The 101,656-nt window shown below is 48.6% G+C and carries 78 protein-coding genes, 1 other RNA gene, 3 pseudogenes and 1 riboswitch (1 of these 83 running past the window's edge); of the genes and pseudogenes, 60 read left to right on the forward strand and 22 right to left on the reverse strand.

Annotated features, from left to right (window positions below):
• The 5 genes from OB236_RS33670 to OB236_RS33690 form a co-directional block, all read left to right on the forward strand.
• Positions 1–1,614: the 3' portion of a methyl-accepting chemotaxis protein gene (locus OB236_RS33670; RefSeq protein ID WP_262687952.1), read on the forward strand. Its footprint begins 369 nt before the window's first position; only the last 1,614 of its 1,983 coding nucleotides appear in the window; its start codon lies beyond the left edge, outside the window; the stop codon is at positions 1,612–1,614.
• A 337-nt stretch (positions 1,615–1,951) separates the two neighbouring features.
• Positions 1,952–3,700 carry an alpha-glycosidase gene (locus OB236_RS33675; protein ID WP_262687954.1) on the forward strand — a complete coding sequence of 583 codons (1,749 nt, stop codon included), beginning with the start codon at positions 1,952–1,954 and terminating at the stop codon, positions 3,698–3,700.
• A gap of 53 nt (positions 3,701–3,753) precedes the next feature.
• Positions 3,754–4,824, forward strand: a complete 1,071-nt coding sequence (locus tag OB236_RS33680; RefSeq protein WP_262687955.1) for an AI-2E family transporter — start codon at positions 3,754–3,756, stop codon at positions 4,822–4,824.
• A gap of 86 nt (positions 4,825–4,910) precedes the next feature.
• On the forward strand, positions 4,911–6,095 hold the full coding sequence (locus tag OB236_RS33685; protein WP_317259407.1) for a glucose-1-phosphate adenylyltransferase: 1,185 nt from the start codon (positions 4,911–4,913) through the stop codon (positions 6,093–6,095).
• 21 nt (positions 6,096–6,116) lie between these two features.
• Positions 6,117–6,935 (forward strand): SDR family oxidoreductase, encoded by an 819-nt coding sequence (locus tag OB236_RS33690; RefSeq protein ID WP_076235853.1) that lies wholly within the window; start codon positions 6,117–6,119, stop codon positions 6,933–6,935.
• Between the two features lie 123 nt (positions 6,936–7,058).
• Here the strand turns inward: OB236_RS33690 and OB236_RS33695 are convergent, their stop codons facing one another.
• Positions 7,059–7,262: a hypothetical protein gene (locus OB236_RS33695; protein ID WP_262687958.1), complete on the reverse strand. Its 204-nt coding sequence runs from the start codon at positions 7,260–7,262 to the stop codon at positions 7,059–7,061.
• Between the two features lie 211 nt (positions 7,263–7,473).
• On the opposite strand from OB236_RS33695, the gene OB236_RS33700 reads away from it, so the two are divergent.
• From OB236_RS33700 to OB236_RS33760, 13 genes are all read left to right on the forward strand, one after another.
• A complete protein-coding gene (locus OB236_RS33700) occupies positions 7,474–8,355 on the forward strand; it encodes a DMT family transporter (RefSeq protein WP_262687959.1) in 882 nt (293 codons plus the stop codon).
• Between the two features lie 70 nt (positions 8,356–8,425).
• Positions 8,426–8,956 carry a DNA-deoxyinosine glycosylase gene (locus tag OB236_RS33705; protein WP_262687961.1) on the forward strand — a complete coding sequence of 177 codons (531 nt, stop codon included), beginning with the start codon at positions 8,426–8,428 and terminating at the stop codon, positions 8,954–8,956.
• A gap of 92 nt (positions 8,957–9,048) precedes the next feature.
• Positions 9,049–9,588: a hypothetical protein gene (locus tag OB236_RS33710; protein WP_262687962.1), complete on the forward strand. Its 540-nt coding sequence runs from the start codon at positions 9,049–9,051 to the stop codon at positions 9,586–9,588.
• A 145-nt stretch (positions 9,589–9,733) separates the two neighbouring features.
• Complete coding sequence (locus OB236_RS33715; RefSeq protein WP_262687963.1) at positions 9,734–10,738, forward strand: hypothetical protein; 1,005 nt, start codon at positions 9,734–9,736, stop codon at positions 10,736–10,738.
• Positions 10,739–10,940: 202 nt separating this feature from the next.
• The gene (locus OB236_RS33720; RefSeq protein WP_262687965.1) at positions 10,941–12,008 is read left to right on the forward strand and encodes a hypothetical protein; all 1,068 of its coding nucleotides are present in this window, start codon (positions 10,941–10,943) and stop codon (positions 12,006–12,008) included.
• A 278-nt stretch (positions 12,009–12,286) separates the two neighbouring features.
• Positions 12,287–13,507, forward strand: coding sequence for an enolase C-terminal domain-like protein (locus OB236_RS33725; RefSeq protein WP_262687966.1), 1,221 nt, complete (start codon positions 12,287–12,289; stop codon positions 13,505–13,507).
• 32 nt (positions 13,508–13,539) lie between these two features.
• The gene (locus OB236_RS33730) at positions 13,540–14,388 is read left to right on the forward strand and encodes an NAD-dependent epimerase/dehydratase family protein (RefSeq protein ID WP_262687967.1); all 849 of its coding nucleotides are present in this window, start codon (positions 13,540–13,542) and stop codon (positions 14,386–14,388) included.
• Between the two features lie 172 nt (positions 14,389–14,560).
• Positions 14,561–15,019, forward strand: a complete 459-nt coding sequence (locus tag OB236_RS33735) for a helix-turn-helix transcriptional regulator (protein ID WP_262687968.1) — start codon at positions 14,561–14,563, stop codon at positions 15,017–15,019.
• Positions 15,020–15,131: 112 nt separating this feature from the next.
• Positions 15,132–15,503 carry a hypothetical protein gene (locus tag OB236_RS33740; RefSeq protein WP_262687969.1) on the forward strand — a complete coding sequence of 124 codons (372 nt, stop codon included), beginning with the start codon at positions 15,132–15,134 and terminating at the stop codon, positions 15,501–15,503.
• A 186-nt stretch (positions 15,504–15,689) separates the two neighbouring features.
• Positions 15,690–16,184, forward strand: coding sequence for a cation:proton antiporter regulatory subunit (locus OB236_RS33745; RefSeq protein ID WP_262687970.1), 495 nt, complete (start codon positions 15,690–15,692; stop codon positions 16,182–16,184).
• A 3-nt stretch (positions 16,185–16,187) separates the two neighbouring features.
• Complete coding sequence (locus OB236_RS33750; RefSeq protein ID WP_076237972.1) at positions 16,188–17,414, forward strand: cation:proton antiporter; 1,227 nt, start codon at positions 16,188–16,190, stop codon at positions 17,412–17,414.
• A gap of 84 nt (positions 17,415–17,498) precedes the next feature.
• On the forward strand, positions 17,499–18,458 hold the full coding sequence (locus tag OB236_RS33755; protein ID WP_262687971.1) for a YitT family protein: 960 nt from the start codon (positions 17,499–17,501) through the stop codon (positions 18,456–18,458).
• Positions 18,459–18,854: 396 nt separating this feature from the next.
• The gene (locus OB236_RS33760) at positions 18,855–20,204 is read left to right on the forward strand and encodes a histidine--tRNA ligase (protein ID WP_262687972.1); all 1,350 of its coding nucleotides are present in this window, start codon (positions 18,855–18,857) and stop codon (positions 20,202–20,204) included.
• On the opposite strand, the gene OB236_RS33765 is transcribed toward OB236_RS33760, so the two are convergent.
• Positions 20,137–22,095 (reverse strand): transglycosylase domain-containing protein, encoded by a 1,959-nt coding sequence (locus tag OB236_RS33765; RefSeq protein ID WP_262687974.1) that lies wholly within the window; start codon positions 22,093–22,095, stop codon positions 20,137–20,139. The two genes, OB236_RS33760 and OB236_RS33765, sit on opposite strands and share 68 nt — an antisense overlap.
• Positions 22,096–22,326: 231 nt before the next feature.
• Here OB236_RS33765 and rluF point away from each other — a divergent pair, with 231 nt between their 5' ends.
• On the forward strand, positions 22,327–23,028 hold the full coding sequence (rluF, locus tag OB236_RS33770) for a 23S rRNA pseudouridine(2604) synthase RluF (protein WP_076237975.1): 702 nt from the start codon (positions 22,327–22,329) through the stop codon (positions 23,026–23,028).
• A gap of 59 nt (positions 23,029–23,087) precedes the next feature.
• On the opposite strand, the gene OB236_RS33775 is transcribed toward rluF, so the two are convergent.
• Entirely contained in the window at positions 23,088–23,786 is a 699-nt protein-coding gene (locus tag OB236_RS33775; RefSeq protein ID WP_262687975.1) for a response regulator transcription factor, read from the reverse strand.
• Between the two features lie 216 nt (positions 23,787–24,002).
• Here OB236_RS33775 and OB236_RS33780 point away from each other — a divergent pair, with 216 nt between their 5' ends.
• Entirely contained in the window at positions 24,003–26,003 is a 2,001-nt protein-coding gene (locus OB236_RS33780; protein ID WP_262687976.1) for a sensor histidine kinase, read from the forward strand.
• A 41-nt stretch (positions 26,004–26,044) separates the two neighbouring features.
• On the opposite strand, the gene OB236_RS33785 is transcribed toward OB236_RS33780, so the two are convergent.
• Complete coding sequence (locus tag OB236_RS33785; protein WP_262687977.1) at positions 26,045–26,914, reverse strand: AraC family transcriptional regulator; 870 nt, start codon at positions 26,912–26,914, stop codon at positions 26,045–26,047.
• 297 nt (positions 26,915–27,211) lie between these two features.
• Here OB236_RS33785 and OB236_RS33790 point away from each other — a divergent pair, with 297 nt between their 5' ends.
• The 8 genes from OB236_RS33790 (at position 27,212) to OB236_RS33825 (ending at position 38,743) form a co-directional block, all read left to right on the forward strand.
• Complete coding sequence (locus tag OB236_RS33790) at positions 27,212–28,384, forward strand: galactokinase (RefSeq protein WP_262687979.1); 1,173 nt, start codon at positions 27,212–27,214, stop codon at positions 28,382–28,384.
• Between the two features lie 214 nt (positions 28,385–28,598).
• Entirely contained in the window at positions 28,599–29,585 is a 987-nt protein-coding gene (galE, locus tag OB236_RS33795) for a UDP-glucose 4-epimerase GalE (RefSeq protein ID WP_262687981.1), read from the forward strand.
• Between the two features lie 32 nt (positions 29,586–29,617).
• Positions 29,618–31,216, forward strand: a complete 1,599-nt coding sequence (locus tag OB236_RS33800) for a UDP-glucose--hexose-1-phosphate uridylyltransferase (protein ID WP_262687983.1) — start codon at positions 29,618–29,620, stop codon at positions 31,214–31,216.
• A 237-nt stretch (positions 31,217–31,453) separates the two neighbouring features.
• Positions 31,454–33,664 carry a methyl-accepting chemotaxis protein gene (locus OB236_RS33805; RefSeq protein ID WP_262687984.1) on the forward strand — a complete coding sequence of 737 codons (2,211 nt, stop codon included), beginning with the start codon at positions 31,454–31,456 and terminating at the stop codon, positions 33,662–33,664.
• Between the two features lie 314 nt (positions 33,665–33,978).
• The gene (locus tag OB236_RS33810) at positions 33,979–35,436 is read left to right on the forward strand and encodes a circularly permuted type 2 ATP-grasp protein (RefSeq protein ID WP_262687986.1); all 1,458 of its coding nucleotides are present in this window, start codon (positions 33,979–33,981) and stop codon (positions 35,434–35,436) included.
• 64 nt (positions 35,437–35,500) lie between these two features.
• Positions 35,501–36,460, forward strand: coding sequence for an alpha-E domain-containing protein (locus OB236_RS33815; protein ID WP_262687987.1), 960 nt, complete (start codon positions 35,501–35,503; stop codon positions 36,458–36,460).
• A complete protein-coding gene (locus OB236_RS33820; RefSeq protein WP_262687988.1) occupies positions 36,457–37,320 on the forward strand; it encodes a transglutaminase family protein in 864 nt (287 codons plus the stop codon). Before OB236_RS33815 ends, OB236_RS33820 begins: the two co-directional genes overlap by 4 nt.
• Positions 37,321–37,546: 226 nt before the next feature.
• Positions 37,547–38,743 carry an EAL domain-containing protein gene (locus tag OB236_RS33825; protein ID WP_076237984.1) on the forward strand — a complete coding sequence of 399 codons (1,197 nt, stop codon included), beginning with the start codon at positions 37,547–37,549 and terminating at the stop codon, positions 38,741–38,743.
• Here the strand turns inward: OB236_RS33825 and OB236_RS40350 are convergent.
• Both OB236_RS40350 and OB236_RS33830 read right to left on the reverse strand, forming a co-directional pair.
• Positions 38,739–38,902, reverse strand: a pseudogene (locus OB236_RS40350) (IS1634 family transposase); the annotation flags it as partial. The gene OB236_RS33825 and the pseudogene OB236_RS40350 overlap by 5 nt on opposite strands.
• Positions 38,903–39,140: 238 nt before the next feature.
• On the reverse strand, positions 39,141–45,788 hold the full coding sequence (locus tag OB236_RS33830; RefSeq protein ID WP_262687989.1) for an S-layer homology domain-containing protein: 6,648 nt from the start codon (positions 45,786–45,788) through the stop codon (positions 39,141–39,143).
• Positions 45,789–46,009: 221 nt separating this feature from the next.
• On the opposite strand from OB236_RS33830, the gene OB236_RS33835 reads away from it, so the two are divergent.
• The gene (locus OB236_RS33835) at positions 46,010–47,155 is read left to right on the forward strand and encodes a response regulator (protein ID WP_262687990.1); all 1,146 of its coding nucleotides are present in this window, start codon (positions 46,010–46,012) and stop codon (positions 47,153–47,155) included.
• A 250-nt stretch (positions 47,156–47,405) separates the two neighbouring features.
• A pseudogene (locus OB236_RS33840) lies at positions 47,406–47,627 on the forward strand (IS66 family transposase); the annotation flags it as partial.
• Positions 47,628–47,712: 85 nt separating this feature from the next.
• Here the strand turns inward: OB236_RS33840 and OB236_RS33845 are convergent.
• Positions 47,713–50,817 (reverse strand): DEAD/DEAH box helicase, encoded by a 3,105-nt coding sequence (locus OB236_RS33845; RefSeq protein ID WP_317259408.1) that lies wholly within the window; start codon positions 50,815–50,817, stop codon positions 47,713–47,715.
• Positions 50,814–52,439, reverse strand: coding sequence for an SWIM zinc finger family protein (locus tag OB236_RS33850; protein ID WP_262687992.1), 1,626 nt, complete (start codon positions 52,437–52,439; stop codon positions 50,814–50,816). The genes OB236_RS33845 and OB236_RS33850 overlap by 4 nt, the downstream gene beginning before the upstream one ends.
• A 157-nt stretch (positions 52,440–52,596) precedes the next feature.
• Here OB236_RS33850 and OB236_RS33855 point away from each other — a divergent pair, with 157 nt between their 5' ends.
• Positions 52,597–52,890 (forward strand): hypothetical protein, encoded by a 294-nt coding sequence (locus OB236_RS33855; protein ID WP_262687993.1) that lies wholly within the window; start codon positions 52,597–52,599, stop codon positions 52,888–52,890.
• Positions 52,891–52,904: 14 nt separating this feature from the next.
• Entirely contained in the window at positions 52,905–53,216 is a 312-nt protein-coding gene (locus OB236_RS33860) for a 4a-hydroxytetrahydrobiopterin dehydratase (RefSeq protein ID WP_262687994.1), read from the forward strand.
• 45 nt (positions 53,217–53,261) lie between these two features.
• Here OB236_RS33860 and OB236_RS33865 read toward each other — a convergent pair whose 3' ends face one another.
• Positions 53,262–53,759, reverse strand: coding sequence for a GNAT family N-acetyltransferase (locus OB236_RS33865; RefSeq protein ID WP_262687995.1), 498 nt, complete (start codon positions 53,757–53,759; stop codon positions 53,262–53,264).
• A 190-nt stretch (positions 53,760–53,949) separates the two neighbouring features.
• On the opposite strand from OB236_RS33865, the gene OB236_RS33870 reads away from it, so the two are divergent.
• Positions 53,950–54,786 (forward strand): sulfurtransferase, encoded by an 837-nt coding sequence (locus OB236_RS33870; protein WP_262687996.1) that lies wholly within the window; start codon positions 53,950–53,952, stop codon positions 54,784–54,786.
• Positions 54,787–54,995: 209 nt separating this feature from the next.
• A complete protein-coding gene (locus tag OB236_RS33875) occupies positions 54,996–58,097 on the forward strand; it encodes a hybrid sensor histidine kinase/response regulator (protein ID WP_262687998.1) in 3,102 nt (1,033 codons plus the stop codon).
• Between the two features lie 3 nt (positions 58,098–58,100).
• On the opposite strand, the gene OB236_RS33880 is transcribed toward OB236_RS33875, so the two are convergent.
• From OB236_RS33880 to OB236_RS33900, 5 genes are all read right to left on the reverse strand, one after another.
• A complete protein-coding gene (locus OB236_RS33880) occupies positions 58,101–59,243 on the reverse strand; it encodes a response regulator (protein WP_262687999.1) in 1,143 nt (380 codons plus the stop codon).
• A 120-nt stretch (positions 59,244–59,363) separates the two neighbouring features.
• Positions 59,364–60,743, reverse strand: a complete 1,380-nt coding sequence (locus OB236_RS33885) for a cryptochrome/photolyase family protein (protein WP_262688000.1) — start codon at positions 60,741–60,743, stop codon at positions 59,364–59,366.
• A 304-nt stretch (positions 60,744–61,047) separates the two neighbouring features.
• A complete protein-coding gene (locus OB236_RS33890; protein ID WP_076237190.1) occupies positions 61,048–61,518 on the reverse strand; it encodes a C40 family peptidase in 471 nt (156 codons plus the stop codon).
• 3 nt (positions 61,519–61,521) lie between these two features.
• Positions 61,522–61,658: riboswitch (cyclic di-AMP (ydaO/yuaA leader) on the reverse strand.
• Between the two features lie 387 nt (positions 61,659–62,045).
• The gene (locus OB236_RS33895) at positions 62,046–62,861 is read right to left on the reverse strand and encodes a hypothetical protein (RefSeq protein WP_076237191.1); all 816 of its coding nucleotides are present in this window, start codon (positions 62,859–62,861) and stop codon (positions 62,046–62,048) included.
• A 13-nt stretch (positions 62,862–62,874) separates the two neighbouring features.
• The gene (locus tag OB236_RS33900; RefSeq protein WP_262688001.1) at positions 62,875–64,911 is read right to left on the reverse strand and encodes a M1 family metallopeptidase; all 2,037 of its coding nucleotides are present in this window, start codon (positions 64,909–64,911) and stop codon (positions 62,875–62,877) included.
• Between the two features lie 115 nt (positions 64,912–65,026).
• Between OB236_RS33900 and OB236_RS33905 the strand changes: the two genes are divergently transcribed.
• The gene (locus OB236_RS33905) at positions 65,027–65,563 is read left to right on the forward strand and encodes a YwhD family protein (RefSeq protein WP_076237193.1); all 537 of its coding nucleotides are present in this window, start codon (positions 65,027–65,029) and stop codon (positions 65,561–65,563) included.
• A gap of 235 nt (positions 65,564–65,798) precedes the next feature.
• Here OB236_RS33905 and OB236_RS33910 read toward each other — a convergent pair whose 3' ends face one another.
• Positions 65,799–66,470, reverse strand: coding sequence for a SanA/YdcF family protein (locus tag OB236_RS33910; RefSeq protein WP_262688002.1), 672 nt, complete (start codon positions 66,468–66,470; stop codon positions 65,799–65,801).
• A gap of 329 nt (positions 66,471–66,799) precedes the next feature.
• Between OB236_RS33910 and OB236_RS33915 the strand changes: the two genes are divergently transcribed.
• Both OB236_RS33915 and odhB read left to right on the forward strand, forming a co-directional pair.
• Complete coding sequence (locus OB236_RS33915; RefSeq protein ID WP_262688003.1) at positions 66,800–69,700, forward strand: 2-oxoglutarate dehydrogenase E1 component; 2,901 nt, start codon at positions 66,800–66,802, stop codon at positions 69,698–69,700.
• A 78-nt stretch (positions 69,701–69,778) separates the two neighbouring features.
• Positions 69,779–71,095, forward strand: coding sequence for a 2-oxoglutarate dehydrogenase complex dihydrolipoyllysine-residue succinyltransferase (gene odhB / locus OB236_RS33920; protein ID WP_262688004.1), 1,317 nt, complete (start codon positions 69,779–69,781; stop codon positions 71,093–71,095).
• Positions 71,096–71,252: 157 nt separating this feature from the next.
• Here odhB and OB236_RS33925 read toward each other — a convergent pair whose 3' ends face one another.
• The gene (locus tag OB236_RS33925) at positions 71,253–71,675 is read right to left on the reverse strand and encodes an organic hydroperoxide resistance protein (RefSeq protein WP_262688005.1); all 423 of its coding nucleotides are present in this window, start codon (positions 71,673–71,675) and stop codon (positions 71,253–71,255) included.
• A 189-nt stretch (positions 71,676–71,864) separates the two neighbouring features.
• On the opposite strand from OB236_RS33925, the gene OB236_RS33930 reads away from it, so the two are divergent.
• The 3 genes from OB236_RS33930 to OB236_RS33940 all read left to right on the forward strand — a co-directional run bounded on the left by OB236_RS33930 (position 71,865) and on the right by OB236_RS33940 (position 75,411).
• Complete coding sequence (locus OB236_RS33930) at positions 71,865–72,692, forward strand: sugar phosphate isomerase/epimerase family protein (protein ID WP_262688006.1); 828 nt, start codon at positions 71,865–71,867, stop codon at positions 72,690–72,692.
• Positions 72,693–72,869: 177 nt separating this feature from the next.
• Positions 72,870–73,889 carry an aldo/keto reductase gene (locus OB236_RS33935; protein WP_262688007.1) on the forward strand — a complete coding sequence of 340 codons (1,020 nt, stop codon included), beginning with the start codon at positions 72,870–72,872 and terminating at the stop codon, positions 73,887–73,889.
• A gap of 313 nt (positions 73,890–74,202) precedes the next feature.
• The gene (locus tag OB236_RS33940; protein ID WP_262688008.1) at positions 74,203–75,411 is read left to right on the forward strand and encodes an MFS transporter; all 1,209 of its coding nucleotides are present in this window, start codon (positions 74,203–74,205) and stop codon (positions 75,409–75,411) included.
• A 3-nt stretch (positions 75,412–75,414) separates the two neighbouring features.
• Here the strand turns inward: OB236_RS33940 and OB236_RS33945 are convergent, their stop codons facing one another.
• Together OB236_RS33945 and OB236_RS33950 are read right to left on the reverse strand one after the other, a co-directional pair.
• Positions 75,415–75,930, reverse strand: a complete 516-nt coding sequence (locus OB236_RS33945) for a hypothetical protein (protein ID WP_262688009.1) — start codon at positions 75,928–75,930, stop codon at positions 75,415–75,417.
• 136 nt (positions 75,931–76,066) lie between these two features.
• The gene (locus tag OB236_RS33950; protein ID WP_262688010.1) at positions 76,067–76,897 is read right to left on the reverse strand and encodes a dienelactone hydrolase family protein; all 831 of its coding nucleotides are present in this window, start codon (positions 76,895–76,897) and stop codon (positions 76,067–76,069) included.
• Positions 76,898–77,110: 213 nt separating this feature from the next.
• Here OB236_RS33950 and OB236_RS33955 point away from each other — a divergent pair, with 213 nt between their 5' ends.
• The gene (locus tag OB236_RS33955) at positions 77,111–77,977 is read left to right on the forward strand and encodes an alpha/beta fold hydrolase (RefSeq protein ID WP_262688012.1); all 867 of its coding nucleotides are present in this window, start codon (positions 77,111–77,113) and stop codon (positions 77,975–77,977) included.
• On the opposite strand, the gene OB236_RS33960 is transcribed toward OB236_RS33955, so the two are convergent.
• The gene (locus OB236_RS33960) at positions 77,922–80,006 is read right to left on the reverse strand and encodes a transglycosylase domain-containing protein (protein WP_076237207.1); all 2,085 of its coding nucleotides are present in this window, start codon (positions 80,004–80,006) and stop codon (positions 77,922–77,924) included. The two genes, OB236_RS33955 and OB236_RS33960, sit on opposite strands and share 56 nt — an antisense overlap.
• Before the next feature lie 255 nt (positions 80,007–80,261).
• Between OB236_RS33960 and speE the strand changes: the two genes are divergently transcribed.
• Together speE and speB are read left to right on the forward strand one after the other, a co-directional pair.
• Entirely contained in the window at positions 80,262–81,089 is an 828-nt protein-coding gene (gene speE / locus OB236_RS33965) for a polyamine aminopropyltransferase (RefSeq protein ID WP_076237209.1), read from the forward strand.
• Between the two features lie 145 nt (positions 81,090–81,234).
• A complete protein-coding gene (gene speB / locus OB236_RS33970) occupies positions 81,235–82,104 on the forward strand; it encodes an agmatinase (RefSeq protein ID WP_262688014.1) in 870 nt (289 codons plus the stop codon).
• 165 nt (positions 82,105–82,269) lie between these two features.
• Here the strand turns inward: speB and OB236_RS33975 are convergent, their stop codons facing one another.
• Positions 82,270–83,100, reverse strand: coding sequence for a metallophosphoesterase (locus tag OB236_RS33975; protein ID WP_262688015.1), 831 nt, complete (start codon positions 83,098–83,100; stop codon positions 82,270–82,272).
• Positions 83,101–83,260: 160 nt separating this feature from the next.
• Positions 83,261–84,157, reverse strand: coding sequence for an AraC family transcriptional regulator (locus OB236_RS33980; RefSeq protein ID WP_262688016.1), 897 nt, complete (start codon positions 84,155–84,157; stop codon positions 83,261–83,263).
• A gap of 602 nt (positions 84,158–84,759) precedes the next feature.
• On the opposite strand from OB236_RS33980, the gene OB236_RS33985 reads away from it, so the two are divergent.
• Positions 84,760–85,176, forward strand: coding sequence for a DUF1934 domain-containing protein (locus OB236_RS33985; RefSeq protein WP_262688017.1), 417 nt, complete (start codon positions 84,760–84,762; stop codon positions 85,174–85,176).
• A gap of 2 nt (positions 85,177–85,178) precedes the next feature.
• Here the strand turns inward: OB236_RS33985 and OB236_RS33990 are convergent, their stop codons facing one another.
• Positions 85,179–86,357 (reverse strand): S8 family peptidase, encoded by a 1,179-nt coding sequence (locus tag OB236_RS33990; protein WP_262688018.1) that lies wholly within the window; start codon positions 86,355–86,357, stop codon positions 85,179–85,181.
• A 366-nt stretch (positions 86,358–86,723) separates the two neighbouring features.
• On the opposite strand from OB236_RS33990, the gene rpoE reads away from it, so the two are divergent.
• From rpoE to OB236_RS34070, 16 genes and pseudogenes are all read left to right on the forward strand, one after another.
• Complete coding sequence (gene rpoE / locus OB236_RS33995; protein WP_076237217.1) at positions 86,724–87,311, forward strand: DNA-directed RNA polymerase subunit delta; 588 nt, start codon at positions 86,724–86,726, stop codon at positions 87,309–87,311.
• A 391-nt stretch (positions 87,312–87,702) separates the two neighbouring features.
• A complete protein-coding gene (locus tag OB236_RS34000; protein ID WP_076237219.1) occupies positions 87,703–89,307 on the forward strand; it encodes a CTP synthase in 1,605 nt (534 codons plus the stop codon).
• A 249-nt stretch (positions 89,308–89,556) separates the two neighbouring features.
• A complete protein-coding gene (locus OB236_RS34005; RefSeq protein ID WP_076237221.1) occupies positions 89,557–89,946 on the forward strand; it encodes a response regulator in 390 nt (129 codons plus the stop codon).
• Between the two features lie 145 nt (positions 89,947–90,091).
• The gene (fba, locus tag OB236_RS34010) at positions 90,092–90,946 is read left to right on the forward strand and encodes a class II fructose-1,6-bisphosphate aldolase (RefSeq protein WP_076237223.1); all 855 of its coding nucleotides are present in this window, start codon (positions 90,092–90,094) and stop codon (positions 90,944–90,946) included.
• Positions 90,947–91,072: 126 nt separating this feature from the next.
• A complete protein-coding gene (locus OB236_RS34015) occupies positions 91,073–92,326 on the forward strand; it encodes a UDP-N-acetylglucosamine 1-carboxyvinyltransferase (protein WP_076237225.1) in 1,254 nt (417 codons plus the stop codon).
• Positions 92,327–92,408: 82 nt separating this feature from the next.
• Positions 92,409–93,755, forward strand: a pseudogene (gene rho, locus OB236_RS34020) (transcription termination factor Rho); the annotation flags it as partial.
• A 301-nt stretch (positions 93,756–94,056) separates the two neighbouring features.
• Positions 94,057–95,331 (forward strand): radical SAM protein, encoded by a 1,275-nt coding sequence (locus tag OB236_RS34025; protein WP_262688019.1) that lies wholly within the window; start codon positions 94,057–94,059, stop codon positions 95,329–95,331.
• A gap of 76 nt (positions 95,332–95,407) precedes the next feature.
• Positions 95,408–95,605: a 50S ribosomal protein L31 gene (gene rpmE / locus OB236_RS34030; RefSeq protein ID WP_076237230.1), complete on the forward strand. Its 198-nt coding sequence runs from the start codon at positions 95,408–95,410 to the stop codon at positions 95,603–95,605.
• Positions 95,606–95,699: 94 nt separating this feature from the next.
• Positions 95,700–96,098 (forward strand): hypothetical protein, encoded by a 399-nt coding sequence (locus tag OB236_RS34035; protein WP_076237233.1) that lies wholly within the window; start codon positions 95,700–95,702, stop codon positions 96,096–96,098.
• 44 nt (positions 96,099–96,142) lie between these two features.
• An RNA gene (gene ffs, locus OB236_RS34040) (signal recognition particle sRNA large type) lies at positions 96,143–96,406 on the forward strand.
• Positions 96,407–96,575: 169 nt separating this feature from the next.
• Positions 96,576–97,637, forward strand: coding sequence for an ATP-binding protein (locus OB236_RS34045; protein WP_076237234.1), 1,062 nt, complete (start codon positions 96,576–96,578; stop codon positions 97,635–97,637).
• A 65-nt stretch (positions 97,638–97,702) separates the two neighbouring features.
• Positions 97,703–99,490 carry a DNA polymerase III subunit gamma/tau gene (gene dnaX, locus OB236_RS34050; protein WP_262688020.1) on the forward strand — a complete coding sequence of 596 codons (1,788 nt, stop codon included), beginning with the start codon at positions 97,703–97,705 and terminating at the stop codon, positions 99,488–99,490.
• Between the two features lie 69 nt (positions 99,491–99,559).
• A complete protein-coding gene (locus tag OB236_RS34055; RefSeq protein WP_076237237.1) occupies positions 99,560–99,871 on the forward strand; it encodes a YbaB/EbfC family nucleoid-associated protein in 312 nt (103 codons plus the stop codon).
• Between the two features lie 97 nt (positions 99,872–99,968).
• Positions 99,969–100,565, forward strand: a complete 597-nt coding sequence (gene recR / locus OB236_RS34060) for a recombination mediator RecR (protein WP_076237239.1) — start codon at positions 99,969–99,971, stop codon at positions 100,563–100,565.
• A 210-nt stretch (positions 100,566–100,775) separates the two neighbouring features.
• Positions 100,776–101,060 (forward strand): YaaL family protein, encoded by a 285-nt coding sequence (locus tag OB236_RS34065; RefSeq protein ID WP_262688021.1) that lies wholly within the window; start codon positions 100,776–100,778, stop codon positions 101,058–101,060.
• 101 nt (positions 101,061–101,161) lie between these two features.
• Entirely contained in the window at positions 101,162–101,431 is a 270-nt protein-coding gene (locus OB236_RS34070; RefSeq protein WP_262688022.1) for a pro-sigmaK processing inhibitor BofA family protein, read from the forward strand.
• The last annotated feature ends 225 nt before the right edge of the window (positions 101,432–101,656 follow it).

Consider the following 101,656-nt stretch of genomic DNA (forward strand, 5'->3'; position numbering starts at 1 on the left):
ATTCCGCTCGCTCAATACGAGCTTAAGTATACAAGTGCATACGATGAATATACGGATGATCACTGGAAGCGGGTTATCGATGGCTTTTTGGTCGATGAAAATGTGGTTTTTGTGGTGCCGATTGCGTATTCAGCGAATCCCGACTTTAATGGTTATGTGGCGACACATAATACCAAGCTGAGTCTTACAGGTGAGGATTCTAAGGATGCATGGGGAGCTACAGGACTCGCAAGTCAAAAATATCGGGGCAATCGCGTATTCAACGATATTGTCGGTTACTCGGCGGCGTCCTATCAAGATACAACCAAACCGCTGCTGCAAAAATATTCGCAGGTCGTCGAGCAGAAGGTTTTTGAACGATGGGATCTGGCTTATCCGTTAACCATTGATGGCAAGCACTGGGGAGCGGTTCGCGTTGATTTATCCAAAGAAGGCTCTGACGCGTTTATTAACAAGCAGCGTTTAAAATCAGGGCTCGAGCTGGCAGCATTATACATAGGTGTATTGATCATATTATTCATATTATCGGGAGCCATCGTATCTCGGAAGTTAAAGTTTATGCTGCAGGCTGCGATCAATCTGAACTCTCAGGAAGCAGATTTGACCTACCGCATTCCGGTTCGTGGTAAAGATGAAATGGACAGGCTGGCTGAGGAAATTAACCGCTTTATTTTTCATTTACAGATGATGATGAGAACGATAGGAAGGATGTCTAACCAAGTCGGCACGATCTCCAGTGATTTGACGAGCAGTGCCGAGCGTTCGAACACGAACGCACAGCTAATGTCTCAGACGGTCCAGGAGCTCACAATGGGTGCCGGGCATCAAGCGACCAGTGCAGAAGACAGCGCTCGAGCGATGGAAGAGATGGCTACCGGAATCCAGCGTATTGCCGAGGCTTCGGCCGATGTGACGGAAGCGACGCAGGAATTGGTACGAGAAGCGGAGCAGGGCAGTCGCGCAGCCGGGCAGGCCGTTAACCAGATGATGACTTTGAGCCAATCCGCACAGGAGGTTGGTTTTTCAATTGAAAAGCTCGAGCAGGACATGCAGGCGGTGGGCGGCATGGCGCAGGTCATCTCAGGGATCGCTTCACAGACCGGTTTGCTGGCGCTGAATGCGGCTATCGAAGCGGCGAGGGCAGGCGAGCAAGGCAAGGGCTTTGCAGTTGTAGCCAGTGAGGTTAGAAAGCTGGCGGATCAATCGGAAGCATCGGCTCAGCAAATTAATGAACGTATCACGGATATTCAGGCCTCGATGACAGCAGCCGTACAAGCCATGCAGCGGGGTGGAACGGACGTTGAGGACGGTGTTAACGAAGTTAGGCAGCTGCAGCAGGTATTATTGCGTATGCTGAATTCGGTGCACTTGGTATCTACACAGATGGAAGAAGTATCAGCGGCGGCCGAGCAGATGTCAGCGGGGACAGAGGAAGTTACGGCTGGGATCGAAGAAATAGCGCGTATTGCCGGATCTGCAGCAGATCAGGCGCAGCATCTTGCGGATGCGTCCTTGCATCAGCTGAAGGATTCTGAAGAAACAAGTGATCGGTCCGTAACACTTATGGAGGCTGCTGGTCAGCTGAAAGGAACGGCCGATCGATTCAAAGTGTAGGTTGGAGTATTATAGCAGTAAGCAATGGGTAGAAGCGTATTAATGAAGTGATAGTTTGTTCCAACAAAGAGGACGTAATGATGTCAAACATCGTTATATCCTCTTTTTTTCATGGTTTGAGCCTTTAACGCTGAAAAACATCGTACCAAAACAGCATTCATGAGTTTATAAGCCTAACTCCTCCATATGCAAAGTCATTGACAGTTGATAGCAGGCAATCCGTTTACGTTCTGGTCCCCTAACTGGAAAAAGCCGCTTGTTTAAGCGAATTCCGAAATGGTTAAGGAGAAGGTAATAGCATAGATACAAGCTAATGGGAAGACGGGGAGATGGTTAGATGCTACTTGAAGGATTTTACCACATTGCCCAAAATAACTGGGCCTACGCATATGACAAGGATACAATCCATGTTCGGGTTCGAACGAAACGGGATGATGTGGAGGAAGTGACCGCGGAGACGGGTGACAAGTATAACTGGGACCGGTTTTATCGGGAATATCCCCTTAAGAAAACGGGGGCAGACAAAATGTTTGATTATTGGGAGGCCAGTATCAAGCCCTATAACAAGCGGGTTTCCTATTGTTTTCGCATCCGGGCGGGGTCTGAGACGGTGTGGCTGACGGAAAATGGTGTATTGAGCTACAGGCCCATGCCCACCGGAGGTTATTATGATATCCCCTATATCCATGAAATCGACCTGCATACCGTTCCGGAATGGGCGAAGAGAGCTGTATTCTATCAGATCTTTCCGGAGCGATTTGCGAACGGAGACCCATCGATTAATCCGGCCCATACCGAACGATGGGGTGGTAAACCGACTTATGATATCTCATTTGGCGGTGATCTACAAGGAATCATTGACCATCTCGATTATTTGCAGGATCTGGGCATTACAGCACTGTATTTGACGCCTGTATTTGAAGCGCCCTCTAATCATAAATACGATATCGTAGATTACAAAAAGGTAGACCCCCATTTTGGAACCAATGCGCTGCTCCATGAGCTGGTTCAAGCCTGTCACCTTAAAGGCATCAAGGTCATGCTGGACGCCGTGTTCAATCACTGCAGTGAACAGTTTCCTCCTTTTCAGGACGTATTGAAAAAAGGACGGAAATCGCAATATGCAGGCTGGTTTCACATAAACAGCTATCCGCTTGCTACAAAGGACGGCATTCCGAGCTATGATACGTTCGGCTTTTATGGACATATGCCTAAGCTGAATACGTCCAATCCTGCTGTAAAAAAGTATTTGCTGGAGGTCGCTGAATATTGGGTCAAGGAGGTCGGTATTGACGGATGGCGTCTGGATGTAGCGAATGAAATCGACCATTATTTTTGGCGGGAGTTTCGTGATGTCGTGAAAGCCGCTAATCCGAACGCCTACATTGTTGGCGAAGTGTGGAACGATTCTCTGAAATGGCTGCTCGGAGACCAATTTGATTCGGTGATGAATTATCCATTCTCCAATAAGCTGCTGGAATTTTTCTCTGATTCCCGAATGGATGGTTTTGACTTCGCGACAAGCATCAGCGGACTGCTGATTCGTTATCCGCAGCAGACAAACGAAGTGATTTTCAATTTATTGTGCAGCCACGATACCCCCCGGGTGATGAACCGTGTAGGTAACAATAAGCGGAGATTAAAGCTGTGCGTCGTATTTTTACTTACGTTTATGGGAACGCCGTGCATTTTCTATGGAGATGAGATTGGACTAACTGGTGGAGAGGATCCGGATTGCCGCAAATGTATGGAATGGGATGAGGACAAGCAGGATCGCGAGCTGTTCGATTTTTATAAGCTGCTGATTGCGCTGCGCCGTAAGCATGAGGTGCTCGTATCGGGAAGCTTCCGGTTTCTGAGAGCGGAGCATGGTGATCGTCGCATTATTTATGAACGGTTAAACCATCGGGTGCATTTTACGGTATGGATGAACAATACAGGAGACAAGACGATATTGAGTCACCCGATGGAAACAAACGATTGGGTTGATGCGCTGACGGGCGAGCCTGTGCGGACGAAGGATGGGCGGATGTTTATTCAGCTTGAGGAATTCGGCTACCGGATTTTATATCGCTCCCTGCAGTAACGTTGACAGTAGGATCGATTACTTTTTTTAACAACTGCACGGGAGTGGTTATCATGCTGCAAAATAAATTTTTTCGGTTGTGTATTGGTATTATCCTGGTTTTAATCATCTTTAATTTGATGGATCGGGTCGGTTATTTGTTTAGTCCGCTGCTGATGATGTGCCAAACTTTGTTTGTGCCGATTTTGATCTCGGGATTTTTATATTATATGATCCGACCGCTCGTTAACTTTTTGGAGAAAAAAGGTATTAAACGCGCGGTAGGCACCTTGTTGATTTATTTTGTCATTACGAGCCTGACTGTGCTGTTTGTCGTAGCGTTCGGCCCGATGCTGCAAGCCCAGATCGAAAATTTTGTCACGAATGTGCCTGAATTGGTCGAGAGCACCAAGGTGCAGATTGAAAAGCTGCAGCAAAACCGGCTGCTTGCCGCTTATTTCACGAAAGATCATGGGGATCTTTCCACCAAAGTTGCCGAATATGTCAACAATGCGATTACGTATGCAACCAACTACTTAAGCGATATGGTCAGCTTTATGACCAGCATTCTACTGCTGATTACGACGATTCCGATCATTTTGTATTATCTGTTGATTGGTGGACACAAAGCGATGGAGAACGTGGTAGGGATGCTGCCCAAGGGGTATACACATGTAGCTCGAGAAACGCTGGAGGAAATCGACGGTGTGCTGAGCGGTTATATTATTGGTCGTATCATTATCAGCGTCTGTCTTGGTGCTTTGATTTACGTTGGCTTTCTGGTCATAGGACTGCCGTATCCGCTGCTCCTCGCAATTATCGTTGCTGTCACCAATCTGATTCCGTTCATTGGACCCATTATTGGTGCGGTACCCGCATTGATCGTGGCCTTTACGCAATCGTACCCGATGATGATGTGGGTAGCTCTGCTCATTATTGTCGTCCAACAGCTGGACGATACACTGCTGGCTCCACATGTATTTGGGAAACGGATGGATGTGCATCCGTTGACAATTGTATTATTACTGCTGGTTGGTGAAAATTTGGCAGGTATTCTGGGTATGCTACTAGCAATTCCCGTTTACATGGTGGTGAAAATTGTCTTGCTGAGGATCAATCGTCTATTCGTTTTTCGCTATGAATAACAAGTCGGTTTAAGGCTGTCGGTGGTTTCAATTAGGCGCTGGAGCGTTTAATAGAAGATACAACCTATGACAGGGAGGGATTATTGATGTCTAAAAAAGATTGCATTGCCATGCTTCTTGCAGGAGGTGAGGGGCGCAGACTTTCTCCTTTGACGAATAATTTGGCTAAGCCTGCCGTTCCCTTCGGGGGTGAATATCGCATTATCGATTTCCCTTTAAGCAACTGTGCGAATTCCGGCATTCATACCGTAGGGGTTCTAACGCAATATGCGTCCGAATCGCTGCATACGCATATAGGCGGTGGCGAACCTTGGGGCTTGTACGGCTCCGATGCGGATGGTGTTTCTTTATTGGCGGCTTCTCCAGAGGACCCGTGCGGTTATCTGGGAACAGCCGATGCTATTTACAAAAACCTGAGCTTTATCGACGATCACAACCCGGACGATGTCTTGATTCTATCCGGTGACCATATTTATTCGATGGATTATCGCAAGCTAAGAGACGTTCATACCGCTAGCGGGGCCGATGCTACGGTGTCGGTCATGGAGGTGCCGCTCGCTGAGGCGCATCGTTTTGGTATCGTCGGGGTTGATGAGAGCATGCGTATCGTGAACTTTGTTGAGAAGCCGACCAAGCCTCAGAGCACTCTCGCTTCGATGGGGATTTATATATTCAAATGGTCGTATTTGCGAAAGATGCTTATTGAGGATTCGGAAAATCCGAAGTCGAGCCATGATTTTGGCAAGGATATTATTCCGCATATGCTGCGTCTCGAAGGCAAATTGTATGCATATCCATTTGAAGGTTACTGGCGTGACGTGGGTACGGTTGATAGTTTGTGGGAAGCCCACATGGATCTATTGGAGCAGGATATGGAGCCACATCTCGAGCCTGATCCTCATGCATGGCAGACCTACAGCCGCGACCAATATATGGGAAGCGGGCGTTCTCCCATCTCACGGACAGACGAGCACGATTCCTCGCTTTCCCATTGGAACAATGCGGTGCTTGGCGACGTACAGCGCACAGTCGTGTTCTATGGCGTTCAGGTGGCTGAAGGCAGTGTGGTAGTGAATAGCGTGCTTATGCCTAATGTGAAAATAGGCCGTGATGTCCATGTAGCCTATGCTATTATTGGAGAAGGAGCCATTATCAAGGATGGGACTCGAATCGAAGGCAGTATAGGTAAAATCGAAGTTATTGCACCACATGCCGTTATCGAAGGGAGTGCGTTCGCCCCTTCAACGGCCCTTAACATTCAACAAACCTAATAGTGGAGGGATTTGTGCATGATGAATGCGAACGACGCACTAGAGCAAAGCATACAGCAGAGGCTGCAGGGCAAGGTAGCTGTAATAACGGGAGGCGGATCCGGGATCGGTAAGGGCAGTGCCTTATTGATGGCGCGTCATGGTGCCAAAATATGCCTGTTCGATCGCACGCTGGACAACGCCAATAAAGTCCGTGATGAGATCATAGCGGCAGGTGGTGAAGCTGCCGTTATACATACGGATGTGTCCCAAGCCAACAATGTTGAGGAGTCCTATAAAGAGGCTTTGCATACGTACGGTCGTTTGGATATTGTGTTTGCTAATGCCGGGATTAACGGCGCGATGACTTCGATTGAGCATATGGAGGTCGAGGATTGGCAGCAAACCATCGATATCAACCTCAGAGGTACATTTCTGACTGTCAAATATGCGATTCCTTATTTGAAAGAAAGCGGCGGCAGTATTCTGATCAACAGTTCGATCAATGGCAATCGCGTCTTTTCGAATATTGGATTCAGTGCTTATGCCTCCAGTAAGGCGGGACAGGTAGCTTTTATGAAAATGGCTGCATTGGAGCTGGCACGTTATAAAATCCGTGTCAACGCCATTTGCCCAGGTGCAATTGAGACTTCGATTGACGATAATACATTTAAAAAGCCGGAATTAAAGGAAGTCCAAATTCCTGTGCAATATCCCGAAGGCGACCAGCCGCTAGCCCATAAATCGGGGTCAGCCGAGCAAGTAGCGCAGCTGGCGTTGTTCCTGGCTTCCCACGACTCCTCACATATTACCGGTACCGAGATTTATATTGATGGAGCGGAATCACTGATCCATGGATAAACGGCGGTGAGTCGAATAAACAGAAATCCCCCTGATGATCAGGCAAACGGCACACCAAGTGCGCTGCCAGGTCATCAGGGGGATTGTTTTTGTTTCTATATCCTTGTCTTCGATGGTCGTAGTTTATTCCATACGGTTTAGAAGTTCGTCTGTGACATCCACCATCGAGTCCTCTGTTTGCGACAATGGCTGGTTTTTTCCAAAAAAGGAACGGACCCTCAGACCTTTAAAGGTTGCGCTCATTTCAAATAGCTTGGTGATGGCATCGTCCTTACTCAAAGGCCCAGCCAAAATTTTTTTGCGATATACAATGTAATATTTATTCATCTAAACCCCCCGTTGGTCGCGCTGCTCATGTTGGCTTTGATTGGTATTCGTATAAAGTCGGGATTTGGATCACTCTATTTTTGAATTTTTTGAAATTTTTTTTGAAAACCAAAGATGACGAGCCCGTTTATCCTCGAATACAGCTATGCTACAATATATAGGCCTCATGTGATGGGGTTTGTATATAAATATTAAAGGATCGGATGTCATCATGGGGTATTTTCTGCTTATATTGGCTACACTGTCATGGAGTTTTGTAGGGATTTTGGTAAAAACAGCAGCTGCGATGGTAGACAGCACGACGATTACGTTTGCCCGCTTCGGGATTGGGATTGTCTTTTTGGGGATATGGCTGCTGCTGAGACATCGCAGGCTTAGCCTGGATATCGGAATGAAATGGATTTGGATTGGTGTGATCGGCAAATGCTGCAATTATTTTTTTGAAAATATGGCGTTATCGATCGGTTCCTCTTACGGTAATATATTGGTTGGTCCACTGCAAACAGTGCTGCTGCTGATCATATCGGCCTTTGTGTTCAAGGAATATGTGTCAGGGCGCGGTTGGATGGCTGCGGGCTTGTGTGTAGCCGGGGTAGTGACGATTAGCTGGAATGGCTTGCCGATTGGCGAGGTGCTGACAAGTAATGGGCTGGTTACGGTATTGTATATGCTATCAGCCGTCGGAAGCGCGCTGCATGTGCTCAGTCAAAAGATGCTGATCCAGTCAATGGATACAGGAAAAATGAATTTTTCCGTCTTTTTCTGGTGTTCTGTGCTCATGGCGTTACCTCTGCCTTTTCAAGCGCATATGACGGGACCGGTTAACGGTTGGGGGATCATGGCATTGATCGGTTTAGGCTTAATCACAGGCTTAAGCTTTAACTGGTTTGCACAGGCGATGAAACGGGTGAGCTTCACCGTCGCCATCCTTGTCAGCAATAGCAGTATACTATTTACGATTGTATGGTCCTATTTATTTTTCCACGATCGGATTACATTGTATATATTGGGCGGAGCCGGGATGTTTATTGGCGGGATACTGCTGCTTAATTGGCCGATGAAGCGAGCGCGTATCAAAGAGCTGGAAGCTTGAATGAGCCAGGTACAATAGGCTCCTGTCGGAGCCGCACAGCTCGTAGTAATCAAAGTAAGGAGGTCATAACATGGAAACTGCAGGTCACGCGGAGTATCGACTGCAGGGGCTGCCGCCAGTAATCCATGCATCGAGTCGAACGCTGATACTGGGCTCAATGCCAGGGGCGGTATCCTTGAGCAAGCAGGAGTATTATGGACATCCTCGCAATCATTTTTGGCCGCTGCTCTATGCCATTTGGGGTGAGGGCAGTCCGCCAGAAACTGCATACAGGGATCGGTTGGATTTTGCGCTGGAGCAGGGTGTAGGCCTGTGGGATGTTCTGGCTGGCTGTGAGCGGGAGGGCAGTCTTGATGCGGATATACGGAAGCCGGAGGCTAATGATTTTATCCTGCTGCTGAACGAATACCCAACCATAGAGCGGGTGTTCTTTAATGGTAAGACGGCTGAGCAGCTCTATCGCAAGCAGGTGCTTCCACAGCTGTTGAAGCAAGAGAAAGGCACCCATATAAAGTACGATACATTACCCTCATCAAGTCCGGCCAGAGCCATGTCTTTACAGGATAAGCTGGTGGATTGGCGTAAATTGGGGGATGCTTAAGGTATAAGCTTCATTAACACGGGGTTATTTTCTTGGACGAATGCTTATGAATCAATCGTTCCTTGAAGGGAACACGCTGAGGAGGAGTCATGATGGTCAAACAGCCAAGTATCGTGCCATTTGGGTATGAGCCAGATAAGGAGCGGCAAGGTCCACGAGGGACCATGTGGGTATACGATAGCTTTGCGGATTGTGGCGCTCAACAGCTTGTGCGAATTGTAAGCTTGGCGTCACGAAAAGAAATGAGAAAGCTGGTGTTCTATCCACTGCATGAAGAAACCCTGCGACGTATGGGCGAGCCGGGGGCCGCACCCTTTTACCGCAGAGCGGATGAGTTGGAGGAGTCTCTGGAAAACATGGAGCTGCCCGTAGATACGGCGATTGATCGCTGGGAGGGGCGCCGTAAGAAATACACCCCGATGGACACGGCCTTCCGATTTTTGGAGGAGAAGTATGCAGGTCCTTACTTTGTGTATATGACGGTGGATACGGCGAATACGGCAGCGAGCTTTGATAGCTTCGAATTCTGGATTAAAAAGCTGCGGCTCTGCATCGATTTCAAGCTCGCTTCATCGGAGTCCCTACACCCCAAACTGCAAGCTTTTGCTCACCGCTGGGAAGCTGTAGATTAAGGATCAGCTGCTGAACAACCGAGCCTCAAGTATAAGTCATGACCCTTAAATTCCCATCGCGATGCGAATCTTATAGTACACCTTAACAGGGATACAAGATGAAGCTTACGTCGTAAAATGATGCGACACTCCTAGGAGGATAACGATGAGAAAAATAATATGGGTCATGGCTGCCTGCTTAGGCATAACACTGGTCATTTATGGATTCACAGCTTGGGGCGGACAAGAGGTTTCGGCAGAGGTTTCACAAGAAACCAAGGGCAGCTTTGTTCGGCTGGAGCCTGGGGGCAAAAAGCTGGTAGTCACCACAGGGGGAAATGAAACGGTATATCCGTTGTCATCCACGGTCTGGGTATATCGGAATATGGAAAAGTCAGCAGCAGAGCAGCTTCAAGCTGGAGATGGGCTGGAAATCATATTGAATGCAAAGGAGCAGGCGGCATATATCAAAGCAACTTCACCTCAATTTGCAGCCTCGCAGTCATCTGCAGGAACAGTTGGTGCTGGGACGGGGGCAGATGGGAATGCGGGTGTAGCGCCTTCGCCTGGTACTGAATCCACTGTGCTCCCGAACGCAGCTGTCAAGCCGGATTCGAGTAGTGGGGCAACATCTCCAGCGGCAGGTGCAACAAGCGGGAGTCCGATACCGTCGGGTGTGGCAGCGACGCCAGGGGCAGCTAATGCCGCCGCGGTAACGTCGAAGGACAATGAAGCTTATCTGGACAAACTAACGATCGAATGGAAAAGTCGCGATTTGATTCTCCGAGTTAAACGTCAGGGTGGAGATCCCTCGGCAAAAGCAAACGATGTTATTATTCAGGGCAAGGATCTTTCAGGCATACATTTGACGGGTACTTCGGCGGAGGCGTTTATACAACAGCTAGTCAAAGGACTGCCACAGCAGCAACCAGCTTTTGAAGCGCTTTTGAAGAAAAGAATTGCCGAGCAGTTTCAGGTGAAGGATGACAAGGTGGATTGGAAGCTGGATGTGAAATGGAAGCAAAGCTCTTCTGCTGCTGACAAGTCGAAACCAACTCAATCGAACCAGGATAAAGAGGACGACAAGGACAACGAAAAGAATAAAGATAAAGCGAAAGGTAAGGATTTTAATAAAGGAAAAGATAATGGTAAGCATTTTGAACGAGATTAGATAACAATAAGCGATCATACAAAGCCTTCAATCCTGCGCAGTTTCTGCGATGTGCGATTGGAGGCTTTTCATATGAGACAAAGCGATTGTATTCATTTTATGCAATTTCAGGATACTCACAGTTTTCACTCAGGGTGAATTCAGGTAGGCGCGGTAAGATGATCTTGTAAACAACAAATACAAACTTATGGAGGAATATACGATGAAACTTAACAAAAAATTGGTTGCAACAACACTTGGAGCTATGCTGGCATTGAGCGCAATGGGATCGGCATTTGCCGCTGACCTTACTACAACGAATACGAATCCGAATCCGGGAGTAGCCAAGCCCTATACGGTGAACAAAGATGATGTCAGTAAAGGCGGGTTCCGAGGTGGCGCAAGCTTGGAAAAGCAGGCTGCAGAGAAAGGGATCACGGTTGATGCTTTGAAGGTGCAATTGGAGCAGGAGCGTCAGGCGAAGCTGGAAAAGCAAGCGGCTGAAAAAGGCATCACTGTCGATGAACTGAAAGCACAGCTGGAGCAGGAACGTGGAACCAGAGGTGGTAATAAGGACGGAGGCAAAGGCGGATTCCCTGGTGGCTTTGGTGGCGGTCAGGATCTGGAAAAGCTAGCCGCTGAAAAAGGGATTACGGTAGAAGCCTTGAAGGCACAATTCGAGCAGGAGCGCCTGACGAAGCTGGAAAAGCTGGCGGCAGAAAAAGGCATCACGGTGGATGAGCTTAAGGCTCAGCAGGAGCAGGAACGTGCTGCCAGAGGTGATAATAAAGGTGGATTCCCTGGTGGTTTTGGCGGTCAGGATCTGGAAAAGCTAGCCGCTGAAAAAGGGATTACGGTAGAAGCCTTGAAGGCACAATTCGAGCAGGAGCGTCAGGCACAGCTGGAAAAGCAGGCCGCTGAAAAAGGCATCACTGTGGATGAATTGAAAGCACAGCTGGAGCAAGAGCGTGGAACCAGAGGCGGTAATAAGGACGGAGGCAAAGGCGGATTTGGAGGCGGTCAGAATTTAGAGAAGTTGGCGGCTGATAAAGGAATAACCGTAGAAGCCTTGAAGGCACAATTCGAGCAGGAGCGCCAGGCACAGCTGGAAAAGCAGGCTGCAGAGAAAGGGATTACTGTAGATGAGCTGAAAGCTCAAATCGAGCAGGAGCGTCAGGCGAAGCTGGAAAAACTGGCAGCAGAAAAAGGCATTACTGTAGATGAGCTTAAAGCGCAAATGGAGAAAGGACACGGAAACCGTACTCCCGTTGAAGCAAAAACTCAAGAATAACATGAAGAGGAAAAGGGCGGACTTACGCCCTTTTTCTTGCGTTTAATAATGCATAATTGCTGAACAGCATGCTGCATGCTTCCCGATTTAACATGTATACAATAGAACAAGGAAGACCAGATAAAGGCGAATTTCCATTCAGCTCTGAATGAGAATTCGCTTTTATTTTATATTTAATAACAGGCCAAGATCGATCGTGAAAGTTTAGGATTGTCTCATTGTTTTGGCAATTTGATCGCTCTAAGATTAGAGGGTGACTTTAGTCGAGGAGGCTCACCATGGCGACAATCAAGCAAATTCGTTGCATACGTACGAGAAGAAATGGAAGCTGGACGATTGTAAAGGTAATGACTGATCAGGACGGTCTATACGGCATCGGCTCTGCCTCTGATCTATATAATCCTGAAGCGGTGGTGCAGGTAATTGAGCAGTTGATCGCTCCTCTGCTTGTAGGCAAGGATGCCGATCGGATCGAAGATATTTGGCAAACGCTGCATCTGAGCGGCTATTGGCGCCATGGCAGCATTCAACAAACTGCCATCGGGGCGATCGATATGGCGCTGTGGGATATCAAGGGCAAGGAAGCAGGCAAGCCGGTCTACCAATTGCTAGGGGGCGCTTGCCGTTCAGCCGTTCCCTGCTACGGGCACGCGGGAGGCAAGGATCTGTCCATGCTGGTCGAGGAGGTGCACCGTTACCTGGAGGAAGGGTACACCGTGGTCCGGTGCCAGCTTGGAGCGTATGGAGGTGGGGGCTTCCGGGAAGATTTGACGAACCGGCCGGAGGGGTCCTGGACTAACGGTCCGGTCTTCGACGAGCAGACTTATTTAAATGCGATACCGGCCATGTTCGAGCAGCTTCGTCTGAAGTTCGGACCGGAGATCCAATTTACGCATGATGTGCATGAGCACTTGAACCCTATAACCGCGATTCAGCTCACCAAGCGTTTGGAGCCGTATCATTTGTTCTTTCTGGAGGATGCACTGCCCCCCGATCAGCTTGGCTGGTACCGTCAACTCCGGCAGCAATGCTCGACACCGCAGGCGGTCGGAGAACTGTTCACGAATCCGCAGGAGTTTGTGCCGTTGATCCAGGAGCGGCTGATTGACTTCATCCGGGTCCGCGTATCCAAAGCAGGCGGCATCAGCGCCTGCCGCAAAATCGCCGCGCTGGGCGAGACGTTCGGCGTCCGAACCGCCTGGCAGGAGGGTGGAGAGAACGACCCCGTCAATCAGGCGGCAGCCGTTCATCTCGATATGGCAATCTGGAATTTTGGCATTCAGGAAATCAATCATTTCACGGAAGAAGAGCAGGAGGTTTTCCCTGGCTGCATCGAACGCAAGGGCGGTTATCTGTATGTGTCAGAGAAACCGGGACTCGGCATCGACATCGACGAAGACAAGGCAGCGCTGCTGCTCGAAGCAGATTGGAACAAGAGCAAGTACCATAGGCCGTATCCCCTGGATCGCAAAGCCGACGGAACCATCGTCCGCCCGTGATCACTATTACCAACAAAGGAGCGTGATGTCAGATGAAAACAGTAGCTGTAACAGGAGCCAGTGGCAAGCTGGGAAATGAGGTTGTCAAGCAATTGCTGGAAGAGGGTTATCAGGTCGTCGCACTGGACGAGCGCAAATCCGATCAGTTCCGATGCAAGCAAATTCGCGTGGATCTGAATGATTTTGGTCAGGTCGTTGCAGGACTGGCCGGAGTGGACGCGGTGATCCATTTGGCTGCTATCCCTGCTCCGCTTGATTATACCCACTCGACTATTTTTTCCAATAATGTGGTCTCGACGTACCACGTACTGGAGGCAGCTTCGGTGCTCGGGATCGGGAAGGTCGTGCTCGGTTCAAGCGAATCGTCGTACGGCTTCTGCTGGGCACCGAGTCCCTTCGATCCGCTCTATGTGCCTGTGGATGAGGATCATCCCCAGCTGCCACAGGAATGCTACGGACTATCCAAGATCGTCAATGAGCAAACAGCCAGTATGTTTCACCGGCGTACGGGGATGCAGGTGATGTCGCTGCGCTTCTCTATGATCGTGGCTCCTCAGCAGTATCCCTCATTCGAGCCAGACATTCGGCATCCGGAGAAGCACAAGCGGATTCTGTGGAGCTATATCGATATTCGGGATGCAGTGAGGGCATGCATCGCTTCAATAGGTACGCTCTCGGTCGGATCGGCAGAACTCAATATTACGAGCAGGGATACGCTTAGTGATCGGGATACGGAGCAACTGCTCGATCAGTTTTACCCCGAGGTCAAGGAGCGGAGACAACGCTTCGCAGGGCGCGAAGCGATCGTAAGCACAGAGCGGGCGTTCCGTGTGCTGAACTGGAAAGCCGAGCATTCCTGGAGCGATACGATCCAGCGATAACATCTATATTTGTTGTTCCACGGATAGCCTTGAAGAGCGTTCAGCTCTTCAGGGTTATTCGTATTGTAGGCGGAGATATCGAGTGAAAATCAATAATCGCGTAATAAGTCTGGACAAAAGCATATAAAATAGAATGACCATACGTATCGTTGGGTACCGAAGGGGTGAATGCATGGATCGTGTGCTAATTGTAGATGACGAGAAGGAAATTCGGGATGGACTGAGGTCCAGATTACCTTGGGGCGACATCAAATCGCTGGAGCTACCCCACGATCTGAAGCAGCTGAGTGAGTCGTCGTATAGCCAGATCATATCTGTGGCTGTCAAATATATGCGCCGCAACTACGGAGACAGCCTTACGCTGCAGAGTGTGGCCTCTGAGGTCCATATTACGGCGGTTTGGCTGAGCAAGCTGTTCAAGAAGGAATTGAATCAGACCTTTCTGGAATATTTAACCTCGATTCGTATGGATAAAGCCAAGGAAATGCTCGGCGACGTACGCTTCAAAATCTACCAGGTTTCGCAAGAAGTTGGGTATCGTGATCCTGTCCATTTTTCCAAGCTGTTCCGTAAAAGCGTCGGCCTTACCCCGAAGGAGTACCGCAAGCTGAGGGGCATTCAGGATGAGTAACGCATTGCTCGGCTTTAAGTCATAGCAGGTATACGTTTGAGATAATCAGCGAAATATGGTACACTAATAGTAATCGGAATTGTAACAGTATATAAATTAAAGGGGGGATATGATGATCAATATTCATAGAGCAGCACGATTATTGAGATATATAGTATTGGCTATTGCATTGATGATGTCCCCTCCAACAAGTCTGCATGAAGAATATACAACGTATGAATCCATTCCCGAAACCGCAGCTGCCAATCAGGGAAATAAACCCAAGTTGGCCACCCGAAAGCATTCTTCGCTTTTGCATAAGCTTATGGTTACATCGCAATCCCTCCCGATTTTATTTGTTGTACTTCACCTTATTTTGAATCGTATTCCTTTACCCCGTTTGAACTTTAAACCCTGCATTTTTATATTACTGAAACGTTTGTTTATGACCCCCATTAGATTCACCTCCACTTTCGTGTCAGTAAATACCTCACTTGCCGTCTAAAAATCTCACCTTTGTTAATTGTGTATTTGTCACGCTTAAATAAGAACGTATGTTCTGTATTTCCGAGCTCTATTTGCTATTGCTAAAAATGAATGAAATTCAGGTATTCCGAAAAAAAGAAAGGTCTCTCGGAGGTTATTTGGTTTGTTTATCAACAGGTATGAAAAAACAGGAGGTCATCCAAGCATGAACGTTAAAGAATCCAACTTACCAGGGATAGGTAGAAAATTTGAAATCCATACACGTGGTGGCGAAAAGCTGGTCGTTATTATTCATGATGACGGAAGGCGGGAAATGTATCATTTTGAACACGATGATCCCGATGAAACAATTTCCACAATCACATTAGATGATGACGAAGCCAGACAAGTCGCCGCTATTGTAGGAGGCATGACGTATACCCCGAAAATGCTGGAGACGGTTGAAATGGCGTTTGACGAGCTGATTATTGAATGGTACAAAATCGAACCTCATTACAAAAGTATTGGCCAATCTATTGGAGGCCTGGATGTGCGCCAAAAATCGGGTGCAATGATTATTGCAGTCATTGAGAAAAATCATACGAAACACGTAAGCCCGGGTCCAGAGCTCGTTATTCAGAACGAAGCTACGCTCGTCGTGGTCGGAGAAAGACAGCAGCAAAGATTGATCAAACAAATTTTATTGAATGGAAGTGGTTGATATATGGATCATATGATACTCGAAGTAGGTCTTGCGATTGCACTCATAGCGATGGCGGGTCTGTTATCAGCCCGTTTGCGCTTTTCGGTTATTCCCTTTTATATTCTGATCGGGATGGCGGTTGGCCCCCATGCGCTGGAGCTGTGGCATTTTGACTTCCGCTTTATTCAAAGCGCACCGTTAATTGAATTCATGGGCCGGATTGGTGTGCTGTTTCTGCTCTTTTATCTGGGTCTTGAATTTTCAGTGGGGCGTCTGATCAAATCAGGGAAATCGATTGTAAAGGGCGGATCCATTTATATAGGGATCAATTTTATGTTAGGCCTGATGCTCGGTTGGATTGCCGGATACCCGTGGGCTGAGGTGCTTGTCATTGCCGGGATTACGACGATTTCGTCGAGTGCCATTGTGGCCAAGGTACTGGTTGATCTGAAGCGGACGGCTAATCCCGAGACGGAAATGGTACTGGGCATTACGATGTTCGAGGATGTATTCCTTGCTGTATATATTTCCATCCTGTCAGGTCTGGTACTGAGCAATTCCTCCAGCTTTGGAGGGGTGCTGCTGACAGCTGCAATTGCACTGGGCTTCATGCTCCTTGTCCTGTTTGTCGGACGCAAAGCGGTTCCGCTTTTGAATCGGGTGCTGAACATTAGGTCCAATGAGTTGTTCGGCTTGGTGATCTTTTCCATGCTGTTTCTGGTCGCGGGCTTTTCTGAGACGATTCACGTCGCTGAAGCCATCGGAGCGCTATTAATCGGCCTTGTTATGGCAGAGACCGACCATGCCAAACGGATTGAACACCTGATCATGCCCTTCCGGGATTTCTTCGGCGCCATTTTCTTCTTCAGCTTCGGATTAACGATCGATCCAATGGCATTAGGTGGGGCCATCTGGCTGTCGCTTGCCGCGGTGCTGATCACTTTAATTGGTAATTTCACTGCGGGGATGCTGGCCGGGATGAATGCGGGATTGTCTGTTAAATCCTCGCTGAATATTGGATTCACGATTATGGGACGCGGGGAGTTCTCGATCATCATGGCTAATTTGGCCAAAGCAGGTGGGTTAATGCCGGTTCTCCAATCCTTCGCTGCACTGTACGTACTCATTATGGCGATTTTAGGGCCGTTACTGTCCAAAGAGAGCAAGCACATCTATACGTTTCTCGACAAAATATTTAAATTCAAGGAGAGGCCCAAAAAGAAAATTAGCACGGTAGTCCAGGATTAAGCTATGTAAATTGATGTTCTGAAACGCTAGCTCGGAACCGGCTGTCAAGGCTTGGATTTCAAAGTGAAAGAGGAGGAACTAAACATGTTACGTGCTGCGATCAACCAGGTACAGTTTGCTGCTAGGGGCAAGTCCGCGAGATCTCGCCACCGGGGGACTCATATCCTGATAGTGATCCTGGGAGGTATTCTGGCCTCTATTGGGTTGGAGCTTTTCCTGATACCGAATAAAATTGTCGTTGGAGGCATGACAGGGATTTCAGCGCTTTTGTCCCATATGACGGAAATGCGGATTGGGTTACTGTTGTTCCTGTTTAATTTGCCATTCATTGTTCTGGCTTACCGTCATATCCGTTTGGAGTTTACGATCATGACTCTTCTTGGGATCGTCGTACTTTCGCTAAGCTCAATCTTTCTCCATCCTGTACCGGCATTGTTGGATAACAGCCTGTCGGCTGCGGTATGCGGTGGTGTGTGTTTAGGGTTGGGGATCGGCATGGTTGTCCGCTACGGAGGAACCTTGGATACCCTTGAAATGAACGAAAGATACTTGGCAAGACATCGCGGGTTGTTATCCCCAGAGAACGTGATTATGATGATGAACTGCAGCATCTTAACAGTAGCAGGCTTTATATTTGGTTGGCAGCAGGCGATGTACTCCATTATTGCCTATATACTGGCGTTTGAAATGCTGCATGTTTCGATTCGTGGTATCCATGGGCTGCTTCCTTACCGAACGCTATGCATCATGAGCAGCTGCGGTGAAGAAATTGAACGGGCAATCCAGCTCCGTTTCCGTAAGATCGATGATCCTGTAGAGCTGAAAGTAAGTAGTGTAAGCCCTGCTCAAGGGACTGGCGCAAAACCGATGTGGGAGCCAACCACACGACCTCCCCAATTTCTGATGTATACCGTCCATTTCCTGGACGTGATGAGGCTGAAGGCGATTATCAAAAATATCGATCCAGCTGCCAGTATCGCGGTTGGCGCTGGTCGGGTAAGCCAAGCGGGTAACGTAATGAAGAAGGTGGATAATAAACAGTAAATACAGCACATACTCATCAGGTAACTTGAATAGATAACCAGGTAAACCGAGCAGGAGCACTTTTTCTGGCCGCAGACAAATGGCTGAAGCCAGAAAAGGTATTCCTGCATTCATTGCAGCCAGCCACACCTATATGTTTACAGTTGCATAAAATAATCGACTCCGCTATAATCAATCTCAATACGTTGAAGGAGAGAATACCTATGTCTATGTATACATGCCGGATCTCACAACTTCATCATCACAAGCGGCGTTAGCACACCTGTTACGATAACAGGGAGGGCTAACGCTAATCGCGTTGGCCTCCCTGCGACATACAAGGCGCGCGGGACCAGAGGTCCTGCGCGTTTTTTTGTTTTCTTTTCCATAAACGAATGAAGGAGACGTGATTCCTGTATGCAAAATGTAAAAGGAACGTTTGATTATGTAGGTGCAGAGCAGGCGCTTCGCAAAAAGGTGCAATCGGTTATTGAAGCCAACTTTGAGCTGTATGACTTTGATTCCATGGAAACCCCCGTTTTAAACGAGCAGGAGCTGCTGGCATCCAAATATGCGGGAGGCGATGAAATCCTCAAAGAAATGTATCAATTGAGTGATCAGGGGAATCGGCAGCTGGGACTCCGCTATGATCTCACGATTCCCTTTGCCAAGGTAGTCGCTTTGAACCCGGGACTTGAAATCCCTTTTAAAAGGTATGAGATCGGCAAAGTATTCCGGGATGGTCCCGTCAAACGGGGGCGGCTGCGTGAATTTATTCAGTGTGATGCAGACGTAGTTGGCATTCAGGGGCCGGAGGCAGAGGCGGAGCTGATGCAGCTTGCGGCTACGGTTTTTCGGCAATTGGGCATGGATGTGGTGATTACCTGGAACAATCGGCAGTTTCTGAGTGAGCTGCTGGCTCGTCTGGGCGTGGTTTCTGCGGATGAACGATTATCAGTGATGCTGACATTGGATAAAATCGCCAAGATTGGTCGGGAAGGCGTTAAAGCAGAGTTGAGCACCAAGGGATTGGATGATGGTGTCACACGTAACATTATCGGATTGATCAGTATGGATAACCCAACCTTGGGGCAGCTTACCGCACAATTTGACCTCGGGGCCAGCCGTGGCGCTGAGGAGGCTGCTGCGCTTCAAGCGCTTATTGATCAGACCGGACTTGGACTCCGCTGCAGATTTGACCCTTTTTTATCACGGGGTTTATCGTTTTATACAGGTACAGTGTATGAGATTTTTGATAAAACGGGTGGGTATGGGTCCAGCCTCGGTAGTGGCGGGCGTTATGATGATATTATCGGACACCTTGTCGGTCGGGAAGATCTTCGTTACCCGGCTGTAGGTCTCTCCTTCGGCATGGAATCGATTATGGAGCTGCTGCTGGAAAAGGAAATGCCTATCGCACCCAGTTATGTGCTCGTCCTGCCTATAGGAAGGGAGCAAACATCTCTTGCCCTGCAAGCAGCTGCGAAGCTGCGGTCCGCAGAGATTCGTACACGCGTGGACGCCAGCGGACGTAAGCTGAAAAAGTCGCTCACTTCCGCAGCGTCCAAAGGAATCCGGTACGTCATTTTGATAGGTGAAGCTGAGGCAGTCCAAGGTCAGGTTCGTTTAAAGGATATGAAGGAAATGACCGAGAGTGCCATGCCGATTGAAACGGCCGTCCTGACGATTCGGGAGACTTCTACCGTGATCGTAATGCCGGTTCAGCAGACGGATTACGCGAGACGCCCGGAATCGGAAAAGGAGTAACGGGCGCGTCGCGCAGCACCCTGCTCATGATCCGATTGAACAGCGCGGCAGGCACGGCTCCTCCCGAGGTGACCAGATAATGATCGCGGTCTGTCTGATCATAGCCAAGCCAGATCGCCGTTGTCAGCTCCGGCGTGAAGCCGACGAACCAAGCGTCCTTGGCGCCATTGGCGCCGATGCTGCTGAACTCCGGCGTGTCGGGCAGCTGCGTGGTGCCCGTCTTGCCTGCTGCGGGCCGCCCGATCGCGGCGGCCGAACCGGTTCCTGACTTGACTGCCTCCTGCAGCAGTAAAGTCAGGTCATAAGCCACAGTCGGCCGCGTCAATACGGACGATTGTGGCACGGCCTCGACCAAGGTATGCCCATCCTTGGTCGTAATTTTCAAGATGGCGTGAGCCTTCTGCATCACGCCGAGATTGGCGATGCCGCCATAGGCCTGCGCCATCTGCAGGGGTGATACGCCCTCGGACAAGCCGCCGAGGGCCAAGCTCAAGCTGCGGTCGGCCGCCGTCAGCGGAATGCCTGCCCTTTGTACGAAGTCCAAGCCGGCTTCAATACCGATTTGGTTCAGCAGCCAGACAGCGGGAATGTTCCATGAACGTAGAATAGCCTCCTTCAATGTAACCTGTCCGCGTGTCTGTCCGTCCCAGTCTCGTGGTCGGTAACCGCCAATATCCAGCTTTCCATCATACAGGACGGAGCTCGAGGTGTAGCCGCGTTCGAGGGCAGGTCCGTATACGGCCAACGGCTTGAAGGACGAGCCTGGCTGGCGGCGCAGCTGGGTGGCATGGTTGAAGCCGCGGTATACCTGCGGTCCGCGTGTGCCGATCAGTGCGCGTATGCCGCCTGTCCGATGATCCATAATAACAGCGCCGCTCTGTATCATTTGGTCTGTCCTGCTTTCAGGGAACAAGGATGGCTGCCCATAAATCTCTTCAGTCGTTTGCTGGATTACCGGATCGAGATCCGTGTAAATCCGCAAGCCCGATGTTAGAATTTGTTCTTCTGTGAATCCATACAGCTCAGCGGCCTCTTCGATGACGTAATCCACATAAGAGGGATATTTTCCTTTCAAGGATTCTTCATTTTGCTGTTGAAGTGTAATGGGCTGCACAATTGCTTGGTTGTAGGCGGCAGTCGTAATGAATTGCTGTTCCTTCATGAGAAGCAGCACCAGATTACGGCGTTCGAGCGCCTTATCTTTGTTTTTGGCAGGTGAATAGGTTGTGGGTGCTTTTGGCAATGCCGCCAACAGAGCCGATTCCACCAGATTCAACTGGCTGACCGGCTTGGCGAAATATTCCAGAGCGGCACCTTGAACACCCCACCGCCCCTCGCCGAAATAGATACTATTCAAATACAGCTCCAAAATTTCATCCTTGGTGTAAGTCATATTGATTTTGAGCGCATAGGCGGCTTCCTTCAGCTTGCGGCTGATCGTTTTATCCGATTGCAGGAACAGATTTTTGGCCAGCTGCTGAGTCAGCGTGCTGCCGCCCTCCTTCATAGACCCGGATATCAGGTCCCGCCATAGCGCCCGGGTAATTGACCATATATCAACACCGGAATGCTCATAAAAGCGTCGGTCCTCAACCGCAATCACCGCATTGCGCAGCTCTAACGGTATTTGCTTCAGTGGCACAGGTTCAATACGCGATGAGGATAGCTGAGAAGCTGGCTGGGCATTTCGGTCCATGATCAGTGTAGGCTCGGGAAGCGGATGCTCAAGCTTACTAATATCGAGCTGACTCATCCATAAGGCGCCTGCACCTGCTATAAGCAACCCTACCAATAATATAGAACCCGTGATCCAAAGGCTGAATCGCCACCAGCGTGAACGTTTAAGGCCAGACTTGGGCTTCTTTTGTTCTTGTGTCGACAATGGTTGCATAGTGTTCCCCCACATTCTGTTTAAAGCATTGTCGAATCCTGTATAGTTTTATGGCTGTCAGCTGAGACTGCCATTACTAAGTAATTCGCAGCAAGAATGCTTTTTTAGCACGTTCCTGAACGTTTGGTACACTCGTTGCTGCTCAAAAATTCCTTAGTATTAGGAGTTTATTGCTCGGAGAAGGTGACGTGGTATAATAGATGGAGTTTATTAACAAGTGGAGTGACGTAGATGAGAATTAATAAATTTATTAGTGAAACAGGCTTTTGCTCGCGTCGTGCCGTAGATAAATTGGTTGAAGAGCAGCGTGTTACGATCAACGGCAAGCTGGCTGAGCTGGGTAGTCAGGTCCAAGATGGAGATCAGGTGTGTGTGGACGGGCGTCCAGTGCTTGCCAAGAAGCCACCTGTGTATATCGCCTTGAACAAGCCGGTAGGAATTACATGTACGACAGAGCTGCATATCAAGGGCAATATCGTCGATTTTGTTGGGCATCCGGAACGAATTTTCCCGATCGGTCGGCTGGATAAGGATTCAGAGGGCCTGATTCTGCTTACGAATGACGGAGATATCGTGAACAAAATTTTGCGTGCAGAAAACGACCACGAAAAAGAGTATATCGTGACGGTAGACAAGCCGATCAGCTCGATGTTCTTACAAGGAATGGCTGGTGGCGTGAGGATTCTGGGCACCATGACGAATCCTTGTACTATAGACCAACTGGATACAAGAACCTTCAAGATTATATTGAAACAGGGCTTGAATCGGCAAATTCGTCGGATGTGCTCGGCATTGGGCTATGAGGTTAGAAAATTGAAACGGGTTCGGATTATGAACATCCTACTTGAAGGGATTGGGGTTGGGCAATGGCGCGACCTAACGAATCAGGAAATGGATGAGCTGCTGCAGCGTATCGCCTACGACCGAAAATAAATGTCATTTTAGCAATAGGCAGTTCGGTGCATACAGCTAGTCGTTTATAACCGCAGCATTTACAAATTGCTGTTGAATTTATAGCCGACGCCGCGCACCGTTTGTACGTAAGTAGGCTCAGCCGGATTGGGTTCGATTTTCTTGCGAAGGTTACTAATATGTACAAGCAGTGTTCGGGTATCACCGTTGCTGTCCATCCCCCATGTTTTTTTGTAAAGATGCTCAATCGGGATGACTTTATTCGGCTTTTTGGCTAGAAGCGCCAGCAAATCGAATTCCTTGGATGATATGGGTGCGAGCGTCCCGCTTGTCCATACATTGCGGGTCAGCAAATCAATTTCGAGACCGGGAAAGCTTAGCTGTTGTGAATCCTCCTTTTGCTGATCGGATAACTGCTTGCGCCGCAGATGAGCCTTGACGCGGGCTACCAGCTGGCTGGGACTGAAGGGCTTGGTCATATAATCGTCACCACCGGTGCCGAGACCGAGGATAATATCGGCATCTTCTTTTTTGCAGGAGATGAATAAAATCGGGACGTTGCTCGTCTGGCGAACCTGTCGACAAATTTCGATACCATCCATACCCGGCAGCAAAATATCCAATATAATCAGGTCCGGTGCGAACTGCTCCATATACTCAAATACACTTGGGCCATTGTGTGTGCTTTGCACTTTATAGCCTTCTTTGACCAGATACATTTGTATTAATTCAACGATTTCCGGCTCGTCATCGACGAGTAAAATTTTTTCTCCTGCCATTAGATCCTCCTTGTGTACGCCGAAGCTGCCCTTCTGTGATTTTCAAAATTTTACGGAAAGTAAGTGGTATGGATTCCCAGATATTATCTTTATTATATATGGACTCTTGTCCTTTGTGCCATCCTTTTATTAAGTACAAGCGGCTGTGAGGTTGACAAGTCTTCATCGTCTCCCAGGACTGTCAGTGGGGGGGAGGCTGTTCGAGGCGTACAAAATTTGCGTGAGTGGAGTTTTGGCAATAATGGTATTGCTACGTTAAACGGGCAATGGGAATTTTATTGGGATCAACTACTGAATCCCAACCAGATCGCCGCACTGCAAGATCAGGAACGTCCCAGACACTGGATCGACCTGCCGCAGGCATGGAACGGACAGGAGGTGGATGGAGAACGGATATCCGGAATGGGGGTTGCAACCTTCCATCTTGAGGTACAGCTGAATCCATCTTCCCGTGTGCTTGCTGTGGAGCTGCCGATGATCCGTACAGCTTATCGAATGTGGATTAATGGGCAATTCGTCGCTTACGGTGGCAGGGTAGGTCTCGATCGTGACACTTCAACTCCGGTTAATTACCCGCAGCTTGTGCTTTTTCCCCAGGCAGGTGCTGATAAGCTGGATATCGTGATTCAGGTATCGAACTTTGACCATCGGTATGGCGGCATTGAGAGTGAACTGATGTTAGGTGAAGCCAGACAAATGGTAGCCTTTCATGATCGGCTGATGGGCCTCGATATGCTGCTGGTCGGCAGTCTGCTCCTAATGGGATTTTACAACTTGGGTCTATTCTTGATCCGCATGAAGGAAAAAAGCCCCTTGTATTTGGGTTTGTTTTGTTTGTTGGTTGGTATCCACACGATGTTGGTGGGAGAAGGAGCCATGTTTAAGCTGTTTCCCCGACTGGATTGGGTGACGAGCATGCGTTTGGAATATGTGTGCTTTTATTTAAGCACGGCTGTCGCACTCGTATTTTGTTATTCGTTATATCGCAAGGAAACCAGCAGGGCTATCGTGCAATTTACCCTCTATAGCTGTGCACTCTTTACGGCAGCTACTCTGCTGGCGCCCCCATATGTGTTTACTTCTATGGTTATGGTTTATCAATGGTTGAACGCTGCCGTGTGTGTGTGTCTGATTATTACTTTAATTAGAGCTTTTGCAGCAAAAAGAGAAGGAGCCCGCCTCATTTTATCGGGTGTCATCATCTATATGATCATGGCAGCGATAGATGCGGCTGAGTATGATCAATGGATCGGTTTTGGAGGCATTTCACCGGTGGGCCTGTTCTGTGTTATTTTCATGGCTTCCTTTGTAATCAGTATGAAGTCGGTTCAGGCATTTGCTTCCGTAGAAACCTTATCCCGTGAGCTTCGCGACCTGAACATGCGGCTGGAGTACCGGATCAAGGAGCGTACTGCCGAGCTGGAGCAGTCGAATCTGACCTTGGCCCGGACGAATGAAGATCTGGCACGGCTCGAAACGTCACGCCGCCATCTCTTGAGTAACATTTCACATGACCTGGGCACACCGATGACGCTGATTCAAGGTTATGTAGAGGCGTTGATTGATCGTGTTGTCGTAGGAACGGAGCAGCAGGACAAATACTTGAAGCTCATTCTGAGTCGGATTCTGGGCTTGAATCGATTGATTACCGACTTGTTCCAGCTCTCCAAGCTAGAGGCGCGGCAAATTGACTTTTATATGCAGGAGCTGACTATAGCGCAGGTTATCACTTATTTTAGTGAACGTTATGTCGTGGAGGTCCATAACGCGGGTTTGCAATTCGAGTTCCGGTCAACCAGCACGAACGCGCCAGAGCTGCCGTCGAGAGTGTTAATGATCGATGTGAATCGGATGGATCAGGTGTTTACGAATCTGGTGCATAACGCTATTAAGCACACATCGACCGGAGGTTTGATTCAAATGCTGCTGCAGGAGAATGAGCATGACCTTATGCTGAAGATACAGGATACTGGAAGTGGAATCGAGCAGGACGATTTGCCGTATGTGTTTGACCGTTTTTACAAAAAAGACAAGTCTCGCAATTCTGCGGCTGGTGGCAGCGGCTTGGGGCTTGCGATTGCCAAGGAAATCGTTGAATTTCATGGGGGCAGCATCTGGGCGGAGAGCCTGCCTGGACAAGGAGCGCAAATTTGCCTGATGCTGCCGCTAAGAGAAGTTGATCCCGCGAGCGCCCTCTCTCCCGATGAGACCTACTAGCTGATAAGGCTGTTTGGAGCAGGTTCAAATGCCTTCGCGGATTACAGCCGTTTCATGGCATCTCGGTAATCGGTTGGCGACATCCCATACAGCCGCTTGAATTGCTTGGAGAAATAGAGTGGGTCCTGGAAGCCGACGGAGGATGCAATCTGCTCGACAGTAAGCTCCTTACGTTCGCGCAGTAGCAGACGAGCCTTGTCAATTCGCAGCCGCAGCAAAAAGGTGACCGGTGTCAGGCCCGTATGCTTCTTGAACAATGTCGACAAGTAAGCGCGATTGTAGCCAAGCGTCTCTGCCATCAGTTCAATCGTTATCGGCTCTGCATATTGGCTGGATAAGTAATGAAGTGCCTGCTGGGCGATCTGCTCGCCACTGCCGGTTAAATGAAGATCGTTTTGCTGTTTGGGTTGCAGTGCCTGTGCATATTCGGCCAGCAGCAGATGGAGATATCCGACTGCTTTCAGCCCGGCGTGAGGCACCCTGGCTTGGAAGGCTGCCTGCACTTGATGATAAATGACCGCGATATGACGCTTGCCGCCGGTATGGACTATAGGCTGCTGTGAGGACAGCCCAATGCTCTCCAGTAGTTGAGCAGCTTGACTCCCTTCAAAGGCCAGCCAGCGGTAGTGCCAAGGCTCTGCTTCATCTGCCACGTAGCTGATCAGCTTGCCGGGCTCAATCAGGAAGCTGTCGCCCTGTCCAAGCTGGTACGTATGACCCTGACAGGTGTAGGTGCCGCAGCCTGATTGGATGTAGTGCAGCAGGTAATAGTCCACAACCTTCGGTCCCGGCTTATGCCCTGGCTTGGTTTGACTGCTGCCGGTGAACAGTACAGCCAAATTCTCCTGCTCCGAAGGCTGTGGATTAGAGACAACATAGTAGCTTTCCGTGCGTTTGATTTCATTGGTCATGCGGGTAACCCTCGCTTCATGGACTAGGACGTACAATTAGGATGGAATAAGGTGAACAGCTCTAATCGGTGTTCACAGCACTTTCAGACAGGTAACAGTCTGCTGCTGAATACGCCTGCGTTATTTCATTTTACAATAGTTTGCTCATCCAACGCATTAACACGCACAAAAATCTAACATTTTTCCATGCCCTGCTAACATCCTTCCATAGTGAAAAAGAAAGTGCAGACGTATACTAAAGAGGTAGCAGACAGCAGTGAACCAACAATTACTCATTATGATACAGGCGGTGTAATGATGGCAGACTTACAAGCATTGAAACGTATATTTGTTGAAAAATTCGGTGAAGACGATGAGGCTATCCGAGTATTTCATGCACCTGGTAGAGTTAATCTCATAGGTGAGCATACGGATTATAACGGCGGTTACGTATTTCCCGCTGCGCTTACTTTCGGAACGACGATGCTGGTTCGCAAAAGACAGGATGGACAGCTCGGGTTTGCATCAACCAATTTCCCTGAACACAAACATATTTCCATTCAAGGTATCGTTTTCGACAAGGCAGACGACTGGATCAACTATCCGAAGGGGATTATTGACCAATTGCAGCAGCAGGGAATTGAAATTGGCGGCTATGATATTTTATATAGCGGAGCAATCCCGAATGGCTCTGGCCTATCCTCATCCGCCTCGATTGAGGTTGTTACGGCGTATGCATTGTTAACACTGGAAGGCCAACCGACGGATAAAGTGAAGATCGCGCTGCTGTCCCAGAGAGCGGAAAATCAATTTATGGGCGTGAACTGTGGTATTATGGATCAATTTGCGGTAGCTATGGGTAAACAGGATCATGCCATTCTGTTAATGTGCGATACGCTGGAGTACAAGCATGTGCCATTTGACAGTGGGGCCTATAAGCTGGTTATCGGAAACACGAACAAAAAACGTGGGCTTGTCGATTCAGCGTATAACGAAAGGCGCTCCCAATGCGAGCAGGCGGTTGCAGATTTGCAAGGTCAGTTCCCACAGCTGACGCTGCTCGGTCAATTGACGCTGGAGCAATTCAATGAGTACCAGCACTCGATTTCCGATGAAACCGTACGCAGACGTGCGCAGCATGTTGTTGAAGAAATTCATCGTGTTCTGGAATCGATGAAAGTGTTGGAGAAGGGTGATCTGGAAGGCTTTGGGCAGCTGATGATTGGCTCCCACAATTCGCTTCGCGATCTTTACGAAGTCACCGGTCTGGAACTGGATACGATGGTCGAGGAAGCTTTGAAGGTGCCAGGCGTGCTCGGTTCAAGAATGACCGGGGCCGGCTTCGGCGGTTGTACAGTTTCTCTTGTGCATGAGGATAGCGTGGATAACTTCATTGACCAGGTAGGCACGAATTATAAGGAAAAAACCGGTTTGACAGCCGATTTCTACGTATGTACGATCGGCGATGGCGTAAAGGAAATTACGGAGTGATGAATCAAAAGCGGAGCGGACGATGTGTTCTGGAGAAGCGGAGCGTTCGCCTTTGTTCATGGATTTCTCCCTCAAAATGTCTTATACAATCCAGAAATCCATGAACAACAGCGATCGTAGGAATACTTCGTCCGCACAGCGGCTCGTATTCATTTGCCCTCATTCGAGGTTTAAGAATGCAAATTTTTTCACTTAATATTAAGGAGGAACTACAATGGCGATATTAGTAACAGGCGGAGCCGGATACATCGGGTCTCATGCCGTAGCCGAGCTACTTGCCCGTAACGAAGAGGTAGTCGTGGTCGACAATTTGCAGCAGGGACACCGGGAGGCGGTGCTGGGCGGCAAGCTGTATGAAGGAGATATTCGTGACGCTGCGTTTATGGATACCGTGTTCCAGGACAATCAGATCGAAGCAATCATCCACTTCGCCGCTCATTCATTAGTGGGTGAAAGCATGCAGAACCCGGCAAAATATTATCAAAATAATGTATTTGGTACATTATGTCTGCTTGAGAAAATGAACGAGTACGGCGTCAAAAAAATCGTCTTTTCCTCGACTGCGGCAACCTACGGGGAGCCGGAAAATGTACCTATCCTCGAAAGCGACCGTACCCTTCCGACGAATGCGTACGGTGAGACGAAGCTGGCTATGGAAAAAATGATGCGTTGGTTCGACACAGCTCATCAAATTAAATTTGTATCACTGCGCTACTTTAACGCGGCTGGTGCTCATGCGAGCGGCCGAATTGGTGAGGACCATACGCCAGAGACGCATCTGATTCCGATTATTTTGCAGGTAGCTCTAGGCCAACGTCCACATATTTCGATATTTGGTGATGATTACGCTACCTCCGATGGAACGTGTATCCGTGATTACATTCACGTAACGGACTTGGCTGACGCCCACATATTGGCTGTAGAAAAGCTGCGCAAGGGCGGAGAGAGCAGTGTGTATAATCTCGGTAATGGTACAGGGTTCTCGGTTAAGGAAGTCATTGATATTGCTCGTGAAGTGACCGGTCACCCGATTCCGGCTGTTGTCGAAGCGCGTCGTTCTGGTGATCCGGCTGCGCTTGTAGCCTCGTCGGAGCGCGCACGAGCGGAGCTCGGTTGGAAGCCGAAGCACGACCAACTGAAGCAGATCATTGAAACAGCATGGACTTGGCATCAAAACCATCCTGGCGGCTACGCGAAATAAAGTCGGCATAGAGAAACAGGAGGAAACAGACTGTGGAAGAACAGATTCAAGTAAAGCAAGGAACTAAACAGGATCTTCAGGCGGTGGCTTATGCAGTGGAGCAGTTGCTTGGATTCGGTGTCCGGCAGGAGCTATTGGAGCCGCTCGATTGCTACGATGCGCGTAATTCACTGCTGGAGCTGCTGCGTCTTGATGAGCCGTACAGCGGCGAAGTGGAGCCAGCGACGACTACCAAAGTAGTGGAGCTGCTGGAGCCGCTCCTGGATTATGCGGCAGCTTCCGGAATTATAGCGGATAACAACACGACGCTGCGCGATCTGCTGGACGCCCGCATCATGGGTTTTCTGATGCCACGCCAATCGCAGGTGGCAAGTGCATTCTGGAAGACAGCCAAACTGAGTAGCGCCACGCAGGCAACAGCCGCTTTTTACAAACAATGTATCGATTCCAACTATATTCGTGTGGACCGTATTGCCCGTAATCAATATTGGCTATCGCCAACCGAATATGGGGATCTGGAAATTACGATTAATTTGTCAAAACCGGAGAAGGACCCGAAGGAAATTGCGATGCTCAAAAATGTACCGCAAAGTGATTACCCGAAGTGCCTGCTTTGTATCGATAATGTCGGTTATCCCGGAAGGCTGAATCATCCGGCCCGTCAAAATTTACGTGTTATTCCGCTCAAGCTCGACGGAGACCCTTGGTACTTTCAGTACTCGCCATATGTGTATTACAATGAGCACAGCATTATTTTTGATCAAGAGCATCGGCCTATGAAAATGTCGATGGCGACCTTTTACCGACTTTTCGATTTTATTGATCAATTTCCTCATTACTTTATTGGTTCTAATGCGGACTTACCGATTGTTGGAGGCTCTATTCTGAACCATGATCATTTTCAGGGAGGCAGACATCGGTTTGCGATGGAAAAAGCGCTGGTCGAGCACAGCTTCACCCATCCCGAATACCCTAACGTGCGGCTCGGAATCGTGAAATGGCCCATGTCAGTGATTCGCATATCGGGTCATAACAAGCTGCTGCTCCTTAAGCTGGCAGATACGATTCTGAACGAATGGAAGACTTATAGCGATCCGAATCATGACATTATTGCCTTTACAGAAACCGAACAAGCAGATAACCCGATTCCCCATAATACGGTGACGCCCATCGCACGAAATAATGAACGTAACGAATATGAGCTTGACCTGGTGCTCCGCAATAACAGAACCAGTGACGAGCATCCGGACGGAATCTTCCATCCGCACAAGGAGCTTCATCATGTCAAAAAAGAAAATATCGGGTTAATCGAAGTGATGGGACTCGCTGTACTGCCGGGACGGCTACAGGACGAGCTCGCACTGTTGGAACACGTCTTGACCGGTGAGCTTGCCTTTGATGAACAGATAACCGAATATCCAGAGCATTTGCTGTATAAGCATTGTGCTTGGATTCGTGAATTGCTGGAGGCTCATGGAACGGCGATGCAGGCAGATGCAGCCAGGCAGGCGCTGAAAGCGGCGGTCGGTGACAAGTTCGCAGCAGTGCTGAGGGATGCAGGGGTATACAAGCGTGACGAAGCTGGATTGAAGGGTTTCAAGGCCTTCCTTGCGACGTTAGGTTTTCAATGATAATAGTGCCGTGTGCCCGACCTGTTGAGGTTGGGTGCTTTTTTTTGCATTTTTCTTCATATTGTACGGGTTTTGGGTATCTTTTGACCTCATTTACGGTATTATACCTCACAAAATACACGAAAATACATATAAAATTGGTTGAAAATAGGAAATAGGTCTCACATCTATTCAACCTATGTGTTATAATTGTTAACACTTAAGTTGCGTAGATTTCAAAGGATGGGGGAGAGGCTTATGTTTGATTGGCTGGGGTTTAAAAATGGTTTGCCGCTCTGGTGGTCCTATCGATTGAATCGGGAGTTAAAAGCGGATGTGGAGGATATATTTGAAGGCATAGCTCACACGCGTAAAGAGCTGTTAACCAGCTGGACGGTCGAATATTGGTCGCATCTGGAACGGTTACTGGAGCAAATGGAAGTTATAGACGAGGAACGGACCAAGTCTGTGGAGCAATATGCTTTGTCGATGGACAAGTTGTTTGCGGCTGCTCGCAGCAGAGCGATGGATTTATCTGAAATTTTTTTGCTGGATGAGCAAGCAACTGTCGTATTTTCATCACACTCGGCACATACAGGTGTCCGATATAGTGCTGGAAGCGTAATCTCGGCAGGTCTTGAATATACACATACAGGCAGCAAATGTCTATATGGACCGTTTGCTGATCCATTGACCTTGGAAATCGGTCCAAGCACCTCCGCTTTTCATGACAAAATGACACTTTTGTACATCGTTCCCATCATCAAGGGGGGGATTTGGAAGGGAGCGCTTTGTGGCAGAGTTCCCAACGATGTAATCGGTGACCTGATACAGCGGGAATCAGGACATGTCTACCCGGATTCAGGTGATAATTACATATTTATGGCTCGTCCAGGTTTGAACAAACGGATTGCACCGGGTACAGCGCTGTCTCGAAGTCGTTTTGAGGACCGTACGTTTACCCATGGAGAGAACTTGAAGGATGGCGTTACGACGAATTGGGGCACCGTGTCGGTTAAGGAACATACGGAACTGGAAATTATGTTCACGGACCCGGCTACAGGCAAGCTGCATCCCGGGGTAGCCAACACGATCGCGAATGGCAGCAATTTGTTCGTGGCTTTCCCTGGGTACTCTGACTATCGGCATATCCCTGTCATAGGAAAAGGAGTGACCTTTCAGCTCCCGCATTGTCCGGATGTTTGGGGGATGATGTGTGAAGGCGATTTGGAGGAAGTTTACCGAATTCGCAGTGTTCGCTGGAAAATGATCCGGCTGCAGGTCCCGCTGCTTATTGGATATGCAGCTCTGTCGACAGTGCTGATAACCCTGTTATTTGGACAGTTGCCGACGCTGGCCGCTGCTGGAATTATGGCTGTGTTTAACTTATTGTACGGTTGTATCGTCATGGCTACTCTGCACAAGAAGGCGGCAAGTCCAGTCGTGGATAATTTACAAAAAATCAGCCAATTTATTCGCATTAACGCCGAGGGTAAAGGTGATCTGACACAACGGCTCGACCATGGGCAATTTGCGCATGATGAGACCAAGGAGCTGGCGATGTGGATCAATAACATGATCGATTCATTGGAGGGGATCATGCTGCAGGTGAAACGCGCTGCTACGGAAGTGCTATCGAGCCAGCAGGTACTGCATCAATCGACCGTGAGTACGGAAGGCTCTACCGAGCGTATGAGTGGGATTATTCATGACATGATTCGAAGTATTCGCCGCCAGCTGAAGGATATCGATATTGCCAAGGATGTTGTCGGGGATATGCAGGGAACCTTACGGGCACTGGAGCTCAAAGCGTCCGAGCAAATTACCGTTGCTCACACGGAAGTAGAGCGAATTGGCGAAAAGATGGGGCAAATCTCCAATAAAGTAGCGGAAACGAACCGGACTATTGTGACATTTATGGAAACGACGCAGCAAATTCGCAGCGTTCTGCAGGTCATTGAGGAAATTTCCAGTCAAACCAATCTGCTGTCGCTGAATGCTTCTATAGAAGCGGCGCGAGTAGGGGAGCATGGCAAGGGTTTCGCGGTTGTGGCCGGGGAAATTCGCAAGCTGGCCGATCGAACGCGCCAATCTACAGAAGAGATTAATGAAACGGTTCAGCTCATATACAAAAATGCGAAGGAAGCCTTTGCCTCGATGGAGGAAGGTACGCTGGTAGTGCAAGAAGGTACGCAGCTTGTCGCGGCGGCTTCGCAAATATTGAGTGGGGCCAATGCTGAGGATGAGCAAAAAACACAGGTAGTCGATGAAGTGGTAGGTCTAATGGAGAAAATCGCCAACGTGAGCATGGAAAATCGCAAAATATCGACCGAGGTGGAAGGTAAGGTTCAGGAGCTGTTGATGGATATTGTCAACGTTCGCCATACCTCTAACTATGTGGAGGTCATTACCGATTTCCTGCAGCAGTTGGTTAATCAATTTCGTCTTACAGAAACTCGACGTAAATAGGGTAATAATGGCTACATTTATAAGATACGCGGGCATGCCGCTTATTCCTGACAATCGGGATAAGCAGGCATGCTTTTTTTCTGAGAAGGCAAATGTAAAGTAATACAAATCGAGATGAAAATTTTGTTAATTTAATGTTATGTATATTGACATAATTTAGCTCTAGGCGTATGATAATCTGTATAAACCTGTTAAATATTCGGAATTTAGTGATTTATCTATCTTTATATGTTACTTATACTATCATTTATTAAGAATTTGAGAGGGGGAACTGGTTTTGCAGTCATTCAAGACTTGTAAAATCGGGACATCACATGACGCTAGCCAATCGGTCTCACCATACTCCGTATCCGCTGGAGTCCTTTTACGATGAGATGTTTCAGCATGAATCTGCAGTGCGTTCCCACTACTCACAAGCGTTTAATTGCTTCTCACGTATGAAAGAGGATGAGCTCGCCGCCAGGCAGAAGGCGATGGATCGGCGCATGCTGGAGGAAGGAATCACATTTACGTTGTATCAGCCAGAGCAAACACTTCCACTTGAACGGACCATTCCATTTGATATGATTCCGCGGATTATCCCGAGCGATGAATGGGCTGTTCTGGAAAAAGGACTGCTGCAAAGGGTTAAGGCGTTGAACATGTTCCTTTATGATATGTATCATAAGCAGGAGATTATAGCAGACGGCATCATTCCTCGGAAAATGATTGTGACGAATCGATATTTTCGGCCGGAAATGATGAATGTGGATGTACCTGGAGGCGTATATATCACGACATCCGGGATTGATCTGATTCGTAATGCTGATGGCGGCTATTACGTGCTGGAGGATAATTTACGTTCGCCCTCAGGCTTCTCTTATTTATACAAAAGCCGTTCGGTGATGAACCAGCTGTTCCCTGAATTGGCTTTCTCTTCATCGATCCGGGATGTGGAACACAGCCTGAATCATTTTCTGTCTTCCTTACGCAGCTTGGCCCCGTCCCACAAGGCGGACCCGGTTATTGCCTTATTAACGCCTGGTGAATTTAATTCGGCTTATTACGAGCACACCTTTCTTGCACAGCAGATGGGTATTCATCTTGTAGAGGGACGTGATCTGGTTTCGATTGATCACAAAATTTACATTCGCAGCATGAAGGGTTTACAACAGGTGGATGTGCTGTACCGGCGTATTGACGACGATTATCTCGATCCGCTAGCTTTTCAGGCTGATTCCGTGCTTGGAGTCGCTGGTATTATGAATGCCTACCGTGCAGGTAATATTGCCATCGCCAATGCGCCTGGAACGGGCATAGCTGATGACAAGGCGATCTATATTTATGTGCCGGACATGATTCGCTACTATTTAAATGAGGAGCCGATTTTATCCAATGTACCTACGTATTTGCTGGATCGTCCCGATGAGAGGGCTTTTGTGCTTGATCGGCTGCATGAGATGGTAGTGAAGGAGACGTCGCTGTCCGGCGGTTATGGGATGTTGATCGGGCCTTCTGCCAGCGAGCAGGAGCTTGCCGCATTTACTGAACAAATCAAACGTGACCCCGGTCGTTATATTGCACAGCCGACGATGCAGCTCTCCCGTGCACCTGTCATGCTCGACGGTAAGATGGTACCGCGCCATATCGATTTACGTGCATTCGTGTTGGTGGGCAGCGACAACACCCATATTATTCCTGGAGGACTGACGAGAGTCGCATTAAAGGAAGGCTCATTGGTTGTGAACTCGTCGCAAGGTGGAGGCTGCAAGGATACCTGGGTACTCTCTTAGTGTAAGATCAAAAAGTCGACTTTTTGAACAACCTCTCTTAAAAAATAGACAAGGATGAAAGGTGATGTCTATGCTCAATCGTAATGCAGAAGCTTTATTTTGGGTAGGCCGTTATGTAGAAAGGGCGGAGAATCACGCTCGATTGATCGACGTGCATTATCACATTCAACAAACTGCAGACTTTCAGGATGAGGAGCATAAGTGGGAAAGGCTCATTGATGCACTCGGTGCGCGTTATGCGTATGAGCAGCAATTTGAGGCCTTTACCGAAAGAGATGTGCTTTCTTTTATCACCTTGGATCGAGGTTATCCGAATTCCTTGTTCTCTTGTGTTGCCCATTCGAGAAATAATTTGCGTACCCTGCGGGAGAAGCTGCCAAGTGAGATGTGGGATGTGCTTAATGCATTTTACTTGTGGCTCGGCGAGAAGCAGGTGGACGATATTATGAAAGATTCACCACATGTTTTTTATAGACAAATTAAAGAGCGTATGGCGATGTTCCAAGGTGTTGAGCATTCCGTCATGCAGCGGCAAAATGAATGGCATTTCATCGAAAGCGGACGACTGCTGGAACGAACGGAGAATACGGTTCGTATTCTGCAATCAGTGACAGGCACCCTGTCGGTTGAGGCGGCTTCACCATACCCCAGTATGCTCGCTGTGCTGAAATCAGTGAGCGGATATCAAGCCTTTAGGCGATTCTACGCAGATGGCATGTCGGAGCGGCATATCATGGAATTTATGATTAACAGCGTCAGCTTTCCGCGATCGATTCAGTTTTCTTTTACAGAGCTTGAGAAGCACTTGAAGGGCATCCAGCTGGAAGGTCACGGACAGCACCTTCCACATGAGAAAGCGGTCCGTCAGGTTGGCAAGCTGAAGGCAGAGTTGGCTTGTCTGGATGACGAGGATTTTGTACCAGAGCGGGTATCCGCTATTTTGGACCATTTAACGAGCTCCTGTCTGGGACTGGGAGGGACGATGGCGGCTGCCTTTTTTCAATTGGAGGAGGTTGGCGCATGAAGATCGAAATCAACCATGTCACTCGGTATTCGTACCTGGAATCGGTCATGGACAGTGTCAATGAGCTGCGGTTGACGCCGCGGACCAATTATCGTCAATCCTGTTATCATCATGAGGTCAGCACGGAGCCCAGCGCTTCCCTGTTTACGTATGAGGATTACTTTGGTAATCGGGTTCATTCGTTCTCGATTAACAAGCCCCATAAGGAAATGGTGATCAAGACGAAGGCGATTGTGGTGACACAGGACCAAAGCTCGATCGCCAAGTTCGGATTGCCATATAAGGGACAGTTGGAGCTTCTGCAAGGTGATCAATTGCAAAACCGCTATATTGAGTTTTTGCAGCCGACCTCCTATACAGAAATTAACGAGGATCTTCTTGCTTATTCGGCCCAATATCCCGTTGATGAGGAAGGGTTCTACGCATGGGCGATGTCTCTCATGTCAGGTATTAACAGTGATTTTATTTATGATCCTGATGCCACCAATGTTAATACACAGATCAGTGATACGCTTCGGCTGCGTCGTGGGGTATGTCAGGATTACACACATCTGATGATTGCGGTATGCCGCAGTATGGGGATACCGGCCCGCTATGTGAGCGGCTATCATTTTGTCGGCGACCTGCAGGGCGGCAGCGCTGATTTTGAGCAGGCTTCCCATGCTTGGGTCGAGGTACATGTGCCGGGAACAGGATGGTTGGGCTTCGATCCGACCAATAATGCGGAAGTGGATTGGCGGTATGTAAAGCTTGGGCATGGCCGCGATTACAAGGATATTGTTCCTGTGAAGGGTGTGTACCGTGGCACAGCTAAACAAAAGCTGAAGGTTACGGTCGATGTGCGTCTCCTGGAAGGCTAGGGTCTCACACAGTCCAACGGCTCCGTTGTGCAGCAATCCAATCGCATAGAAACTTGATAAAAGCCGCCCAGACGAATTGGTCCCGGGCGGTTTATTGATAGCCATAGACTCATGCATCCCCAATATCAATAAAGAATTGCCACTTTATCCAATCTGCCTTACAATAGCTTTATAATGATGTCAGGAATGGTATCATTTAACTAACGCATGAGGCAGCAGGAGGTGAATGGCGTTGCTGCAAACCAATTCCTTTTTATTAGAAGAACATGAACTGAGACCTTTTTTTCAGCCCATTCTTTCCCTGCAAACCAGAAAAATTATAGGCTACGAGGCGCTTGGGCGTAGAGTTCAAGCTGGCCAAGTACATAGCTTAGGCCCTTTTTTTCAAAACCCGGATATCGATGAAGAAACCCATTTACGGGTAGATCGGATGCTGCGGGAAAAAGCGATATCGACATTAGCGCAATCGGAAGGGGAATCTTTGTTATTTATCAATTTGAAGCCATCCTGGATTTATAAAATATATAAGAAGTCAGGTATTCTTCCCACGCTGCAGTTGGTCGAAAAGTACGGCCTGGACCCATCGCGTGTGGTGATCGAGGTAACGGAGGAAGAATTTCACGGAAAGCTCGATGAGTTATCGGAAATTATTGATGTGTACCGTAAGCAGGGCTGTCGGATTGCTATTGATGATATCGGTAGCGGTTACAGCAACTATGACAGGATAGCTTCCTTTAAACCTAACATATTGAAGATCGACTTGAAGCTGTTAAAAAAAAGCGGTCTTCATGACGGATATAAAGCGTTATTAAATTCATTCTCCATTTTGTCTTCACAAATGGGTTCTTCGCTGCTTATTGAAGGTGTGGAAACGAAGCAGGATTTATACCATTCGTTAAAGGCTGGCGCCAGATACGTGCAAGGCTTTTTGTTTTCTGAAGCCCGTGCCGACTTTCAGCCTGCTGATGCTTACGAGACGCTGTTGAAGGAAGAAATACGAATCTACACGGAGAACGAAATCACGCGATATCGCGAGCTGTTTGCCGTACAGGAAAGTCTGAATGATCTGGTAAATTCGGATATGATGATTTCATCGGCAGCCGACGCGGATGCGATGATTGGGAGCTTGCTTACGAATGTGAATGACAATGTGATGCGCATTTATATATGCCGTGAGGATGGATCACAGGTGTCATCCAATTATACAAGACATGCGGAGGATGGGTGGCAGAGGGACGCGCAATTCCAGGGATCTAACTGGATTTGGCGCCCGTACTTTATTCCCAATATGATGCGGATGAACAGCCAACGTCAAGGCATGCTGTCCCAGGTATATACCGATCTGGATACTGCGAGACTGATGCAAACCTTTTCTTGTCCTGTCGGGGATACTCATTATATTTTTCTGGATCTCAATGTGTAGCCAAGCGCTTGGATGGAATCCATTCGCCCGTTTGTGAATCCAGCTTGCCGATGTAAATGCGACGACTGCGTGATTGTTGCATCGTTTGGTCCCAGTAGTTCTCGGACTCATAGACGTATGTAATTCTATTTTCTTATTTTTCAGATAGATGAGCAGCATATGATCTCCCCATTCCACGTTATTATGATAACGCGGAATGGGGGGAATAACCATTTCCGACCCTCGTAACATAAACAACAGCCCTTAATCGCTCCTACTGGAACGACCAAGGGCTGTTGAATCTCATTTCTCGATATCTTGCACTTCGTTAACCTCCAGGAACCGCCTTATGCGGACCCCACCTGTATGACGGTGTGAGAGGTCAGGGGCTGACGCCTCTATCTACTCGATTGTTTGTTTAGTCGATCAAGCCGGCATGCTTCAGCAATCTTTGCATCAGCGCTGCCGCTTCGGCGCGCGTCAGGTTCGCTTGCGGGTTCAGCAGCTGGCCGCTGCCGCCTTCGACGATACCTGCCGCAATCATTTGAGCGACCACTTCTTTAGCCCAGAACGAAACGTTAACTGTGTCGCCGAACGGGGCGAGCGTGGCGTCGATTTGCGCTGGAGTCATCGGCTGCAAGTTTTGAGCCAGTTTGAAGGCGCGGGAGATCATCGCGATGCCTTGCTCTCTCGTAATTTGGTCTTCACCGCGGAACAAGCCGTTTTCAAAGCCTTCGACGATGCCAAATTCGCTGGCGATCTTCACGGAGTCGTGATACCAAGCCGTTCTGGAAACGTCGCCGAAGTTAGCGGCTTCAACATTTTGATGCATCAAGCCCATACCTGCTGCGACGATCGCGGCAAACTCCGAACGGTTCACGTTGCGGTTCGGCGAGAACGTATTGTTTCCTGTGCCTTGCAGATCCAGTCTGGCTGCGATGTCGTTGACAGCGTCTTGTCCCCAATGGCCTCTTACATCATCGAAATCTTGCGGATTCCAAATGACTGAGTACGTACCGTTGCTGCGCAAATCGTTGATCATCGCGAAGTAACGGTCGTTGATCTTCGTTACAACAGTCGGAACGTGGAAGATCGTACCGTCTAGATTGACTATGACGCCAGTTGTAATCCGGTTCGGATCAATTCCTTCCGGCAATGCGATGTATCTTGGCGCATATCCGTTCAACAAGCCCGGATCAACCGTTTGTCCTTTGTGGGAGAATGTCAGATCCAGTTCAACCGGGTCAACAAGCAATTCATAGCCTTGTGCTTGTGCCGCTTTCCGTGCGCTGTCGCCGAGCGCTTGAGGTGCACGGCTAATTCCTACATTGACTTCAATTTCGGAAAGTGCCGGGTTGTTGTATTGACGCGCAATTTGAGTCAGATCCAGAGCTTTGCCCGGAACCGGATAAATCGCCAGCAAGTTGCCTACTTCCAAGATCGATCCGTTGTCGGTAACAGCTTTCACTTGATCGGCCGTCAAGCCTTTCAATGCAACATTGCCTCCATTCGGAACGATAACGGACAATGTTTCGTTGTTCGTATTCTTCAATAGTTCGTTCAGACGAGCCGGGTCTACTTGAACTATGGTTCCCGAAGCTGTTTCCGTACTGGTTGCGAATGGAGCCGCATTTCTGTTTTTCGTACCGAGGTCTGTGCCCACTTGAACAGGAGCCGATGCGCCGCCACTGCTGCTACTGCCGCTAGCCTGAAGTCTTGTTACGTTTATGGTATATTCACGCACTTCGCCTTTAGGAGCGGTTACTTTTACAATAAAGCTGTTAAGGCCAACGTTTAGCGGGTAATTTGCAGTTTTGTCTCCACTTGTGATCGTAGTGAAAGGACCACCGTTTACACTGACTTCGATTTTCGATCCCGGAGCAATCGCTACCGGCGTCCATGCCAATTCATGCTGTCCAAAAGGAACATTCATCGTATAAGCAAGTATATTCCTATCGAATGCAGGTACGAGATTGTTGGAAGACGACGGTGTCAGCGAAGTCAGTCCGGCTACAGGAACTAGCGCTTCCATAGCCGCCTCTAGTGCGGATTTCGCTGCATCTACTTCGGCTTGGGTTGCGCCCGGTTTAACCAAGATGGCATTCGCGTTATTCAGGACGATTTGCAGCGCTTGCCAGCTGGCCGGTGTGTAGACAGCCGCCGTTACGCTTGCCGCTGCCGCGGCTTTGGCGCGCAACGGAGCAAGGTCTACGAGTGCATTACGTGCCGTTGCCAACTTGGATAAAGCTTGTCCGATCTCGTTTTCGGAAGCCTGCGGAGTACGGCTCAACAGCGCCTTGCTTTCATCGAGAGCCCCGCTCAGTGCAAGCCAGCTGTCCGCCGTGTAATCGCCCGGCTTCAATGCGCCGAGGTCGATATCGTTCTGGATGGCGCTAACTGCGCTTTGCAGCTGCGGGAGTGAGCTGCTAAGTCCCGCCAACGCGGCCTCCAATGCTTCTTTCGCCGTATCGATTTCAGCTTGAGTCGCATTCGGGTTGTTCATCACATTTTCGGCACCGTCCAGCGCTTGCTGCAGCACCGCCCAGCTTGCTGGCGTATAGTCGGCTTCCTTCAATCCTTTCACTGCGGTCATTTTCGCTTGCAACGCGGTTTTATCTGCGGCCGGCACCAATGCCGCTCTTGCCGCTTCTAGCGCGGATTTCGCCGCATCGACCTCGGCTTGAGTCGCATTAGGTTTAGCCAATACGGCGCGTGCGTCGGTCAACGCTTGCTGCAGCGCTTGCCAGCTGTCTGTCGTATAATTTGCCGGCTTCAAATTCTCGCCGGTAATTTCAGCTTCTTTTGCGCGTAACTGACTCATATCGACTAATGAAACTCTTGCGGCTTCCAGCTTGGACAAGCCTTGTCCGAGCTCGTTAGCCGTCGCTTGCGGCGAGCGGGCAAGCAGCGCTCTCGCGTCATTCAATGCCCCGGTCAGAGCGTTCCAACTATCTGTCGTATAGTCGCCAGGCTTCAAGTTGCCGCGCGTAATTCCGTTTTGAATTTCATCCGCTTTCGCCTGCACCTTGTCGGCCCCGGCGGAAAGTCCTGCCCAAGCAGCTTCCAGAGCGGCCAATGCGGCATCGACTTGCGCTTGTGTAGACGCCGCATTATTCAATACCGCTTCGGCGTTATCGAGCGCATTTTGCAGGACGGCCCAACTGTCCGGTGTATAGCTGGCAGCGGTCAATCCTTTCGCTTTGGTTATATTCGTTTTCAGTGCGTCTTTATACACTTTGGCGAATGTGAAGGTGGAGCCGTTGTTCAACATGTTGCTGTTGATCGTAACTTGACCCGATCCATCCAACGTCATGTCTGTCTTAACACCGTCGATGATAAGATAGTACAGGACAGCCGGGTTTTCCGTTACCGTATCCAGCTTCAAGGTAATGTTTTTATCCTGCCATTTCGTTTTCTCGACTTTGAATACGCGGTTCAGCATCTTCAGCTCATGTCCCGGAGCTTCCTGAACCGTTCCTTCATACTTGGCTGCCGCGCCGTTATCGCTGAAGGCGAAGAAAGACATATCCGTATCGATTGTGTTCGCGTTAAGCGAATTGGCCGGCTCGATCGTATTGCCCAACGCGATTGTTACCAGCGCGTCTTTCTCTTGCGATTTGGACTGCTTTTGCAGCAAATCACTGCCGTCGTCCCGACCTATGCCGGTAATCCGTTTGCCGTAGCCGGCGTTGCTGCCGACCGTCCACATCGTATCACTGCCACCACTCGTTACGTAGTCCGTGTTCCCGTTATTAAGCGTCAGCCCGTATTTCAGTGCCAAATAACTTTCTACCTGTTGCTTTTGCAGCGCCGTATTGCTTGCCGGGAAAAGAACGATCTCGGCAATGTCGCCTTTATAATGATCCCAGTTGTTCGGGTTTCCTCCACCGAACGTACCTCCGATGACCGGTGTGAAGTTGATTTTGTTAAACGTATTCTTTCCTGTTACCGTCTGAGGCGTACCGTTCAGCCGGCCTTGTGCTGCGATTGGAGCAGCTGCGTCGAACGATGACATATAGTAGCGGGATGTGTCATTAAAGGAGAAACCTCGATAAGTGCTGTTCGCCCCGTTGCCAATATATTGTTTGCTCCCCCACTTTGTGAAGATACCGACTCCGTAACCGCCTGCAACAGGCGCCGCCGAGCCGACTATCGCACCATTTTGCTGCTTGAATACGGCGTATCCTTCCGTATATGTTATCGACTTGTCGCCGATCAGGTACTGGTTCGGATTTTGCTTTGCTGTTGCCGTGTTTTGAATGGTTATGGCCGGATTGAAGTTGACTGCGCCTGTTCGATAAGCGGGTGCGCCGTTGACGGTAAATTGATTCGTGCCCGTCTGATCGGTCCAGCCTGAAAGCTGTCCCACACCGTTATCCGTTGCGTCTTTATCCGCCTTTAACCACAAGGAAGCGCCGTTTACGCCGCCAGGAGCTTTCGTTGCAGTGACTGCTTGCGCAAACGTAAAGTAGCCGTTGTTCGGTAACGTTACGTTGTTGGCTACAAAATCGCCGCCGCTTTCTTGAACCGCAATTGCCGCAGCGGTTGCAAAGCTCTCGTCGTTGCCTGCGAGCAGTTTGATATCACTCGCCTGCGTTCCGTCTGCAAAGGCATTTTTCGCAATTTTAAGCTGAACGGCGCCGACATTGTTCGTGTTTTGTACTTTCCAAATGCGCTCAGCAGGATTCAAGGGTGTGCTGCCGGCAATCTGGATCGTCTGACCGAACGATGTCAACGATTTGCCGTTGTCGCCCCAAATTATATATTGCTTGTCCGCCGGGAACGCTGCTGCATTGGCGGAGTTGGTTGCCGCGATTGCATTCAGGCCGATCGTAACTTGCTGTCCACTGTTCGTGCTGTGGCTTTGCCGTTGGTTTAGCGCTCCGGCATCATCACGGCCAATTCCGGCGATATTGTTTTTGTACGCTGAGTTGGCTGTAGCATCCCATACGATGCTGGTGCCGTCGGATGCGATGTAACGGCTAAGCGGGCCTTGCGATTGATCGATCATGTAGCCGTATTTGAGCGCCAAGTAGGTGCTGATGCGTTGACGCTCGCTTTCGTCGAGGGCGCGGTTGTACACCAAAATATCCCCGATTGCGCCCTGCCAGCTCTCGCTCAAACTGCCTACGATTGCCCCGATTCTTGCGCTGGATCCGGTAGTATTCCATGTCGTCATCGACGAGCTGTCCAACAGCTTCATCTTGCTGTATAGACTTGCCAGATTTCCTCCCGAGTTGCCTTCCCACATTCCGAACAGCTCGTTCGGAATACCCGGGCTCCAGAAGCCATCGGCGCTTGCATAAGGCGCGCCATATCCGCTCAATGCTCCTTTGCTGCCCAACTGCATCATGCCCATCATCTGATTATAATTGCCGGTGCCCCAAGAGATCATATACTTATTGGCATCCGCCGCCGCCGTTTGCCCTACGGCGATGATCGTTCTGGGAGTCTGTCCTTGCGGCAGCTTGCTTCCATCAAGATCGAGATAACTTTTGTCGCCGTCGAACTTGGCGATCGGGTTAAAGTTCACATTGTTTGTTGCATTGTTAAAGTATAGGGGCCGGTTATCGGCTGTGTTCTGGACGCCATGGTTGTTATTGACGCTCGAATCTTTCCATTCGGCCACAGAACCGCCGTCCGCTATGGTTGCGTCAATCGTTGCGGGATCGAGCCATAACGCCAAACCGTTCGTCACTCCGCCCGGAGTTTTCGTTACAGCGGCTGCCTGCGCGAATGTGAAGTAGCTCGTTGCACTCAGCTCGTTGCTGCTAATCGTCACTTTGTTTCCGGTCAGCGCATATTTGACGCTGGTGCTGTCAAAAGTGCCACTGCTGCTGACCAGCAAATGAGTTGCGCCTGCCGGGGCCGAAGCGTCCAACTGCAAGGTGATCGGCTTGCTTGTCGTAAAGCCCGTCTTGACAGTTTGGAACACCCGATTCATTCGTTTCATATCCGTGCCTGAAACTGATGTTTGGTATGCGGTGCTGTTGCTGTCGCCGTTGTCGCCGAAGATCAGAAAATCTCCATTGTCCAGGTTGCTCAGCGCGTTTGATTGGTTAGACGCTTGAATGGCATTGCCCGCCGCAAGCGTCACAAGCGCTCCCGCATTCTGGGACACGGATTGTCTTTGGTTCAGCGTGCTTCCGGTATCCCGGCCGATGCCGGTAATACGATTTTTGTAGATGCTATTAGCAACCGAGTCCCAGACTTTTTGATTTTGGCTGTTAACATAGCTTGTTCCGCCATTATTCAAGGTAAGGCCGTACTTGAGCGCCAGATAGCTTTCGATCTGGTTCCGGTCAGCAGCGGTGCTTCCAGAAAAGACAATCACTTCCGCCAGCTCTCCGTTATAGTTCTGCCAGTTATCGGACCTTCCTCCGTCTGCAGTGCCTCCAATCTGTGGATTGAAATTGAATGGTACAAGTGCACTGCCGGTGAACGTTTTACCTTCTCCATCCAGATTCCCTATGTACGAACCGCCCGAAATGCCGAGCTCTGTCATATGAAACCGCTGGGTTGCAACGCTCCCGTTAAAGGGGAAGTTGCGGTATGTTGAATTCGTACCATTGCCAACATAGTGAGCGTTACTTTCGCTGCCAAAAACCGCCGCTCCGTAATTGGTCATCTTGTTAACTGATCCTACTATAGTTCCTTGCCCCTTGAATACCGCATATGCATCCGCATATGTAATGGTTGTGTTGCCCTTTAAATATTGCGTCAGACCAGCCGTCCTATTGCCCGTATTGGCAAACGCCACAACCGGATTAAAGTTGGCTCCCGCCGCCTTATATACCGGTCCTCCGTACGTATCGAAACTTACCGTTCCGGCTTGGTTGTCCCATCGCTCAACGCCAAGATTGGCTCCATACGTCGCAGTAGTGACACCTTCATCCGCTTTTAGCCAAAACTGGGCATTGCCGGCCCATGCAGGCAATGTAGGTCCGGGATCTGCTTCCGCTTCACGCGGCGCGACGATGCTGGAAAAACCGCCCGCTGCCATCGTGAAGACCAGCATCGCAGAGAGCCTTTTTTTCCAACTCCTCTTGATGTCTCCTAGTGCCATTCTTTACATCCTCCTGTTCCATTTAATAGCCTCACGGCATTGAACCCATTATACACAACCCTTCTAACCAAATTCTAAAACGCAGGATGGAGGATCCGCTCTGAATGCATGTAGGAGCGATTATTTATTAAATCCTATACAATTTAGAAAAGCTTGCCGATATAATACATTACAAGTAATATCGATCCAATGGACGGTCGACGGAAGGAGGCTGAGCCTGAATGAAAGTCGTGCTGGTTGACGATGAACGGTTGGCATTAATCAGGTTGGAAAAAATGTTAGGGGAGTTTCCCGATTGCGAAGTAATCGCTTCCTACTTGAATGCCAAATTAGCGATCAGCCATATTGGCGAGTTCCAGCCCGATGCTGTTTTTCTGGATATTCACATGCCGGGATTGGATGGTTTGAGGGCAACTGAACGCATACACTCGATCGCGCCAGACACAGAAATCGTCTATGTGACTGCCTATGACGAATACGCGCTTGAGGCATTCCAACTAGGTGCGGCCGACTACTTGGTAAAGCCGTTAAACCGCGAACGATTGAGCCGAACCATACTGCGTCTACGGCAGCGCATTACGGTTAAATCGAAATCCCCGAGGGACGAAAAAGTACTGTATCATTGCTTGGGACCTACGCAGGTACGCAGGCTGGACGGGAATTTGGAATTCCTGAAATGGAGGACGATCAAGGTAAAAGAGCTGTTTGCCTACATGCTGCTGCATCGGGGGAGGGTAATTAGCAAGAATGTTTTGCTGGAGCTGCTTTGGCCGGAATTGGACGAGCGCAAAGGGCTTGCCAACCTGCAGACGAGTATTAACCGGATTCGCACGATATGGAAGGATACAGTCGGAGAAGGCTTTATCTCGATCCGATATGCCCAGAACGGATATGTACTTGAGGTGAACCAACTGCAAATCGATGCGGAACAATGGGAGCAAGAGCTCCGTCAATTGAATCCTGTTTCAATCGAACATGCATCTGAGCATGAGCGATTGCTCGATATGTATGGCGGCCATTTTTATGAAGAGGAAAGTTTTGTGTGGGCGGAAGGCGAGCGCCAAAGACTCAAAGCACTATGGCTGCAGCACGCCCAGCAATTAGGAAGATTTTACCTTTCTCAGGACCTGAATATAAAGGCGCTTAGCGTTTACCATAAAATCCAAAATCAAGATCCTCTGTATGAGGATAGTTATCTCGAGCTTATGAAAATATATGCTCGACTGAATGATACGGGCTCTGTCGACAAACAGTATCAACTTATAATTCGAATGTTGGAACAAGAAGAGGAGATCGATCCCTGTCGGGACATATTGGAATGGTACACACAATGGAAACAACCGGACAAAAGTGTGTTCAACCATTAGTTGGCATATTTCAACACGAGAGCTTCTTTTTTTTGCTTAACCTATCTTGGTTTCGATGAATCGTTATATCTTAACTAATCGAATCGACTTGTCTACGTGATGGTCTTTCTTCCGGAATATATAACTAGTGCTGATTATCCTAAATAAGGGATTATATAGCATATTCAGGTTTGGGGTAGCTTTCCGTCTAATTCCCAGTTATACGCTTTGGCTAAATGTTCGTTATAATAAGCAATCCAAGAAGCCTTGTCTACACCAGCAGAAATCTCGAACGATGCCCAAAAGTCTGCTGGGGCAAGCAATCGGCTACAGCCTGAACCAGTGGAACCAACTAACCGCTTTTATGAAGGACGGTGTGCTTGAGATCGACAACAACCGCAGCGAGCGCACCATTCAGCGATTTGTCCTTGGGCGCAAAAATTGGCTTTTGGCGAATACGCCGAGTGGAGCCAAGGCTCGCGCAGCCATCTACATCTCTGTTCATCATACACCCGCCCTCATCTGACCGCTGGGTGGGGGCTATTTGACACTCACGTCTTTGAACCTCACCGGATCTTCTAACCCTCCAGCCATTCGCTGCGCAGGGAAAATAGCTCCTTCAGATCAGTAGTCGACATTTCTGTAATCCATTGCTCGCCGCTGCCGACGATTTGCTGGCTCAGCTCCTGCTTTTTCTCAATCATTTCATCGATTCGTTCTTCGAGAGTGCCGAGGGTGACGAATTTATGCACCTGCACATGACGGGTTTGGCCGATTCGGAAAGCCCGATCCGTCGCCTGGTTCTCAACAGCTGGATTCCACCAGCGGTCAAAATGAAACACATGATTCGCAGCAGTCAAATTCAGTCCGGTACCACCTGCCTTCAGTGATAACAAGAAAATGCCCGGCTGCGCCTTCACCTCTTGTACATCACCTTGAAATTCGGCAATCATCCGGTCTCTGCCCGCTTTGGGCGTACCGCCATGAAGAAAAATGACAGGCTCCCCAAGCTCCTGCTCCAGTATACGTTGAAGCAGATGCCCTGTTTCCACGAACTGTGTAAAGATGAGGCATTTATCTCCCTCTTGACGCAGCTCCTGTACCATTTCGAGCAGACGCTCTACCTTATTGGAGCGCTGCTGCCAAGGTGAATTGGCTGCCTCTTTCAGCATGAGCGAGGGATGGTTGCAAATTTGCTTCAGCTTCGTCAAGGCCGCCAAAATTAATCCTCTTCGTTCCATCGCCGTTAAGCGGTCCAGTCTTTCAAACATATCCTTAATATAGTTCTCGTACAATATGCCTTGCTCCGAGGTAAGGGCAACGAAGGTTTTGTATTCGTTCTTGTCTGGTAAATCGAGCTGAATCGCCGGATCCTTCTTCACTCTGCGCAGCAGGAAGGGACGAATTAACCGCTGCACCTTTTCTACCAGCTCGGGATCATTCGATTTTTCAATCGTATTGACGTACCGCTGTGTGAAATCCCGAAGCGAACCGAGATAACCTGGATTCAGGAAGTCGAATATCGACCAGAGCTCGGTTAAACGATTTTCGATAGGTGTCCCCGTCATGGCGATCCGATGACGACCTTTTAGAGAACGGATAGAAGTCGCTTGTTTGGTGTAGGCATTTTTAATATTTTGCGCTTCGTCCAGGCAGATCGAATTCCATTCGAACTGTGTCAGCTCGGACTCATCCAGATGAGACAACGTGTAGGTGGTCAGCACGAGATGATGGCCTTCGCAGGCAGCTTTAAACGCCATCCCTTTGGCCCGATTTGGACCGTAATGGAGATGGATTTTCAGCTTGGGTGCGAACCGCTGCAGCTCCTTTTGCCAATTGCCCAGTACAGATGTCGGACAGATGAGTAAGGAAGGCGTACGCTCGGATGCCGTATCGTCCGGGTTAACCACTGTCGAAGTGTTATCGTTATTAGGATCTAACTCTTCCATGTTGAGTAAATAAGTAATCATCTGGATCGTCTTCCCGAGTCCCATATCGTCGGCCAGACAGCCGCCGAGTCCGATTTGGCGTAGGAAAAGCAGCCAGGACATGCCTTCTAGCTGGTAAGGACGTAGGGTCCCTTGAAACGAGGCTGGAGGTTCAATCAACGGCGGTCGTTTCGTGTGGTTGAGAAGCTGTGCCATTTCCTCCAGCTGCTCGTTCAGCTCAACCTCCATTTGCAGAGATCGCTGCAGCCCCAAATCTTCTTCACCTGCGGAGGAGCCGAGCAAATGCAGCTCCAGTACATCACGCAGCGTAAGGCCTTGCTTCTTGTGCACCTGCTTCATTACCTGCTCCAGCTGAGCAAGATGCGCCGGGTCCAATTGGACCCATTGGCCACGAATTTGCACCAGTCTGCGCTTCTCAGCCAGCAGCTCGCGGAATTCCTCCTCGGTTAGCTCGATGTCGCCAAGGGCAATTTTCCAGTCGAACTGCATCAGCTGCTGCAGCCCAAACATCGCTTGCGGTGCTGTACCGACGGAAGATTTGATTTTGGCTTTAAGGCGCGGTCGAAAACGACGAATACGTTCCCACCAAGCAGGCAGAAAGACAGAATAACCAGCCTCCATCAGCCGCAGACTCCCCTTGGTCATCAGCTCCCAGGCTTCATCGGACGAGAGCTCGGTGCGTATGGCGCTGGCTGATTCGTCTTGCTGCTGAAGCACGGGGACGATGCGCTGCCATTTGGCCAGGTCTCTTGCGGCTCTTGCCAGATGAGGCTGCCAAGCCTCGGGCAGCAGGTCAAGTGTCGGTGGGAGTGCAGGCTGAACGGAATCAGCGACATGATCAGGTACAAGGCTATGATCCGTTGAACCGTTGGCAGTATCTGTATCAGAGCTTATAGTTGAGCTTGGTGCTAAACTTGCTGTTATGCTCTCGGAGCCATTCCCGCTCCCGGTCGTCTCTTTGTCTTCGACACTAACCCGACTGCTCAGGTGGACGTCATCCAAATTGGCTAAAGCCGTAGCATCGATTTCGTGCAGCAGATCTTTATTGGAGCGATCCTGCAAAATAACATGGACAGGCCAAGCGCCCTGACCATGAGTCGGCTCGCTCAGCTGCAGACAAGTGCGAAAAGGAGTGCCGTCCGTCTGCCAGCCGATCGAGAAGAGCCAGTCCTCCTCATCCATCCACATGTCGGAAGGCAGCTTGCCACGCAGCATCAGCGGATAATTCTGCTCCAGCTGTAGAATGCTTTGGCGCAGAGCACCGTCCTCCAATCCCCATTCGGGGATAAGCTGATCAATCCATACAGAAGCAAGCGGTGTTAACGCGGCTGCGGCTATCGTGTCCGGAAGATCCAGCTTCCAGCTCAGCTCCCCAGCTTTCCATTTGGTGAAATCCGGCATACAGCGGCCTTGGACCAGCGCCTCCTTCACATGAGGGGCCAGACGCATAAGCTCGCGCAGATCCCGGTTCCATTCCAGCTTCGTATGGGAGACGGCGCTTGGACTGCAGAAGTAGTCGAGCGCCGTCAGAGCAGGCAGATGCAGCCCCTCCATGTTCATAAACTCGGTGATTTCGATAAATGTTCCATAAAAGGAGGGCTGATGCCATGCGAAGAGCAGATGCTTCAAGTCGTAAGCGTCACAAATACCGCCATTGGGGCGCGCACCATACAAGAAGAAACCGGCGGGCGTCATGGGGCGGATATGAATGGTGATCGCAGAAGGTTCTATCATGGAATCCACTTCCCTTTCCGAAGCTCTTCTTGCAATGCGCGTAGACGGGAATATCGCGTAGAGAGCAGATATATATATTCATCCCAGATCTGGGGCTTACCGAGCTTCGTATAGTACGCTTGAAGTTTTTTTAAATATTTCATCGCGAGCTTATAGGAATTCCGGTTTTTCTCGGCAATGCAGCGTTCTACTGCCTGATGGTACAGAGGCAGCAGCAGTGAGGGGTTCTTCGCCTCCACCAGCTTCAAATCCGCAGAGTACAGGTCGATAGGGGAGACGCGATTGGAAATTTGCAGATCGACCCATGACCTGAAGCGCTCAGATTTCATTAAATAGGAGGTGTAAAAATAATAGGTTCGCGGCAGCAGAGCAACCATAACCTCAACCCATTCATTGTCATCGGGCTGGCGACTGACGGCTTCCATCCAATACGTGCAAAATATGCGCAATTCCTCCTGCTGCGCCCGCTGGATCGTTGGCAGCAGCCAGCGAAGCCAATCAAGCATGCGCTCCCATTGCTGTTCCTCATAAAATCGGTGTAAATACAAGAAAAAATCGCGTGCCTCTTTTTTGGCCAGCGGTAACAGCAGAGCTCTGGCTTCTTCATCACGCTGCTCCATCACCTGGAAATGCGCCAAAGCCATCAAAATGGAATCACGATTGCTGGGTTCGTTTTTCCCGGTCTGGTTGGTAGCAGACGCTTTGGTAGCCAACTGCTCCAGCCTCTTGCGTTCCTTGGTCAGCCGCTTCGGCTGTCCTTCAAGCTTCCACCATAGGCTGCGGTATACGACAAGCCACTGCATGGGCGAAGAGCTGCCATTCAGCGCAAGCTCACCGAGCAGAACCAGAGTTTCATCGAGTGCCTCCGGATAACCACTTGCTATTTGCTTGCAGTCCATCTGAGGCAGCAGCAAATCGAGCTGCTCCTGACAAAGCTTGGCGATGATCTTGCTGCCGGAATCCATATATGAGGCCAGATAGGAGGCTTTGGAATCGGATATAAATTGTTCGACCTTACGCATCACAAATAACAGGACGTGCAGCTCGAATAATTGCCGTATGGAAGTCTCCCATTTGCTTGCAATGGGTCGCAAAGAGTCCTGGGCAGCATGATAAAACAATTCAATTGAATTTTGCTGAGATAACGAATATCCGTAAAATTGCTGGTCAAAGAAACGCTGCCACTGAACGGGCAATTGGTCCGCTTGCGGGGTCTCCAGTCGATCGGCCTTTTTCTCAGCCTTTGTGGAACCAGTGGCTGCCCGCGTCTGCTGCTGACGGCTTTTAACCAGAATCGCCTGTTTAAGCTGCTGCAGCAGGATCTCAGGTCTGGCATATGGCGCATAAAGCGCAAAAATAACCGCTGCCTTATGCTGACAGTATTTCCCTTTGGGGCAGGTGCAGGAGCTTTTGGCAAATTGTTCAAGATCCAGAATGACTTCATATAGCTCGGCACCATGGGCTTGAGCATGTATCTCCATACCGTGACGCAGCTCAATGTCCTTCACTCGCCCTTTGTGTACGTACTGCCATCCGCGCTCCAGAGCCGACAGTTCGAAGTCCTGCTGCATCCGTTCTATTAAATAATTCAGTCGGTTTTTTGGAATTTGCAGCTTCAACATAAGAAACGTTCCGCCTCCGAACTTTTTGTCTATCCTTACAGTGTAACAGATTTTGAAACGAAATGCTTAATTTGGATATTTGCATGAAGAGCTTTTTTCGGGTTAAAATGTTTAGTAAGTATTTCCATGTGGTTGTGAACCTGAAGGAGTGGTAGAGGTGGGCATTAAATTTGGCCGTGAATACCCGGATATCATTAGTGATTTTACAGAGGCGCTGCTTAGCATCGACGAATGCTACAGTTTTTTGGAGATGACAGCAGGGGAATGGGAAGAGCTCGAGCCTGAAGAGCAGCGGGCATGTATTCAAACCTTGGCCGACGATTTGTTTTATGGCCTGGGTACCGATCCCAAAATTCCCGTGGGCAGGTGCACGCTGAGTCACGATAAGGAGAAACATGTAATCGTTATCTATCACGAAGAAACGCTAATTAATGTCATTTACTTGGTGTGAGAGGGTGGAGACGAATGAACAAGCTGTCGGAGGAAGCGGTAACAGAGAGACTGGAAAAGGTGGAGGGGTGGAGCCGTGAGGATGGTAAATGGATATCCAAAAAGTATCGTTTCTCCCGATTCCTCGACGGTGTTGCATTTGTTCAGGAAGTGGCGAATATGGCCGAAAAGGAATTGAACCATCACCCTATGATCGCTATTGATTATAAGCTGGTAACACTACGTCTGACTTCATGGAATGCAGGTGGATTAACGGAGCTGGATTTTACGGCTGCAGCTAGATTCGATGCTGCCTTCGAGATGGGGACTACGGCCCAGGCAACATAACGAGCATGATCATGTGATTCAGTGCAATAGCGACCTGATATTCGCTTATGTGTTTCTTGGGTTCCATACCATACAGTAAAATAATTCCTTGCCTGTAGGTGTTGTCTTCGTATACGTATCGGTCTGTTCATAACCTGCTTGCTGATACACCCGATAAGCACGAACATTCCAGGCGAGCACTTCCAGATCAATCTCGTTGGCTGGAGTTCTTCTTCTGGCTTCGGTCGTAATGGCTTGAACAAAAGTGACGCCGTGGCCTTGTCCACATAATTCGGGACGCATGCCGAGTCCGATTCGGGTAACCCCTACTATAGGGAAAAATTGCACAAAGCCCCACATCAAGCCGCTTTTGTCCACGATGGCACTGTACTGTTCCTTACGAAGCTGTTCATCCGCAAATTCATCCTGCTGAGCAAGCATGGTCTCCCAGGAAGGCCAGTTGTACGTATGGTAAGGCATGGGATAAGACCAGGTACATATATCACGGCAATGGGCTTCGGTTAAGGGAATGAACTGAAACATGGATGCAGAATGCGCGACCATAGAGAGCCTCCTTTGATGTACCTGAGCACATCATGTTTTATCGTATAGGGTCACTCCATTTTAACCGCATTCCTGCGAGCTGTCGACTTAAGGCGTTCCGTTACTGGACCTCCATTGATTAATAGTATGGTAATATTTGACTATATAATGGTAAGATGAAGACAAAGACAAATAAAGGAAGTGTAAGAGGATGCAGCATATCGTTGCTCAGGATTGGTTGTTTGAGCATGGAACGGACGAACAGATCGTTATCGTGGATTGCCGGTTTACTCTGGGTCAACCCGAAGCGGGACGCAATGCCTATGACATCGATCATATTCCCGGAGCCGTCTATCTGGATCTGGAGCAGGATTTATCCGCTCCCAAGGGCGAGCATGGTGGCAGACACCCGCTGCCTAATTGGGAGGATTTTATGCATCGGCTCGGTGAGGTTGGTATTGACTCGGAATCGACGGTTATCGCTTATGATGATCAGGGCGGAGCGATGGCTTCCCGCTTATGGTGGATGCTGCAGGCTTTGGGACACTCGAAGGTATATGTATTGGAAGGAACCTTCTCTATGTGGAAGCAAGCAGGTTACCCGGTTACCGATGAGCCCCCGGCGATGCATGCAACGATCTATGAAGGGATGCTGCAAGAGGGATTTCTGCTTCAGATGGAGGATGTCAAGAATCGCATAGGTCGTCGGGGTACGGTGCTGGTCGATTCGCGAGAGAAACCGAGATATCTCGGTCTCGAAGAAGCGATTGATCCGGTAGCCGGACATATCCCGGGAGCGAAGTCTTACTTCTGGAAACAGGGTCTGAATGAACAGGGCGGCTGGAAGGATGCTGCTGCTCAAAAAGAACGATTCGCTGATCTTGCGTCTGCAGATGAGATAATCGTGTACTGCGGATCGGGAGTGACAGCTTGCCCTAATGTTCTGGCGCTCAAGGAAGCAGGGTTCTCTAATGTGCTGCTGTATTCGGGCTCATGGAGTGACTGGATTAGCTATGAGGGGAATCCGATAGTGACAGGAGAAGAGTAACAACTGAGGATTGCACTGAAGGCGGGCTTAGGGACTGTGGCAGGCTGCGAATTAAGCGGCCCGAAGCAGTCTTTTTTGTGTTTTCTGCAGTAAGCTTGCCTGTAAGAACCGCCGAACCGGATGCTGGCGAAGATGGGAGGTTGTATGTCGTTCTCTGGCAATCCGTGATATGATTTAAGCACATACGTGTATAAAGCGAGGGCGGCTGGATGAAGAAGTACGGGTTTGCTTTGCTAATAGGGATTATATTCATTACCCTGCTGCCGCTGTATGGGGTTATTCGCAATATGGACAGTTTCCAGAACAATCCTCAAGCCAACAAGGGCTGGATGGATTTGAGCGATTGGAACTTTGTGACTGATGGACCTGTTCAATTGACCGGTGAATGGGAATTTTATCGCAATCAGTTGTTGACCCCCGCTGATTTTATCGAATCGGCAAGTGCAGGTAAGCAAAAGCCGGTTCAAACCGAAATGGTATCTGTACCTGGGAAGTGGAATGAATATATGAAAAATGAGCAGGATGAATCGACTGCAGATGGTGCAGGTACCTATCGACTGCGTCTGGTGCTGACACACAAGGAGTCTGCCGTATACGGTATTCGGACTGTCAACATCCGTATGGCCAATCGCCTGTTTGTTAATAGTCAACTGATCGGCGCAAGCGGTATCCCGGGTTTGACGGCCGAGGAAAGCACTCCGAATAATGTGCCGTACGTCCGTTTTTTTGCTATTAATGGAAATGAGATTGAGATCGTCGTACAAGTGTCCAATTTTAGCTATTCATCGGGTGGGATGATTTATCCGCTCTTGTTTGGCGATCAACCGTCCGTATTGAAAAACCGCGAATATCATATCTTTGGGTACTTGCTTACGACAGCAGGATTTTTAATATTATCCGTATACTTTTTGCTGTTATTCCGCTTGCGTAAAAGGGAGTCTTCCCTGCTGCACCTCGGTGCGTTCTGCTTTTGGGGTCTTATGTATGTATTGACCCATGGAGAGAAGCTGATTCTGGCGGAGCTGCCCTTTATTCCTTATGAGTTGGTAATGAAGCTTCAATTGATAGCCTCCACATTCGTCTACTATTGCTTGATTTTATATACAGTCTGTTTATTTCCGAGATTCCATCAACGTGCCATAATGCCTTGGTTAAAGGTGATTGTCTCATTATTGACACTTGAGGCCATTTTTTTGCCGAGCCGCCTGTTTTCAGAGGGGGAAATTGTTTATTATGTGTTCGGCTTTATCAGTGTGGGCTATATCCTTTATTTGATGTTAAAAGGCTTGAAGCTGGGTGAGGACAATTCACTCGCTATTCTGGCAGGCTTGCAAAGCATCCTGATGATGCTGGCGATCAATTTATTCAATATTTTTGGCTCATTAGAGGATTACATATTCTTTCCTTACGAAATTCTTGTTTTTATTTTTGCACAAGCCTTGCTGCTCGCCAAACGGTTCACGAACCTATTCAACAAGGTGGAACAGCTCTCACGCAAACTGCTTACCCTGGACGACATGAAGGATGAGTTTATGGCCAGTACGTCACATGAGCTGAGAACTCCGTTGCATGGAATCGTCAATATGGCAGACTCGCTGCTCGGTGGGGTAGCGGGACCGCTGAACACTGAACAGGCCAGACATTTATCGATGATTGTTGCTACGGGCCAACGATTGAAATTCCTGATTAATGATATTCTTGATTTCAACAAGCTAAAGAACGGGCAACTGCAGATGCAGCGTCAAAAGGTAAATCTGCCTTCTGTCGTTCAATCGGTGCTGGAGGTTGTACATCATGTCAGGGACGGGAAAAACATTCGATTTGTGCAGCAGTGGCCGGATGACCTGCCGATGTTGGATACGGATGAAGACAGACTAAGGCAAATCCTCTACAACCTGCTCGGAAACGCAGTCAAGTTTACCCAGGAGGGAGAGATTCGGATTTATGCCGAGGTGGAAGACGGGGAGGTGAAAATATACGTTTCCGATACTGGAAAAGGGATTGCCAAAAATCGGTTGGACGATATTTTCAATCCATACGTCGAGCTTGCAGATGGAGACAGTCAAACATATATGGGAACCGGACTTGGTCTGCATATTACCAAAAAACTGATTGAGCTCGGTGGCGGTAAGCTTGCGGTAGAGTCAGAGCCTGGCGTGGGATCGCTGTTTTATTTTACGCTTCCCGCAGCATCGGGTAAGCCGGAAGTAGTACAAAGAATGCAGCAACAAATCGTGTTTACTGAAATATCTGCTGCTGCAGAGGTATTTGTCGAGGGAATGCAGTCAAATGAATTTGCCAACGGAACCGTATTGATCGTCGACGATGACCCTGTTAATCTGCAGGTGCTGATGAACTTGCTGACCCTGGAAAACTACCGTGTGCTTGCGGCCCATCATGGAGCTCAAGCTCTCGATATCATGAGCCGCAACCCGCAGGTCGATCTGGTTATTACGGATTGGATGATGCCGGGGTTATCCGGACTGGAGCTGTGCAAAGTGATACGTGAGCGGTACATGCTCTCTGAGCTGCCTGTGCTTATGTTAACGGCAAGGAGCCGTCCTGAGGAAATTGTCGCAGGCTTTCGTGCAGGAGTGAATGACTTTCTTACGAAGCCAGTGGATGCAGGTGAGCTTAGAGCACGTGTCCGCACCTTGCTGGAGCTGCGCCAATCCGTACGGACCTTGATTAGTACGGAGATGGCCTTTTTACAAGCACAAATCAAACCGCATTTTCTATACAATGCCCTTAATACCATTATCGCCATTTGCCGCCTTGATTCGAATAAAACGATGCAGCTGCTCCTTGAGCTGAGCCGCTATTTGCGCAGCAGCTTTGATTTTCAGAACCGTGATCAGCTGGTTCCACTTCATAAGGAGCTTGAGCTCGTCCAGGCCTATCTCTATCTGGAACAAGCCAGGTTCGAGGAACGTCTGGAGGTACAATACGATATTGTCGAACAAGGCTTCATCATGATTCCCCCGCTCTGTATCCAGCCGATAGTTGAGAATGCAGTCAGGCATGGCATTATGCAGCGCAGTGAAGGAGGTAAGGTCCAAATCACCATCCAAAGTCAGGAGACGGGGATCAAGGTGATTGTTACGGATAATGGCGTCGGAATTCCATCCGAGCAGCTGGCTGCTGTCTTATCCGACAATGGCTCCAGCGGAGTCGGACTGAAAAACATACATAAACGGCTGCTCATGCTCTACGGGAAAGGGTTGAAAATCGAGAGTGAGTGGAAGCAGGGAACAACCGTTAGCTTTGAAGTTCCGCTGCAGGGTCCTGACATCAAGGATACAGAGCTGTGAGCTTCATTCAACTTCTTGCATGAATTGATCATAACGCTCCCGTAGTTGCGGCTGGGGGGTGATGTCCAAATCATTGCGCAGCAGCATGACGAACGATTCGTACACGTTTTGCAGTGCCGTGTAATTTTTTAGCTGGGCTAAACCCATCATTAGCAGCTCCGTTATTTCCTCAGAATACGGTTCCTTCTCCTGTGCCTGTTCCAGCCTCCCGATTGCCTGACGCTCACGACCCGTGGCTAGCTCATACTCTGCAGTTCGAAGCGTCAGGTTCAGGTAGCGCTGCAGCAGCTGATTTCTTCTCGCTTTGGCCCAACGATAATCCTGCTCATCAAAATAATGGCCCGTATATAGCTTTAAGGCAAGGTCCGCTTGCCGCCATTGGCTCTCGTTCAGTGTATCCAACCCTTCGATAGGTGCAATTTTGCTTTCAAAGAAGTCCACATCGATCGCTAGACTGTCGGTATTCAGACGGTAGCTCTCTAATGAAAAATCCAGTGTCGTAGGCAGACCGGATTGCTTGATAATTTTTCGGATCTGATAGATGGAGGTGTGTAGATGAATCATGGCTTTGTCAGGAGTGAAGTGGGGCCAGATCTCCTCAAGCAGCACATCCTTGCCGATCCGGCTGCCTTTATGATGAATCAGGAAGGCAAACAGCTCCTTGGTTTTGGCTGTTCTCCATTTCACCTTGCCATCAGGGTCAATACGGGGAGATAAGACAAGATTGTTAAAACAAAATACCAGAGGTTCCGGGTCGGTTGGTATCTTTGCAGTGCGCTCTTTAACCGGTGTGTAAGCCTGAATACGATTCAGTGTTTTGGAAAATCGGATGGGATCGACCGGCTTCAGCAAATAATCAAGCGCATGAAGCTCGAAGGCTTCGAGTGCATATTGCGCATAGGCGGTTATATATACAATCTGGATATTATCGTCGATTTGTTGGATATATTCCGCAGCTGTCAAGCCATTCATTTCAGGCATTCCAATATCGAGAAATACGATATCGGTCTGTTCAGTAGCCAGATGCTCCAACCCTGCCTTCGCTGAAAGAAATTTACCAGTGACTTGAATGCCGTCAACATCTTGAAGCAGCTGTTCCAGCTGCCGCAGCGCGGGTCGCTCGTCGTCGATAAGAATGGCTTTCATCGTACTCACTCCTCGTAACAAGATATGTTGTTGTTTTCCAATTATATCACTATCGGTGATAATGAACCTCACATGTTACTCGCTTTTCCTTCGATAAGCCTCTGCAGCCGGCAAATTACCTTATTTACGCCCACTTTGCAAGATCCCCTTATAAACCTCAATAGCGCGGGCTCGTGAGGCTGTCAGCTCGACAAGAGCATGCGCCTGCGGCAGATGGATCTGCTTGTCGGATAAACCTGCAAGCTCTGGCAGCCAGCGCCGAATATAGTCTGCGCCAGGATCATGAGTAGCCGATTGGGTTGCGGGATTCATGATCCGAAAATAAGGTGCAGCGTCAAATCCAAGAGAAGCACACCATAGCCAGCCTCCACGGTTCAGAACATTGTCATAATCGCTCAGCTTGAAGCGAAAATATTGTTCTCCGTAGGTGAACGGACAGAGCAGGTTTTTGGTCAGAAACATCGAGGTTACCATGCGCAGGCGATTTGGCATCCAGCCTGTTGTATTGAGCTCTGTCATGGCCGCATCGATAATCGGGATACCGGTTCGCGCTTCGCTCCAGGCCTGGAAGTAGCGATTGTCCAACGGTGACAGATCATATCTTTTCTCGTAATGAAAATAATCACTGTCAAGCCGTGACTGATAGATGTAGAAGTCGCGCCAGGCGAGCTGTCGCAACCAGACCTCGCGCTGCTCCGATTCCAGCAGCGCTTCGTAGACGGTGCGCGCGGATATAGCGCCGACGTTAAGGTGCCGGCTCAAGCGGCTCGTCGCCTCGCGCGCGAAGCGATCGCGCCCATCGGCGTAGCCGCTCAGCCGCTCCGCGAGGAAGCCGCGCAGCACGCTGTGCGGGTCGGGTGCCCCAGGCACCGACCCGCACCCGCCCGTGGCTTCCGCGTCGCCTGCGGCCAGCGCCGCTTCCAGCTGCGGCGGCAGTGCATACGCCTCGGCTGCGTCAGGAGCCAGCGCGACTGTGGCGAGCTGGCTCACATGCACGCTCGTGGCCGGTCGATAGAAGCGGAGCCGATAATCGCTCCACTTCCGGTAAAAGGGCGTAAACACCTTGTACGGCTCGCTGCGTCCGCTCCATCGGTGAAAGTCTCGCAGGTCCAGAAGCGCCTGCTCGTCGAAGGAGGTAACATTCACCCGTGCGGCCTCTGCAGTCGCACGAAGCAGCCGATCTCTTTGCTTGGCATAAGGGGTGCTATCCTCGTGAAATACGAGTTCCTCCACGGGGTGTGCAGCCAGCAGTGTATTCAGGACCGCAGAAGGCTCGCCATATACAATATGCAGCTGCTGGCCAGCTTCCAGATACAGCTGTCTGAGCCGTGCCGCATGCTGGAGAAAGTTGACGCCGCTGTGCTCCAGATACCGTTCATGCCCCAGCAAGAAGGGGTCCAGAATGAGCACATGCAGGCTTTGTTTGTGCATAGCGTGAATATAGTTGAAGGCGAGCATATCGTCCACCCGCAAATCCTTACGATGTAAAAATATAATCATGAATGGGCACCTCGTTTATAGCTTTGTACAACAGCAGAGAAGCTCGTTCGGTGCATATTGGAAATCACACGCTGCAAGTATCGGTTGCAATAAATTGAATATTCAGAATGATTGAATGGTTGTTTTTGATAGGCGATTCAACCGAAATTTTGTAGGGTAATAGAGGGTAATAAATGAAGAGAGCCCTGCAGCCTTGTCCGACGCAAGAGGTGCGCAACGGAAGCAAGCACTGAGGGCTCCATACAAAATGGTTCGCTCAACTGTAGAAGTATGGTGTAAGAAAGTAGGTTTCTTTCACTTCATTCTATTGATTATCTGACATAAAAGCTTCGTACTGCTCGTCAGATAAAATACGTTTAGCGGTAACATAATACTTGGAGTAGTAATTTTCATTAAGCTTGTTGACAGTAACGCCTATATTGGTAGCTGAATGGTAAAACTTACCGCCCCCAACATACACGCCAACATGAGAAATTCCTACACCGTCTGTCTTGAAAAACACAAGATCCCCAGGACGCAGATCGTCTTTTTCAACTGTTGTACCAACTTCTGCTTGCCCTTTGGATTGGTGCGGCAGTTTGATATCCAATTTGGCAAAAACGAAAGCTGTGTAACCAGAGCAATCAAATCCGTTCTTCGTCGTACCAGCGTACTTGTAAGGAGCACCCACGCCATCGTTAACAGCTTGGCTCAAAGGGGTTTCGGCAAAAACACTGCCTACTTGCACACTGCAAAACAGTGCTAAACCTAATGCAATACCAAAAAACTTCTTCAAAAAATTTTCCCCTTCCGGTGCCTACGAGGTTAGCTGAGGGTTCGGTTGAAGGTTCCCTATGATCACTCTGAAACGAGATCAATTCACCCAGATTGGATCCCCCGTTTTCCAGTATGTCGGAAATTCGGCAAATGCATAGTTTTTTTGTTACACTTAAGACGAATTCGGCGTTTACCTTAAAATTCCTCCTTTAGTCACAAAATGTACACATTTAATGGTCGAAACATGAAACTTTCTTCAAATTCATTATAAACCTTATACAGCAAGGGTTTGAATGGGTTTGACTCTATTCAGAGCTGAAAATGAAAACGTATTCCAACAATTAAATTTTACATTTTTTATTTATTTTGTAAAATTTATGTCGAATTCGATTAATGAAAAAGGGCTTTTTTGACGAATTCAGGACTATAGTCATATAAAATATTTGCAAAGCAAAAAAACCTCGGCCACGTTTATAAACGCGGCAGCGAGGCTAATTTAGGTTCGTTTGATACATTACGGAAAGTTTCTAACTCAAGAAGGCTGATTTATTCGTGATTGGCGTTCCACAAGGCGTGCTGTGAGGTGATCGTCCACATCTTGCAAAACATATGAAGCAGCCGATAAGCCTGAACCAGCACGAGAGCCGCGAAGCCCGCCCATACGAGAGCTGATGTTATCACAAGAGCGGAGAGGGTGAAGGTGATTGACATTGTAACGATAGCCAGCAGCAGGATGGTAAGCACATTGCGGACGAGCAGCCGACAAGAAATGAGAACCGATTTGCCGCTGGCAAGCCCAAACTGCATATACATAAATAAGGTTTGTATCAGGATCAGATAAGCCACATAGATGCCAAGCCATGGCAGCAGATGCCAGCCGATAGCCGTCAAGGAGGCATGGGAGTGATAGCCCTCGATGACTTTCGTTCCCAATAGGTATAAGGGAGCGACTGTTAGAACAATTTGAAGCAAATACAAGCCGAGAAAAGGCAGACCGAGCTTGCGGATTCCGCGTACAAAGCGATATCCAGCATTTAATTCCGTGTGCTCCAGCGAATAGTAGATGCCAGCGCTCAGGAGCGGGCTCAGGACCATGCGAATCAGCAGCAATGCGAGTGCCCACCATAGATATGGCACGATCAGATCGGTTTTCGTAATTTGGAATTGCCCCTCCAGCCAAAATAATTGAACCGCCTCACGGGACAGCTCGGGGCTGGGGTAGCGGTGCAGCAGCGGAACGACAATCGAGCGAACTGCAGTATACAGGATCAGGCCCCACAACAAATTATACGTAAACAATGCACAGACGGCAAAAGGCTGATTCCAAGCATTCATTAATCCGGATTTTAGCAGCTTCCACATCCTTTGTGCCTCCTCACCAAGCGACCCCGTCCAGCAAGGTCTCGATTAATTTGACGATACCTGTCTGCAGGCGCATCACAAGCTTTGAGTCCACGTCGGTTTTCATAAAGCTGTTCATACGTTTATTTTCCAATACAAGGGTATGTTGAGGGTCAATAACTGCCCATTGCAGCTGTGTCGGATGCTGCAGCTTGAACGTAACGTCACCATCGATGCCATCCCAGAGTCGATCGATCTGTGAGCCATCTGCAAAGTGGAACCGGATCGGGACCTGATGATAAGTTCCGCCATACTTTTGAATCCTTACCGTATTTTCATAGAGCGGTTGTCCGTCAGCGATGATTTGTTTCGTGTGGATCCCTGTTATGGCGTAATCGACCATTTGTCCACCATAGACGAATTCGTCAAAAAACTGAGCCCAGCTCTTTTTAGTCGTATCCTCAAGTGTTTTTTGAAAATCAGATGTGGTCGGATGTTTGAACTTCCAGCTTTGAAAATACGATTTTAAAGTCCGCTGCATCATCTCGCTGCCGATCTGGGCTTCGATTGCACGAAGCACGAGCTTGGCGCGCGTGTATACATTTTCTGCGTAGGCCTCATGTTTCCCATAGCTCCAGGAGTCAAGCTTCAGTGACTTGGGATTGGTAATATAGCTGGCTTCCAGTGTCAGATTAGGCTTGACTCCATATTCCTGCTCCATCAGCTTATCCTCGGCATAGGAGGTAAAACCTTCATCAAGCCAGGCTTCCTCGAACTCGTTGCTGGCTACCATCCCGTACCAGAACTGATGGCCGATCTCATGCACGATAACGCGCTCCAGATCAAGGTCCGGCTGATCCTCGGAAGCCCCCCAGCCTGTAACCAGTGTCGGATATTCCATGCCACCTGCACCATTGGCGTTCTCGGGTGGCACGACGATTGAGAGCGTCGAGTAGGGATAGCTACCATACCACTGTGAATAGCGGGCCAGCGCTTTCTTGGCTGCGGTCATATATCGTCCTTTTAGCTCCTCGTGCTTGGGGTCCAGATACAGCTTGATGCGCACCCCAGGAATCTGAGGTGTAGCGTACGGCTCTTCGTAATAAATAAAATGTGGTGAAGCCGACCAGGCAAAATCATGCACATCATCTGCGTAGAACGCATAAGTCTTGGTTTTGCCATCGTCCACAGGCGGCTTGAGCGGAAAACCGGTTGCAGCTACCGTATAGCTGGAGGGCACCTGAATGCGAACGTCGTAAATACCAAAATCAGCGTAAAACTCCGAATTGCCATGGTATTGATGCAGATTCCAGCCTTCTGCTGTGCGGCCTCGCCGTCCTGCCGGCTCATAAACCGCTACTTTGGGAAACCATTGCCCTGCCATCACGAAGTCATCCGCATAACCCATACGTGCAAATACGGCCGGTAGCTTGACGGAAAATACGCCTTCGAGTGTTATCTTTTGTCCAGGTTTGATTGCTTTAGGCAGTGTGATCTTCATGAGTGAGTGGTCTTCTTTGTTGCCATCATCGGGCTGGACGTACTGTAGGCTTCCAATGAGCTCTTCGCCATCGAGTGTCTTGATGGAACTGATTTCCATGCCGCCATAGCTGCCTTCCTTACTTGTATCGTCGCGCAGTTTGCCTCCTGATTCTTTCATGAAGGTCGATTTTTTAGAGCTGAATGCGTTGGGATACATATGGAAATACAGCTCCTGTACCGGCTGCGAGCCGGGGTTTTTCCAGGTTAACGATTGTGTTCCTGAGAGCAGCTTACTTTGGGCGTCCAGTTGAACATTCATGTGATACTCCACGATGCGGTTACTGAGCGGTCTTGGGGCTGGTGTTTCCACAGGCTTGGCCGGCAGACTTGGCGGCGCAGGGGTTGACTGGGGTGGTGCGGTTGGTTCTTCGGCCATCGCTGAGAGCAGGGCCGAGGCAGATAGGGCCTTCGGCTGATTTTGTACGTTGGGGCTGTTGTTTTGCAGAGCATAGCTGCCCCATGTGAGTCCACAAGCTAGTACAATAAGTAAGCACCATTGCGCAGCGCGGCTGCCAAATTGTTTCTTCATCTCATTTTCACCCCGTTGACAAGCATCTACAGCATGTATATGTTTGCAAAACGAGGATTATTAGCTAAAATAAACAAGTAAGACAAACTTTATTTGTAATAGGATGGTGCCTTTCATGGATATAAATAAAGATCAACCTCAGGAGCAGGCTGCAGCACAGCCTGCGGATAAGCCGAAGAAGCTGGCACTGAATATCGTCAGCGGCAAGGTAGAGCATCGCGGCTTTGGTGCAGGAGCGATTAATTTAAGCCAGATGTCGAGCGTTATCATTGAAGAAGGCGAAGCGTATCTCGATATGGGGGCGCTGCATGCCAAGAGCAAGGTGGAGAAGGGCATCAAATTCTCCGTTAACAAGGAGGATGTGCCAAACGGTATATCCAGCTGGATTGTGTGGGTGGCCGCAGATCGGAAGGAAGAGGGCATGTATTACGCTGGTGTGACCTCGTGTGAAATGCTGGTAGACAGGGAAGCGCGGCGCGGCTGGAAAATCCTTGCCGATCACGTTAACCGGATGGACTATGCGCTGAAACGCCGCATCATGCTTGACAATCTGGGTGATCAGGAGAAAGCGGCTTTGAAGAAGCTGCTGATGGAATATAACCCCGAAATGTGGGCAAATTCGAACGAGGATCTGAAGTCTGCTTTGGCTTGATTTCAGGGTTGAGTTCAATAGTACGATGATCAACTGACGGTTACCTGCAAGATCACAGCGTATTTATGGCGATTATGTGAAGCGCATTGTGCAAGCAGGCGGGTTGGTTGTATACTGAACGCTAGTATATAACATATACTAGGACAGCAATAAGGCAGATCCCCTGGATCTGCCTTATTGTGTTGCTTATTCGCCGACAAATGAGTAGTAGTTCTTGTGGTGTTTATTGTAATAATTAAAGTCCATTTGCGGTCAATCGTCCATCACTTGTAATAGGAATCGGATTACCCAGATAGGTTGGTTTGGGTTGGAGCAGATTCACATAGGCAAAATCCTTGTTTCTCGCCAGCACCTCACGCAGCCGATTACGCGTCATATTCGGGTATTCCTGCTTATCCGAAGCAACACCGTAAGCGTCCATTCCCATTTGTCGGGCGGTATAGACAGCGCGCATCAGATGATATTGCTGAGTAACGATCAGCACCTTGTGTGCCTGGAAAATATCCCGCGCACGATACATACTCTCATAAGTGCTGAAGCCAGCATGGTCCATAAAAATATTTTGAGGCTGCACATCCCGTTCCTCCAAAAAACTGCGCATGGCATTAACCTCGTCATAATCGATTTGCCCGTGGTCGCCGCTTACAAGGAACCGATCCGATTTACCGGCATCTTTAAGCTCTAGCGCAGCTTGCAGACGGTCACCCAGAATGGCCGAAACCGATCCGTTTGGATACACTCTTGCACCAAGCACGACAATCACATCTGCCGTTGGAGCATCCTGGGCCTGGTAGATATAGGGGGAAGCTTTGCTTTTTACGTAAGCATCCACGCCGACAATCCAACAGATGGGCGCGATGATAACCAGGAGCATCGGCATCAGCTTGAATTTAAATAAATGCTTCACAGAACCGCTCCTCTATTTTATATTTCTAAATTGTATGGGCACGTATATGGCTATACCGATTAGACGCTTGATTCTGTAGGAAGTTGCAGTAACGGATTGATTGTTAATAAATGGGAATGAAATCCAGTAAAAATTGATATCAAGATTAGATTGGTGTAATATAAATTAAGCAATTTACGATATGGAAATAACCCTTATAATTTAATATATGTGCACAATGCTTTGTTCAAGTTATTAACTTCCCTCATATGGGGTTAATATAGGGTATTGAGTGTTTTAGGTAAGCAGCTTTTTGTTTCTAATAAACATTAGAGTGGAGAGATATGTCAATGACACCTGGCGAAACTAAGCGCGGGCCGTGGGAGGCCTACTTTGGTCCCAACCTGGGTTACCTGTATGAACAATATGATCAATACGTAATCGATCCTGATTCCGTGGAGGCTACCTTCCGGGAACTGTTCGATCTTTTTGGTGCGCCACCATCTGAGTCTGTATTTCATGCTGAACAAGCAAGCGTTCCTTCAAGAGCAGCCGTACAGTCGGGCACCTCTCAGGAAGATCAGTTGGCGTTAATGAGAAAAGTGGTTGCCGCTGACAGACTGGTTTGGAATATTCGTACCTACGGGCATTTGGCTGCAGATACAGATCCGCTCGGCTTGCGTGCACCGTCGGATACAAGAATTTTGGAATCGGCTACTTATGATTTGAGCGAAGCGGATTTAAAAGAAATTTCGGCATCCCTGATTTGGGAAAACGCGCAGGGTGCTGTCGTAAGCGGCTTGGATGCGATCCAGCGTCTGCGTGAAATTTATACGAAAACGATCGCCTATGAATTCAGTCACGTCCATGAGCAAGAGGAACGGGAATGGCTCAACAAGCAGGTGGAGTCGAATACATGGCCCACGCCGCTCGCCGTGGAAGAACGCAAGTCGCTTTTGAAGCGATTAATTCAAGTTGAGCAGTTTGAGCATTTCCTGCAAAGGACCTTTGTTGGACAAAAACGTTTTTCCATAGAGGGTCTGGATGTTCTCGTGCCGGTTGTTGATGAGATTGTCAACCGCTTTACGAAGGATGGAGCCAGCCACATTCTGATGGGAATGGCACATCGCGGCAGATTGAATGTACTTACGCATGTGCTTGGCAAGCCTTATAGCAAGATTTTTTCAGAGTTCCATCATTCACCGAACAAAGATTTGATTCCTTCCGAGGGCTCCATGGGAATCAATTTTGGCTGGACAGGTGATGTTAAATATCATTTAGGTGCTTATCGTTCGGTTACGGACGGCGAGAAGGGCGAGACCCGCTTGACGCTGGCGAACAATCCAAGTCATCTGGAATATGTCAATCCGGTTGTTGAGGGCTTTACACGTGCCGCTCAGGATGATCGCAGTCTACCCGGATTCCCTCAGCAGGATGTTAGCAAAGCGGTTACGGTCTTAATCCATGGCGATGCAGCTTTTCCGGGTGAGGGCGTTGTTGCTGAAACCTTGAACTTCAATAATTTGTCGGGCTACAGCAACGGGGGCACGATCCACATTATTGCGAACAACCGGTTGGGCTTTACGACCGAGAGCTCCGATTCACGTTCGACTCATTATGCCAGTGATTTGGCCAAAGGCTTTGAAATGCCGATTGTCCATGTTAATGCTGACGATCCAGAGGCTTGCGTAGCTGCCATTCGATTGGCTAGTGAATACCGTATCCGTTTCAAAAAGGATTTTCTGATCGATCTGGTGGGATATCGCCGTTATGGACATAACGAAACCGATGATCCGGAAGCGACACAGCCGATTATGTACAATAAAGTGCATAAACATCCGACTGTAAGTGAAATTTATGCGAATAAGCTGAAAAGTGAAGGTGTTGTCGCACAGGATCAGCCGACCCAGATGAAGCAGGATGCGTTGAAGGTCATGCAGGATGCTTACGACCAAGTGAAGAGCAACGAAGGTAATGGCAAAGAGAACAATTTCAGTGAGCATTTTGGAGATCTGATCGATCCAACGACACTTCCGACAGCTGTTCCACTGGAACAATTGCAGGCTATTAACAAGGAGTTATTGAACTTTCCCGCGGACTTCCAGGTGTATCCAAAGCTGCAGCGCATATTGGAGCGCCGCGCCAATGCGTTGGAGGCTAACGGAAAGGTTGACTGGGCGCTGGCGGAGACACTGGCTTTTGCCACTATTTTGGCTGAAGGCAAGCCGATTCGTCTAAGCGGTCAGGATTCTCAACGCGGTACATTTGCCCATCGGCATTTGATGCTGCACAATCCTATTACAGGGCGCACCTACTCACCGTTGCATCAGATTCCACAAGCCAAGGCTTCGTTTGCGATTCATAACAGTCCGTTATCCGAAGCATCAGTGCTTGGTTTCGAATATGGCTACAACGTGTTTTCACCGCAAACGCTGGTAATCTGGGAAGCGCAGTATGGTGACTTTGCCAACGCGGGTCAAGTTATATTTGACCAGTTCATCTCTGCAGGCCGGATGAAATGGGCGCAGAAATCAAGCTTGGTTGTGATGCTTCCACACGGCTCCGAAGGTCAAGGACCAGAGCATTCCAGCGCAAGGCTGGAGCGGTTTTTGCAGGCTGCTGCTGAAGACAACTGGACTGTAGCCAATCTGACCAGCGCGGCTCAATATTTCCATCTGCTCAGACGTCAAGCTGCGATTACCGAAAGCGAATATGCCCGTCCATTGATTTTGATGGCTCCCAAAAGTCTGATTCGTAATCAACGCGTGGCCTCGCCAGGCATTGCTTTCAGTGAAGGCTCCTTCCAGAGCGTGCTGGAGCAAACGGGTCTGGGAGAACAGCCGGATCAGGTGAAGCGTCTGATTCTGTGCAGCGGTAAAGTAGCGATTGATCTGGAGGATGCTGTTGCCGAACAGAAAGATCTGGAATGGCTGCATGTAGCTCGTGTCGAACAGCTATATCCATTCCCAAAAGCTGAGTTGTCCGCGATTATCGAGCGTTTTTCCAATCTGGAGGAAATTATCTGGCTTCAGGAAGAGAACAAGAACATGGGCGCATGGACCTATATGGAGCCGCGTATTCGTGAGCTGCTGCCAGAGGGAGCTAGCTTGCGTCATGTAGGCAGACCGGAACGGGCTAGTACGGCCAGCGGTTATCAGAATGTTCACAGCTTCGAACAGCAGCGCATCCTTGCTGAAGCGTTGAAGCCGATGGAAGTTAATAAAGAAATGATCGCGGTATTAGGCGAATAAATAAGCGGAGTAGCCGCGGGATTCAGCATGATAGATTAATCAGAATAGGTACAACAAATACGGGAGGCGCTAGCTGCAATGGATATTAAAATACCGGAACTGGGAGAATCCATCACGGAAGGAACAATCTCTTCCTGGATGAAAAAAGAAGGGGATTCCGTTAAATTCGGCGATTTGCTGCTTGAATTGGAAACCGATAAAGTAAATTTGGAGATCAATGCTGAGTCTGATGGCATTTTGTCAAAAATTAACAGACAAGCCGGTGAAACAGTACAGGTTGGCGAGAGCGTTGGTGTCATCAGCGCAGGCCAGGCAGCAGACGCACAGCCACCTTCAGCACAACAGCCAGCGGTGGCTTCGCCATCCCAGTCAGCTCCGATTGAGGCTGCCCAAGCCTCCACAGGCGCTGGTACAGTGAAGGAAGCTGCTGGATCCAATGGTACTTCCACCGAAGAGGAAGGTCCTTACACGGCTTCTCCATCCGTGCGTAAGCTGGCGAGAGAACGGGGAATCGATCTGAATCAGGTGCGCTCTGCTGGTGGAATTGACGCCAATCGGGTTTCACGCAGTGACATCGAATCCTACTCCTCTACGGGATCATCAGCAGGCAGTGCATCGCCGGCTGCTGCACAGCGACCACCGGTACAGGCTGAGAAGCGTGCTGTTGTTGAAAGCGCAGCTGTGGATGCCTCGAAACCGACTGAACGGAAGAAAATGTCCAGACGTCGGGTGACAATCGCCAACCGACTGGTGGAAGCACAGCGTACTGCTGCTATGCTGACCACATTTAACGAAGTCGATATGACGGCCATTATGGATGTCCGCAAGCGCCGCAAGCAGTCGTTCCAGGAGAAGAATAACGTAGGTCTCGGTTTTATGTCGTTCTTCACCAAAGCGGTTGTTGGCGCGTTAAAAGCTTTCCCTCTATTGAATGCAGAGATCGAAGGGGAAGAGATTCTTGTTAAAAAATATTATGATATCGGAATCGCGGTAGGAGCTAAGGAAGGTTTGGTCGTTCCGGTAGTACGTGACGCGGACCGACTGAGCTTTGCCGAGATTGAACGCAATATCGGTGAGCTGGCTGTCAAAGCACGCGATAACAAGCTATCGCTGGCTGACTTGCAGGGCGGTACGTTCACAATCACAAACGGAGGCGTGTTCGGTTCGCTTCTGTCGACACCGATTCTGAATACACCACAGGTCGGTATTCTGGGTATGCATACGATCCAGCGGCGTCCTGTAGCAGTTGGCGTAGATGGAATCGAGAACCGTCCGATGATGTACTTGGCGCTTTCTTACGATCACCGGATCGTTGACGGCAGTGAAGCAGTACGTTTTCTGGTGACGATCAAGCAGCTGCTTGAGGATCCGGAAGCACTACTGCTGGAAGGCTAAGCCAAAGACGGAGCTTCGGCTTCAGGCAAGTCATTCATAATATGAACAAAAACCGTTTAGAGGCGCAGCGCTCTGAACGGTTTTTGTGTTTTCAGGGTTTTCATGGACAAGCTCATAGGCATAATTACATTCCATGGCATGTCCACTATTTCTCTGTTTATTTTTGTACCGGAGCCCGCACCTTTAAGGTCACTTCGACGTTGCCGCGGGTCGCTTTGGAGTACGGACACACCTTGTGGGCGGCCTCCGCAAGCTCCATGACCCGGGCTTCTTCAAGACTTGGGACGGTAACCTCCATCTCCACAGATAAATGGTATTGTGTGCCTTCGCTATGAAGTGTGACATGTGCGGTAACCTGTGAGTTGGAAGTGTCGATGCTTTTGCTTTTGGCGATGCTCTTAAGAGCGCTGTGAAAACATGCGGCATAAGCCGCTCCAAATAGCTGCTCAGGGTTCGTTCCTGCCGCCTCGCCCTCATTAGGTGTGCCGACTTTTTGATCGAATAGACCGTCTGATGTACGAACAAAGCCGTTTCTTCCACCATGTGATGTGACATGAGCCGTATACGGTGATCCCATCATGATCTCTCCTTTCATCGTTTCAAACAATCCTTAGTAGCGTGTCCAAATCATTTTACCTTGCATGGTATACATACCCTTTGCCCAAGGAGTGAACCGCGACTGAAGATACAGTGTTGGCAGGAGTCGCACCGTTTACACGGTTATGTTATGATGAAAGCGTTTGAATGACTTGAGGGAGGAAATCGTTGAATGTCATACTTATCCGTTAGTACATGGAGTTTGCACCGTCTGCTGGGCCCGCTTCGTTGGACCGTTTGGGATGCTGAGAAAGGTACACATCAGATCAAGGAACAGGAGCAGCCGCATGTTTTGAGTTTGCTTGAATTACCTGCAGAAGCCGCACAACGGGGATACCAAGCCCTGGAAGTATGTCATTTTCATTTTCCTTCGACGGAGCCCGATTATTTGGCAGCCTTGCGTCAAGCTTTTATCACGGCTGGGATATCGTTTGATACCTTGTTGTTGGATTACGGGGATTTAACTGCACAGGATGAAACGCGACGGGAAGCTGATTTTAATTTGATACGCAATTGGATCGATATCGCAGCGGGTGCCGGGGCGAAGCAAATCCGTGTAATTGCCGGTGAAGCTATGCCTACAGACGAAGAAGCGATTCGGCAGTCAGCAGCCTCACTTCTGGAGTTGGCAGAGTACGCAGCAGGCCAAGGGGTACGTGTCGTTACTGAAAATTTTCGTTCGCTGACCTCAACGGGTGCCAGCTGCACACGGCTTCTTGATCATACTGGTGATCAGGTTGGGATGATTACGGATTTCGGAAATTTCAATCCGCCGACCAAATATGATGAGTTTGGGATGATCCTGCCATATAGCGTTTCGGTCCATGCCAAAGCCCATTATGATGAACAAGGCATGCCGGATGAGACAGAGTTTCACAGCTGTCTGGAAACGGTACGAGCAGCAGGCTGCAACTGTGCGATCGTTCTGATTTATGACGGTCCTGGCGATATGTGGGAAGGACTGGAGCGAATTCGACGCATTGTAGAGCCATACCTGTAACCCTTAACGGGGGCACACTTACCCAGACATTACTAGGTTAATCCATTGTAAGCCCTTTCGCAAATCATAAAACCTTTCTATAATGGACATAACGTCGCTTATGAAAATCGTTTGCTGCATACTCGAAAATTGCCATGCTCAGTTTTGATAAAGCAACACTCTAAGGAGGAATTATGAATGAATGTGCGTTCATTGGGTAAAACCGGTTTACGGGTTAGTGAATTATGCTTGGGCTCGATGACCTTTGGAGCTGCAGCTAGTCAGGAAGAAAGTTTTCGAATGATGGACCGTTTTGCTGAGGTAGGCGGTAATTTTATCGATACAGCCAATGTGTACTCGCAGGGTGCTTCGGAGGAGATCGTCGGTAACTGGCTGCGCAGCCAAAAACGCGATGACTACGTAATTGCGACCAAGGTTCGTTTTCCAATGGGAGAGGGCCACAACGATAACGGGCTTAGCCGTAAGCATATATTAGCCTCTGTCGAGGATAGCCTGAAACGATTGGGTACGGACTACATTGATTTATACCAGATTCATGCCTGGGATCTGTTAACTCCACTTGAGGAAACCTTGAGTACGCTGAATGATTTGGTTCGCAAAGGAGTGGTTCGCTATATCGGGGCCAGTAACCTACGGGCGTGGCAGCTGCAAAAGGCAATCTATACAAGCCGCCAGAACGGCTGGGAAACGTTTGTCAGCCTTCAGCCACAGTACAATCTGCTCTGCCGTGCAACGGAGTATGAGCTGCTGCCACTATGTGCGAATGAGGGTATTGGTGTGATCCCTTGGAGTCCGCTTCGTGGGGGTTGGCTCAGTGGCAAGTTTCGTCGTGGACAACAACCTCAGGAAAATACCCGTGTAGGAACCAACAAGGAAGTATGGGATCGTTATAATAACGAATTTACATGGAATATTATCGACACCTTACATGCAATTGCTGAGGAAGCAGATAAATCTCCGGCTCAGGTTGCGCTGAACTGGATGCTTAGTCGTAATGTTATTACAGCACCAATTATTGGTGCACGGAATGTGGAGCAGCTGGATGATAATCTGGGCGGAAGCGGCTGGTATTTAACGGAAGAGCAGATCACTCGTTTGGATGATGTCAGTGAATTACCTGTCAGCTATCCATACGATTTAGCTGCCGAGAACCAACAAAGAAGAGGCCGTGCGCCAATAGTTACCCGATTAAGCTAATAGAGGATACTTAATGGATATGGTAATTTGGTAACGGTATCCTCTGCCTATGGATGGATAACTCCGATCCAATAGTTCTTGATATCGATAGGCAAATGAATGACAAGCTTTCCTGAGCCTCGGCAGAAGGAAAGCTTGTTTGCTTTCTTGATCTATGAGATAGGGTTACTGAACCTTATGATCGCGATACACAAAGGTTTACACACCCGGATAAGAGTGCTACCATTTACTTTGTTAATTATTAATGAAGCGTTTCATTGTATCCTTCGATGGGCTAGACTTCATAAGATCGGGCATTAAGGAGTGAATGCAAGTGGAAATGTGGAAACGGAATTTATGGCTTCTGTGGGTCGGGTGCTTTATTACATCGGCCAGTTTTTCAATGGTGATTCCTTTCTTGCCTCTGTTCCTGCTTCATATCGGTGTTCAAGATCATATTGAAATGTGGTCTGGGCTCATATTCAGTTCTGCTTTTTTGGCAGGTGCTATTGCTTCACCCTTCTGGGGGGCGATGGGCGACAAGTACGGACGTAAGCCGATGATTGTACGTGCTGGTATTGTGCTTTGTGTGATTTATTTGCTGACTTCGTTGGTAACGAACCCTTATGAATTACTGGGACTTCGTATTTTGCAGGGACTGCTCAGCGGGTTTATACCGGGTGCGATTGCTCTGATCGGGACGAACACGCCGGAAGATAAGGTAGGCTATGCGATGGCCACGATATCCACCTCTACGGCCACAGGAGGTATTATTGGACCTCTGCTAGGGGGTGTCATTGCGAATTTGTTTGATAGCCGCGTAGCCTTTGCAAGTGCTGGTGTACTGGTGCTGATGAGCGCCTTGCTGGTATTGCTTTGGGTAAAGGAAGAAAAGGTGGTGCGAAGCAAGGAGCGCAGCTCGATAACCGGGTCCATGCGCATGGCTGTACAGAACCGACCGTTCCTGACCTTGCTTGGCATAACGCTGATTACCCAGTTTTCCATAATGACGATTGAACCTGTGCTGCCATTGTACATCGTACAGATCGGCGGGTCTGTGAAAAATGCATCGCTAATGGCGGGAATTGTTTTCTCGCTGGTGGGTATTGCCGGTATCCTGTTTGCTTCGCGATGGGGCAAGCTGGCAGACAAAGTGGGTTTCCATAAAGTGTTGATTATTGGTCTGATCGCCGGTGGATTAGGCAATCTGGCGCAAGTTCTGTTTCATGGAATTTGGGGCTTCTCGATTATTCGCTTTGTGTATGGGGCCTTTTTCTGTGCTGTGTTCCCGGCATTGAATGGACTGGTTATCCGTACAACACCTGCAGACTTTCGTGGGCGGGCGTTTGGGCTTAATCAGACGGCAAGTATGCTGGGAGGCATGCTGGGGCCGCTCGTAGGGGGATATATAAGCGGCATCTTCTCGATACACAGTGTATTTTGGGTGACGGGTCTGCTGCTGCTTTGTTCGGCTGGTGCTGCGGTATGGTCGCAAAATAAATCAACAGCCGCACACTCCCAGGGAGCTTCAGGGAACCTGTAATAGTTAGAGCAATGATTGCAGGCGGCTGCGGAGAGTAGACGGTAGCGGTTCATCCAGCAGGCTGTGCACGATTTCGCGATTCGCACCTTTTTCAGTTATATAGCTGAATAGCAGCTCGGCTTTAGAATCGCGTTTCATCAAGGTATAGGCGGTTGCCCAGATCTCGGGGCTTCCCATGTTGAGGCTCTGCCAGGTGCTTGCTACCCAAGTCGGCAGCTGACATATTCCTGATTCACTGTGAATGGCATAGCGGCCTATGATATCGACAGGTAGATCGTTATCCTCTACAGACAGACGGTAGCTGCTGGCAAACGGATAATCACCGCTCGGCAAGCTGATAAAGTCGATGTCCCCTAAGGCTTGAGCGACAGCTTCATAGGGAGCCTCCGTGGTTAAGTCCCAGTCTCTGACTCGTTCCGTAAGTCCCAGAGCGTATAACAAACCGCTTCCGCCTGTTGCATAGGTAATTCCAGCTGTATCAAACCGCTGTGTGATTTGCTGAACAGATGCTAGATTCATTGTTCAAATGACTCCTATCTCATATCTCATATTTGTATGTTCACAGTCTATAGATTCTATGATACCTTGATAATCATAACAGCCAAGCAGCCTCAAAGCCACTCAGGTGGTAGGGAGACGCTTGGCTGTTATCATTTTATTCAAGAGTGGTGAGATGCTCCCGCATAAAGGTCAATGTCTTGGCAAACGAGTCCTGAGCCGGCTCGGCTCGGTAAGAGGCGCGTGTGTCATTGGCAAATGCATGCGGAGCGCCTTCATAGATCCGATAATCAAATGCCTTGCCCTGCTGTTTCATCGCTTCAGCAAAGGCCGGAACCTGGTCGGTGATACGAGTATCCAATTCACCGAAGAAACCAAGCACAGGGCAGTCCAGCTGTGCAACCTGCTCCGCCTGCGGCAGGTTGCCGTAGAACACGACCGCGCCGCGCAGCTCGGCGTCGCGCGTGGCCAACTGGGCGGATAACATCCCGCCCAGGCAATAACCCACTGCGGCGACTGGACGCCGCCGCGACCCACTCTCGTACTCGCGCAGAAAGCCTGCGCTGGCCTCGAGCACAGCCACATAAGCGGCCGCCTTCGTACCGGCCGCGAAGATCAGCTCCAGCGTCTCGCCGATGGCTTGACCTTGCGCCTCGGGCAGAGCGTGAAGCGCCGCATCTCGCGCTTGTGGGTCACGCCATGCTGCCGGGGGCAGCGTATCGAGAAACCGCTTCGCGTCCTCGATACGCTGCTCCTGCAGCTGGGGCGGTTTGCCGCCGGCCTGGTGAAACAGGTCTGGCGCAAATGCGATAAAGCCGGCCTGCGCGAACCGGCTCGTTAAATCCTGGATATGGGGGTCGACACCCCATATTTCCTGAATAACCAGGACCGCAGGCTTCGCAAGCGGTGCCGGACCTTCAGGAAGCACCAGATAACCCGAATATTGCTGATGATCACCATACTGTACCCATTCACCCTGCAGACCCATACGCGTACACACTCCTCTTTTGAGTTGGTAATGGACGGCGTTGCGGCCGCCTTTACCTTCAGAATAAGCGAGTAGGGCTGGGAATACAAGCCATCGATTGTTAAACAATTTTGATGCATCGTTTGAAATGGGAAGCCATTAGGGTAAGAAATATAAGCAGGTATGCCGCATATCAGCATACCGTGCCAATCCTAATGACCGGAGGTACAGAGAATGGGACAATATATTCAGGTTAATGACAAGGTTAAGATATATGTAGAGGATATCGGTGAAGGGACCCCTGTGTTGTTTATTCACGGCTGGCCTTTAGATCACACCATGTTTGAATACCAATTTATGCAGCTGCCACGTCAGGGTTATCGTTGTATCGGGATCGATCTGCGCGGCTTCGGCCGATCTGACAGCCCGTGGGAAGGCTATTCCTATAATCAGCTGGCTGATGATATCCGTGTGGTTATCGATGAGCTTAAGCTGGACAACGTGGTTCTGGCCGGATTTTCATTGGGTGGTGCGGTTGCGATACGATACATGTCCCGCCATGAGGGCCAGGGTATTGCCAAGCTGCTGCTGATGGGCGCCGCGGCACCCTCGTTTATCCAACGCAACAACTTCCCGTTTGGAGCTCCTGAAGAGCAGATTGAAAAGTTGATGCTCGCTACACTTGCAGACCGTCCGCAGATGGTAACGGATTTCAGTAAAATATTTACTGACAAAGGTGGCAGTGCGAGCTTTGAGGATTGGCTCCACCAGCATGCTGTAGGTGCTTCGGCACAAGGTACCCTGCGGGCGCTGGAATCGCTGCGTGACGAAGATTTACGCGGCGATCTGGCAAGCATCAGGGTACCTACCGCTATCTTTCACGGAGAGAAGGATCAGATTTGTTCCTTCGAGCTGGCCAAGCTGACGAATCGCGGTATTGCCAATTCCAGACTGGTCGTTTTCGAAGAAAGTGGACACGCCATGCTGTTCGATGAGCCGGACAAATTCAGTGAAGAGCTGACCGGATTTTTGGCAGATCATTCGGTTAGTCGTTCCACCAACGCTTCAGATCTTCCCACCATGATCTACCCTTCGGTTTAGCAGGGGCAATGCCGTCCTTTTTCGCAGGCTGCTCTGTGCAATACGTAGTAGGTTCTGTACCCTGGACAAAAGCCTCAGGTCGCGACTTGGGGCAGTCCTCGTTGGCAAGCTTGCCACTCACGGGATCAATATTGACAGTCACCACACCATCCGGGACCGGAAACAGCTTCGGCGGAACCGATTCTAACGACCGCTCGGTGAATTCAGCAAAAATCGGCGCCGCGACATGAGACTCCAACGTACTGATATTACGATCCTTGTCATAACCGACCCAGACGGCCGTAGAGAGCTCAGGTGTATACCCGACCAGCCAGGCATCGGTGTTGGTTGTGCCGGTTTTACCAGCTACGGGCCGTTTGATCACGGTTGATACCCGGTTGCCAGTACCCCCTTGCTCGAACACACTTTCCATCAATTGGGTCATGACATACGTATACGGAGGCTCGATAACCTGCTCTCGTTTGGGCTGGGCTTCATAGAGTACCCTCCCGCTGCGGTTCTCAATTTTCAACACCGCTGTCGGTTCAACACGTACACCGCCATTGGCGAAGATGGCAAAAGCCGAAGCCATCTCGAACGGACTGACGGGGAAGGTTCCGAGTGCTAATGAAGGCAGCGGCTTCATCGGACTGGTGATGCCCATTTTGCGTGCCGTCGCGATTACATTTTCTGCTCCTGTTTCGATAATCGAATGTACGGCAAATATATTATCTGATTTGGCAATTGCCTGCCGCAGATCAATCCAGTTGTAATAGACGCTGCCAAAATTATTGGGCGTATAGCTCTGTCTGCCATTATCGTAGGTGAAGGTAGTCGGCTCGCTTTTGAAGCGAGTAAGCGGAGTGAATTGCTTTTGCTGCATTGCGGTCACATACACGATCGGCTTGAATGCTGAGCCGGGCTGACGTGTAGTAGCGAACACGCGGTTAAACTGGTTGTCCGCATAGCTTCGCCCTCCAACCATCGCGCGTACGTAACCATTACGTGGATCGATAGCGATCAGCGCTGCCTGCATGTCCCCATACGGCTCCATTTGAGCGGCGACGACCTCCTCGGCGATCTGTTGAGCCGAACTGTCCAGCGTGGTGTACACCCGAAGTCCGCCTTCATCAAATTGCTCCTCCGTAATGCCATACTGCTCGGTAGCCAGACTTCGCACATAATCTCGGAAATAACCGGCAATCGCTGGTTTACGCGGCTCAAGCGTTAGAATATTCAGCTTGACCTTGCCGGCATCATCGGCCTCCTGCTGCGTGATCATGCCTGCTGTTGCCATGGTCTGGAGTACCGTTTGCTGCCGTTCCATCGCGCTCTTCAGATCATAGTAAGGTGAAAAATAACGTGGACCTTTGGGAATACCAGCCAGCATGGCGCTTTCCGCTAATGTTAAATCAGCCGCATCCTTACCAAAAAACAGCTTGGCCGCAGCCTGAATGCCATAGGTGGAATGCCCATAATAGATTTGATTCAAATACTCGTCCAAAATTTCATCCTTGCTCATTTGCAGCTCCATCTGCACGGCATAATACGTTTCCTTGAGCTTCCGGGTCCATGTACGTTCGTGCGACAAGTACAGATTACGTGCCAACTGCTGTGTAATCGTACCGGCGCCCTGAACCTTGGACATATGCTGTATATTAACGACCGCAGCGCGTGCGATTCCTTTCAAATCAAAGCCAACATGATGATAAAAGTTCCGGTCCTCGATAGCCAGTGTCGCCTGGATCAGATAGGGGGATATTTCCTGGAGGGTAACGCTTTGGCTGTTCTTACCACCATTCAACGTATCCAGGACTTGCCCGTGAATATCATAGATTTCGGTCGCAGGCGCCATTTTCGATACAGGAAGCGCTTGGGAGCGCATGTATAAGAGTGCTACAAAGAGTACAGCTGCACAGATCAAGACAGTCGAGAATGTTAACGAGCAGACCATTTTGAAGCGCCGAAAGCCGTGGAGACCTGTTTTACTGTCGGAGCTTTGCTGCTCGGCACGGGAGGGGCGGTTACTGGGCTCTTGAGACACGGTCATCCATCCTTTCGGTTATTTGCGATTCGGAGTGCCTATAACACCAGTATGGAAAAAATCGTAAACTGCTAATCATCGGAAACCGTTATAATGTTAATTTATTTTGAACACGGCGCCTTTGGGCCGTTTAAGGTTGCATTTTCGAGTAGATACACTATAATACAACTTGACGCATAGCTATTGGCTGACGAAGCCAATCGACCCGGATTTTGGGGCTATATCGGCTTGAGATTCGTAAACAAGAAAGGTGAGATGAACATGGAATTATGGTACACAGAGAAACAAACGGAGCAGTATGGGATTACCGCGAAAATTCGCGAGACGCTTGTAACGGAGAAAACCGATTTTCAAGATCTTGCTATCATTGATACAGTAGAATTTGGTCGTATGCTCGTATTGGATGGTATGGTCATGACGACCGTTAGAGACGAGTTTGTTTATCATGAAATGGTGGCGCATCCTGCGCTATACACGCATCCGAATCCAAAGCAGGTGCTGATTGTAGGCGGCGGCGACGGTGGTGTTGTTCGTGAAGTGATGAAGCACCCAGGCGTGGAAAAAGCGGTTCTTGTCGATATCGATGGCAAGGTTATCGAATATTCCAAGCAGTATTTGCCGGAAATTGCCGGTGAGCTGGACAATCCTCGCGTAGAAGTCATTGTTAACGATGGCTACATGCATATCCACGATCACAAAAATACATACGACGTGATCATGGTCGATTCGACCGAGCCGGTAGGACCAGCGGTTGAACTGTTCAGCAAAGGCTTTTATCAAGGAATTTATGAGTCTTTGAAGGAAGACGGAATCTTTGTTGCACAAACAGATAACCCATGGTTTAAAGCCGATCTGATTCAGAGTGTAAATCGCGATGTGAAAGAAATTTTCCCGATTGTCCGCGTTTATTGTGCAAACATTCCTACTTACCCAAGCGGTTTGTGGACTTTCACAATGGGCAGCAAAAAGTATGATCCCCTGCAGGTTGACGAAACTCAAATTCCTGATATCGATACTAAATATTATAGCCCTCGACTGCACAAAGCGGCTTTTGCATTGCCGAAATTTGTTGAAGATCTGTGTAAGTAAGACATTTGAACTGAAATATCGGTTTTGAATCTGTCGGCATATACCCAGGCGGGTATATGCAAGCCTATTTAGCCGATTGCTGCTGGGGCAACCTGCTTCCTCACAATCGGCGAAACTGCTTATTTTAATGAAGGAAGTGTGAAGCATGCGTTTGGACCAAGCCTATTCCGGCAATGTATTTATATTAAGTTCCGATAACTATGAATCTTCCCGTGCTGTTATTTATGGTATGCCAATGGACTACACCGTCAGTTTTCGTCCTGGTTCCCGTTTCGGACCGACACGGATTCGCGAAGTTTCGATTGGATTGGAAGAGTATAGTCCTTATTTGGACAAAAGTCTTGATGAAATGACGTATTTCGATGCGGGCGATTTGCTGCTTCCCTTTGGCAATGCAGCGCGGAGCTTGGAAATTATTGGTGATTACGTGCGAGGCTTGCTGAAGGATAATAAATTCCCGCTCGGTCTGGGTGGCGAGCACTTGGTGTCATGGCCTGTGTTCCGTGAAATGTATGCCAAGTATCCCGATCTGGCAATCGTTCATTTTGATGCCCATGCTGACCTGCGTGAGCAGTATGAGGGGGAGCCATTATCCCATTCCACGCCGCTTCGTAAAGCAGCAGGTTTGATCGGGGGCCGCAACATTTATCAGTTCGGTATCCGTTCCGGCTCACGTGAAGAATTCCAATATGCGCGTGAACATATTAATTTTCACCCGTTTGAAGTGCTTGAGCCATTGAAAAAGGTGCTTCCGGAGCTGGCTGGTCGTCCGATTTATTTAACTATCGATATTGATGTGCTTGACCCATCCTGCGCGCCAGGCACAGGTACAGCCGAAGCTGGCGGCATCACCTCCAAGGAACTGCTGGCTGCGATCCATGCCATGGCTGCTGCCAACCTGAATGTAGTTGGTGCTGATGTCGTTGAGGTAGCTCCCGCTTACGATCCGACAGAGCAAACCCAGATTGTGGCTGCCAAGCTGATCCGTGAAATTTTGCTAGGGCTTGTGAAGTAGCTTTACTTGATTCAAACATGTCCAGACGTTTAGTTTGGAAGCATACAGCAAACAGCCTGCTTCGCCCTAGTGCGGAGCAGGCTGTTTGCTGTATAGGGTGGGATTCGATCTCAGAGGGACTTATGTATTCGACAATAGACACGGTATACACAGTAGGGATCGGATTTAACCGCTTCGGAGTGTAAATATGCTTAGCTCTGGTCGGCAGAAGAAACGGATTGGCAGCACGGATACGCCAATTCCTCGGTTCGTGTACACCTGCAGCTTGCCATCGCCAAGTGAGTAATAGCCATCTGGATATTTGGAGCCATAGGCAGGGGTAAACAAGTGTCCGTAGAAAGGCAGACGAACCTGCCCGCCGTGACTGTGACCGGAAAGCTGTAAATCGATCGAATGCTTCAGAGCTATATCTGCAAAATCAGGACAGTGCGAAAGCAGCAGCGTAAACGCATCACTCGGTACATCGTGAAGTGCTTTTGGTAGATCAGGCTTACCATCCCACATATCATCGACACCACTTAACCAGATCGTTGACTTTTCGCGTTTTAGGGGAACAGACTGATTCATCAGCAGAGCGAAGCCGCTGTCCAGCAGTATGCGCTTTATCTTTTCGGTCTCCTTGCCATAGTAATCATGGTTGCCAAGCACTGCGCCTTTACCAAGAGGTGCCTTCAAACGAGAGAGTACTTGTACAGCAGGAGCAGCATCGCTGCCAACCGTATAATCAAACAAATCGCCTGTAAAGCAGATCAGGTCCGGCTGGAGTGACTGGATATGATCTACCAATTCATTCAACTGCTCAACCGTGTAGTGAAAGCCAAGGTGGACATCACTGAATTGGACCACGCGCATGCCATCAAAAGCAGAGGGCAGCCTCTTCAACTGTATAGTTATCTCCTTTGTATAGAGCCAACGGGGCTCCGCAAATCGGGCATACGTATATCCTGCAGATGGTGTTAGAATGAGACCCGCCAGCATAAATAAGCATTTTTTCATAAAAGCTCTCCGGTTCATATCAGCATTCATCCGTTCATTTTAGAAGTGCGTTATTCCTAAGCTTACTGTTTGGTTGGGGTTGGCTTATAAGTACTGCGACTTCTCTCGGTGGGACACCCGATTGCTCGTGTTTTCAAACCGGCTGTTATCGATTCTGTATCTATAACAGCCGATGAATGCTGCGGAAGGCGCTTGGCGTGATCCCTTCCTGGCGCTTGAACAGCTTAATAAAGTAACTGCAGTCCTCGTAGCCGACTTGACGGGCAACCTCGCGAACCTCCAGCTCCAGCGGCTGCAGCAGTAGTTCCTTGGCTTTACTCAGCCGATAACGAGTGAGATAAGCAATCGGTCTTATGCCCATCGTTTGTTGAAATAACAGACACGTATGCTGGGGAGTGACTCCAAGCTTATCGGCTATTTGCTGCATGGTGATGGGCTGATCGAAGCTTTCTTCTATGAGAGCAAACACAGGTGCCAACTGCTCCATGTGCTGCTGCTTGGAGCGAACCTCTGAAGATGAGGCATGCAGGAACAAATCGAGCAGCAATTCATAAGCGAGGGCAGAGCATTCTGCGCTGCGCAGCGGATTCTGTGATTGCAAGATGGATAGGATCGAATGCATGACAGCGAGCGTTACATCGGGATTGGGTAAATACAGCACTGTAGAAGCCTGTACCCGCATGGAGTCCAACAGACTGGTCATGCAGGCTCCATTAAAGGTAACCCAGCGCACCGTCCATGGTGGTGTGATGGGTTCATATTCATGCATGACGCCAGGGAATAAGAGCATTCCTTGTCCTCTGTGCACCGTGTGAATTTTCCCGTCGACCTTTAATTGCCCGGTACCGTTCAAGGTTTGAATCCATTGATAGTCCGGGAAACCGTGCTCCCGCTTCATCATATTTTGATTGTGCCAGCCGCCTGCTCCCGTTACATACACAGGCAGCCGCATCTCCATCTCGGTCATAACGCCAAATATATTCATCGTCATCTGCCGTGTCCTCAATTCCTTAAGCATATTCTTATGGTAACAATAAAATAACAGTAATGCCAACACCCTCCCAAACCCTCCCTATAGGGAGGGCCCCAAAGGGCGCTGCCCTCTGGACTCCCATAGCCGTGTGCAGGGTTTAGTGGTGCTGGCTCGCTTTCGTCCCTACGGGACACGCTTAACTGTTGGTGTGAGGGAGGATGGAGTGAGTGTGGAGGGTTTGACTCGCTTTCGTCCCTACGGGACACGCTTTACTGGAGGTGTGAGGCGGATGGAGAGACTGTGGTGGAATGGGAGTCGCATCGTCCCTACGGGACTCGCTGGTTTTGAGGGGACAGCGAACTACTTACTAAGAATTTAACAGCTACCGGAGAGATACTTTCTCAGAGGTGTTAAATATTTGGTGAATAAAAAGCGAAGCGGCCAAACGGTCCTGGAGAAGCGATAGCGTTCGCCTTTGTTTCCATACTTTTTACCACTAAATGTTTTATAAAATCATAAAAATAGGGAAACAACAGCGATCGGAAGGATATTTGGCCGCGCAGTGGGTCATATTCACCGGACTTTTAACTTGCTGTTATCATCTTAAGTTTGAATAATTTGCTTTCGTTCGCTAGACTAGGATGTACAAACATGCAGTTGCTGCGGTTATGATTTAGGAGGACATGATGAGTCAATCCATACAAGTGAACATACAGATAGAAAGTCGCATAGATGATGATCCTGTCACCCGCCATAACGTGGAGGGCGATCTGTATCCAAAGGGGAATCATTACTATCTGCGATATAAGGAAGCAGATCCCGAGATGGCGGGGACGTCGACATTAATCAAGCTGGAAACAGGGCTTGTCCGAATTATTCGGCAGGGCAATGTGCGCTCAGAGCAAACCTTTGTTGCCGGGCAGCGGCTCAAGGGTTATTACGACGCGCCGCACGGCAAGCTGGAGTTGGAAGCAGATACCCAACAGTTAAACGTACAATTGGAACATGGGCTGGGTACTGTGGATTGGAGTTATGAACTATTTGTTATGGGAGAAAGAGCCGGGGCCTATCGGCTGCGGCTGATTGTAAGTGCCAAGGCATAGAGTTATTTCACAGCCGTTTTTGGTTTTATCACGGCGTTAACGGCTCTGAGCGCATGGACTTCCCGAATACTCATGCCGGGCTTTATCAACAGGCGGGCATGTCTTTTTACTATCGACTTGATCTGAGTAGGATTCAATCCGGGTTTTCGGGAAAGCATGAGCGCAACGACACCGGACACATGGGAGGTTGCCATCGAGGTACCACTGAGCTCGTGATATTTGCCTTTTAACCAGGTGGAGTATATTTTTTCGCCTGGTGCGTAAATGTCGATGGTTTTGCTGACGTTGCTGAAAGGTGCTATTTTACCACGGCGGGTCGAGGCTCCGACAGCAATCACCTGCCGCAGGCGGGCTGGATAATCGATAATTTTTTGCTTGCCCTCATTGCCCGAGGAGGCGACCACGATAACACCGGATCGGAAAGCGTGTAGAACGGCGAGCTCCAAAGCCTTGCTGTAGGTTTTCATTCCAAAGCTCATATTAATAATATGAATTTGATTTCTGACACACCAATCGATACCACCAATAATGTCAGACACAAAGGCACTCCCTTGGTGATCAAAAGCTTTGACTGGATGAATGATAGCTTGCGGCGCTACACCAACAATGCCTTGCTGGCGGCTTGAAGCGGCGGCGATCGTACCAGCGATATGGGTGCCGTGTCCGTTGTCGTCATTTGGCAGTAAATGTCGATTGACCAGATTGACTCCATACGAAAGGCAATGGCGTAAATCAGGATGCGAATAATCGGCCCCGGTATCAATCACCCCTACCCGAATACGATCTCCCTTCGATTTGCTCCATGTTTGAGGCGCGCGAATATGTTTAACTCCCCAAGGGACGCTTGGCGCATGGCTGTGCGCTGTACCGCTCGATGGCTGCACCGCATTGACGACCTTAATGGCATGAACACTCATGATCCTATCGGTTTCGATGGATTTTATATAAGGGATGGACGGCGGTTTGGTTGTTGTGTTCAATGTACAGGAAATGGCATTAATGATAGCGAGCGGTTGAATATCAGGTAAGGGAACGGAGTTTTTGGTGGCAGCGTTGAGCTCCCGGATACACGTACAATAATCACGACGGCTTGAGAATCGGATGATATGCTTACAGTCGGCGTTTTCGGTGTCCTGCATGGCTGCTGCTTCCAGCCAATTGATAAAAGTGGATGATTTCAATAGTCATCGGCCCTCCTGCACATCGTAAATGCCCTACCTAATCTTATGAAAAAAAATACGATATGGCATGTGCGTATAGCCTTGTAGAAATAAATGGGTCATCACCCGTGTCAGAAAGCAACGGGCATCATACGATACATAGAGAGAATCCCAAGGTTCTCTTCCCTTTCTCCATAAGGGCAGTAGGGCGGACGCTGTTCAAGTCCCCACGGATACAGTCAGGGCGAAGGGTTTTCCCTTCGCTTTTAAAATTTACAAGGGACACCCCCGAAGCAGTTGCTTTTTTACATAAAATAAGGTTTACTATTAGGAGTATAAGGGAACATGCAGTTAGGTTTGTGAAAATGTTCGAGGGGATGTGCTTGAATGAGTGCGCAGTACACTCTAAAGGTCGGTATGGATAAGGCGAAAGAAATGCCAATGGTCGACCTAGCATTTGAAGTATTGAGAGCAGCGAATACACCTTTTTATTATCGTGACCTGATGGCGGAAATTTCAAAAATTAAAGGTCTGTCTGAAGAGGCAGTGATGCAGGTAATCGCTCAATTATATACGGAAATCAATATCGATGGCCGATTTGCTTGTGTAGGATCGAACCTGTGGGGCTTGAAGCGCTGGTACCCGATCGAGAAATCGGAGGATACAGTGGGTAGTGGCAAACGTCCACGTATCATTAACGATGAAGACGATGATATGGACGACGATGACATGTTTGCCGAAGAAGAAGATGTATTTGTTGAGGAAGAGGATTTCGATTCCTTCGATAAACCGGCTGAAGAAGATTTTGAAGCTGAGGAAGAAATCGAAGAAGAAGGCGAGTTCTTGCCCGAAGAAGAAATCGACGAAGATGATGATAGTGATGATGAGGATCTGGATGAAGACGGCGATATTGAGACCGATCTGGACACGCTTATTGAGGAAGAGCTTGAGGATGACGAAGACGAGGAGAAATAATTCGAATCGTGACCATCTACTTGACAGCAACCCTTCGATGAGAGTAAACTATCTTCTGGGCTTTTGAAAAAGCTATTCAATTATGACTATAAAGTGCCCCGCTTTTGCCGGGGGACTTTTTATTTTTTTTGAACCAATTTATGGGAAGTGTTTGCTTTAGTTTGCCAAAAACCAAAGTTAAGCGTGTCCGACAGGACGAAAGCGACCCGAATACAACACATTATCATCAACAGTCAATGCGCCTAACGTTAAGCGTGTCCCAACGGGACAGAAGCGAGTACAATACACTGCAGTCTGGATCCGAGTTGGGAGTCCAGAGGGCACAGCCCTTTGGGGCCCTCCCTGTAGGGAGGGTTTGGGAGGGTACAAACTTAAGGGAGGTATTACATACATGACGAAGTATATATTCGTTACAGGGGGCGTGGTTTCCTCACTGGGAAAGGGCATTACAGCGGCATCGCTCGGAAGGCTACTCAAGAACCGCGGATTAAAAGTAACGATCCAGAAATTTGATCCTTACATTAATGTTGACCCGGGAACGATGAGTCCCTATCAGCATGGTGAGGTGTTTGTAACCGACGATGGCGCAGAAACGGATTTGGATTTGGGTCATTATGAGCGTTTTATCGATATTAATTTATCCAAGAGCAGTAACGTGACGACCGGTAAAGTGTACTCTTCCGTTATTACCAAAGAGCGCAGAGGCGAATATTTGGGCGGTACGGTGCAGGTTATTCCACATATTACCAATGAGATCAAGGACCGTGTTTTCCGTGCAGGCCGTGAAGCGCAATCCGATGTCGTTATTACCGAGATTGGCGGCACAGTTGGCGATATCGAGAGCTTGCCGTTTATTGAAGCCATTCGTCAAATTAAAAGCGATATAGGTCGGGATAACGTGATGTATATTCATGTTACACTCATTCCTTATCTGAAAGCAGCCGGTGAAGCCAAAACCAAGCCGACACAGCACAGCGTGAAGGAACTGCGTGGTCTGGGTATCCAGCCGCATATTATTGTATGCCGCACTGAGCATTCACTGGGAGAAGACATGAAGCGTAAGCTTGCGCTTTTCTGTGATATCGACACCAATGCGGTTATTGAATGCCATGATGTGGACACGCTGTATGAAGTGCCGATGATGCTGCGTGAGCAGGGCATGGATGATATCGTAGTTAAGCATCTCGGATTAACAAGCAATCCACCGGATATGACCGAATGGGAAAATCTAGTTCATCGCGTCAAATCTTTAGAGCATACGACTGAAATCGCAATCGTGGGTAAATATGTTGCTTTGCATGATGCTTATTTAAGCATTGTTGAAGCTTTGGGACACGCTGGCATTGATTGTAATACGGAAGTGAAGATCCGATGGATTAACGCAGAGGATGTTTATGATCACAATGTAGCGGAGCTGTTCCAAGGGGTCCAAGGTATTCTCGTACCCGGAGGCTTCGGGGACCGCGGAATTGAAGGTAAAGTATCGGCTATCCGCTATGCGCGGGAAAACAATGTACCGTTTTTTGGCATTTGCTTGGGCATGCAGGTTGCTGTCATTGAATATGCACGCAGCGTGCTGAATCTGGAGGGCGCTAACAGCTCCGAGATTAATCCGGCAACACCTTATCCGGTCATCGATTTGCTGCCGGAGCAAAAAGATATTGAGAACTTGGGCGGTACTATGCGTCTTGGTCTATACCCATGCAAACTGGTGGAAGGATCTCTTGCCATGCAGTGCTACGACGATGAGCTTGTGTACGAAAGACACCGTCACCGGTATGAGTTTAACAATGAATATCGTGAAGTAATGGAAAAGGCAGGCTTCCGGATCAGTGGTACATCGCCGGACGGACGTTTGGTTGAGATCATTGAATGCCCGACGCATCCTTGGTTTTTGGCTGTTCAATTCCATCCGGAGTTTGCTTCCAGACCGAATCGTCCGCAGCGTTTATTCAAGCATTTTGTCGAAGCCGCTTTTTCATTATCCCGAGTTTAATATATAATTATGCCCAGATGGTAAGCATAGAACATCCTTCGACAGCATATATCCAACTATAGCAAGTAACAGCGAAACTTCATACCAACTGTACACGATGTTCAGAAAATGCATGAAATGTAAAACATTTCAACTTTTTCGAAAAAAGCAGCAGGAATCTCGATATTTATATCGAATTTATCTTGATATGCTCGATGGGACAGGCCGGAATTCCGACAATCACGATCGTGGACTTGGGAGGCTGTATGGATGAAGAAGTTACTCATTGTAGATGATCAGAATGGGATCAGGATCTTATTGACGGAGGTATTCAGTACCGAAGGATACCAAACTTATCAAGCGTCGAACGGCAAGCTCGCACTGGAAATTGTCAGAACTACTTCTCCTGATTTGGTTTTACTGGATATGAAAATTCCAGGTATGGACGGATTGGACATTCTCAAGCACATTAAAAGTATCGACGCTTCGATCAAAGTCATTATGATGACAGCTTATGGCGAATTAGATATGATCAAAGAGGCAACGGATCTGGGTGCAATCATGCACTTTACGAAGCCTTTTGATATCGATGAGCTGCGGCAGGCGGTTAACATTCATTTGGGGAAGCCGAGGAATAGCTCGTATGCAGTGGGATCCTGATTACAGGGTCTCTTTTTTTTCTTATGACTATGAAAACGAAGCAGCTTGGTTATCATTTGAATTAAACTATGATATAATAACGCAGTATGACAGAAGAGCGGTCTTTGATACTTGACTCGGTCAATAACTACTAGGAGGAAGAAACATGCCATTAGTTTCAATGAATGAATTATTGCCAAAAGCAAAAGCAAACAAGTACGCAGTAGGGCAGTTCAATATGAATAACTTGGAATTTGCTCAAGCGATTGTAGATGCGGCTGAAGAATTAAAGTCTCCTTTTATTTACGGTGTAAGTGAAGGGGCTTTGAAGTATATGGGTATCGAGTTTACTGTAGCCCTTGCGGAAGCAGCAGCAAAAAAATCCGGCTTGCCAATCGCACTTCATTTGGATCACGGCAGCAGCTTTGAAGTAGCAATGAAATGTATCCGCGCAGGTTTCAGCTCGGTTATGTTTGATGGCTCCCATCATTCTTTCGAAGAAAACATTCGTTTGACGAAGGAAGTTGTTAAAGCAGCGCGCGCAATGGGCGTATCCGTTGAGGGTGAGCTCGGTACGATCGGTGGCGTGGAAGATGACATCAGCGTGGACGAGGAAAATGCAAGCTTGGCTAAACCGGAAGAAGCGATTCGTTTCTACGAAGAGACTGGCGTAGATTGCTTGGCTATCGCGGTAGGTACTGCTCACGGTATGTACGCTGGCGAGCCAAACATCCGTTTCGACATTATTCAAAAGGTGGCAAGTGCAATTCCTGTACCTGTTGTACTTCACGGCGGATCTGGCGTACCTGATGAGATGATTCGTCAAGCAATCGCTGCTGGCGTAGGTAAAATCAATGTTAACACCGAGAATCAAGTAGCGTGTACGGATGCCATTCGTGAAGCTCTCAATAAAGACGCGAAAATCTACGATCCTCGTAAATACCTCACTCCTGCCCGCAAAGCTATGGTTGAAGTCGTTAAATCCAAAATTCAATTGTTCGGAAGTTCTAACCAAGCTTAATGTCTCCAATAGGAAATGCATCGTCATGGTGCGTTTCCTTTCTATATGCATAGTACCTACCTGGAATTACCGCCCTAAATCAGTATGTAAAGCTTGACAGCAGTCATTTGGAGGGAAGATAAACGAATGGAGAAATTGATGGTTACCGGAGGTCGTCCCTTGCGGGGAACGGTCCAAATCAGCGGTGCCAAGAACAGCGCGATAGCGTTGATACCAGCTGCAATTTTATCGGAAACAACCGTTACCTTAGATAATTTGCCGGTATTGAGTGATGTTGCCATTTATTCGGAATTGTTGGAAGAATTGAATGCACCTGTGATTTGGCAAGGGGATCAGATGATTATCGATCCGAGCGCATTGCGATCCAAACCTATGCCTAATGGAAATGTTAAGAAATTGAGAGCTTCGTATTATTTAATGGGAGCGCTGCTTGGTCGTTTTGGAGAAGCAACAATTGGTTTACCTGGGGGATGCAATTTTGAACCGCGTCCGATTGATCAGCATATCAAAGGTTTTGAAGCATTAGGAGCACGTGTGAGCACCGAGAATGGGTCTTTGCACATTCAAGCCAAAGAGCTCCGCGGAGCGAAAATTTATCTCGATGTGGTTAGTGTTGGAGCTACAATTAATATTATGCTGGCTGCTTCTCGGGCCAAAGGTGTCACTTTGATTGAAAATGCGGCAAAAGAGCCTGAAATTATAGATGTTGCTACGCTATTAAATTCCATGGGTGCGAGAATCAAAGGAGCAGGAACCGAAACCATTCGTATTGAGGGTGTGGATTCCATGCATGGCTGTCGTCACTCGATTATTCCCGATCGGATTCAAGCTGGAACCTATATGATCCTTGCAGCTGCAACGCGAGGGGATGTTGTCGTGGACAATGTTATTCCGAAGCATTTGGAAGCTATCACGGCCAAATTGCAGGAGATGGGTGTTGAGATTCAGGAAATGGACGAATCCATACGCGTCATCGGTAAGCCCGAGTATGAGAGTGTGGATGTCACAGCGCTTGTATATCCAGGATTTGCTACTGATTTGCAATCACCGATGACAAGCCTCCTGACACAAACGAAGGGTACCAGCATTCTGAGTGATTATGTATACAGTAATCGCTTCAAGCATGTTCCCGAGCTAACCCGGATGGGTGCCAAAATTAAGGTTGAAGGGCGTTCCGCAGTTATTGAAGGCGGTCAGCTTAGCGCAGCAAAAGTGAAGGCTACTGATTTGCGTGCGGGAGCAGCGCTTGTGATTGCAGCACTGACAGTTCCTGATGGAGTCACCGAAATAACAGGCGTCGAATATATCGATCGTGGTTATGATCATTTGGTCAGTAATCTATCAAGCTTGGGCGCAGAGGTTTGGCGTGAGCAGGATTAGTATCGTATAGTCTCTACTTTTTTGGGTAATGCTAGAATGAGTTTCACAAAAGTACAAATATAATAGTTTGGTGGCTGAGATTATGGATATACCACTAGCGCAATTAGAAGCGCAGAAACTGACTGAGTTGTATCAGTTAGCTAAAAAACATCAAATTCCTTCCTACGGCACTTTGAAAAAGAAAGAACTCATATTTGCTATTTTACGGGCCCAGGCAGAGAAAAGCGGTCTGATGTTCATGCAGGGTGTACTCGAAATTTTGTCCGACGGCTTCGGGTTTTTACGTCCTATCAACTATCTGCCCAGTACAGAGGATATTTATATTTCCGCTTCGCAGATTCGTAAATTTGATTTAAGAAGCGGTGACCTCGTATCTGGAAAATGCAGACCTCCTAAGGAAAACGAACGTTATTTCGGATTGCTTCAGGTAGAGGCCGTCAATGGCGAAGATCCGGTAACGGCTGCTGAGCGCCTTCATTTCCCGGCGCTAACTCCGTTATACCCCGAAAAGAAAATTTTGCTGGAAACTTCTCCAACGCATCTATCGACTCGCCTTATGGATTTGCTAGCACCTGTAGGACTGGGGCAGCGTGGATTGATCGTAGCACCTCCCAAAGCTGGTAAAACGTTGCTGCTGAAGGAAATTGCTAACAGCATTTCGACCAATCATCCAGAGATCGAGCTGTTCGTGCTTCTTATTGACGAGCGCCCGGAAGAAGTAACGGATATGCAGCGTTCGGTTAAGGGCGAAGTTATTGCCTCAACTTTTGACGAGCTTCCCGAGAATCACATCAAGGTCGCTGAGCTTGTGCTTGAAAGGGCCATGCGTTTAGTTGAACACAAAAAAGATGTCGTCATTTTGATGGATAGTATTACACGGTTGGCTCGTGCCTACAATTTGGTAGTTCCACCATCTGGCCGTACATTGTCTGGCGGTATTGATCCGGGTGCTTTTCATCGTCCCAAACGTTTCTTCGGTGCTGCGCGTAACATCGAAGAGGGTGGCAGCCTGACGATTTTGGCAACGGCACTCATTGAGACCGGTTCCCGTATGGATGACGTCATTTATGAAGAATTTAAAGGTACAGGTAATTTAGAGCTGCATCTGGATCGCAAATTGGCCGAGCGTCGTATTTTCCCATCAATCGATATGCGTCGTTCAGGAACACGTCGTGAAGAAATGCTCTTAAGCAAAGATGTGCTGGATAAAGTATGGGCAATTCGCAAGAGCATGAATGAATCACATGAATATGTAGAAGCTTTTATCAAGAAGCTGGTTGATACCAAAACGAATCAGGAGTTCCTGGATACACTGGAAAAACTGGGAAATGGCTCTAGCAAACCGCCGGTTAGCAGTAATTCCTCGTCGTCCGTGAATAAGCCTTTGGCTAACGGTTCCGCCTCTTCCGCGGTAAGTAAGCCATCATCCAATGGGAGTATGAATACTTCTTCTGCAGTAAGTAAGCCGCCGTCCACGAGCAGCGCTTCATCCGCAGCAAGCAAGCCGACAACCTCCAGCAGAACCTCGTCAGCAATAAGCAAGCCATCATCTGGCAGAAGCAGTGCTGCTTCGTCAGCAAGCAAATCATCCGTCAGCACCAGCAGTTCTACCACAGGCTCGGCTCCGTTGTCTTCCAGCAATGAGGACACCTTGTCCCCTACGCCGAATACAACTACCAAGCGTGTGAAGAATTCTGCGTCGTAATTCAACAGGTTAGGAGTACAATGCTATGAATTTAGTCTACGCCGACCTCGACGGGAACTTATTTGACCATCCCGATTATATTGCGCTTGGTCGCAATGGGGATATGGTCACTGATATTATGGAAGATGAGTTAATCCCATTGCCTGAAGGGGCAACCATGGTTAGCTTGCCTTTTACCAAGCCGATCGGGATAAATCTGAAATCCGGAGACATGCAGGTTGTTCCCGGTAACGTACAGGCGGTTGGGGCGCTGTTACCACAAGGTTTTACACGATTGCTAATTCCAAGCTATGTGAAGTCGGATGCAAGCAAGTTGCTTCCTTTATTCGGTTATACAGCGGTTGTTTGGAAAGATGGAGGGTTTTATGTAGCCGCACATGCGACAGACGATCCCGAACCATGGAATCCGCGTAACTGTGATCCGGCAGAGCTGGAAGTTCAGGTACAGCAATTTCTTCAGCAATACGGTGACAATCGGGTATTCCAGCATCTGTCCAAATGTGCGTTGGAATACGAATGCCTAACCGCATCGAATACATTTTTAAACCGTCTGGAAGGGTCAATACCAGTTTCCTTTTCCTGTAATGCCGGTTGCTTTGGCTGTATATCGGAGCAGCCTGATGATAGCGGCTTCCTTGCACCACAGACGCGTATGAACTTCAAGCCGACTGTCGATGAAGTCGTGCAGGTTATGCTCCAGCATCTAAAGACGCCGGATAACATCGTGAGCTTCGGCCAAGGTTGCGAGGGAGAACCATCTACCCAGGCGCCTACCATTATCGAGGCGATCAAGCGAGTTCGGCAGCAGACGGACGCTGGTTACATTAACATCAATACCAACGCCGGACTAACGGATCATATTCGGGGTATCGTGGATGCAGGCTTGAATCTGATGAGAGTCAGCACGATCAGTGCGCTGGATGATCACTATAATGCTTATTATAAGCCGCGCGGCTACACACTCAAAAATGTGGAAAAATCGCTGCGTTATGCTGCTGATAAGGGTGTAATCACTTCAATTAACTATTTGATCTTCCCGGGAGTTACGGATCGTGAGGAAGAGATTGAAGCGATGATCGAGTTTGTGCGTCGTACCGACTTGAAGCTGATCCAACTGCGCAATTTAAATATTGACCCGGAAAGCTATTTACAGCTGATCCCCAAGGCACAGGGTGAGCTATTTGGTATGAGGCAAATGCTGGAGATTTTTGAACAAGAACTTCCCGATGTTATTTTGGGCTCCTATACACATTTGCCTGAATCATTAAAACAAAGAAGATACTTGCAACAATCTCAGTAGTCATGCTATAATCTGCTCATGTGTTCAATTAGAACTCTGATTCACATGGTGTTTCAGGGCAAAAGAGGTGAAAGAAATGAAAGAAGCTATCCATCCGACTTACCACAACACAACAATTTCTTGTGCTTGCGGCAATGTTATCGAAACAGGTTCGGTTAAAGCTAATCTTCGTACTGAAATTTGCTCTTCCTGCCATCCTTTCTACACTGGTAAACAAAAGTTTATCGATGCTGGCGGACGTGTTGATAAATTCAAAAAGAAATACGGCGTATAATTCGGCCTATTTCCACTATTTTATTGCATAAACCCACCTCCTGTGGCAAACCTAAGAGCGAAAGCTTTTAGACCATGCTGCAGGAGGTGTTTTTATGTTCAAATCTCATTTATTCAGATGGGCGTTGACAGGTGCATTGCTCATGATGCCCGTCGCGCTTGCGTCTTGTCAGAAACAAAGCGCAGGGCCCAAGGTACAATCGTACGCTCAGGATGGATTGCTTGGGATCAGTGACGTGAATCCGAACATGCCGATGAGTCCAACTTACCATACGTATGGGGAAGACACGAATCTGATGCAGGCAACGATCGACCAGGTACCTCATGTAATTGATTCCAATATTCGAATTAATGGACCTGTAGCTACTGTTAATATTCATGTTCCAGCAGAACTGACTGCTGAGGAAACGGCTGCAGTGGCACGGGATGCGCAAGACAAATTGACCAAAGCGATGCCAAGATACACGATGAAGGTTACGGTTTCCCGAAAATAATGACGGGTTGCTATTTCGCAATAAATCGACTATACTTATGTTTGCCGTGCTAGACGGGGAGGCAGCGGTGCCCTGTAACCCGCAATCCGCTACAGCGGGGTTGATCGCCTACATGCGGTATTGCGATGTGAGGTTTGGGTTTTAGAATCGGTGTTGAGAGCTGGGTCCTTCGCAATGGATGCCTGTGAATCCGGTCAGGTTCGGAAGGAAGCAGCCGTAAGTGGGATGTTTCATGTGCCGAAGGGTTGCCTGGCTTGAGTCGAGACTAAAAATTCCACTTGGATCGTAATATCAAAGTAGGTGCACGGTTATATCCAATTTATGTAACCAATAAGGTGTAACGAACATACGAGCATTATGAACAACCATTGTAATAGGTTGACTCATAGTGTTTTTTTGTGTTTTTAGAAGGAAAATGAAATATTTAGGAGAATTGTATACTAAAGTTAACTTGTTTTGGTAGTAAGGGGTGGAGCGATGCAGCATGAACTCAATTTATTACAGCAGTTTGCAGGCACTTTTTTAAAGGATATCAATATGGGGGTCTTTGTAATAAACACCGATTTTGAATTGGTGGATATTAGTGACATGGCATGCCGTGTATTAGGGTTGAAAAAAGAAGAGGTTATGAACCAATCGATGGATAGTATTTTTGTCGAGCTCCCTGCGGAGCACCGTTTAGTACATCGCAATATATTAGAAGGTATGGTCGTACGTAATCATGCGCTGTCGTGGACTAATAATCAAGACCGGTATGAGTTGCTGCTTGATTCCAATGTGCTTCGTGATGAGCAGAACAAAATTGTCGGGGCTTATATCATTTTTAAAGATGTCACTAATCTGCGCTCATTGGAAGAGCAGGTACGTAGAAGTGACCGGTTGGCGATGATTGGGCAGATTGCAGCGGGCACGGCTCATGAGATTCGTAATCCATTAACGTCCATTAAGGGATTTCTTCAGATGCTGCGAAAAACGCTTCAAATTCACGGAATGGATCGTGAGAGCGGATTTGCCGATATTATGCTGGGTGAAATCAATCGTATTAACGAATTGGTCAGTGAATTTCTGCTATTAAGCAAACCGAAGAACGTAACGTATCAGTCGCTTGATATTTCTCAGGTTATTAAAGAAATGCTGCCGATCATTAATAATGAAGCTGTACTACATAGGGTCATTGTCAGATATGATGCTGCGGAAAAGCTGCCGCAGGTTATAGCGGATGGTGAGCTGTTAAAACAGGTTTTTTTGAACATATGCAAAAATGGCATCGAGGCTATGGTGGATGGCGGGCAGCTGGTGTTGACAGAAAGAGTCGATGTGGAGGAGCGAATTGTAAGCATCGATATCCATGATTCAGGGCCCGGCATTCCGATGTTTGTCATTGATAAAATTTTTGATCCCTTTTTTACGACCAAGGATGAAGGTACTGGCCTGGGGCTGTCTGTGTGTCAACGAATTATCCATGATGTAGGCGGGCATATCCGTGTTTCCTCCAAAGGCTTCGGTACTACGTTTACGGTAGGAATCCCGTACCCGTAAGTACTTCATTCGCGCGGGTAAGTGTAGTATACTATAGAGGATGAACCACTATTGGAGCTGACGCTATGGCACATATCGCTTTATACCGAACGTGGAGACCGCAGGCTTTCCGAGATATTGTAGGTCAGAAGCATATCGTACAAACACTTCAAAATTCGCTGCGTGAAGGGCGGGTTACACACGCTTATTTGTTTAATGGTCCACGAGGAACAGGGAAAACGAGTGCTGCCAAAATATTGGCCAAAGCCGTTAACTGCCTGAGTGGTCCTGCTGAAGAGCCCTGCAACCAATGTGCCAATTGTATCCGTATTACGGAAGGTGCCGTGATGGATGTAGTGGAAATCGATGCCGCCTCTAATCGGGGGGTAGAAGAGATCCGTGATATTCGTGACAAAGTGAAATATGCACCTACCGAAGTTCGCCAAAAGGTGTATATTATCGATGAAGTACACATGCTGACAACAGAGGCATTTAATGCACTCCTCAAAACATTAGAAGAACCGCCTCCCCATGTGATGTTCATTCTTGCTACTACTGAGCCTCATAAGCTGCCAGCAACGATTATTTCCCGCTGCCAACGGTTTGACTTCCGGCGTGTTTCACTGGATGAACAGGTTGAACGTCTTCATCTGGTGTGTCAGGAAGAACAGATAGAGGCTGAGGAGAACGCCCTCCGCTTCATTGCCCGTTTGTCCGATGGCGGGATGCGGGATGCACTAAGCTTGCTGGATCAAATTATGGCATTTTCGGGTAAACGCGTTACGTATGATGATGTAGTATCGATTACCGGGGGAATGGCCTCAGATCAATTTCAAATACTGGTCGAGGCCATCAAGCGCCGAGATGTACCGGCCGTATTGCAATTAATCGACTCATTTATGCAAGAGGGCAAAAGCGCAGATAAATGTATGGAGAATCTGCTCTTCTATTTCCGTGATTTGCTGATGGTTAAGCTGGTGCCTGACTCACAGGCTGTCACGGATCGTATTCATGATGTCAAAGCGTTCGTATCCGTGGCAGCAGCGTTCACGTCACAGGAGCTCATTTCCATGATCGACTCGCTTAATTATTATCAGACAGAGATGAAGTACTCCGTTCAGCCGCAGACACTGCTTGAGGTTGCCTTGATGAAGCTTTGCAGTGTATCAGCAGCGGATTCAGGTGTAGCTGCAGCTTTGGAGTCGACTGGTACATTGCAGGCGGCTGGAGAGTCGGCACCCAGAGATCGTGCGTCCGATGGGCTGGTAACCCAGCTAACCAGTCGGATTCAGCGTCTTGAGGAGCAGTTGGCTCAGCTGCTGAAGCAGGGGGTTGGATCGTCCGCAGCGAGTTCGAACAGCGGCAGTAGTCCTTCGGGAACTGGCATGCGAACTTCGTCTAATCCCGCTGCCATGAAGAAAAGCGTTGAGAAGCTGGATGGCTACTTGCTTGGCAGGGAAGAACCGGAATGCAAGAACGTGCTTCAAAAGTGGGGGCAAGTATTGTCCCGCGTTAAAGAGCAAAAAATAACGATTCATGCCTGGCTCGTAGACGGAGAGCCGGTCTCGCTGCATAATGATAATGTACTGGTTGCTTTTAAAAGCGCCATGCATCGGGAGACGACCGAGAAGCCAGCTAACAAACCGATGATTGAACAGGTAATGGCTGAAGTAATGGGTAGACCGCTGAAGCTGGTTACCATTATGCTTAAGGATTGGAACGCTGCTTCAGATGAATCGAAGAATGTAGTCAGAAGTAAAGAAGAGCTCAAGCTTATCCCTGAGGGAGAACCTGATGCTCCTGCGAATGAACAATGGATCGACGAAGCCATTAAATTGTTTGGCGCCGATCTCGTAGAGATCAAGTCGGATTGATGAACAAATAATTAAGGTACTTCATTTGAGGTACACAATGACACCTACATGACTGAGGAGCTGAATCGAATGAATAATATGAATCAAATGATGAAGCAAGTAAAAAAAATGCAAGAGCAAATGCTGAAGACTCAAGAGGAGTTGGCTCTTAAATCAGTTGAAGGAACAGCAGGCGGTGGCGTTGTCACGGTTGTCGTGAACGGCCAAAAGAAAGTAACCTCCATCTTGATTAAACCCGAGGCTGTGGATCCTGATGATGTCGAAATGCTGCAGGATCTTGTGTTGACAGCTATTAACGATGCCATGACCAAAGCCGAAGAGTTGGCTAACAAAGAAATGGGACGTTTAACCGGTGGCGTGAACATTCCAGGTCTATTCTAGTCTTCGAGTCCGATCACACTATAAGAGCGCGATCTCACAGGCGTTTCTCTATGAAGCGTCCTGTTTTTATGATCAGGCTCTATAAGGAGCTATCCCTTTGTTTTATCCCGAACCGCTAGCGAAACTTATCGATGCCTTTTCCCGATTGCCGGGTATTGGACCCAAAACAGCGGCACGACATGCTTTTCATGTGCTGCGCATGAAGGAAGAGGATTGCATCGAATTTGCCAAAGCTTTAGTCAATGTCAAAAGAAATCTGCACTACTGCTCGGTATGCTGTAACATTACGGATATGGATCCATGCCGCATTTGTCAGGACAAAGGCAGGGACCGATCTATCATTTGTGTCGTTCAAGAGCCTAAGGACTTGGTTGCTATGGAGAGAACGAGAGAGTTTAATGGTTATTACCACGTTCTTCATGGTGCTATTTCTCCAATGGAAGGTATCGGTCCGGATGAGCTCCGCATAGCTGATTTGTTGAAACGTTTGGGTGATGAACAGGTTCAGGAGCTTATTCTTGCTACTAACCCCAACATTGAAGGAGAAGCAACCGCGATGTATTTGTCTAGATTGGTGCGTTCCTTTGGGCTCAAAGTTACCCGAATTGCTCACGGGCTTCCGGTAGGCGGAGATTTGGAATATGCAGATGAGGTAACGCTAACCAAATCGCTTGAAGGCCGTCGTGAAATATAAGCCCGCATTAGAAATGAGTATGAATTAAAGATTCAACCAACAAAAGTCTTGCAGGTCATTCCTGTAAGGCTTTTTTATGTTGTGACCATAGTTCTATTAATGCTATCGATTCCATACTTATAGAGTATAGGACAAACATGTTTAATGGCGGCTGAGGGAGCTGGTGGACATGTTCGTCGTCTTATACATGTATGCTTAAGGAGGGATCGCATGGGAATGTGGGATCGTGTTACGCGTGAACAACGGAAGGATATGCAGCTTCTTAACAGTGAAAAGATGCAATTGCTACAGGAAATTGAGAAGGCGCGCTTGGATTGGGTTACGGCTCAGCATCGTCTTGATATCGTCATTGAACATGATCAGATAGATTATGCGATCTATGCCTTGGAAGCTTCTCAGAAGCGCTTGGACATGCTGTTTAAACAAGCCAAGAGGATGAAGCTATCTGCGTGGGATGTCCGTAACAGTAAAAGTGAGATTGTAACATTTAAATAAAGGCATAGCGTTTTGCTAATGAGATAGCTTGCTAAGGCAGCGGTAACATTTTTATACAGTTAGCTGGCTGTGCAAAGCCTTGGGAGGGTGACATAAAGTACATGACGAAGCTATATTTACTGTGGGGGATACTTAGCATTTCAATAATATTACTGATGATTATCTTGTTTCGCTATAGACAAGCTTTCCAATGGCTCGGATATCTTTGTTTTAATGTTGCATTAGCTGCTTTTTTATTGTATATTGTAAATCTGCTTGAAGGCTATACACAATTGGAAGTGCCTATAAACCCCGTAACTGTAGGAACAATAAGTGTTTTGGGTATACCTGGACTTCTCATGTTGGTTGCTTTGAAGCTGTGGATTGTTTGATAGTCTGGCTGAAAATCGTAAGTATCTTTTATTTTAAAAAAAGACTTGCATTAACTTCTGAAGTTGTGTTATATTAAAGAAGTCGCCGATAAAAGAAATGCGATTAAAGCGGTAACGTATTAAAGTAATAAAAGCAGTTAATTAATAATGAATTTTGTAGCATTTGTCCTTTGAAAACTGAATCAACGAGTGAGTAAATAGCAGTACAAGAGAATGCAAATTCTC

The sequence above is a fragment of the Paenibacillus baimaensis genome (assembly GCF_025567575.1).

What these genes read in the sequence shown, in the direction of transcription:
- OB236_RS33675 (WP_262687954.1), top strand. Translation starts at nt 1,952, where the DNA reads ATGCTACTTGAAGGATTTTACCACATTGCCCAAAATAACTGGGCCTAC.
- OB236_RS33680 (WP_262687955.1), top strand. Translation starts at nt 3,754, where the DNA reads ATGCTGCAAAATAAATTTTTTCGGTTGTGTATTGGTATTATCCTGGTT.
- OB236_RS33685 (WP_317259407.1), top strand. Translation starts at nt 4,911, where the DNA reads ATGTCTAAAAAAGATTGCATTGCCATGCTTCTTGCAGGAGGTGAGGGG.
- OB236_RS33690 (WP_076235853.1), top strand. Translation starts at nt 6,117, where the DNA reads ATGAATGCGAACGACGCACTAGAGCAAAGCATACAGCAGAGGCTGCAG.
- OB236_RS33695 (WP_262687958.1), bottom strand. Translation starts at nt 7,262, where the DNA reads ATGAATAAATATTACATTGTATATCGCAAAAAAATTTTGGCTGGGCCT.
- OB236_RS33700 (WP_262687959.1), top strand. Translation starts at nt 7,474, where the DNA reads ATGGGGTATTTTCTGCTTATATTGGCTACACTGTCATGGAGTTTTGTA.
- OB236_RS33705 (WP_262687961.1), top strand. Translation starts at nt 8,426, where the DNA reads ATGGAAACTGCAGGTCACGCGGAGTATCGACTGCAGGGGCTGCCGCCA.
- OB236_RS33710 (WP_262687962.1), top strand. Translation starts at nt 9,049, where the DNA reads ATGGTCAAACAGCCAAGTATCGTGCCATTTGGGTATGAGCCAGATAAG.
- OB236_RS33715 (WP_262687963.1), top strand. Translation starts at nt 9,734, where the DNA reads ATGAGAAAAATAATATGGGTCATGGCTGCCTGCTTAGGCATAACACTG.
- OB236_RS33720 (WP_262687965.1), top strand. Translation starts at nt 10,941, where the DNA reads ATGAAACTTAACAAAAAATTGGTTGCAACAACACTTGGAGCTATGCTG.
- OB236_RS33725 (WP_262687966.1), top strand. Translation starts at nt 12,287, where the DNA reads ATGGCGACAATCAAGCAAATTCGTTGCATACGTACGAGAAGAAATGGA.
- OB236_RS33730 (WP_262687967.1), top strand. Translation starts at nt 13,540, where the DNA reads ATGAAAACAGTAGCTGTAACAGGAGCCAGTGGCAAGCTGGGAAATGAG.
- OB236_RS33735 (WP_262687968.1), top strand. Translation starts at nt 14,561, where the DNA reads ATGGATCGTGTGCTAATTGTAGATGACGAGAAGGAAATTCGGGATGGA.
- OB236_RS33740 (WP_262687969.1), top strand. Translation starts at nt 15,132, where the DNA reads ATGATCAATATTCATAGAGCAGCACGATTATTGAGATATATAGTATTG.
- OB236_RS33745 (WP_262687970.1), top strand. Translation starts at nt 15,690, where the DNA reads ATGAACGTTAAAGAATCCAACTTACCAGGGATAGGTAGAAAATTTGAA.
- OB236_RS33750 (WP_076237972.1), top strand. Translation starts at nt 16,188, where the DNA reads ATGGATCATATGATACTCGAAGTAGGTCTTGCGATTGCACTCATAGCG.
- OB236_RS33755 (WP_262687971.1), top strand. Translation starts at nt 17,499, where the DNA reads ATGTTACGTGCTGCGATCAACCAGGTACAGTTTGCTGCTAGGGGCAAG.
- OB236_RS33760 (WP_262687972.1), top strand. Translation starts at nt 18,855, where the DNA reads ATGCAAAATGTAAAAGGAACGTTTGATTATGTAGGTGCAGAGCAGGCG.
- OB236_RS33765 (WP_262687974.1), bottom strand. Translation starts at nt 22,095, where the DNA reads ATGCAACCATTGTCGACACAAGAACAAAAGAAGCCCAAGTCTGGCCTT.
- rluF (WP_076237975.1), top strand. Translation starts at nt 22,327, where the DNA reads ATGAGAATTAATAAATTTATTAGTGAAACAGGCTTTTGCTCGCGTCGT.
- OB236_RS33775 (WP_262687975.1), bottom strand. Translation starts at nt 23,786, where the DNA reads ATGGCAGGAGAAAAAATTTTACTCGTCGATGACGAGCCGGAAATCGTT.
- OB236_RS33785 (WP_262687977.1), bottom strand. Translation starts at nt 26,914, where the DNA reads ATGACCAATGAAATCAAACGCACGGAAAGCTACTATGTTGTCTCTAAT.
- OB236_RS33790 (WP_262687979.1), top strand. Translation starts at nt 27,212, where the DNA reads ATGGCAGACTTACAAGCATTGAAACGTATATTTGTTGAAAAATTCGGT.
- galE (WP_262687981.1), top strand. Translation starts at nt 28,599, where the DNA reads ATGGCGATATTAGTAACAGGCGGAGCCGGATACATCGGGTCTCATGCC.
- OB236_RS33805 (WP_262687984.1), top strand. Translation starts at nt 31,454, where the DNA reads ATGTTTGATTGGCTGGGGTTTAAAAATGGTTTGCCGCTCTGGTGGTCC.
- OB236_RS33810 (WP_262687986.1), top strand. Translation starts at nt 33,979, where the DNA reads ATGACGCTAGCCAATCGGTCTCACCATACTCCGTATCCGCTGGAGTCC.
- OB236_RS33815 (WP_262687987.1), top strand. Translation starts at nt 35,501, where the DNA reads ATGTCTATGCTCAATCGTAATGCAGAAGCTTTATTTTGGGTAGGCCGT.
- OB236_RS33820 (WP_262687988.1), top strand. Translation starts at nt 36,457, where the DNA reads ATGAAGATCGAAATCAACCATGTCACTCGGTATTCGTACCTGGAATCG.
- OB236_RS33825 (WP_076237984.1), top strand. Translation starts at nt 37,547, where the DNA reads ATGGCGTTGCTGCAAACCAATTCCTTTTTATTAGAAGAACATGAACTG.
- OB236_RS33830 (WP_262687989.1), bottom strand. Translation starts at nt 45,788, where the DNA reads ATGGCACTAGGAGACATCAAGAGGAGTTGGAAAAAAAGGCTCTCTGCG.
- OB236_RS33835 (WP_262687990.1), top strand. Translation starts at nt 46,010, where the DNA reads ATGAAAGTCGTGCTGGTTGACGATGAACGGTTGGCATTAATCAGGTTG.
- OB236_RS33845 (WP_317259408.1), bottom strand. Translation starts at nt 50,817, where the DNA reads ATGATAGAACCTTCTGCGATCACCATTCATATCCGCCCCATGACGCCC.
- OB236_RS33850 (WP_262687992.1), bottom strand. Translation starts at nt 52,439, where the DNA reads ATGTTGAAGCTGCAAATTCCAAAAAACCGACTGAATTATTTAATAGAA.
- OB236_RS33860 (WP_262687994.1), top strand. Translation starts at nt 52,905, where the DNA reads ATGAACAAGCTGTCGGAGGAAGCGGTAACAGAGAGACTGGAAAAGGTG.
- OB236_RS33865 (WP_262687995.1), bottom strand. Translation starts at nt 53,759, where the DNA reads ATGGTCGCGCATTCTGCATCCATGTTTCAGTTCATTCCCTTAACCGAA.
- OB236_RS33870 (WP_262687996.1), top strand. Translation starts at nt 53,950, where the DNA reads ATGCAGCATATCGTTGCTCAGGATTGGTTGTTTGAGCATGGAACGGAC.
- OB236_RS33875 (WP_262687998.1), top strand. Translation starts at nt 54,996, where the DNA reads ATGAAGAAGTACGGGTTTGCTTTGCTAATAGGGATTATATTCATTACC.
- OB236_RS33880 (WP_262687999.1), bottom strand. Translation starts at nt 59,243, where the DNA reads ATGAAAGCCATTCTTATCGACGACGAGCGACCCGCGCTGCGGCAGCTG.
- OB236_RS33885 (WP_262688000.1), bottom strand. Translation starts at nt 60,743, where the DNA reads ATGATTATATTTTTACATCGTAAGGATTTGCGGGTGGACGATATGCTC.
- OB236_RS33895 (WP_076237191.1), bottom strand. Translation starts at nt 62,861, where the DNA reads ATGTGGAAGCTGCTAAAATCCGGATTAATGAATGCTTGGAATCAGCCT.
- OB236_RS33900 (WP_262688001.1), bottom strand. Translation starts at nt 64,911, where the DNA reads ATGAAGAAACAATTTGGCAGCCGCGCTGCGCAATGGTGCTTACTTATT.
- OB236_RS33905 (WP_076237193.1), top strand. Translation starts at nt 65,027, where the DNA reads ATGGATATAAATAAAGATCAACCTCAGGAGCAGGCTGCAGCACAGCCT.
- OB236_RS33915 (WP_262688003.1), top strand. Translation starts at nt 66,800, where the DNA reads ATGACACCTGGCGAAACTAAGCGCGGGCCGTGGGAGGCCTACTTTGGT.
- odhB (WP_262688004.1), top strand. Translation starts at nt 69,779, where the DNA reads ATGGATATTAAAATACCGGAACTGGGAGAATCCATCACGGAAGGAACA.
- OB236_RS33925 (WP_262688005.1), bottom strand. Translation starts at nt 71,675, where the DNA reads ATGATGGGATCACCGTATACGGCTCATGTCACATCACATGGTGGAAGA.
- OB236_RS33930 (WP_262688006.1), top strand. Translation starts at nt 71,865, where the DNA reads ATGTCATACTTATCCGTTAGTACATGGAGTTTGCACCGTCTGCTGGGC.
- OB236_RS33935 (WP_262688007.1), top strand. Translation starts at nt 72,870, where the DNA reads ATGAATGTGCGTTCATTGGGTAAAACCGGTTTACGGGTTAGTGAATTA.
- OB236_RS33945 (WP_262688009.1), bottom strand. Translation starts at nt 75,930, where the DNA reads ATGAATCTAGCATCTGTTCAGCAAATCACACAGCGGTTTGATACAGCT.
- OB236_RS33950 (WP_262688010.1), bottom strand. Translation starts at nt 76,897, where the DNA reads ATGGGTCTGCAGGGTGAATGGGTACAGTATGGTGATCATCAGCAATAT.
- OB236_RS33955 (WP_262688012.1), top strand. Translation starts at nt 77,111, where the DNA reads ATGGGACAATATATTCAGGTTAATGACAAGGTTAAGATATATGTAGAG.
- OB236_RS33960 (WP_076237207.1), bottom strand. Translation starts at nt 80,006, where the DNA reads ATGACCGTGTCTCAAGAGCCCAGTAACCGCCCCTCCCGTGCCGAGCAG.
- speE (WP_076237209.1), top strand. Translation starts at nt 80,262, where the DNA reads ATGGAATTATGGTACACAGAGAAACAAACGGAGCAGTATGGGATTACC.
- speB (WP_262688014.1), top strand. Translation starts at nt 81,235, where the DNA reads ATGCGTTTGGACCAAGCCTATTCCGGCAATGTATTTATATTAAGTTCC.
- OB236_RS33975 (WP_262688015.1), bottom strand. Translation starts at nt 83,100, where the DNA reads ATGAAAAAATGCTTATTTATGCTGGCGGGTCTCATTCTAACACCATCT.
- OB236_RS33985 (WP_262688017.1), top strand. Translation starts at nt 84,760, where the DNA reads ATGAGTCAATCCATACAAGTGAACATACAGATAGAAAGTCGCATAGAT.
- rpoE (WP_076237217.1), top strand. Translation starts at nt 86,724, where the DNA reads ATGAGTGCGCAGTACACTCTAAAGGTCGGTATGGATAAGGCGAAAGAA.
- OB236_RS34000 (WP_076237219.1), top strand. Translation starts at nt 87,703, where the DNA reads ATGACGAAGTATATATTCGTTACAGGGGGCGTGGTTTCCTCACTGGGA.
- OB236_RS34005 (WP_076237221.1), top strand. Translation starts at nt 89,557, where the DNA reads ATGAAGAAGTTACTCATTGTAGATGATCAGAATGGGATCAGGATCTTA.
- fba (WP_076237223.1), top strand. Translation starts at nt 90,092, where the DNA reads ATGCCATTAGTTTCAATGAATGAATTATTGCCAAAAGCAAAAGCAAAC.
- OB236_RS34015 (WP_076237225.1), top strand. Translation starts at nt 91,073, where the DNA reads ATGGAGAAATTGATGGTTACCGGAGGTCGTCCCTTGCGGGGAACGGTC.
- OB236_RS34025 (WP_262688019.1), top strand. Translation starts at nt 94,057, where the DNA reads ATGAATTTAGTCTACGCCGACCTCGACGGGAACTTATTTGACCATCCC.
- rpmE (WP_076237230.1), top strand. Translation starts at nt 95,408, where the DNA reads ATGAAAGAAGCTATCCATCCGACTTACCACAACACAACAATTTCTTGT.
- OB236_RS34035 (WP_076237233.1), top strand. Translation starts at nt 95,700, where the DNA reads ATGTTCAAATCTCATTTATTCAGATGGGCGTTGACAGGTGCATTGCTC.
- OB236_RS34045 (WP_076237234.1), top strand. Translation starts at nt 96,576, where the DNA reads ATGCAGCATGAACTCAATTTATTACAGCAGTTTGCAGGCACTTTTTTA.
- dnaX (WP_262688020.1), top strand. Translation starts at nt 97,703, where the DNA reads ATGGCACATATCGCTTTATACCGAACGTGGAGACCGCAGGCTTTCCGA.
- OB236_RS34055 (WP_076237237.1), top strand. Translation starts at nt 99,560, where the DNA reads ATGAATAATATGAATCAAATGATGAAGCAAGTAAAAAAAATGCAAGAG.
- OB236_RS34065 (WP_262688021.1), top strand. Translation starts at nt 100,776, where the DNA reads ATGGGAATGTGGGATCGTGTTACGCGTGAACAACGGAAGGATATGCAG.
- OB236_RS34070 (WP_262688022.1), top strand. Translation starts at nt 101,162, where the DNA reads ATGACGAAGCTATATTTACTGTGGGGGATACTTAGCATTTCAATAATA.